Genomic DNA, 100000 nt, shown 5'->3' on the forward strand with positions numbered 1-100000 from the left:
AGCCCATCGCTTTGAGTTGCTGCAAGGCCTCAATGCTGCCCTCGATAAATTGGAAATCATCAATTTGATGTACATAGCCGTGATCGATGTTGATCGTGCCATCTCGATCTAGAAAAATTGCTTTATTCACGTTTTGATCCTTGTTTATCTTTATCTTGCTATTTCGCTCAATTATGACTTAATTTTGTTCTAACTAATAGCTGAACATTCTAAAAATGTTGTGAATAAATATTGACATAGCAATCTAGACGTCTAAAATACGGAAAAACTTAAATTTAAGCATATTAGAAAGGGCTTATATGATTAAGCTAGAAAACCTTAGCAAAATTTTTGACATTGCGGATAAAAAAATCACCGCACTTGATAATGTCAATCTTCACGTTCCTAAAGGGCAAATTTGTGGTGTGATTGGCGCATCTGGTGCAGGGAAAAGTACGCTTATCCGTTGTGTGAACTTGTTGGAACGCCCAACTTCGGGTTCGGTAGTGGTAAATGGTAAAGAATTAACCCATTTGTCAGACAACCAACTCATTCAAGAACGCCGTAATATTGGAATGATTTTCCAGCATTTCAATTTGCTCAGTTCGCGCACCGTTTATGGCAACATCGCGTTGCCGTTGGAATTAGCCGGTGAAAGCAAAGCTCACATCAAACAAAAAGTGGAACAGCTGCTTTCCTTAGTGGGATTAAGTGAAAAGCGCGATGTTTACCCTGCCAACCTTTCAGGTGGGCAAAAGCAACGTGTTGCGATTGCGCGTGCGTTGGCAAGCGATCCCAAAGTGCTACTGTGCGATGAAGCAACCAGCGCGTTAGATCCCGCCACAACGCAAGCGATTTTAAAATTATTAAAAGAAATCAACCGCACTTTAGGTATCACTATTTTGTTGATCACGCACGAAATGGACGTGGTAAAACGCATTTGCGATCAAGTGGCGGTGATTGATAAAGGGCGTTTGGTGGAACAAGGTTCGGTAAGTGAAATCTTCTCTAATCCTAAAACCGAGCTGGCACAGCAATTTATTAGCTCAACATTCCACATTAATTTACCTGACGAATATTTGGAAAAATTATCGCCAACGCCAAAACACCCTAATGCTTGGCCGATCATTAAATTTGAGTTTACTGGTCGTTCAGTGGACGCTCCTTTACTTTCACAAGCCTCTAAACGTTTTGGGGTGGATTTAAGTATTTTAACCTCGCAAATTGATTATGCGGGTGGCGTGAAATTTGGTTTTACCATCGCAGAAGTGGAAGGCAACGAAGATGCCATTACACAAGCTAAGATTTATTTAATGGAAAATAATGTTCGTGTGGAGGTATTAGGTTATGTGGACTGAATTTAGTGCGGAATTTTCCCGCCAGCTTACCCCACAAGTGTGGCAGCTTATCGCCAATAGCTCATTTGAGACCGTTTATATGAGCCTTGTGGCCACCTTTTTTGCCGTGCTATTTGGCTTGCCACTGGGCATTATCACCTTCTTAACCAAAGAAGGGCAGACCCTAAATAACAAAAAATTGAACCGCACTTTAGAAGTGATTATTAACGTTGGGCGTTCTATTCCCTTCATTATTTTACTCTTCGATTTAATGCCCGTCACGCGTTTCTTAGTCGGCACAACCTTAGGTACAACGGCGGCCATCATTCCATTAAGTGTTGCCGCATTGCCATTTTACGCACGTTTAACGGTAAACGCCTTGGGCGATATTCCAACGGGTTTAACGGAAACCGCCAAAGCAATGGGAACAAACGTTTGGCAGTTGGTAACACGCTTTTATTTGCCTGAAGCCTTACCAATTCTGATTAAAGCAATGACACTCACCTTAGTCACGCTCATTGGTTATTCTGCAATGGCAGGCGCGGTGGGCGGCGGCGGTTTAGGTAACACCGCAATTTCGTTTGGCTTACACCGTAATATGCCTTATGTGCTTTGGGTTTCCACAATTATCATCGTACTTATCGTGATGTTATGCGAAAAATACGGTAACAAATTAGCGGATCATTTCGATCATCGTTAATCTCAACATCAACTTAACTCACTAAAAAGGAAAGTAAAATGAACTTTAAAAAATTATTGACTGTTGCAACACTTTCATCAGTTTTAGCGCTAACTGCTTGTAAAGATGACAAAAAAACCGAAACTGCCGCAGCGCAACCTGCACCACAAAAAATTAAAGTGGGCGTAATGTCTGGCCCTGAGCATCAAGTGGCTGAAATTGCGGCGAAAGTAGCAAAAGAAAAATATGGCTTAGATGTAGAATTCGTTGAGTTTAACGAATATTCACTACCAAACCCAGCGGTAAGCAACGGTGATCTAGATCTTAACGCAATGCAACACAAACCTTATCTTGATAAAGATTCACAAGAGCACGGTTACAAAAATCTTGTAATTGTGGGTAACACCTTCGTGTATCCATTAGCGGGTTATTCGAAAAAAATTAAAAATGTAAACGAGTTAAAAGATGGCGCGATCATCGCTGTACCAAATGATCCAAGTAACCTTGCACGTGCATTAATTTTATTAGAAAAACAAGGCTTAATTAAATTAAAAGACAACAAAAACTTGTTCGCTACTTCTTTAGACATTATTGAAAATCCAAAACATTTACAAATCAAAGAAGTGGATACATCCGTTGCTGCTCGTGCTTTAGATGATGTAGATCTTGCGGTGGTCAATAATACCTATGCCAGCCAAGTTGGGCTAAATACCCAAGAACATGGCGTATTTGTTGAAGATAAAGATTCTCCTTATGTAAACATTATCGTTGCTCGTGAAGACAACAAAGACAGCGATGCCGTGAAAAACTTCGTGAAAGCTTACCAAACTGATGAAGTGTATCAAGAAGCGGTAAAACACTTCAAAGACGGCGTGGTTAAAGGCTGGTAATCCCTTTCTTCTTTAATCAATTTTATACCATCGCCCCTGAGGATTCAGGGGCGTCATTTTTTCTGCGGATTTGGTATTTTCTCAGTAAAAAACCACCGCACTTTTCTTGTTGATTTACTCAATCAATCCTATAATAGCATCCCTATTTTCACTATATTATTCTATCCATGGATCTCGCAATTTATATTCAATTTTTTGTCAGTCTTATTGCCTTGGTAAACCCAATTGGGGTTATTCCAATTTTTTATTCAATGACGACCGACCAAACACCCGCTCAACAAAATCGAACAGGACTAATTACTTGCTTTTCTGTCGCAGTGATTTTGTTGGTCAGTTTCTTCTTCGGTAATTTGATTTTAGAAGCCTTCCACATTTCCATTAATTCTTTCCGTATTGCCGGAGGGATCTTGGTGGCAATGATCGCGTTAACAATGATTAACGGTAAAATTGGCGATCATAAAATCAATAAAGAAGAAAAAGCGGAAAACTTTGACGATTACAACAACATCGCCGTTGTGCCATTGGCAATGCCAATTATGGCAGGTCCCGGCTCAATCAGCGCAACCATCGTGTTTGGCTCAAATCAAACGACCGTAATGGATTATGTTTACACATCTCTCACCATCGCACTATTTGGCTTATGTTGTTACATCTTATTACGCTATTCTGAGCCGTTAATTAAGAAATTAGGTAAAACTGGCTCAAACGTCATCACCCGTATTATGGGTTTAATTTTGATGTCGCTAGGTGTTGAAATTATCGTGGAAGGGATTAAGAATTTACATTTGTTCTAACTATCAATTTTTACGAAATAAAAAGGGTTGCTTATGCAACCCTTTGTTATTTCATCAAATCTTACTCATCTAAGAAGCTACGCAACGTTTCTGAACGACTTGGATGGCGTAATTTGCGTAAAGCTTTTGCTTCAATTTGACGGATACGTTCACGGGTTACATCAAATTGTTTACCAACCTCTTCCAAAGTATGATCCGTATTCATATCAATACCAAAACGCATTCTTAACACTTTGGCTTCTCTTGGCGTTAAGCCTTCTAACACTTCGTGTGTTGCGGCTTTCAAGCTTTGCGCTGTCGCAGAATCCAATGGTAATTCTAACGTGCTATCTTCAATGAAATCACCTAAGTGAGAATCATCGTCATCACCGATAGGGGTTTCCATTGAAATTGGCTCTTTGGCAATTTTTAGCACTTTGCGGATTTTATCTTCCGGCATTCCCATTCTTTCTGCTAATTCTTCCGGTGAAGCCTCACGCCCCATTTCTTGCAACATTTGACGCGAAATGCGGTTCAATTTGTTGATGGTTTCAATCATATGAACTGGGATACGAATGGTTCTCGCTTGATCCGCGATCGAACGTGTAATCGCCTGACGAATCCACCAAGTCGCATAAGTTGAGAATTTATAACCACGGCGATATTCAAATTTATCCACCGCTTTCATCAAGCCAATGTTACCTTCTTGAATAAGATCCAAGAATTGTAAACCACGGTTGGTATATTTTTTCGCAATAGAAATCACCAAACGCAAGTTCGCTTCAACCATTTCTTTTTTCGCACGGCGTGCTTTTAATTCACCTTGTGAAACCGCATCGCAAATATCACGAATTTGGCTAATGGTTAAACCTGTATCTTGTTCAATAATAATAAGATTATCAATGGCTTGGCGAATTGGCTCTTCATATTGCGCTAATCTTTCTGACCAAGATTTCCCCGCACTTAAGGCTTTTTCTAACCAAACAACTTTAGTTTCGTGTCCAATAAATTCTTTTTGGAATGTGCCTTTTGGCATTTTAGCGTTATCCACCGCCATTTTTTGAATGCTACGTTCTTGCTGACGTACACGCTTCATCATATTACGCATAGACAACACGATTTCATCAAATTGTTTTGGTACTAAACGGAATTGAGTGAAAACTTCTGCCAAAACTTGAATTTGATCACGCGCCGCTTTTTTATGGCGTCCGTGTTTTGCAATCGCATCTAAGGTTTTCTTATGTTGCGCTTTTAATTCAGCAAATCGCTCGCGTGCCACTTCAGGATCAATGCTGTTATCAGAATCGCTGTCATCGGAAGAATTGCTGTCATCACTTTCTTCATCTTCATCATCATCTGCACTTACGGTGGTTGTACTTTCCTCATCTTCATCATCAGTCAAATGCGCCTCTTGCTCTTCTTCTGGAGAGGTCTCAACCACCTCATTCGGATCAACAAAGCCTGTGATAAGATCCGCTAAACGCATTCCGCCTTCTTCTACTAACGCATATTGACGCAAGAGATCATTCAAGGCTTCTGGATAAGCAGCCACGGCAGTTTGTACTTCATTGATCCCTTCTTCGATACGTTTAGCAATGTCAATTTCCCCTTCTCGGGTTAAAAGCTCCACGCTCCCCATTTCACGCATATACATACGCACGGGATCGGTGGTTCGCCCTAATTCTGCCTCCACACTAGATAAAACTTGTGTGGCTTCTTCTACCGCATCTTCATCAGTGATATTTTCATTCAACATCAAATCATCGGCATCAGGTGCTGCATCTAGCACTTGGATTCCCATATCATTGATCATTTGAATAATATTATCGATTTGCTCCTCATCAACAGAGTCTGGCAAATGGTCATTCACTTCAGCATACGTGAGATAACCTTGCTCTTTACCTTGTGCAATTAGCAATTCTAATTGAGATTGTGGATTTTGCTCCATATCCATATTATATATCCGCCTCGATGTGTAATTGTGGGAGATAAAATGGCTTTAATTTTATCACCCTTATGTTGGATTAACTATTTATTTTGCTGTTTTTTCAATAATAATTGTGCGAGCGCCTGCCGTTCTTGCTCATTTAAGCCCTCTGTGCGCTCTTTTGCGATAAGCATTTCGATATTTTTATCCATCAACTGCAAATAAAAATAACGTAGGGTTTCACGAAATGTTTCTTCGATTTTATCCTCATCTACTAAATGATCCCACACGGCAAGAATTTCAAGGGGGCGAAAATATTCCGTATCACGGTAATGTTCTAAAATTTGTGCGGTGGTAATCCCCACACGCTCACGGCAAAGTGCGGTGATTTTTTTAAACAAATCTAGCCCAGCTTCATTGAGTACCGATAGAACGCTTAAATTTTCTGGCACAATTTGGATCAATTCAGGATTTTGCAACAGTAATGCAATCAACACTCGCATTGGCGTGCGTTTCACGGCATTTTGTTTCGGCGATGATGAATGATTTTCTTTTTGTGTTGGGATTAAATGCTCGATCTGCGCTTCATTAAAAATCCCCAATTTTTGCGCCAAAAGCTGACGCAATGATAAACGCAGTAATTCACCCGGGATTCGGTTAATCAATGGCACAGCAAGGGCAGCAAGTTTTCCCTTGCCCTCTTTACTGGAAAAATCCACCTGCGAACTTAAGGTAGAAAACAGAAAATCACTCAATGGCTGTGCCTGACGAATATAGTCCTCAAAGCCGTCTTTTCCATATTGACGAATAAAGGTATCGGGATCTTCCCCATCGGGCAGAAAAATAAACTTAATTTGCCGCCCGTCTTCTAAAAAAGGCAGCGCATTTTCCAACGCACGCCACGCGGCATCACGCCCTGCACGGTCTGCATCGTAACAACAAATAAGCTGTTCAGTGGAACGAAATGCAAGCTGAATTTGCTCCGGTGTAGTGGCTGTCCCTAATGACGCCACGGCATAATCCACGCCAAATTGCGCCAGCGCCACCACATCCATATAGCCTTCCACCACCAGCAACATTTCAGGGCTGTCATTCACTTGTAATGCCTCAAACAAGCCATAAAGCTCACTACCTTTGTGGTAAGTCATACTTTCTGGCGAGTTCAAATATTTTGGCTTTTCATCACCCAACACTCGTCCGCCAAAGGCAATGGTTCGCCCACGGCGATCACGAATAGGAAACATAAGACGATTACGAAAACGATCGTAAACATCTTGTTTTTCATTGCGCGATAACATTCCCACATCAAATAATTTTTGCCGATCTTCTTGATTACGCCCAAACTGATTTAACACGGCATTAAATTGATTTGGCGAAAAACCAATTTGAAAGCGTTCAATCACTTCGGCGGATAAACCTCGTTTTTGCACATAGGATTGCGCAGGAATATTTTGCGGAAGTTGCTGATGATAAAACACCGCGATCTCTTGCATTAGCTGGTAAAGATCTTTCTTGGTACGATAATTGGCTTGTGGTTTATTCTTGCCATCAAAGTGCGGTGATTTTTCGTAAGGAATTTCTAAGCCTAAATGATTCGCCAGCTCTTCCACCGCCTCGATAAACTCCAGTTTTTCATATTCCATTAAAAAACTAATGGCATTACCGTGCGCGTGGCAACCAAAGCAATGGTAAAACTGTTTTTTCGGACTCACGGTAAAGGAAGGCGTTTTCTCGTGATGAAAAGGACAACAAGCCTGATATTCACGCCCTGCTTTTTTCAGCTTAACCCGTGAATTAATCAATTCGACAATGTCAGTTCTGGCAAGAACATCATCAATAAATGAACGTGGAATATGGCCTGCCACAATAATTTCCTCTCGTTTTCAATCAACACAAAATTTAGCAAGATAGATCTAAGATAATAAGAAATGGTGCAGCTAAAAACAACAAAACCGTGATTCCAAAAGGTTTCACGGCCTGCTTAACTCGAGTTTAATTAAAAAAATTTTTAATTAGTATAAACGTACGTTACGTGCATTTTCACGAGCAACGCGTTTTGCGTGGCGTTTAGCACGAGTTGCGTTTTCACGTTTACGAATTGTTGTTGGTTTTTCGTAAAATTCACGGCTACGAACTTCCGCTAAGATTCCCGCTTTTTCACAAGCGCGTTTGAAACGACGTAATGCTACGTCAAATGATTCATTTTCACGAACTTTAATTACCGGCATAAGCCATCACCTCAATATGGATTAATATTTTGCAAAATTTAGACCGTTTCGTTTCGATAAACGGCTTATTTAAACTAATAGGTCGGCAATTCTAATTCAAATCAACGGCAAAAGCAAAGAAAAGATCCAATTTTTGTGAAAATTTCCCCGCACTTTTCATCACAAATTCACCGATGAATTGGGATAAACTAGAGAAAAAGCCTTAAACAAGGTAGAATTAGCCAGTTAAAAATGAGAATTAAGAGAGAAAAAATGCGAATTTTAGGCATTGAAACATCTTGTGATGAAACCGGTGTGGCGATTTATGATGAAAATGATGGGCTTATCGCCAACCAACTTTACACCCAAATTGCGTTGCACGCCGATTATGGTGGCGTTGTGCCAGAATTAGCTTCGCGCGATCACATTCGGAAAACTGCGCCCCTTATCCAAGCGGCATTGCAAGAAGCCAATTTATCAGCGCAAGACATTGACGGCATTGCCTACACTTGCGGGCCTGGGTTAGTGGGCGCGCTATTAGTGGGTTCAACCATTGCGCGTTCCCTTGCCTATGCGTGGAATGTGCCAGCCATTGGCGTTCATCATATGGAAGGGCATTTACTCGCGCCAATGTTAGAAGAAAATGCACCGCACTTTCCTTTTGTCGCCTTGCTTGTTTCAGGTGGGCATACTCAGCTTGTGCGCGTAGATAGCGTAGGGCAATATGAGGTGCTAGGCGAAAGCATTGATGATGCAGCAGGCGAAGCCTTTGATAAAACCGCAAAATTGCTCGGTTTAGACTACCCCGGCGGCGCAGCTTTAGCACGCTTAGCGGAAAAAGGCACGCCAAATCGCTTTACCTTTCCGCGTCCAATGACCGATCGCCCTGGGCTAGATTTCAGTTTTTCAGGCTTAAAAACCTTTGCTGCAAACACCATCAATCAAGCGATTAAAGAAGAAGGCACGCTCACTGAACAAACCAAAGCGGATATTGCTTATGCTTTCCAACAAGCGGTGGTGGAAACCTTAGTGATCAAATGTCGCCGCGCCTTGCAAGAAACAGGCTTTAAACGCTTAGTGATCGCAGGTGGCGTGAGTGCGAATCAACAGTTACGCCAAGCCTTGAGTGAATTAATGGCACAACTAGGCGGCGAAGTGTTTTATCCGCAGCCACAATTTTGTACCGACAACGGTGCAATGATTGCCTACACTGGCTTTTTACGTCTGAAACACGGCGAACATTCCCCTTTAGAAATTGAAGTAAAACCGCGCTGGGCAATGACTGAGCTTAGCGAAATTAGCGAAATAAAATAAGCTAAGTGAAATAGAACAAGGATCATTTATGCAAAATCAACAATCTAACGCAATGCGCGCAGCTGGGATCGGCTGCGTTCTTATGCTTCTTCTTATCGCCTTTGCTTTGATCAAACTCCCTACTGCACAGGTGATGGATTACCTTACCCTTGCTGGCCAATGGGTTGGACAAGGCACAACCATTGGCATTTTAATGCTCGCCACCCTGCCACCACTAACGGGGCTGGTGTTTTACTTGATTTGGAAATGGCTAACAAAATAACCGCACTTTATTATGGCTAATTACTATGGCTAAACTTTATTTTTACTATTCTACGATGAACGCGGGGAAATCCACCACCCTGCTGCAATCGGATTACAACTACCGCGAACGGCAAATGAATACGCTGGTTTACACCGCGGCGATTGATGATCGCTTTGGCGTGGGCAAAGTGACTTCACGCATTGGCATTAGCCAGCAGGCGAAATTATTCCATAAAGAAACAGATCTGTTTGCCGAAATCGCCCTGCATCTTGAACAAGAAAGCCTGCATTGTATTTTGGTGGATGAAGCACAATTTCTCACCAAAGAGCAAGTTTATCAGCTCAGTGATGTAGTTGATAAATTACACATTCCCGTGCTGTGCTATGGCCTGCGCACGGATTTCCAAGCAGAATTATTTGAAGGCAGCCGATACTTACTGGCTTGGGCCGATCAGCTGGAAGAATTAAAAACCATCTGCCATTGTGGGCGCAAAGCTAATTTCGTGCTACGTTTAAACGATCAGGGCGAAGTGGTCAAAGACGGCGCACAAATTCAAATCGGCGGCAATAATCACTACGTTTCCGTATGTCGCCGCCATTACAAAGAAAAAATTGAACAGGCATAAAATTCGCCATTTTTGCACCGCACTTTTCATTCAACGTTTCCAAATGTAAGGACGCACCAATGTGTGCGTCCGATTAGGCTATCGACGCGGGCGGACAGATCGCTTCATCTAGCCATAAAAGGCAATTTTATTTCATCATAAAAGCTGATATATTGAGTCAAGTATTGAAATAAGGAGTCAACATGAAAAAAGAAGAAATGGGACATAATTTTCTTGCTCGATTAGGCAAAACGCGCTTACGCCCCGGTGGTCGCAAAGCCACAGAATGGCTGATTGCAAACGGTGATTTCAACGCCAATAAAAAAGTGTTAGAAGTGGCGTGCAATATGGGAACCACCGCCATTGAGCTAGCCAGCAAATTCGGCTGTCATATCGAGGGCGTGGATCTTGATGAAAATGCCTTAGAGAAAGCCAGAAAAAATATCGCTGAAAAAGGGCTACAAGATAAAATTCACGTTCAGCGCGCCAATGCAATGAAATTGCCTTTTGCCGATAACAGCTTTGATATTGTGATTAATGAAGCAATGCTCACAATGTTGCCGGTGGAAGCGAAAATCAAAGCGGTACGCGAATATTATCGTGTTCTCAAACCGAACGGTTTCTTGCTCACTCACGATGTAATGCTCACCACGGACAATGCGGAAGAAGTAATCCAACAGCTGCGTGAAGCCATTAACGTTACCGTAACACCATTGACAAAACAAAACTGGAAATCGCTCTTTTTAGAAGCGGGATTCCGCAACGTGGAAACCTATTCAGGCGAGATGACGCTACTTTCCCCAGCGGGAATGATTTATGACGAAGGCGTATTAGGCACAGCTAAAATTATCCGCAATGCGTTAAAAGCAGAAAACCGCCCGACATTCAAAAAAATGTTCAAGGTTTTCAATGATCCAGATAAAAAACTCGGCTTCATTGCCTTATGTAGCCAAAAATAATTTAACAAAACCCCCGCACTTTTTACTCAACAAATTTCACATAACAAAGTGCGGGGATTTTTTTGCCAAAATTTAGCTTTTATATAAAAAAATAACCGCACTTTAAAAGTGCGGTTAAATATTTCAATATTTTTTCTTATAACACATCAACGCAATTTAAATCTTGGAAAGATTTTTCTAAGCGTTTAGACATTGATTCTTCAGATTTGCGTAACCAAACGCGTGGATCGTAGTATTTTTTGTTTGGTGCGTCTTCACCCTCTGGGTTACCAAGCTGACCTTGAAGATAAGCTTCGTTGGCTTTGTAGAAGTTTAAAATACCTTCCCAAGCTGCCCATTGTGTATCGGTATCGATGTTCATTTTCACTGCGCCGTAGCTGATTGCTTCACGGATTTCTTCAGTTGATGAACCAGAACCGCCGTGGAAAACGAAATCTAATGATTTTGGTGGAAGGCCACGTTCTTTCGATACGAATTCTTGTGATGCACCTAAGATTGACGGTTTTAATTTCACGTTACCTGGTTTGTAAACACCGTGTACGTTACCAAATGCCGCAGCAATGGTGAAACGTGGGCTTACTGGGTTTAATTGATCGTAAACGTAAAGCACGTCTTCAGGTTGAGTGTATAAACGAGATTCATCAACATCAGAGTTATCTACGCCGTCTTCTTCCCCACCTGTGATACCGATTTCAATTTCAAGGGTCATACCCATTTTGCTCATACGCGCAAGGTATTCACGGCAGATCGCCATATTTTCTTCCATTGGCTCTTCAGAAAGGTCGATCATATGTGATGAGAAAAGCGGTTTGCCAGTTTCTGCGAAATGTTTTTCACCCGCTTCTAATAAGCCGTCAATCCAAGGTAATAATTTTTTCGCTGCGTGGTCAGTGTGAAGGATTACTGGCACACCGTATTCCGCGGCTAATTCGTGAACGTGTTTTGCCCCTGCAATCGCACCTAATACATCAGGACGCGCGCCGCTTGCTGGTTTAATGCCTTTCCCTGCGTAGAATTGCGCACCGCCGTTAGAGAACTGGATAATTACAGGCGCTTTAACGCGTGCTGCGGTTTCTAATACGGCATTCACAGAGTCTGTACCCACGCAGTTTACTGCTGGGATTGCGAAATTGTGTTCTTTTGCATAGTTGAAAACTTTTTGTACATCATCGCCTGTTAATACACCCGGTTTTACGATGTCTAATAATTTTGCCATTTTTCTGTTTCCTATTGTTATGTTAAGAGATTTCCGTATGAAAAGGGCGTACTGCATAAGCTACGCCCAATATCATTTAATTAGTTTTTCGCACGTTTTTCTAAGATTTCAACGGCTGGTAATACTTTGCCTTCTACGAATTCTAAGAACGCACCGCCACCAGTTGAAATGTAAGAAATTTTATCTTTGATGCCGAATAAATCAATCGCCGCAAGGGTATCACCGCCACCTGCAATAGAGAACGCACCGTTTTGGGTTGCTTCTACAATGGCATCAGCCACGACTTTTGTACCATTACGGAAGTTAGGGAATTCAAACACGCCCACTGGCCCATTCCAAAGAATAGTTTTTGCACTTCTAATAATTTTCGCTAATTCTTCTGCGGATTTTTCGCCAATATCGAAGATAGATTCATCTGCTTTAATATCATCAACAGATTTTTCAATCGCTGGTGCAGTTTCAGAGAATTCTAAACCTACGCGAACATCAGTTGGCACTGGGATTTGCGTGGCTTTCGCTAAGCGTTGTGCTTCAGGGATTAAATCTGCTTCGTATAAAGATTTACCCACATCTTTGCCTTCTGCTGCGATGAAAGTATTTGCGATACCGCCGCCAACAATCAGTTGATCCGCCACTTTAGAGAGGGAATCTAACACGGTTAATTTGGTAGAAACTTTTGAACCACCCACAATGGCTAACATTGGGCGTTGTGGTTCTTTTAAGGCTTTGCCTAAGGCATCTAATTCCGCCGCTAATAATGGGCCTGCACAGGCGATTGGCGCAAATTCTGCCACACCATAGGTTGAGGCTTGCGCACGGTGTGCTGTACCAAAAGCGTCCATCACAAAGACATCACAAAGTGCGGCGTATTTTTTACCTAATTCTGGATCGTTTTTCTTTTCACCTTTGTTGATACGCACGTTTTCAAGTACAACGATTTCACCGTCATTCACTTCTACGCCGTCTAAATAATCACGGGCTAAACGCACGTTAAAACCTGCGTCTTTTAAATAATCAACCACAGGTTGGAGGGAATCTTCAGGTTTAAATTCGCCTTCGGTTGGGCGACCTAAGTGAGAGGTAACCATCACTTTCGCACCTTTTTCAAGGGCGAGTTTTAAGGTTGGAATGGTTGCTTGAATACGCGCATCAGACGTTACTTTGCCGTCTTTTACTGGCACATTCAGGTCTGCACGAATAAATACGCGTTTGCCTGCTAAATCTAGGTCGGTCATTTTAATTACTGACATAATTTACCCTCTTTATATAGTTTAAAAATAAATAGAACTGCTCGCATTATACCTAGTTCAAGCTAGATTGTAACTGCTTTAGATCAAATTATCCGCTGGATTTTTTTAATTCTCAGAAATAATAGATCTTTTAATACTTCAAATCGAGCCAAATTCCTCTAGCGCGGACAATCCATCACTTGCCACTGTAAATCATAGCAAATAAATAATTCATTATGGCTTGCGCCCAAATACGCCCCTTTCAGCTGCGGGTTATGTTTTTTTAACCAAGCAAATAATTCTTTGCGCGGCAAATTGCGATCAGGTAAATTCAAAGTGCGGTATAAATTTTGCTGTTTTTCAAAATAAGCATTGGCATTCTTGAAAGCGCAAGCGCCGTGCTTTTCCCATTCCCCTTGCAATAAATTCGCACTCGGGCTATCTGCAAGATAAGGCTTAATCACCGCAGGATCGACCATCGGCAAATCGCCCTGACAAAAACGCGGATGATCGCTGACCGAACGCGCATTGGCATTTTGCGGCCATAAGCCGTGGATCACCCAGCCATATTGCTGCGTGCCACATTGGCTCATTAAAGATTGCGGCAAGTTGCCGTTGTAACGTTCTTTTTGAGCTTGGCAAAATCCCGGCGACCAAGACAACGCCAGCATATAATAATCCACAGGGGCGCTTTTATTTTGCCCAATGGCGTCATCGCGCATAATGTAATCATAATTCTCGCCAAGCGGTGCTGGTGTATTTTGTTGCGTTGCTGTCTTTGCTTGATTTTGCTGAGATTGCGCCGTGGGTTCAGGTTGGTGTGTTTTTTCGCTAGGCTGAAAATAATTCCAAATCAATGCAATGCCTGCAATGATTAATGTGCCTAAAAAAGAAAGTCCTTTGTTGTTTTTCTTGCTCATTTTGTTTTGCCTATTTAATTTTCCTTGCCGATTCTTTATAATCTCGCCCTTTCAATGATTTTACGGGGAATTTATGGCACTTTTAATTACAGATAAATGCACAAATTGCGATATGTGCTTGCCAGAATGCCCGAATGATGCCATTTCCGTGGGCGATGACATTTATGTGATCGATCCCAATCTTTGCACGGAATGCGTGGGGCATTATGATACCCCAACTTGCCAAAAAGTTTGCCCGATCACCAACTGCATTAAGCCCGATCCCGAGCATCAAGAAAGCGAAGCCCAATTGTGGGAACGCTTTGTGTTAATTCATCATTCTGATCAGTTATAGCGATTTAAAGGGTTTTCTCCGCCCATTTTGCCAATAACACGCCCGCTGCCACCGCAACATTCAAGCCAGCTTTCAGCGGATTGGCAAGGGATAAATTCACTACTTCATCGTGATTTTTTGCCAAATTTTCACCCGCACTTTCGCTTAAAACAAAGACCACTTTATCGCTCAATTTTAGCTGAGCGAACGGCTTCGCTTGCTTGCTTTGGCTTAAATGCACGATTTGATAGCCTTTTTCACGCAATTTTTCTAACGCCTGTTCACTGCTATCGACAAGCAAAGTATGCACATATTCCGCACCACCTTCTGACACACGCATTGCTGCGGCAGAATTTAACAAATCGGCTTCGCTTAACACTAAACCTTTCACGCCATAGACCGCACAAGTTCGCACGATCCCACCAATATTATGTGCGTTATGCACATTATCGAGTAAGATCAACGCATCTTTTTCGCGTGGAATATCCAAATAACCGCTCAATGTAAAATGACGTGGCTTTTTCACCAACATACAAATGCCGTTGTGATGCTCCGTGCCACTCACTAGTGCAAGCTCTTTGCTATCCACAACGTGATAGACTTTTTTATTTGCCGCCAAATAGCTAAATAACTCGCCCACACGGTGCGCCATTTCCACGGTTGTCCACACGCGAACAATGCTTTCAGGGCGTTCAGCAAATAACGCAAGGCACGTATTTTCGCCATACACTTTCATTTCTTCTGCGCGATTTTTCTTAATCTTTTCTGGCGCGCGAGGGGAAAGCGGGCCGGTTTTTTTCTGTTTTTCTTTCACACCGGTGCTTTTTATCACCACTTTCACATTGGCTGTACCGCGCGCATTTCCCATCGTCAATTCTGTGCGTTGTTGCACTTTTTCCGCGGATTTTGTCGCTGTTCTTTCACGCGAGAAAGCGCGTTTGTCGTCCTTTTTGCCACGGGAAGAATGAGGGGAAAAGTGCGGTGCTTTTTTATCTTGTTTTTCGCCAGAATAGCGTTCATTGAAACGTTTGCTGGAATCTGCTTGCTGGAAAGTCGGTTTTTTTGCGTTCATTTTATGTTGCCAAATTGTGATGAATGTGAGAAAAGTGGGTAAAAAAGCACCGCACTTTATGGGAAAATGTGAGCATTATAACGAAAAAATATCTTTTTTCTACCAAGCCAAGAAGTAAATATTGTAAACTACAAGGCTGAAAAAAATGGATTATCAAAATTAGAGTAAAAAATTATGTTGATAAATAAAACGAAAAGGGCGGAGGAAAATTTGCAAGCCTTGCCAAGTTTGGCGTTACAACCCTCGCAAATTGATTTTCTTCATCACCCTGCGGAATTTAAGCAACAAATTATCCAGCTTATTCGTGAAGCAAAAACACGCATTTATATCACCGCACTTTATTGGCAAAATGACGAAGCGGGGCAAGAAATTTTAAATGAAGTGTTTGCCGCTAAAAGCCGTAATCCCGAGCTTGAGGTGAAAATTTTTGTCGATTGGCACCGCGCGCAGCGTAATTTGCTTGGCGCAGAAAAATCTGCCACCAACGCAGATTGGTACTGCGAACAACGTGCCATTCATCAATATGGTGAACACGCCCATTTGTTTTTCGGCGTGGCAGTGAACACGCGCGAAGTGTTTGGCGTGTTGCATATTAAAGGCTTTATTTTTGATGATACCTTGTTATATAGCGGGGCGAGCATTAATAATGTGTATTTGCAGCAAAATGAAAAATACCGCTACGACCGTTATCATAAAATCACCCATTCCGCCCTTGCGGATTCAATGGTGAATTTCCTGCAACAGTATCTCCTGAGTAATCAAGCGGTGCTACCATTGGATAATTCTGAACGTCCAAAAACCAAAGAAATTCGCCAGCATATTCGTGCTTTCCGCAAAGGCTTAGCCGCAGATGGACAATATAAGTTTGCCAACGAAGAAAATTCTGGCTTAAAAATCACCCCACTTTTTGGTTTAGGTGGTGGTGCAAACCTGCTTAACCGTACGATTGAAGATCTTTTCCAGATCGTGCAAGAAAAATTGGTGATCTGCACACCATATTTTAATTTTCCACGTCCATTACAACAAAAAATCCGCCGTTTACTACAAAAAGGCAAGCACATTGAAATTATCGTGGGTGACAAAACCGCTAACGATTTTTACATTCCCCCTTCACAGCCGTTCAAAATGGCAGGGGCATTGCCTTATTTATATGAAAGCAATCTACGCCGTTTCAGCCAAAAATTTGAACAGCAAATTAACCAAGGCCAGCTTGTTATTCGCACTTGGAAAGACGGCGAGAACAGCTATCACCTAAAAGGCGTGTGGGTGGACGATAGCTATATTTTATTAACTGGCAACAACCTAAATCCACGCGCTTGGCGTTTAGATGCAGAAAATGGTTTGCTCATTCAAGATCCAAGCCAACAACTCGCCTCACAGGTTGAACAAGAACTCGCCACCATTCGCCAGCACACCACCCAACTCAAGCATTATTCAGAGCTGGACGAACTCTCACAATACCCTGAACCCGTGCAAAAACTACTAAAAAAATTCGCCCGTATCAAAGCGGATAAATTGGTGAAGATGATTTTGTAGCTAATTCCTTAATTTAGGGATTTAGGGATCTTAAAACTAAGATCCCCCTAATATTTCCTTCTTAGCTCAATTACCAATCATTCTTTTATCCACCTATTCCAACAACCCCTGCTCTTCCAATTTCCCTAAGAAATAAGGCATTTGTACTCGCCACCAAGGCCAGTCGTGATCCACATCTGTTCCCCAGAAGTCAAACCAAGCAGGAATATCTTTAGCTTGGAAGGCTTGTTGTAAGCGTGCGGTGTCAGCAATGTGTTGTTCTTCCCAAGCGCCTTGCCCAACGGCGATTATGTAATGATTTTGGCGGTAGCGCTCTAAAAACCACGGGTCGTGTTGATTCCATAAATAATCAATGGGGGAATTAAAATAGACTTCTGCATTGCCGTGAAATTCTCCTGTGAAGAAACGCGCATCATATACGCCACTTAAGGCGATGGCGGTATCAAAAAGATCAGGGTGGCGTAAGGCGAAATTTATGGTGTGGAATGCGCCCATACTACAACCTGTGGCGATCATTGCACCTTGCCATTTGGATTCGTGGCGAATTAATGGCACTAATTCATTGATAATATAGCGATCATAAGCATTGTGAGCCTGTGCCATATCCTGCCCTGATTTGTAATCCGCGAGCCAAGATTCCTTATCAAAAGAATCAGGGGTGTAAAATTTGAGTAAACCGCGTTCGATGAAAGAACGGCAGGCGTCAATCATTCCAAAATTGCCATATTCGTTTTCATTTCCCCCCGATGAAGGAAAAACAATCACAGGCTTGCCGCTGTGGCCATAGACATTAAAAGGCATTTCGCGACCGAGTTCTCCGCTCCAATGATGACGGCGTTCAAAAAACATTTTTCCTCCTAGTGTTTTTGATGGGCAAATTGAATAATTTCACGCATTTGTTCAAGGCTTGGCGTACGCGCTAAAATCCCTTCTTCGCCCATAATTTTGGCAAATACGCCCGGCACTTGCTGTACGCTAATGATATTATGTGGGAATTTTTCGCACACTTCGGCAATGGAATGCGCATAATGCTGATTTGCCTTGCGAGAGATATACACCACATTCCAAGGGTGCGAAATTTGCGCGTGGAATTGGTTGTCTTTCACAATATGCGCATATTCATTGAATACATCAAAATCATTGGCATAATTCCACATATCAATGGTTAAACCACCCGGTGGGCGGCAATTCACTTCTAATGGTAATAATTCGTTGGTTTTCTTTACACGGAAAAACTCGAAATGAAAGAACCGCTCTTTCACATTAAAGGCTTTGACGCATTTTTGACCGATCTCTACCAATTTTGGCGAAATTTCACGGGGAACGTAATAGAACATATCGCCGTCTTTTTCTACGGTATCCAGCACCGCTTCGGAATATTCAAGGCTGGAATAAAACACAATATTGCCATCGCGATCCGTTAAGCCGTCAAAGGTAACAATATCGCCGTCAATAAATTCTTCCATAATGTATTCCACATTGGGATTTTTATGGCTGAAGAAGTTTTCCAATTCTTGCGCATTTTTAATCTTATAAGTATCGCTCGCGCCCACGCCAGAATTGGGTTTGATAATCACGGGATAATGTAATTCGTGCGCTAATTTTCTGGCATCTTCATCGCTTTCAAATACACGTCCTTTCGCCACTTTTAAGCCTGTTTGACGGAAAATTTCTTTCATTTTTGATTTGGTTTTAATGGATTTCATATCTTCATTTTTATAACCAAATACATTGAAATCCGTGCGAAGTTTCGCATCTAGCTCAAGCCAATATTCATTGTGCGATTCAATGCGATCAATGCGTCCATATTTATGGGCAAAATAACCCACCGCACGGTAAACCTGATCATAGTCTTCCATATTATCCACACGATAATATTCCGTAAGTGAGTTGCGTAAATTCTCACTTAACTGCTCGTAAGGCGTGTCCGCAATCCCCAAGGTATTAAAACCATTCTCCCGCAACCGCAAGGCAAAGGTTTCAAAATTGGTGGGGAAATGGGGTGAAATCATCACAAAGTTTAGTGGTCTTGACATAGACTATCCCTCAATCTAAAAAATAACGAAAACGATTGCATTATACCCAAAATAATCGGCATAAATCGATCTGTTTTCAAACAAAGTGCGGTTATTTTTCGTTAGATAATTTAAGCGGTTGGCTATTTTTTGCGCTGAGCGATTTATGCTCTTGGATTATATTCAGGAATGCCTGTCCGAAGCGCTCTAATTTGGTTGCGCCCACGCCGTTGATTTGTAGCATTTCGCGCTTGCTGGTGGGTTGATATTGTGCCATTTCTTGTAAAGTTGCATCGTTGAACACGATATAAGGGGGAATATTTTCTTTGTCGGCAATTTGTTTGCGTAAGAAACGTAGGCGAGCAAAGAGATCTTTGTCGTAATTTTGCACCGCACTTTTTTGTGCGCTTTGTGCAGTCATAATGGAAGAAACCCTTGGCATTGCCAGCTCTAAGGGCTGTTCACCACGCAAAATTGGGCGCGCATTTTCCGTCAGTTGTAACACCGAATGAAATTGATTCATCACTTGTTGCACAAGTCCAAGATGAATCAGTTGGCGGATCACTGATTGCCAATATTCTTTGCTTTTGTCTTTGCCAATGCCATACACACTCAGTTGATCGTGCTGGTTGTCTTTAATTTTTTGATTTTGCATTCCACGCAACACGCCAATCACATAATGTACGCCGAACATTTGCCCTACGCGATAAATGGTGGACATCACCTTTTGTGCGTCAATTAAGCCATCATATTTTTTAGGTGGATCAAGGCAAATATCGCAGTTTCCACAAGGTGCTTGGCGATGTTCACCAAAATAGTTCAGCAAGACTAAACGGCGGCAGGTTTGGCTTTCGGCGAACTCACCGATGGCTTCTAATTTATGCTGTTCAATTTGGCGTTGCGGGCTTTCTGGCTTTTCCAGCAGCATTTTTTGTAACCACGCATAATCGGCGGGTTCGTAAAACAATACGGCTTCAGCTGGCAAATCATCACGTCCTGCACGCCCTGTTTCTTGGTAATACGCTTCGATACTACGCGGCAAATCAAAATGCGCCACAAACCGCACGTTGGATTTATTAATGCCCATTCCAAAAGCAATGGTTGCCACCACCACTTGCACATTATCACGCTGAAAAGCACGTTGCACTTGTTCGCGCTGGTTGGCTTCCATTCCTGCGTGATAAGCTTGGGCTGAAACGCCTTTTTTGCGTAAACTTTCCGCCAAACGTTCCACTTTATTACGGCTGTTGCAATAAACGATACCGCTTTTGCCCTTTTGCCCTAGTACAAATTGGCATAGTTGTTCCATTGGCTTAAATTTTTCCACCAAGGTGTAGCGAATATTTGGGCGATCAAAACTGCCGATATAAATATGCGGGTTATCCAGTTGTAAGTGGTGCAAAATATCTTGCCTTGTGGCACTGTCGGCGGTGGCAGTGAGTGCCATTATCGGGGCATTGGGAAAGCAACGTTTTAAGCCGCCAAGTTGGGTGTATTCAGGGCGGAAATCGTGTCCCCATTGGGAAATACAATGGGCTTCATCAATAGCAATAAAGCTCACTTGGCAATGGGAAATAAATTGAAAAAAACTGGTTGTCATCGCCTTTTCGGGCGAAATATAAAGTAATTTGAGTTGCCCTGAAATCGCCTTATTTTGCACGATTTGCTGTTGCTCAAAGGTTTGTGTGGAATTGAGATAATCCACTTCGATACCGTTGGCAAGCAGTTGATCCACTTGATCTTTCATTAACGAAATCAGTGGCGAAATGACTAAGGTTAAACCTGAAAAGCAAAGTGCAGGAATTTGATAGCAAAGGGATTTTCCGTTTCCCGTTGCCATAATCACGAGGCTATCTTGGTGTGAAAGGGCGGCGTTGATGACTTCTTCTTGTCCGTTGCGGAAAGATTGGTAACCAAAGACCTCATTCAAAACTTCAAGTGCGGTGTTTTTTTTCATTATTTTTTGCGAAAAACTCGTTAAAAATGCACCGCACTTTGTTTATTGATGAAATAGGGCATTAGGCAAAATGCACTTGCTCGCCGTGTACGCGACAGGCTTCTTCCAAGCATTGCCAGAATAATTTGCCGTCATTGGCAATCCATTGCCCCTCTTTGAAAGCAAAGTGGAAACCGCCTGCTTTGCTGGCAAGCCAGAGTTCAAGTAACGGCTCTTGCTTATTTACTACCACTTGGCTGCGATCAGGAAAGGTGATGGTAAACACCGAACCTTGCGTGTCGCAATCCACATCACAATCTTGCTCTTCTAATTGCTCTTCAATTTTGAGCCAAACTTGCTCAATATTTTGATGAAATTCTGTAACGTTCATAATTTTTCCATAAGCGAAATAGATAAGGCAGAATTATAGAGAGTTTTTACCATTTATACAAAGTGCAAAATGATGTAAAAAAGAATAGATCTTTCTATAAATATCGTTATTATGCGTAAGATTTATAAGATAAACCAAGAGAATATAAGATGAAAAAGCTAATTTTTATCCTCACTTTAGGGGCAGTTACGCTTTCTGCCACCGCTTGTGGTGTGAAAGGCCCACTTTATTTCCCTGAACAACAACATTCACAAACACAACAATAAGCATTCAAGGACAAGCTAATGGATTTTTTTCAATATCAAGATGATCAACTGATGGCGGAGCAAGTGCCGGTAAGTAAAATAGCACAACAATTTGGTACGCCGGCTTATGTTTATTCACGGGCTACGCTTGAGCGGCATTGGCACGCCTTTGATAATGCCTTAGGCAATCACCCACATTTAATTTGCTTTGCGGTGAAATCTAACCCAAATTTAGCCATTTTAAATGTGATGGCAAAACTTGGCTCGGGCTTTGATATTGTATCGCAAGGGGAATTAGAACGTGTGCTTGCCGCTGGTGGTGAAGCAAACAAAATCGTTTTTTCTGGCGTAGCAAAATCTGAACAGGAAATTGAACGTGCGTTAAATGTAGGTATTCGTTGCTTTAATGTCGAAAGCCTTGCCGAGCTTTACCGTATTAATGATGTAGCAGGGCGGTTAAATAAAATCGCGCCTATTTCTTTACGCGTGAACCCTGATGTGGACGCACACACGCACCCTTATATTTCCACTGGACTGAAAGAAAATAAATTTGGTGTGAGCGTTGATGAAGCGCGTGAAGTGTATCGCATTGCAAGCCAATTACCGCATATCAAAATCACCGGAATGGATTGCCATATTGGCTCACAACTCACAGAAATTCAGCCATTCCTTGATGCCACCGATCGCTTGATCGTGCTAATGCAGCAGCTTGCTCAAGATGGCATCGAACTAAAACATTTAGATTTAGGCGGCGGTTTAGGCGTAACCTATAAAGATGAAAATGCGCCGCACCCAAGTGAATATGCAAAAGCATTATTAGCTAAGTTAAAAGATTATCCAAACTTGGAAATTATCCTTGAGCCGGGGCGTGCAATCACTGCGAATGCAGGGATTTTGCTCACCAAAGTAGAATACCTAAAAAGCAATGAAAGCCGTAATTTCGCCATTGTGGATACGGGAATGAACGATATGATTCGCCCTGCGTTGTATCAAGCCTATATGAATATTATTGAAGTGGATCGCAGCCTGCCGCGCGAAACAAAAGTTTATGATGTGGTCGGTCCAATTTGCGAAACCTCTGATTTCTTAGGCAAACAGCGTGAACTGGCGATTGCCCAAGGGGATCTCATCGCCCAGCGTTCTGCCGGTGCTTACGGCGCAAGTATGGCGTCCACTTACAACTCACGCCCAAGAGCGATTGAAGTGATGGTGGACGGTGATCAAGCACATCTCATTAAACGCCGTGAAACCTACCCTGAATTATGGCAGTTAGAAAGTGTATTGCCGTAAATAAATTTTATGCATAAAAAAATCCCTAGCAAAAACTAGGGATTTTTATTTATAGCACGCTAAACAAAATAGACTTAGTCTTGTGATGAATTCACATTAAAGGCTTCTAATGCTCGCAAAGAATAGGTATAAGCTGCGCCAGCATTTAATGCAATTGCCGTGGCTAATGCCGATGCCACTTCTTGCTCCGTTGCTCCTGCTTTTACTGCTTCATCTGCGTGTACGGCAATACAGCTCTCACAACGTGTGGTTACCGCTACTGCTAAAGCGATTAATTCACGGGTTTTCGCATCAAGAGCTGAATCAGCCATTGCTTGCGATAATGCACCGTAAGCTTGCAGCATTTTTGGGTATTTTTTACCAAGTTCACCAAAAGATTTTTTAACGTGGGTTTCTTCTGCTTTCCAGTCTTTAAACATCATATTGTCCTTATGTAATGTAATAAATGAACTTATACATTATGAGATTATTTATACTTATATTCTTAACACATAAACGCAAAAATCAGTTAAAAAGTCTAAAATAATGCTTTATGATAGGTGTCTTTAGGAGGGAGTAATATGGACGCACTAGATCACTTAATCGAATTAGCTCAAATTGAGGGAGAAATTCACACCCATTGTTTATTTCAAGGAAATTGGCGAGCCTATCAACCAAGTGCGGTGCAAAATATGGGGGTTTTTCACATTATTTCGCGCGGAGAATGCCAATTATTTATGCAAGATCAAACCCTTCATTTGCAAAAAGGGGATCTCATTTTTCTCCCCACTGGTGATGAGCATTATATTCAAAGTAAAGATTTTCAACAGGCGCACGCTAAGCAAATTGAGAAAACAGATGAAGAAAAACAAGCTTGGCAACTTGCGACTAATGTGGTTTCTCAAGCAGATTTTGAAATGTTTTGCGGCGCATTTTATTACGATAAACAGTCTATTCTATTCAAAATTCTACCGCCCTTTTTGCACCTTTCTACCCGCACACCAAGCTTAGAAAAATTGATCGACTTGTTTCGTTTGGAAATTGCACAAGATAAAAAGCAATTAGGCGGGAAATCCGTGATCAATGCACTATGTGCGGTGCTTTTTTGTGATATTTTACGCCAATATATGCAAGATAAAACTGCTCAAATGGGTTTGCTAGCAGGTTTGCAAGACAAAAAGCTCGCCCCTGTTATCGAGCATATTTTAGAAAAGCCAGCCTTTGACTGGAATATGGAAAATCTTGCGCAACTGGCCAATATGTCGCGCGCCAATTTTATCCGCGTATTCCAAAAAATAATGGCGATCACCCCAGGTAAATTTCTGACCGAAATACGAATGCAACAAGCCTCAATGCTACTAAAATCCACCCAGAAAAATATTCTTGCCATTGCCTTAGATGTCGGCTACCAATCCGAAGCCTACTTCAGCCGCGCATTTAAACAACATTATGGAATTTCACCGAATAGGTACAGGAAAGGGGAACAAGAAAATAAAAATAATAACGCTTGAAAATACTAATAAGATTTTACCTAGAAAATTACAATTTTCAGCTAAATATCAAATTTATTTAATAAAAAAAGAAATTCTTATATGAAAAAAGGAAATGATTAAAATGGCGCACCCGAGAGGATTCGAACCTCTGACCGCTCGGTTCGTAGCCGAGTACTCTATCCAGCTGAGCTACGGGTGCGTATTTGAATTTGCTAACCTGTCATTTAATCATTTTAATTTTGTTGTAGAGTTCAACAAAATGGCGCATCCGAGAGGATTCGAACCTCTGACCGCTCGGTTCGTAGCCGAGTACTCTATCCAGCTGAGCTACGGATGCCCTGAGTAAATGGCGGTGAGAGAGGGATTCGAACCCTCGATAGAGTTTCCCCTATACACCCTTAGCAGGGGTGCGCCTTCAGCCTCTCGGCCATCTCACCGCAATCGGTTTGTGCGGCGTATAATACGGATTGAACTTGCATAAGTCAAACGATTTTTATAAATAATGTTTCGTTTGTCTGATTTATCAACAGCTCAGGAAAAATTGATTATTAACCATCTAAAATTGCCAGTACATTATTAACGTGCTGTTCGGTTCGCGCATTTTTTTCTGCTTGGCTCAATGCAGGCTTATCTTTTTCCCATTGCACATCATCTGGCGGTAATTCCTCTAAAAAGCGGCTGGGCGTTGGTTTAAAAATTTCGCCAAATTGTCGCCGCTCTTTACACAAGGAAAAGGTCAGCGTTTGTTGCGCGCGTGTAATGCCAACATAGGCTAAACGGCGCTCTTCTTCCACATTGTCTTCATCAATGCTAGTTTGGTGTGGCAGGATATTTTCTTCCATTCCCACTAAGAAAACGTGGGGAAATTCCAGCCCTTTTGATGCGTGCAGCGTCATCAGTTGCACCTGATCGCTTTCATCATCTTCTTCACCACGTTCTAGCATATCACGCAAAGTTAAGCGCGCGACTACTTGGTTGAGCGTCATCGGCTCATTAAACTCATCGCCTTTGAGCATTTCTGCCACCCATTGGAATAAGGTCACCACATTTTTACTTTGCACTTCCGCCATTTTCGGTGAAGTCGCGGTTTCGTAAAGATATTCTTCGTAATGTAATTGGCTCAACATTCGGCGAATAGCATCTTCTGGCTCAGCACGCAAAATTTCATCATTGAGTTCCACAATCCAGCGCGCAAAATGCTGTAAGGCGTTATAGGCTTTTGGGGTAACGCGTTGAATTAATTCAAAATCAAAAATCGCTTCAAATAAACTAATCTGTTTTTCCGATGCCAACGAACCGAGCTTTTCAAGGGTTGCCGTGCCGATTTCTCGCTTTGGCGTATTGATAATGCGTAACAGCGCAGCATCATCATCTTGATTCACCAACACGCGCAGATACGCCATCATATCTTTAATTTCTGCCCTTGAGAAAAAAGACGTGCCGCCCGAAATTTTATAAGGAATACGGTTTTGCATTAGCACTTTTTCAAACAAGCGCGATTGGTGGTTGCCACGATACAAAATGGCGTAATCACGGTATTTGGTTTTGCGCATAAAGCGATGGGCGATAAGTTCACCCACCACGCGCTCGGCTTCGTGTTCCTCATTTTTTGCTTCAATCACCTGCAATTTTTCCCCTTCGCCTAAGGTGGAAAATAATTTTTTGTCAAAAACGTGATCGTTATTGGCAATCAAAATATTGGCGCAATGCAAAATGCGTCCTGTGGAACGGTAATTCTGCTCAAGTTTAATCACTTCTAGTTGCGGAAAATCATTTTTCAGGCGCGCCATATTTTGCGGTTTTGCCCCACGCCAAGAATAGATAGACTGATCATCATCACCCACCACGGTAAATCGCGCCGCTTCGCCCACCAACAATTTGATTAATTCATATTGACTGGTGTTGGTATCTTGATATTCGTCCACCAGCAAATAGCGAATTTTTGCCTGCCATTTTGACCGCACTTCTGCATTTGTGCGTAACAGCAAGGTTGGCTGCATAATTAAATCATCAAAATCTAGGGCATTATAAGCGCGCAACTGCGTGGCATAACGTTGATAGCATTGCGCAAAGGTTTGCTCTTGCGGATCTCGTGCCATAGCAAGAGCTTGCGCAGGCAAAATGAGATCATTTTTCCAACGCGAAATCCGTGTCATCAAGGCTTTCAACAGATCTTTATCTTCTTGTAGCAGATCTTTGGTTAATTCTTTCAATAACGCCATTTGCTCGGAATCATCAAACAACGTAATAGCCGATTTTAGCCCTAAATGCTTATGTTCGCGCTTTACAATATCGAAACCAAGGGTGTGGAAAGTGGAGATCGTCAAGCCACGGCTTTGATCTTTACCGATGGAATGCGCCACCCGCTCTTTCATTTCGCGTGCGGCTTTATTGGTAAAAGTAACCGCTGCAATGTGCTTGGCGGAATAGCCACAATTTGCGATCAAATGGGCAATTTTATTAATGATAACCCGTGTTTTGCCCGAGCCAGCGCCCGCCAAAACCAAGCAAGGCCCAGACACATAATGAACGGCTTGTTGTTGCTGTGCGTTTAATTTCATTTCGATTCTTCCGCCCACGCATAGGGCAATAATGCAGTGTCTAATAAAAAAGATAACGGCAAATCTAAAATTGGCAGCCCCCACTTTTGGGTCATTTCCCAATCGTATTTTGTGCCTGCATAACTTTCATAAGGTTCAGTAGGATCAACCAATTTCACTACCGTGCCACAACCGCTTAACAATAAAAGTGCGGTGGAAATTATCGCTATTTTTTTCATAATGCCCCAAATTGAATGTTTGGCGCATTATAGAGAAAGATCTGGGGGGAAGACAATGAAAAGTAAAATAGCGGTAACGCGTTTTGTCTATTTGGCCTTAAAGTGCGGTGCTTTTTTCCGCGAAATTTCCCCGTGCTTATCGCCTTTTGCATACGAATTTTGTACAATGCACCGTTTTGAGTGATTATTGAGATTATTGTATGAGTTCAGCGCCAAATATTGGTTTTATTAGCTTAGGTTGTCCTAAGAATTTAGTGGATTCAGAGCGTATTTTAACGGAGTTGCGTTCTGACGGATATAACATTATTCCGAGTTATGAAAATGCCGATTTAGTGATCGTCAATACCTGCGGATTTATTGACAGCGCGGTGCAAGAGTCGCTAGAAGCGATCGGCGAAGCATTGGAAGAAAACGGCAAGGTGATTGTAACGGGCTGTTTGGGAGCGAAAGAAGATCGCATTCGTGAAGTTCACCCAAAAGTGTTGGAAGTGACTGGCCCTCATAGCTATGAAGCCGTAATGGAGCAAGTGCATAAATATGTGCCAAAGCCTGCCCATAATCCTTATATCAGCCTTGTACCCGCGCAAGGGGTGAAACTCACGCCAAAACATTATGCTTATTTGAAAATTTCCGAAGGCTGCGATCATCGTTGTACGTTCTGCATTATCCCTTCAATGCGTGGGGATTTAGATAGTCGTCCAATTACACAAGTGTTAGATGAAGCCAAACGCCTTGCCGATGCGGGCGTGAAAGAGTTGCTTATCGTGTCGCAAGATACCTCTGCTTATTCTTTAGATCAAAGCAAAGAAAATCAAAACAAAACGGTTTTTTGGAACGGTAAGCCGATTAAAAACAATCTCATCAGCCTGTGCGAGCAGTTAGCCACCTTAGGCATTTGGGTGCGTTTGCATTATGTCTATCCTTATCCGCACGTGGATAATTTAATTCCACTCATGGCGGAGGGCAAAATCTTGCCTTATTTAGATATTCCATTACAGCACGCTAGCCCGAAAATTTTGAAAGCGATGAAACGCCCTGGTTCAATCGATCGCACCCTTGAACGAATTAAAAAATGGCGCGAAATTTGCCCTGAATTAACCTTGCGTTCTACCTTTATTGTGGGCTTCCCAGGGGAAACGGAAGAAGATTTCCAACAATTATTGGACTTCTTGCAAGAAGCACAATTAGATCGCGTTGGCTGTTTTAAATTTAGCCCGGTAGAAGGCGCGGTTGCCACAGATCTGCCAGATCAAGTGCCAGAAGAGGTAAAAGAAGAGCGTTTCCATCGCTTTATGCAAGTGCAACAAGCCATTTCAGCACAGCGTTTACAACAAAAAATCGGCAAAACGCTACCTGTGATTGTGGACGAAATTGATGACGAAGGCATTATCGGACGCTCAATGGCGGATGCGCCAGAAATTGATGGCGTGGTTTATGTGGATAACCTGTCAAACCAAGTGGTCAGCGTGGGGCAAGTGATTAACGTTACCATCACGCAAGCGGACGAATATGATTTATGGGGAACGTGCTAATGGCGCTGCCAGTGAAAGTGTTGTTTGTTTGCTTGGGGAACATTTGCCGTTCACCAATGGCGGAATATCTTTTCCGTGAAAAAGTAAAACAGGCAGGCTTATCGAATAAAATTATCAGCGACAGTGCTGGCACATCAGGCTGGCACGATGGCGAGGATATGCACTGCGGTACGGCAGAAACCCTTGAATTGCATCATATTGATAATAAAGGCTTTACTAGCCGAAAAGTGCGGTCAAAAGATTGGCAAGATTTTGATTATCTGATTGCAATGGACAACCAAAATTTAGCGGATTTAGAAAAATTATTTGGGCATCACCCTGAAAAATTATTTCAAATCACTCAACTTTGTCCAAACCTTGGTATCGATCATATCCCCGATCCTTGGTACACCAAAAACTTCACGCAAACCTATGAATTATTGGATCAATGTTGCGATGCGTTGTTGGCAAAAATTCGTTTAGAATATTCAATCTAATATGTCAATAATAGTCATAAAGACGATATGAAATAACAAAAAACCTGTTGCGGAGGAAATCCACAACAGGTTTTTTATTGGTCAAAGGATAGACGATGAATTACATCATACCGCCCATTCCACCCATGCCGCCCATACCAGCGCCTAGGTCTGCTTTATCTTCTTTTGGAATTTCGGTTACCATCGCTTCAGTGGTAATCATTAATCCCGCGATAGAAGCAGCGAATTGAAGGGCTGAACGGGTTACTTTGGTTGGATCTAAGATACCCATTTCAAGCATATCGCCATATTGCTCAGAACCGGCGTTGTAACCGAAGTTTCCTTCACCCGATTTCACCGCACTTGCTACCACAGAGGCTTCTTCCCCAGCGTTGGTAACGATTTGGCGTAATGGCGCTTCCATTGCACGCAAGGCAAGTTTGATACCTACGTTTTGCTCTTCGTTATCGCCTTTTAAGCTTGCTGCAACTTTGGTTGCTGCACGGATTAAGGCAACACCACCACCGGCTACGATACCTTCTTCCACAGCTGCACGAGTTGCGTGTAAGGCATCTTCAACGCGATCTTTTTTCTCTTTCATTTCAACTTCAGTTGCCGCACCCACTTTAATTACAGCCACGCCGCCAGCTAATTTAGCCACGCGCTCTTGTAATTTTTCTTTGTCGTAATCTGAAGTGCTTTCTTCAATTTGCTGACGAATTTGTGCAACACGACCTTTGATTTGTGCTTCTTCGCCCACACCGTCAATAATGGTTGTGTTGTCTTTGTTGATCACAACACGTTTTGCTTGACCTAAATCTTCTAAAGTCGCTTTTTCTAACTCCATACCGATTTCTTCAGAAATCACTGTACCAGCAGTTAAAATCGCAATATCTTGTAACATTGCTTTACGGCGATCACCAAAGCCCGGTGCTTTTACTGCCGCCACTTTCACGATACCACGCATTGTGTTCACTACAAGGGTCGCAAGGGCTTCGCCTTCCACATCTTCAGCGATAATTAACAATGGTTTACCTGCTTTCGCAACAGCTTCTAACACTGGCAATAATTCACGAATGTTAGAGATTTTTTTGTCCACTAAAAGAATGAATGGGTTGTCAAATTCTACGGTTGCAGATTCTGGTTTGTTGATGAAATAAGGTGAAAGGTAACCACGATCGAATTGCATACCTTCAACCACGGCCAATTCATCTTCTAAACCTGTGCCGTCTTCTACGGTGATCACGCCTTCTTTGCCCACTTTTTCCATTGCTTCGGCAATAAGTTTACCCACTACATTGTCTGAGTTTGCAGAGATTGTTCCCACTTGCTCAATTTCTTTTGAGCTTTCGCACGGTTTTGAGAGGTTTTTTAACTCCGCCACGACCGCACTTACAGCTTTATCGATACCACGTTTTAAATCCATCGGGTTCATTCCCGCAGCCACGGCTTTTAAGCCTTCGTTTACGATAGCTTGGGCTAATACGGTTGCCGTTGTTGTACCGTCCCCTGCTGCGTCATTGGCTTTAGAGGCCACTTCTTTCACCATTTGTGCGCCCATATTTTCGAATTTATCTTCTAATTCGATTTCACGCGCAACGGATACGCCGTCTTTGGTGATGGTTGGTGCACCAAAGGCTTTATCTAAAATTACATTACGACCTTTTGGGCCAAGGGTTACTTTCACTGCGTCTGCAAGAATGTTTACACCGTTAAGCATTTTTACGCGAGCATCATTGCCAAATTTAACGTCTTTTGCTGCCATTTTTTATTCCTTCTTAATAATTAATTTTGCTAAAAGTGCGGTGAAAAATAACCGCACTTTTTGATGATTGATTTGGGATTATTCTACGATAGCTAAAATATCGCTTTCAGAAATGATTAACACTTCTTCGCCATCAATTTTTTCCGCTTTCACGCCGTAACCATCATTGAAGATAATGGTGTCGCCAACTTTTACATCTAAAGGCAATACGGTGCCGTTCTCTAAAATGCGACCTTTGCCCACCGCAAGCACTTTTGCACGGGTTGATTTGGTTGCTGCTGAACCTGTTAAAACAATACCACCAGCGGAAAGAGTTTCCACTTCTTCACGTTTGATGATCACACGATCGTGTAATGGACGAATATTCATTGTAATTTCCTTCTTAAGTTGAGGTTTTAAAACAAAAAAGTATCTTCAATATGGGGCAGGATTTTTTCCTTTCAAGAGAATAACAAAAAATTTTTTGTAAAAATAGGTAAAAAAAGCCCGCACTTTTGAGATAAAGATGAGAATAATTTTTATTTACTTATCGTATTTTTTTCGGTAAAGTCAATGCTAGCTAAAACAAAGCTTGGCTAAAAAGTTTCAGCTAAATTTAACAGGCGTTTTTCACTGAATTCAAAAGGAGAAATTCTATTTTCTACGCAAAGTGCGGTGCAAAAACGCAGAGATTTTAACCAATCACTCAACTTTAACCACGGAGAACGTGCAATGAAAAAAACATTATCTGCTTTGGCCTTATTAACCACGTTTGCAGCGCCTGCTTTCGCCGCCAACGAAGTGAATGTCTATTCTTATCGCCAACCTTATTTGATCGAACCTATCTTGAAACAATTTGAGCAAGAAACGGGCGTGAAAGTGAATTTTATTTTTGCCGATAAAGGCTTAGTTGAGCGGGTAAAACGTGAAGGTGAGCTTAGCCCTGCAGATGTGCTATTAACTGTGGATATTAGCCGCGTGATGGAAATTGTGAATGCGGGCTTGGCACAGCCTATTCAATCCAAGGTGTTAGATAGCAACATTCCCGCACAATTCCGTGATAGCCAAGGCAAATGGTTTGCGCTAACCAGTCGCGCGCGCGTGGTGTATTCATCGAAAGATCGCGTGGGTAAATTGCCAGCAAGCTTCACTTACTATGATTTAGCCAAACCTGAGTTGAAAGGCAAAGTGTGTGTGCGTTCAGGCAAACATTCTTACAATGTTTCGTTAATTGCCTCAATGATTGCTCACGATGGCGTAGAAAAAGCCAAAGATTTCTTAACAGGATTAAAAGCGAACTTGGCACAAAAACCACAGGGCGGCGACCGTGATCAAGTGAAAGCCATTAAAGAAGGCGTGTGCGATTATTCATTAGGCAATAGCTATTATTACGGCAAAATGCTGGAAGATGAAAAACAAAAAAGCTGGGCGGAAGCGGCTTATATCAACTATCCAAACCAAGAAACCGTGGGAACACATATGAATATCAGCGGTGTGGTTGTCGCAAAATATGCCCCAAATAAAGCAAATGCGGTTAAATTAGTGGAATATTTAAGCGGTGATCAAGCACAACATCTCTACGCAGAATTAAATCACGAATATCCAGTAAAACCTTCTGTAGAAAAATCAAAATTGGTACAGTCTTGGGGCGAATTTAAGCAAGATGACTTACCATTAGAGAAAATTGCAGAAAACTATGAAAATGCATTGAAATTAATCGATGAAGTAAAATTTGACCTATAATAGGCCTAATCTAGGCTAGCCTATCCCATGCAGGGTAGGCTAGTTTTATTTTGATTATGGATAATTCCGCAAAACATAAAAATTTTTTCGCAAAAAGCACCGCACTTATCGCATTATTGGCGGTATTGGGGTTCTTCTTGCTGCCGATTATCGCCTTGTTGTTTTCGGCGTTTGAAGGCTCATTGCACAGTTTGCAACATTTATGGCAAACGGTGTTTACCGACTATTTATTCAATTCTCTAAGCTTGGTATTCGGCACAACTGCGCTCAGTTTATGCTTTGCCTTGCCCTGCGCATTTTTGGTGTCGCGTTATCATTTTGTTGGCAAAACGCTGTTGCAATGGTTACTTTGCCTGCCCCTTGCCATTCCTGCGTATTTATCTGCCTATCTTTATACGGATTTTTTAGACTATCCCGGCATCGTGCAACAAAGTTTACGCACTTGGTTTGATTGGCAAAGCAAGCAAGATTATTGGTTTCCTTCCATTCGTAGCCTAGGCGGCGCTTGCTTTATTTTGGCGTTGTCGTTGTATCCTTATATTTTCTTATTAGTCAGAATGGCGTTGATGGAGCAAGGCGACAATTTACAGCAAAGTGCAAAACTATTGGGCGCAAGCCGTTGGCGTGTGTTTTACAAAATCACCTTTGCCCTTATACGCCCAGCCATTGCGGTGGGTTGTGCCTTGGTGGCAATGGAAACCTTGGGCGATTTTGGTACGGTGGCATTTTTTGCCATTCCTTCGCTCACCACGGCGATTTACGACACTTGGCTTGGCTTTGGCGATTTGCAAGCCGCGGCGCAGATTTCTCTGTTTATGCTCGGATTGTTAGTGTTATTTATCAGCATTGAACGTTATGCACGCCGCCAGCAGCGCTATTATCAACGTTCAGGACAGCGCCCTGCACAAACCCAACGGCTCAATGGATTAGGCTGGGGATTACTGTTATTCAGCACGCTGTTAATTATTCTTGCATTTTTTATCCCGCTCTTTCAGCTAAGTTATTGGTCAATTATCTATTTTGAACAAGCGTGGACAGCGGATTTCTGGCAATATAGCCAAAACAGCTTGCTAGTTTCTGGGCTAGCAATGATCATCTGCGTATGCTTAGCATTATTAATGCACTTTTGGGCAAGGTTACGCCCAACGCCTTTGGCCAAAATAGCCGTGCGCTTTTCTGCGCTAGGTTACGCTATTCCCGGGACAGTTTTGGCAATCGGCTTGTTAATTCCTTTTACCTTTGCAGATCATCAACTTAACCGCTTGTTAAAATGGCTTGATTTGCCAATGCTTGGCTTGGTATTTTCAGGCTCCATTTTCGCCTTGGTATCCGCTTATGTAATCCGCTTTTCGGCAATGACTTTGGGCAGCTTAGAAACTAGCTTGAGCCAAATTCCGCCGTCTTTAGATATGGCAGGCAGAATGTTAGGCTATAAATCTTGGGGAATTTGGCGCAAAATTCACTTGCCCCTAATGCGTAAAGGCATTTTCACTGCATTATTGCTGGTTTTTATTGAAAGTATGAAAGAACTCAATGCGTCTTTATTGTTGCGTCCGTTTAATTTTGATACGCTCGCCACCCACGTTTTCACCTTTACTTCAGATGAACAGCTTGAACGCGCCGCCTTACCCGCCTTAGTGCTTATTTTAGTGGGGATTATTCCCGTGTTGATTTTAACTCGTTCTTTACTGCAATCAGGGAAAAAAGCTTAATAATGAATACTTTAGATATTACCCATTTAACCTGCTGCTATAACAATCAGCCCATTTTGCAAGATCTTAATTTATCCATAGAAAATGATGATATTGTGTGTTTGCTCGGCGCAAGTGGCTGCGGAAAAACCACCTTACTCAAAGCCGTTGCAGGATTAATTCCGCTGAGTGCAGGTAATATTCGTCTGCAAGATAAAGAAATTCAACATCTTGAGGCGAATGAGCGAGAAATAGGGCTAATCTTTCAAGATTATGCCCTTTTTCCCCATTTAACCGTGGCAGAAAATATTCTATTTGGTTTGCATCAAATAAATAAAAGCGAGCAAACAAAAACCCTACAAAAAATGACCGCACTTGTGCATTTGCAAGGGTTGGAAAAACGCTATCCCCACGAGCTTTCGGGTGGCCAGCAACAACGCGTTGCCATTGCCCGCGCACTAGCTTGTCAGCCCAAATTATTATTGCTTGATGAGCCTTTTTCTAACATTGACAGCCAAGTTCGCCATCAAATGATCGAAGAAATTCGCCATATTCTAAAACAACAGCATATTCCTGCCATTTTCGTTACCCATAGCAAAGAAGAAGCCTTTCTCTTTGCGGATAAATTAGCGCTAATGAACCAAGGAAAAATCTGTCAAATCGGCGCGCCAAACACGGTTTACCAACAGCCAAACAGTCCTTTTGTCGCCAACTTTTTGGGGGAAATGAATTATCTGCCTTGCCAGCCTATTGATGATCAGCATTGCCAATCGTTACTTGGCGTGCATTTGTGTTCCCCCCATCAATCGCAACAAGCACCGAACTATCTCGCAATCCGCCCCGAACAGCTACAATTACGCGTGGCAGATACCCCAACACAAGCCAACGGCATTATTCGCCAACAACGTTTTCTAGGTGCTTATTATAAATATCAAGTGGAAGTGGCAGGACAGTCTTTGAATGTGATTAGCCAACACGAATTTCCCTTACATAGTGCGGTGCAAATTGACTTAAAAAATGGCGTTACACCGTTGTTATTTAGCGAAATGGTTGGTGAATAAAAGGAACATTCATTCCTCATTGTAGTGCCTTGCATTTAGACTAAAAATACAAGGCACTGTTGTGTTATTTTCTGCTTAACCTTCAATTCCTTCAAACAATGCGGTGCTTAAATAACGCTCTGCGGCGGAAGGGAGAATGGCGACAATCAGTTTATCGGCAAATTCAGGTAATTTGGCAAGACGATCGGCTGCAGCTACTGCTGCACCTGATGAAATGCCAGCTAGAATTCCTTCTTCCGCCATTAGACGGCGCGCGGTGGCAATAGCAGTTTCGCTATCCACGCGTTCTACGCGATCGATTAAGGAAAGATCGAGATTTTTTGGGATAAATCCTGCGCCGATGCCTTGAATTTTATGTGGGCCGGGTTTCACTTCTTCGCCATTTAAGGTTTGTGTGATCACGGGGCTTTCTTCAGGCTCAACGGCAACGGAAAGAATTTGTTTGCCTTGATCAAGTTTGATGGCTCGTGAAATTCCTGTGATTGTGCCGCCTGTTCCCACGCCAGCAACCAACACATCAATTTTGCCGTCCGTATCATTCCAAATTTCCACGCCCGTGGTTTGGCGGTGAATCTCTGGGTTGGCAGGATTTTCAAATTGTTTCAGCATTACATAACGGTTTGGATCGCTTGCCACAATTTCTTCCGCTTTTGCAATAGCGCCTTTCATTCCTTTCGCCCCTTCGGTTAGCACAAGATTAACGCCCAAGCCTCTTAATAGGCGTTTGCGCTCAGAACTCATTGTCTCTGGCATTGTGAGCGTTAATTTATAACCGCGCGCGGCCGCCACATAGGCTAAGGCGATCCCTGTGTTACCGCTGGTGGCATCAACAATTTCTTTTTCTTTGGTGAGAATACCATCTTTTTCCGCTTGCCAGATCATATTCGCCCCAATGCGGCATTTCACGCTAAAACTTGGGTTACGCCCTTCGATTTTCACCACAAGATTGCCATTGTTGCCAAAATGTTTAAGGCGGACTAAGGGTGTGCGTCCGATGGAATAAGAATTATCGCTATAAATTGTCATTGTGTTCACCTGTTTAATTTGAATTAAAAGTGCGGTCATTTTTAGCATAGTTTTTCGGCAATAAAAAATAGCCGTTTGCTATATTTTATAACTAACGGCTATTTAGGCTTTAATTTCAACTAGTTAATAAAGCGATCTGAGTGATTTTTTAACGCATCTCGCTGATTATTGACAATTTTCGCGCGACTATTTTGTGTTGATTTGTGATGCGGTTTAAACTCAAATAAGGCGTTATCGCGATATTTTTCCACCCACATTGCCGTTGCTCCGCATACTGCCACAGGAATAATCACCAAATTGATGATTGGCACAAAGGTGCAAAAGGTAATTAAGCTGCCAAAGGTTAAACTTAGCGTGCGTGTTTCGCCCAATTCATTACGCATAATATGGAAAGGAATTTTGTGGTTATCAAAAGGATAATCGCAATATTGGATCGCCATCATCCACGCGGTAAATAAAAAGGTCAGCACAGGGACGATAGATTGCCCTAATACAGGAATAAAACTTAGTAAAAACAAGGCGATAAGTTTTGGTAGGCTATACCATAATTTTTGCCATTCACGCCCTAACATTCGTGGAATATCTTTGATGAAATCCATTGTACTCATTTCAATCAGATTTTCGCCGGTGAGCATTTGCTCCACTTTTTCTGCGAGCAAGCCGTTGAAAGGGGCGGCAATAAAGCCTGAAAGGGTGGTAAAGGCAAAATAAAATAGGGTTAAAAGCATAAAAATGGATAACGCAAGCAAAATGCCACTTAACCACGCTAACCAATCGGGAACATAGCTGATCAGGCTATCAATTAGCCCGCCAATATTGCTCATAAACAGCCAAAACAGCCCCGAAAGCAATAAAATATTGAGCAAAATTGGCATAATCACAAAACGTCTTAAGCCTTTTTGTGTAATCAAATGCCAGCCCATCACAAAATAGTGAAAACCTTGTTTAAGTTCCTTTGCTTGCAACATCACTTTTCCTAAAAAATCTGTCTAATCAAATAAAAATGCGACTTAGCATACAAAGTGCGGTGAAAAAAATCAATTTTTGCATATCACCGAATTTGCAAAATATGGTAAGCTAGCAACAATTTTTCCACTTGGTCAATATCCTTAATGGGAGAACATAACGCAATGGATTTGAATACAATTTTGATTATTCTTGGTGTGGTAGCATTAGTTGCTTTAGTGGCGCACGGCATTTGGTCTAACCGCCGCGAGAAATCACAGATCTTCGAGAAAAGTAATAGCTTTAGCAAAGAAAGCGCCCCACGCCAGCCAGAACACAACACGGCTAATTTTGCCACCAGAGAACCAATGGCCCAGCCAGCACAATCATTTACTCAACAACCTGAGCCAATCTCATCAACGCAACAAAATCTTGATTTTAACCAAAATCAGCCGGTCTATTTTGAGCAAACTCAAGTGCAAGAACCGCAAAATTTTGAACAAGCGATTAATCAGATTAAAATCAGTTTGCCAAATGAGCCGCAGCCAGTTCAAGCCAGCGTTGAGCCTGCGGTGTCTTACTCTTCTCCGCAACATTTAGCTAATGCAACCATTGCAGAAATTGAATCTACGGTGAATACAGAAGAGGGCATTCACGCAGAACATCAATTAACGGAAGTTTTAGCCACGCCAACGGAAAATGTTATTCAAATTGAACGTGAGCGTCCAATTGTGGAATTTGAAGAAGTGCAACAAAATGTTTCCGTTCAGCCAGCAGAAAAAGAAGAACCACAACAGCAAGATCAAGGCGCGAAAGATTTTATTATGCTGTATGTGGTTTCGCCTGAAGGCAAAGAGTTTCACGGCTTGTCATTAGAGAAAGCATTCGATAGTTTAGGGTTTATTTTTGGCAACCGTCAAATTTATCACCGCCACGTTGATCTCAATGTAGCAAGCCCTGTGTTATTCAGTGCAGCGAATATTCAACAGCCTGGTACGTTCGATCCAAACAATATGGCAGATTTCTACACCGTAGGCATCGCATTATTTATGCAGCTGCCGTCCCACGGTAACGATCTCGTCAATTTACGAATGATGATCCGTGCCGCCAAAACCCTTGCCGAAGAACTGGGCGGCTTTGTGCTAACGGATCAGCAAGAAATTTTTGATGAAAATGCGGAAAAAGCCTATTTGGCTAAAGTGAGTGCTTAAAAAGACAGAAAAAAGCACCGCACTTTCTTTTATCGCAACTGGCGGGCCACTGTGTCCGCCTTAATTATTTGTACAAGTGCCAATTTTTAACGAAAAAGTGCGGTGATTTTTTAGAAGGAATTTAATGATGACAGAACAACCCCTTGCCCAGCAAATTGAACAATTACGCCAAACCTTGCGCTACCACGAATATCAGTATCACGTTTTAGATGATCCTAAAATTCCTGACGCGGAATATGATCGCCTATTTCATCAATTAAAAGCCTTGGAGCAGGCTCACCCTGAATTTGCCGACAGCCACTCGCCCACCCAACGTGTGGGGGCAAAGCCCCTCGCAGGCTTTGCGCAGGTAACCCACGAAATTCCAATGCTTTCCTTGGATAATGCCTTTTCTGATGAAGAATTTAATGCTTTCGTGAAACGTATCCAAGATCGCTTAGGCGTGTTGCCTGAGCCATTAACTTTCTGTTGTGAGCCGAAATTAGACGGTTTAGCGGTGAGTATTTTGTATGAAAATGGCGTGCTAACCCAAGCGGCAACCCGTGGTGATGGCACAACAGGCGAGGACATCACTGCCAATATTCGCACCATTCGCAATATTCCATTACAGCTTTTAACCGACAATCCGCCAGCACGCTTAGAAGTGCGCGGTGAAGTATTTATGCCACAAGCTGGCTTTGAAAAGCTCAATGAAATGGCACTCGCCAAAGGGGAGAAAACCTTTGCTAATCCACGCAATGCAGCGGCAGGATCGTTGCGCCAGCTTGATCCGAAAATCACTCGCCAACGTCCATTAATGCTCAATGCTTATGGTATTGGTGTGGCAGAAGGCGTGCAGTTACCCGATACCCATTTTGCCCGTTTACAATGGCTGAAATCTATCGGTATTCCGGTTAATAAAGAAATTGAGCTATGTAATGGCGTGGAAAATGTGCTGAAATTCTACCGCACTATGGCAGAAAAACGTCCGCATTTAGGTTACGACATTGACGGCACGGTGCTGAAAATTAACGACATTGCCTTGCAGGAACAACTTGGTTTTATTTCCAAAGCACCACGTTGGGCGATTGCCTATAAATTCCCTGCGCAAGAAGAGCTCACCGTGCTAAATGATGTGGAATTTCAGGTGGGAAGAACAGGCGCAATTACGCCAGTGGCAAAACTTGAACCCGTGTTTGTGGCAGGCGTAACCGTAAGCAACGCCACCTTGCATAACGGCGATGAAATCGAACGTTTGAATATCGCCATTGGCGACACCGTGATTATCCGCCGCGCAGGGGACGTTATCCCACAAATTATTGGGGTCGTAGCCGATCGTCGTCCCGCTGATGCCAAGCCGATTATCTTCCCAACTCACTGCCCGGTGTGTGGCTCGGTGATTGTGCGTATTGAGGGCGAAGCCGTTGCGCGTTGTACCGGTGGCTTATTCTGCGAAGCACAGCGCAAAGAAGCGCTTAAACATTTTGTTTCGCGTAAAGCGATGGATATTGACGGCGTGGGCGCAAAACTCATTGAACAACTGGTGGATCGTGAACTCATTCACACCCTGGCGGATCTGTTTAAATTAGACGAAGTCACCCTAATGCGTTTAGAGCGAATGGGGCCGAAATCCGCCGAAAATGCGTTAAATAGCTTAGAAAAAGCGAAAAAAACCACTCTTGCGCGTTTTATCTTTGCGCTTGGTATTCGCGATGTGGGCGAAGCCACCGCGCTCAATTTAGCCAATCATTTTAAAAATTTAGATGCGGTGAAAAATGCGACTATTGAGCAACTACAAGAAGTGCCTGATGTGGGCGAAGTGGTGGCAAATCGTATTTTCGTATTTTGGCGTGAACCACATAATGTGGACGTGGTAAACGATCTGATCAGCCAAGGTGTACATTGGGACGATGTGCAAGTGCAAGAAGTGGGGGAAAACCCGCTGAAAGGCAAAACCGTCGTGCTAACTGGCACGCTCACCCAAATGGCACGCAACGATGCCAAAGCCTTATTGCAACAGCTTGGCTGTAAAGTTACAGGCAGTGTTTCCGCCAAAACTGATTATTTAATTGCTGGAGATAATGCAGGCTCAAAACTCAATAAAGCCCTTGAATTAGGCGTGAAAATTTTAACCGAAGAAGAATTTTTAGCCTTAGCAAATACAATAAACTAAAGGAAAAAGTGCGGTAAAAATTGATCTGCCCCCAAAAAGTTAGACTATATTCTAATTTAATTCAAGGACTGAGTTCTGTATTCCACAGGGCTTAGTCCTTTGAGCTTCACTTGAATACGCTCATTGTTGTAGTAATGAATGTACTCGTGAATCACTTTTTCAAGCTGTTCAAAGGTTTTAAACCGCTTGCCAAAGTAACATTCCGTCTTCAATCGCCCGAAAAAGCTTTCCATCGCACCATTATCAAGGCAATTGCCTTTTCTCGACATACTTTGCGTAATACCGTGTTTTTTCAATATCTCTCGATAACCCATCATTTGATACTGCCATCCTTGGTCGGAATGCAGTATCGGTTTTTCCCCCGCTAATCGGTTCACCGCCTGGGTCAACATTCTGGTTATCTGCTCAAAATTCGGACTTCTCGCCACATCATAAGCAATAATTTCGTTATTAAACAAGTCTTTAATCGGCGATAAATACACTTTGCCTTCCGCACATTTGAACTCGGTGATATCCGTTACCCACTTCTCATTCGGCATCGTTGCCGTAAAATCCCGTTGCAACAGATTATCGGCAATGTGTCCCACTTTGCCTTGGTAAGAACGATATTTTTTCTGCTTACTTTTTCCTTTTAACCCCAAACGTTGCATTATCGCTAGCACCCTTTTGTGGTTGATAATCAAGTATTTCCTTAATTCCAAGGTAATTCGACGATAACCATAATTTTCGTCATTTTTGCGATAAATTTCCTCTATTTTCTGTGAAATCACTACATTTTTATCTGCCTTTGGCTTGAGATGATAAAAGAACGAACTGCGTGCCAATCCGATTAGCCTGAGTAACAATTCCAACGGGAAACGCGAGCGTAAGGCATTTACGATGACGGCTTTTTCTGCATTTTTTGTTGGTTGAGTTCCTGCAACTTTTTTAGCATTGCATTCTCCGCTTCTAATTCCAAAATTCGGTAACGCAAGCGTTCTTCTTCTGTTTTGGGCGTTGGTGGCATTTTAGGCGAGTTGAGTTTCATACTTGGACGACCTTTAGGTTTGAGTAATAACCCATCTATACCTTGTTTTTCAAAGCGTTGCAACCATTGACTAATTATCCCTGAACTGGGGATATCAAAGCGAAAGCAGGCGGCTTCAGCGGAGCACTGGCCTTTTTTGATAGCTTGAATAACCTTTAATTTAAACTCAACAGAATAATATCGTTTTTTACCTAACACAGCTAATCCATTGATTCCATTATGATTAAATTTCGCAATCCAACGTGCTAACGTTCTTTGAGGAAGCTGAAAATACTGGCGAGTAAGCGAACGGTTTTTTCCATTTTGATGATAAAAGTCGAGCACTTGTTGTTTGAAACGTTGAGTATATTTAGTCATAAAAAATCTGCACCTTAATCAGTTGGTTGTTTAGTCCAACTTTTGGGGTGCAGATCATTTTTTACCGCACTTTTGCAATACATTTGTATTGAAATTGTATTATTCCGCCTTTAGGCGATGTAAAAAGGCTTTGGTGCGTTCGTGTTTAGGGTGAGCAAACAATTCTTGCGGTGAGCCTTGTTCCACAATCACCCCACCGTCCATTACCACTACCACATCTGCCACATCTAGTGCAAATTTGATTTCGTGGGTAACCACTACCATTGTCCAGCCTTCGTTAGCGAGTTCCTTCATCGTGTTTAACACGTCTTGCACTAATTCAGGATCAAGCGCAGAAGTTGGCTCATCAAATAGCATTAGTTCAGGTTGAATGGCAAGGGCGCGAGCAATGCCGACACGCTGTTGCTGGCCGCCTGAAAGTTGGTAAGGGTAAAGATCTTTCTTATCTAACAAGCCCACTTTCGCAAGCAGTGCTTCTGCTTCTTGACGCACAATTTTCGCATCGCGCTTTTGCACCTGCACAGGGCCTTCCATAATATTTTCCAACGCAGTTTTGTGCGGAAATAGGTTATATTGTTGGAACACCATTCCTGATTTACGGCGCAATGGCAGGATTTTTTTCTGAATATCAGGGCTGGCAAAATCCACATAGAGCGGATCTTTTTCAGCAAAATCAATCGTGCCTTTTTCGGGTAATTCTAAGGCGTTCAAACAGCGTAAAAACGTGGTTTTTCCCGAACCAGAAGGGCCAAGAATTACCACTACTTCGCCTTTGTGAATATCCAGATCAATCCCTTTTAAAACTGGATTATCAGCAAAGGTTTTATGAATATTTCGTACTTTGATCATTGCCTTCCCCTATCGTGCCACATAGCGATCTAAACGTTTTTCTACCCGTGCTTGAATGATAAACAGCACGAAACAGAAACACCAATACACCAAACCTGCTTCAATATACACAGGCAAGAAATCGTAAGATGAATTAGCGATTTGTTGCGCCACGCGGAACATTTCAGTTACGGTTACCACAGAAGCCAAAGAGGTATCTTTAAACAAGCCGATAAAGCTATTGCTCAATGGCGGAACGGCAACACGGAAAGCTTGCGGAGCAATAATGCGGCGGAAAGTTTGCATATAGGTCATACCAATGGTGTAACCTGCTTCCCATTGTCCTTTCGGCACTGATTGAATGGCCGCACGCACGGTTTCAGAACCGTAAGCCCCCACATTTAGGGAAAAACCAATAATCGCCGCAGGAATGGGATCGATAAACACACCCAGCGCAGGCAGGCCGTAAAACACCACGGAAATTTGCACCAACATTGGCGTACCGCGAATAATCGAAATATAGACTTTCGCAATCGCCAACAAAATACGGTGCAACCAGCTATTGACTGGGGTAACGCGTAATAACGCCACGCCCACCGCGATAATCATTCCAAAAAAGAAAGAAACAACAGCAAGCGGTATTGAAACCAATACCGCTGCTTTAACCATTGGGAGAAACCCGTTTATCACCAGCTCAGCGCGAGCATCGGTCATAAAGGGTAAGGAAGCTAAGAAATTATTTAACACTGATATCCTTTCCAAAGAATTGTTCACCCAGTTTTTTCAGGGTGCCGTCATTATGTAATTCCACGATTGCCGCGTTAATTTTAGCTAACGCCTCTTCGTTATTTTTATTCACAATTAAGCCTGCGCCCACTTTTTCTTCAGATTCCCAGAACGGTTTTAAACCTGAATTTGGATTTTTCTTTAAATAATCCAACAGCGCTAAAGAATCGTTAAAGGTTACGTCTGCACGTTTTTGTTGAATTAACAATAAACCTTGTGCCATTCCATCAATTGGCACAATTTGTGCGCCGTAATTTACCGCTAATTCACCGTAGTTAGAACTCAAGGTTTGTGCAGCTTTTAAGCCTTTCACATCTTCCACTTTGTGAATACGATCTTCATCTTGGCGCGCAAGCAACATTGCGCCCGACCAGCTATAAGGCTCAGATTTATCAAAGGTGGCTTGGCGTTCAGGGGTGGTTAATGCCACTTGGTTTGCCACTAAATCAAAACGACCGCCTTTTAAGCCAGCAAGCATTGCGTCCCATTGGGTTTCTTTAAATTCTACGGTTACGCCCAATTTTTCTGCCACAGCGCGGGTCACTTCCACATCATAGCCGGTTAATTTTCCGCTTGCATCGTGGTAAGTGAAGGGCGCATAAGTGCCTTCTGTCCCTACCGTGATCGTCCCTTTATTGTTAATACGTTCAATCAAACTTTCCGCTGCAACGGCTTGGCTTGCGGTGGCAAAAGCAAAAATAGATGCGGCTAAAAGCGTTAATTTTTTAGACATAAAGTTCTCCTTAGTGAAACTAAATGAAATTATTCAAAATTCAATGCAAGGCATTGTAAAAGAAATACCCTAATTTACAAATAACTTAAAAGCATAAGTTATGAAAAACCTTAATATATCAAGCCTCAATATACCTAAAAGCAAGTATTTTTATTGTCTATTCGGCTCAAATTAGGCAGGTTTTTTCTCTAATTATGCGATCAGGTTATAAGGTAATGGCATTAAATTTAATTTCGTGTTTTCACCAACAAGACGAAATGCCGTGTCTGCGTCAAACTGATTATTCATCACCACTTGCAGCCATAAAATGCCGTCAAAATGCACCGCACTTAGGATAAAGCCTGTTTTGCGCCAGCCATTTTCCAGCTGCATTTCAATTTCTGAACCCAACTGAACAGGCGTATCAGTTTGTGCGTTAAACAGGAACATCGCCCGTTTGTTAATGCCACGATATTTCGCTCGCGCCACGGTTTCTTGCCCGATATAACAGCCTTTTTGGAACGAAATGGCTTGTTCGATACATTGTAAATTCAAGGCTTGCGGGATAAATTCGTTTTGGCTTTCTGGCGATAAAATCGGGTAGCCCGCTTGCATGATGGCTTGCTCCCATTGTGCAATTTCACCTGTGAAATCAATCTGTTGTGCGGTCTTATTTAATAACATCGCGCACGCAGATTGTCCTATTTCAAGGCAAAAATCTGCCGAAATTGCACCGCACTTTTGTTTATCCAATAGTCCGATCACTTGCCAATCTTGCTCTGCAAAGGCAACTTTGGAAAAGACCGCATATTTTTTCAGATTATCCAACGCAGAAGGCAATAAGGCGTGGCGGATAATCACGTAAAACTGCTCGGTATTTTCACGCAACAGACGAAATACGCTGCTCATTTTGCCTTTTGGATCGCAATGGGCGGTGAGGGTGGATTGCCCATCTGCCAGCCCATTCACATCACAAGTGAGCTGACCTTGCAAAAATTTTTCTGCGTCCACGCCTTGCACAGAAATAACACGATATTGTGAGAGATTGATGATTGCCATAAAGATTCCAAAAATTATTCCAAATTCTGAATTTGTTCACGCATTTGTTCGATCAGCACCTTTAATTCCACCGCAGAATTAGTGATTTCTGCGCTAATGGATTTTGACGCCAATGTGTTACTTTCTCGGTTGAGTTCTTGCATCATAAAATCGAGTTTCCGCCCTACTGCGCCGCCTTTTTGCAAAATGCGTTGGGTTTCTTTAACGTGCAGCTGTAAACGATCTAATTCTTCCGCCACATCAATACGCTGCGCTAATAGCACCATTTCTTGCTCTAGGCGCTGTGGATCGGCTTGTAATTGCAATTCGTCAAAACGTTGCTGCAAACGATCCCGTTGCCATTGCAAAATCTCTGGCATTTTTGACCGCACTTTATCACTTTCACTGGCGATGGCCGTTAAACGCTGCTGGATCAAGTCGTTTAATTTTTCCCCTTCACGCCCACGCATTGCGATAAATTCATCAAGCGCCGCTTCAAAGCCAGCTAACAATTCTTGGCTAATGCGATCTAAATCCTGCTCTGGGGTTTCCACCACGCCGGGATAGCGCAGAACATCGGTAAGATTGATTTCCCCTTCGCCAGCTTGTTGTTTGATCCATTGTAAGGATTGGATCACCTGTTGCGCCAAGGCTTGGTTTAAATTAAGGCTGGCTGTGGCTTGCTGTTTGCCCTCAAAACGCAGATTACATTCCACCTTACCGCGAGTTAAACGCTGGCGTAATTTTTCTCGCAAGGTGTTTTCCAAACCGCGAAATGGCTCGGGCAAGCGGAAGACGGTTTCCAAATAACGTTGATTAACGGAACGAATCTCCCAAACTGCATTGCCCCAATCTTGCTTGATTTCATAACGGGCAAAGGCCGTCATACTATAAATCATAATAAATCCTTAATTTACGCTAAAAATTGCCGCCTATTCTACCGTTAAATTTCTCATCTGTCAGTTTGCGTGTTAGAATGAGCGCCATTTTATGAATGAGTAAGGAATTTCCAATGCGTCCGAATGATCGCCCATTAAATCAACCCCGCCCAATTAAAATCACCCGCCATTTCACCAAATATGCCGAAGGTTCGGTGTTAGTGGAATTTGGCGAAACCAAAGTGCTTTGCACCGCTAGCGTTGATGAAAGTGTGCCACGTTTCTTAAAAGGGCAAAACCAAGGTTGGGTTACGGCAGAATATGGTATGTTGCCACGCTCCACCCACAGCCGTATGCAACGTGAAGCGGCCAAAGGCAAACAAGGCGGACGCACGATGGAAATTCAGCGTTTAATCGCCCGCTCTTTGCGTGCAATGGTGGATCTGAATGCCCTTGGTGAGCGTTCAATCACACTGGATTGTGATGTGATCCAAGCCGATGGCGGTACGCGGACGGCTTCTATTACTGGGGCTTGCGTGGCGTTAGTGGACGCGATCAACGGCTTAATGGAAAAAGGTGTGCTAAAAACGAACCCAATTAAAGGGCTGGTGGCGGCTATTTCTGTTGGCATTGTAGAGGGCGAAGCAGTATGCGATTTGGAATATGTGGAAGATAGCAACGCCGAAACTGATATGAACGTGGTGATGACCGATGATGGCCGAATGATTGAAGTGCAAGGCACGGCAGAAGGTGAGCCATTCTCCCACGAAGAATTATTAACCCTGTTAGATCTCGCAAAACAAGGCTGTGAAGTGATCTTCAACGCGCAGCGTGAAGCCTTAAAACAGGCATAACAAGCATAATTGGGGGCGCAAATGCAAGGCTACAAAATTGACTTTATCAAATTCGCGCTCAGCCGCAATGTGCTGAAATTTGGTGAATTCACCTTGAAATCTGGGCGCATTAGCCCTTATTTCTTTAATGCAGGTTTGTTTAACACGGGCGCGGATTTAGCGCGTTTAGGCGAATTTTATGCCGCCGCCATTAAAGCAAGTGGCTTAGATTATGACGTGATTTTTGGCCCTGCTTACAAAGGCATTCCCATTGGCACCACGGTGTCGGTGGCATTGTTCAAGCAATATGGCATTGATAAACCAGTGTGTTTTAACCGTAAAGAAGCCAAAGATCACGGCGAAGGCGGCAATTTAATTGGCAGCCCATTGCAAGGTAAGGTGCTATTGGTGGACGATGTGATCACCGCTGGCACGGCAATTCGCGAAGCAATGGATTTAATCGCACAAAATCAAGCGAAATTAAGTGCGGTGGTGATTGCGTTAAATCGTAAAGAACGTGGCAAAGGCACGCTTTCTGCCATTCAAGAAGTGGAACGCGATTATCAATGCAACGTGCTTTCGATTATTGATTTTGACGATTTAATGCAATTTATTGAGCAAGAGGCGGATTATCAACAATATCTGCCTGCGATGCGTGCTTATCGTGAGCAATATGGCATATAAGAACGGCGTATAAAAATCGCGAAAAACGCACCGCACTTTATTTTATGTATAACTCAAGATTTTATGCATAACTCAAGTTGGAGAACAGAATGAGTTTTATTGGAAAGTTATTAGGTTTTTTCATTGGCTACCGTTTTGGCGGCTTTTTTGGTGGGCTAGTTGGCGCTTATTTAGGGCATTTAGCCGACAAAAAATTATATGAACTAGGCAGCGTCAATTCGAGTTTTTTCAAACGCAAAGAAACTCGCCAATCCTTGTTTATGCAGACCACCTTTGCGGTGTTGGGGCATTTGTCTAAATCGAAAGGGCGCGTAACGCAAGATGACATCGCGCTTGCCAACAATCTAATGAACCAAATGAATTTGGACGACAAAGGGCGTAAATTGGCGCAAGAAGCTTTTAATCGTGGTAAAGATCCAAGTTTCCCGCTCCGCCAAGTGATCCGCGAATTTTGCCAAGCCTGCGGTCAGCGTAGTGATCTATTAAGAATGTTCTTGCGTATTCAGCTACAAGCAGCTTTTGCTGATGATCACCTGCACGAAAATGAAAAAGAAGTGCTACAAGTAGTGGCGGAAGAATTGGGCTTATCCAGTTTCCAATTCCAACAAATTTTAATGGCAGAAATTGCCGCTCGCCAATTCAGCCGCGGTGGGTTTTATTATGAATATAACGGCTCACAACAGGGCGATTATCAACAAGGCGGCTACCAAGGTGGTGGTTATCAAACACACAGCGGCCCAACCTTGCAAGATGCTTACAACGTGCTTGGCGTGAGCGAAAATGACGACCGCACCACCGTTAAGCGAGCTTACCGCCGTTTAATGAACGAAAACCACCCCGATAAACTCGTCGCCAAAGGCTTACCAGAAGAAATGCTCGAAATGGCGAAAGAAAAAACCCAACAAATTCAAGCCGCTTATGATTTGATTTGTAAAGCGAAAGGGTGGAAGTAAACCTTTCTTCATTGCTGAATTTTTTACCGTTTCTCTCAAATAACAAAGTGCGGTGAAAAATTCAGCTTTTTTATTTTTATCAAAAGAGTGATAGTAAATAAAATGCGTGTTTTTCTAGCCCCAATGCAGGGCGTGCTTGATCCCCTTGTTCGCCAATTATTAACGGAAATCAATGATTATGATCTCTGTATCTCCGAATTTGTTCGCGTTGTGGATCAACGCCTGCCGGCCAAAACCTTTTATCGCCTTTGCCCTGAACTGCACCAAGGGGGATACACCCCCTCAGGCACGCCTGTGCGAGTGCAATTACTCGGGCAACACCCCGAATGGTTAGTAGAAAATGCCATTTTAGCCACCGAATTGGGATCGCACGGCATTGATTTTAACTGCGGTTGCCCATCAAAAACCGTCAATGGTAGCCACGGCGGTGCGGCGTTGCTCAAACAGCCCGAACTCATTTACCAAGCCACCAAAGCCCTACGTCAAGCCCTCCCGCAAGAACAAGTGGTGAGCGTAAAAGTGCGTTTGGGTTGGGATAGTGATAATCACGCCTTTGAAATTGCTGATGCGGTGCAACAAGGCGGCGGTACGGAAATCACCATTCACGGGCGCACTAAAACTGATGGCTATCGTGCAGAAAAGATCAATTGGCAGAAAATTGCTGAAATTCGTCAGCGTTTAACCATTCCTGTGATCGCAAATGGTGAAATTTGGCATTGGCAAGATGCGCAAGATTGCCTTGCTATAACAGGCTGCCAAGATGTAATGATTGGACGCGGTGCATTGACCATTCCAAACTTAAGCCTTGTGGTGAAGTTTAATCAGGAAAAATTAGATTGGACGCAAGGGGTAATGCCTTTGTTGCACCGTTATGCGCATATTGAAAACTTGCAAGATACGGGCTTTTACCACATCGCCCGCACCAAACAATGGCTACAATATTTGAAAAAATCTTACCCACAAGCCACCGCACTTTTTGAGCATATTAAAACCTGCCAAAGTGCGGTAGATTTGCGCGAAAGATTAGCCACTTTTGCCATATAGCCTCAGCTTGATTAATCCAAGGCTTTGCCTTTCAATTCTGGAATTAAGAAAATGGTGGCGATCATATCGATCACATAAATCAGCGCAAGGAAGGCAATCGCAGTGGAAAAAGAATAACTTGCCACCACGGCACCGACTACCACAGGGCCGAAACCACCGACCGCGCGCCCGATATTAAACAGCACATTTTGTGCCGTTGCACGGGCTTGAGTTGGGTAGGCTTCCGCCATTAATGCACCGTAGCCGCCCATCATTCCATTTACGAACATTCCGAGAAAGGCCCCTGCAATCAGCATTGCGTTTGGATCAGTTAGTTGTGAGTAGGTAATCATACTGATTACGGCGCCAAGTTGGAAAAGCAGAAAACTTGGTTTGCGTCCGATCTTGTCCGCAAGGCGCCCAAAAATCCAGATACCGCTCATCATTCCGCATACGGTTACCGCCGTCCAAACGCCAGATTTAGTTAAGCTAAAGCCCAATTGTTTAGACAGGAAATTAGGTAGCCAGATCATTATGCCGTAATAGCCAAAATTCTGTACGGAAGTGAGAACCACCACCCCTAGACTGACTTTGGCGGTTTGTTTATCTTTCACTAATAATTGGAAAGATTGGCGGAAGGCCTGCCATTTCGATTGTGTCGTAGCGGAAAGTGCGGTCTGTTTTTCGGTAAAAACGTCAGGTTCGTGTAATTTCGCTCGTAAATACCACGCCACGAAAGCTGGGAAAATGCCCACAATAAACATTCCGCGCCAGCCGATGATTGGCAATAATAATGGTGTAAGTAACACTGCACCTAGCACGCCCACTTGCCAGCCTAATGCTACATAAGAAGCGGCTTTTGCACGATGGCGAGCTGGCCAAGCTTCCGCCGCTAATGCCATTCCAATACCAAATTCACCACCTAAACCAATGCCTGCAATGGTGCGATAAATTAATAAATCCCAATAACCTTGCGCGAGCGCACATAAGCCGGTAAATACGGCAAATAGCACGATTGTCCAAGTTAATACTCGTACACGGCCATAACGATCGCTTAATGCGCCGAAAATAATGCCGCCCGCCACTGCGCCGATTAATGTCCAAGTAACCAAAGAGCCTGCTTGTGCGCTTGATAACGCTAAATCCGCAGAAATTGCGCTGAGCATAAAGCCGAGAATGAGTAAGTCGAAGCCGTCCATTGCATAGCCCACGGCAGAGCCGATCAAGGCTTTCCAGCCATAATCATTTACTTTGTTGTTCATAGATGTCCTTTTGCTACTCACGGGTAGCCTTTAAAGTGTTAAGAAAGGAAGTTTGCTAAAAGCGTGCCTTAAAAAGCGCGCCCCAAAAAGCGCACATAGTGTAGTTAATTTGGCAGTCGTAAGCAAATAAAAAAACAGCCTTGCAAATCATTACAAGGCTGTTTAAAAAATTATTCCACCGTTACCGCTTTCGCAAGGTTACGCGGTTGATCCACGTCTGTTCCTTTGATTAAGGCGATATGGTAAGAAAGCAGTTGTAACGGCACAGTGTAGAAAATTGGTGCGGTTACTTCGTCCACTTTCGGTAACACGATGGTTTTAAAGCCTTCGCCATCGCTAAAACCTGCATCGTGATCAGCAAAGATATAAAGCTGACCGCCACGGGCGCGCACTTCTTCAATATTTGATTTCACTTTTTCAAGTAAATCATTTTCTGGCGCAACCACAATCACTGGCATATCACTATCAATTAAAGCCAGTGGGCCGTGTTTTAATTCCCCCGCTGCATAGGCTTCTGCGTGAATGTAGGAAATTTCTTTCAATTTCAATGCAGATTCCATTGCGATTGGGTAAAACTCGCCACGTCCTAAGAATAAGGTGTGGTGTTTATCAGCGAAATCTTCAGATAATTTTTCAATTTGCTTATCGTAAACTAATGCGCTTTCAATTTGCGCTGGCAAACGTTGTAAAGCTTGTACAATATGATGTTCTTGCTCTTCGCTCACCGTACCTTTTAGGCGTCCAATTGCCGCATTTAATAACAATAAACAGGTTAATTGGGTGGTGAAGGCTTTGGTTGATGCCACGCCAATTTCCACGCCCGCACGGGTCATAAAGGCGAAATCTGATTCACGCACTAAAGAAGAACTTGCTACGTTACAGATTGTCATCGCCGTCATATAGCCTGATTCTTTGGCTAAGCGTAATGCCGCCAAGGTATCTGCGGTTTCACCCGATTGAGAAAGGGTGATAAGCAGGCTATTTGGGCGAGTAACGAATTTGCGATAGCGGAATTCTGACGCAATTTCCACATCACAGCTTACGCCAGCAATGGATTCAAACCAATAGCGCGCTACCATTCCTGCGTTGTATGAGGTTCCACAGGCTACAATTTGAACGTGTTCCACTTTTTTCAAGATTTCTGCTGCATTAGGGCCAATGGCATCAATGTTTACCTTACCATTAACGATACGGCCATCTAAGGTGTTCATAATCGCAACAGGCTGCTCAAAAATTTCTTTTTGCATATAGTGGCGATATTGCCCTTTGTCTGCTGCATCGGCTTCAAAATGCCCTTCGTGCATTTCACGCTCAACGGCATTGCCTTGTGCATCAAAAATTTGTACATCACGGCGAGAAATTTCCGCCACATCGCCTTCTTCTAAATAAATGAAACGGCGCGTTACGCTTAATAGCGCTAAAGGATCGGAAGCAAGGAAGTTTTCACCCACGCCTAAACCGATAACCAATGGGCTACCAGAACGCGCAACCACTAAATGGTCAGGTTCATCTTGGTGCATTACCACCGTACCGTAAGCGCCACGCAATTGTGCCACGGTTTTTTGCACCGCTTCTAATAGTGAGCTAGCGCTGCGGTATTCCCATTCCACTAAGTGAGCGATCACCTCGGTGTCGGTTTGCGAAAGAAATTCATAACCACGTTTTTGTAATTCTTCACGCAATTCTTCGTAGTTTTCGATAATTCCATTGTGTACCACCGCAATTTTGCCAGAACGATGTGGGTGAGCGTTGGCTTCTGAAGGTTCACCGTGCGTTGCCCAACGAGTGTGTGCGATCCCTGTGCCACCTAAAATTGGGTGCGCTTCAAGGGCTTCATCTAAGGCTTTTACTTTGCCTACACGGCGTACGATTTGCATATTATGATTTGCATCTAGCACCGCGATACCCGCTGAATCATAACCACGGTATTCCAAACGATGTAAGCCATCGACTAAAATTTCTGCTACATCACGTTGTGCTACTGCACCCACAATTCCACACATAAAATGTCCTCTTTGGTTAGAAAATAAAAAATTTTGAAAATTTACACCGCACTTGCGCAGATCACTTCCACGCCTTGCGCTTCAATTTGTTGTTTAATTTCAGCGGCGAGCAAATCGTCCGTGACTAACACATCAATTTGCTGCCAAGTTAATTCGATATTTGGCATTTTTCTGCCAATTTTTTGTGATTCCACCATCACGATAACTTCACGGGAAACTTCCGCCATCACACGGCTTAAATCCACTAATTCATTAAAGGTGGTCGTGCCACGCTCTAAATCTATACCGTCCGCGCCAATAAAGAGCTGATCAAAATTGTATGAACGCAACACTTGCGCCGCGACTTGTCCTTGGAAAGATTCAGAACGAGTGTCCCAAGTCCCCCCTGTCATCAACAGCGTTGGCTCATTTTCTAAAGCACGCAGTTGGGTAGCAACGGAAAGAGAGTTCGTCATTACCACCAAGCCTTGCTTTTTATTGAGCTGATTGATCAACGCCGCAGTGGTGCTACCGCTATCAATAATAATGCGATTATGATCCGCAATGCGTTCCGCCGCTTTTTTCGCAATAGCTAACTTTCGTTTTGAAAGATGTTCATCTTGGCTTTCATCAAGCAATTCTTGCGGCATTAAAATCGCCCCACCATAACGGCGTACCAACACACCATTGGCTTCAAGTGCGGTCAAATCTTTGCGAATTGTTACCTCTGAAGTTTCAAATAACTGTACAAGCTGTTCCACGCTCACTTCGCCTTGGCTTTGTAATAATTGCACAATGCGATGACGGCGTTGTTGCGTATTTCTGGGCTGAATGTTTCGTTTCATAAATCAATCTTAAGATTAAGTTTCGGTTCGGAATTCTATAGATCAAAAAGCGAAATGTAAAGCCTAATAATGACGGGCTAAAAATGCGGGTGAAAAATGTGACTGAAAAGTGCGGTTAAAAATAACGGCGTTTTAGCAACGTAAGGGTAATTTGTACCACCCAACCAATAGAAAAAGCAAACAGTAACGTGCCAATGCCCACTGTTCCCCCTAGTAAAAAGCCAAGCGCACAAACAGACACTTCCATAAGGGTTCGCACTGTTCCCACTTTCCAATGAAAGCGGTGGCATAACCCCACCATTAAGCCATCACGCGGCCCTGCACCTTGATGACAAGTGAGATAAAACGCAGACGCAATGCCAAATAGCAAAATGCCCACAATGGCATAAACAAAGCGAGTAAATAAGGTGGTTGGTGCAGGAATTGACGCCACGGTTAAGCCTAGGGCGAGGGCGATTAACAGCATATTTAGCACAGTGCCTAAGCCCATTTTAAGTTTAAGGGGAAACCACATCAACATCACAATGGCACTGATGATTAAAGATGCCCAACCCACGCTAAACCCTGCTTGCAGGGCAACGCCTTGCGAAAGCACCGTCCAAGGCGCGGATCCTAAATTGGACAGCAAAAGCAGTCCATCACCCAAGCCTAATAGCATCAGTGAGCAAATCAGGACAATGATGGAATGGCGTTCTATGCGCCATAATCCTGTGGCTGTCCAAGGGGTATGGGGTAATACGTTATATTTCTGGTTCATTAATTTATCGTTATTTTTCACCGCACTTTAGCCGTCATAATAAAGGAAATTCACGCAAAGCCCAATAACTTAATCGGTATAAGATATAGCGAAAAGACGTAAAAATTGTGCATTTTTACCGCAAAGCAATCGCTTGCCTTCACATTTTTGTACATTTTTGCAAGCATTTCATTACAAAAAACAGTAGAATTAGCTCGCTTTTTTATATCAATTTTACATTTAAGGAAATTCTAATATGAGTAGCTTAATAAGTATGCTAGGCATTGTTGTACTTCTTGCTATTGCCGTTCTATTATCCAGCAATCGCCGTGCGATTAGTTTGCGAACTGTAGGGGGCGCGTTATTAATTCAAATTCTGATCGGCGCATTTATTCTTTATGTGCCTGTTGGTCGTGATATTTTGCTTTCCTTATCCAATGGCGTAAGCAAAGTGATTAATTACGGTAACGAAGGGGTTCAATTTGTGTTTGGTGGGTTAGCCACTGACGCCTCTTTCAAAGCCTTTGGCAATGACGGCTTCATTTTCGCCATTCGCGTGTTACCGATCATCGTGTTCTTCTCTGCGTTAATTTCCTTACTTTATTACATTGGTGTAATGCAATGGATCATTAAAATCATTGGTGGTGGCTTACAAAAAGCATTAGGTACATCTAAAGCGGAATCAATGTCTGCGGCAGCGAATATTTTCGTCGGACAAACAGAAGCGCCATTGGTGGTGAAACCTTATATCAGCAAAATGACTGAATCCGAACTATTTGCGGTAATGTGTGGCGGTTTGGCTTCTATCGCAGGTTCTGTATTGGCAGGTTATGCAGGTTTAGGCGTACCATTGCCATACTTGATTGCCGCTTCTTTTATGGCTGCGCCAGCAGGTTTATTATTCGCCAAATTGATCGTGCCACAAACCGAAAAATTCAATGATGACATTGAAAAAGTGGATTTAGAAAAACCGGCTAACATTCTTGATGCGGCTGCAGCAGGTGCATCGTCTGGTATGCAGTTGGCAATGAATGTAGGGGCGATGTTGATTGCTTTCGTGGCGTTAATCGCACTGGTTAATGGTTTATTAGGTGGCATTGGCGATTGGTTTGGTATGCCTGAGCTTTCTCTTGGTATGATCTTAGGCTGGATTTTCCGTCCGTTAGCTTGGGTGATTGGTGTGCCTTGGGACGAAGCTGCGGTTGCAGGTCAAATGATCGGGATTAAATTAGCGGTGAACGAATTTGTTGGCTACTTAGAATTTGCCCCTTACCTTGCTGCGGACGCTGCGGTACAATTAAGCGATAAAACCAAAGCGATTATTACTTTCGCCCTTTGTGGTTTCGCTAACTTCAGCTCTATCGCCATCTTAATCGGTGGATTAGGTGGAATGGCACCAAGCCGCCGTGGTGATATTGCACGTCTTGGTATCAAAGCGGTGATCGCAGGATCATTAGCGAACCTGATGAGTGCAACCATTGCAGGTTTATTTATCGGTTTAAGTGGTGCTGCACTATAAAATGTAAGAAAAGTGCGGTAAAATTTCACCGAATTTTTTCGACAACACCACGACATTGTTCGTGGTGTTGTCATATTAAGGCAAAGAAAACGTTTGCTATTGTAATAACGGTAATCACGCACAAGGTGATTTCCTTGAGCGATCATTTTTCAACATAACGCAAACATTCTGTTGCCTGAAAAACAGAGTTCAATAATTAAGGAGCTTAAAATGAAACGCGTATTTATAATGATGTTAGACTCTTTCGGTATCGGTTCAAGTGAAGATGCAGAAAAATTTGGTGATAAAGGGGCGAACACCTTAGGTCATATTGCACAACGTTGTGCGGAAGGGCTAGAAGACAAAAATGGCCGCAAAGGCCCACTTCATCTGCCTAACTTTGAAAAACTCGGCTTAGGCTTAGCGGCGAAAGAATCTTGCGGTGAATTGCCAGCAGGGTTTAATCCAAACCCAGCGTTAATTGGGGGTTACGCTTATGCGAAAGAAATTTCCTCGGGCAAAGATACTCCATCTGGCCACTGGGAAATTGCTGGCGTGCCAGTATTATTCGATTGGGGCTATTTCCCTGATCACGAAAATAGCTTTCCGCAAGCACTTTTAGATCGCATTGTCGAACGCGCAGGTTTAGACGGTTACCTTGGCAACTGCCATTCATCAGGCACGGTGATCTTGGATCAACTGGGTGAAGAACATATGAAAACGGGCAAACCGATTTTCTACACCTCAGCCGATTCTGTATTCCAAATTGCCTGCCACGAAGAAACCTACGGCTTAGATAAACTTTATGAATTATGCGAAATCGTGCGTGAAGAACTGGCTGATTACAACATTGGCCGTGTGATTGCGCGTCCATTTGTGGGCAACAAAGCAGGCGAATTTTCTCGCACAGGTAACCGTAAAGACTATGCCATTGAGCCACCAGCCAAAACCGTCTTACAAAAATTAGTGGAAGAAAAACAAGGCGATGTGATTTCAATCGGGAAAATTGCAGATATTTACGCGCACACAGGCATTACCGAAAAAGTCAAAGCCACAGGCTTGGAAGAATTATTCGATAAAACGCTGGTAGAAGTGAAAAGAGCGGGTGAAAATTCCATTGTTTTCACCAACTTTGTAAACTTTGACTCTGATTTTGGCCACCGCCGTGATGTAGCTGGTTACGCTGCGGCATTGGAATATTTCGATAGCCGTATTCCAGAATTATTAGCCTTAATGAACGAAGATGATTTGCTCATTTTCACCGCTGACCACGGTTGCGACCCAACTTGGCACGGCACCGATCACACTCGTGAGCATATCCCTGTATTGCTTTACGGCTCACAAGTGCCAAAAACATTTTTAGGCAAACGTGAAACCTTTGCTGATGTAGGGCAAACTGTTGCCGCCTACTTTGGCTTACCGCCAATGGATTACGGTAAATCAATCCTTAATTTCGACAACCAAGATTAATTCAATATAAGAGGACTTTATTATGACTCCACATATCAACGCGCCCGCGGGTGCTTTTGCTGATGTAGTATTAATGCCGGGTGATCCATTGCGCGCAAAATACATTGCGGAAACGTTCTTAGATGATGCGAAAGAAGTGACCAACGTGCGTAATATGCTCGGCTACACTGGCACTTACAAAGGACGTAAAATTTCGGTAATGGGACACGGAATGGGGATCCCATCTTGTTCTATTTACGCCAAAGAATTAATCACGGATTATGGCGTGAAAAAAATTATCCGCGTCGGTTCGTGCGGTGCGGTGCGTCCAGACGTGAAATTGCGTGATGTGATCATCGGCCTTGGCGCTTGTACGGATTCCAAAGTGAACCGCATTCGCTTTAAAGATAACGATTTTGCTGCTATTGCCGATTTTGAAATGACGCAAGCAGCCGTACAAGCGGCGAAAAACAAAGGCATCAACGTACGCGTGGGTAACCTTTACTCTGCGGATCTTTTCTACACACCTGATGTCGAAATGTTTGATGTAATGGAAAAATACGGCATTTTAGGGGTGGAAATGGAAGCTGCGGGCATCTACGGCGTTGCCGCAGAATTTGGTGCGAAAGCCTTAACTATCTGTACCGTATCAGACCACATTCGCACGCACGAGCAAACCACCGCAGAAGAACGCCAACTTACGTTCAATGAGATGATTGAAATTGCGTTAGAAAGCGTATTGCTTGGTGATCAGGCTTAATTTTTAACAAAATCTCACCGCACTTTACTTTATTTGCGAAATAAGTGCGGTGATTTTTTTGCCTATTTTTCATCTTCTTGATTCTTGCCATATCTCACGCACGAAAATATTGCTATAATTTTCCGCAATTTATTTTCATCTCAATCATCTAAAATGTTAAAGCGATTCACCCAAAAAATTCGTCATTTTATTCACCGAAAATTACGCCAAAGCTATCGTATTTCGCGTAAAACCATTGAGTTTTCCTGCTTATTGATCGGCGCGGCGTTGGTGTCCTTATTCTCACTAGGCTTTGCGAAATTTGCCGATCTTGCCTTACATTGGAATGCCCAATGGAGTGCAAAATATCCTTATGCCGTATGGCTAGTGCTGCCCTTAGGCTTGGCATTTTTAGCTTGGTTTACCGCAAAATATACCCCTTATGTTTCGGGCAGTGGGATTCCGCAGGTGATTGCATCTATTGATATGCCGTACAGCGCCAATAAAAGTAAGCTCATTGCCTTTGGGCAAACTTTGTGGAAAATTCCGCTCACGTTTTTAGCGATGTTATTTGGTGCCTCTGTGGGGCGTGAAGGGCCTTCCGTGCAAGTGGGCGCAGCGGTAATGTATGCGTGGGGCAATGTGTGCCGCCGCCACGGCTTGGCATTCAAAGGTTTAAACTCCAATGAATTAATGGCAACAGGGGCGGCTGGCGGTTTAGCGGCGGCATTTAATGCGCCGTTGGCTGGGGTGATTTTTGCTATTGAAGAATTAGGCCGTGGCATTTTGCTACGTTGGGAACGCCGTGTGTTACTCGGTGTGCTGACCGCAGGGTTTATTTTGGTTGCCATTGAAGGCAATAACCCTTATTTCCCGAATTATCAAGGGGAAACCTCCGTGCCTTATATGTTCTTATGGGTAATGTTATGTGGCGTAGCAAGTGGCATATTTGGCGGCATTTTCGCGAAATTATTAGCCAAAGGCGTGGCAGGAAGCGCACCTGCGAAAATTCGTGGTTGGATTCGCCGGCACCCTATTTATACCGCCTTTATTTTAGGCTTAATCCTTGCTGGACTTGGTACATTCACTCACGGACAAACTTACGGCACAGGCTATGATGTGGTTACCCAAGCACTGAGCGGCGCAGAAATTGGCAGCGAAGTGGGGATAAGCAAACTGTTTGCTACCGTTGCCACTTATTGGACAGGCACAGCTGGGGGGATTTTCACCCCATCATTAACCACAGGCGCAGGCATTGGCGCGCAGATCTGGGCGCTTACTGGCGGCATTGTCGATCAGCGTTTACTGGTTTTATTGTGTATGGCGGCGTTTTTGGCTGGCGCAACCCAATCCCCGGTTACGGCAAGTGTAGTGGTAATGGAAATGACATCAAGCGAACCCGTGTTATTTTGGCTCTTGATTTGTAGCCTTATCGCTTCTATTATTTCACGCCAATTTAATGCCAAACCGTTCTATCATTTTGCTGCAGGGCGTTTCCGTCAGCGTATTCAAGAACAGGCAAAGCAAGATGAGCTGAAACAGCAAGAACAGCAAAAAGCCGTACAAGAAGAAAACAAATAATGAATCAACAAAAATCAACAAAAAAACCACCGCACTTTTATCGTGGGCGATTTTCTGTCGCCCCAATGCTGGATTGGACAACACGCCATTGTCGTTATTTCCATCGCCAATTTAGCCAACACGCCTTGCTTTATACGGAAATGGTTACCACAGGTGCGATTATTCACGCCAAATACGATCATTTAGAATTTGATCTGGTGGAAAATCCTGCGGCACTTCAGCTTGGCGGTAGTGATCCCGATCAGTTGCAACATTGTGCTAGGTTGGCAGAGCAACGGGGCTATCAAGAAATTAATCTCAATGTAGGTTGCCCCTCTGATCGCGTACAAAATGGAATGTTCGGGGCGTGCTTAATGGCGAAAGCGGATTTAGTTGCTCAGTGCGTGCAACAAATGCAAGCGGTGGTGGAGATTCCTGTTACGGTGAAAACCCGTATTGGTATTGATGATTTAGACAGCTATGAATTTCTTTGTGATTTCGTGCAGAAAGTAAGTCAAGCTGGTTGTCAAGAATTGATCGTTCACGCGCGCAAAGCGTGGCTTAGTGGCTTAAGCCCAAAAGAAAATCGCGAAATCCCGCCACTTGATTATGATCGGGTTTACCAACTGAAACGGGATTTTCCACAATTGTGGATTAGTATTAACGGTGGGATTAAAACCATTGAAGAAATTCAAGCTCATTTGAATTATGTAGATGGCGTTATGGTGGGGCGTGAAGCCTATCAGAACCCAAGTTTATTGGGTTACGTTGACCAAGCCTTGTTTGATCCGCAAAACCCTATCGTCAGCCCAAGAGAAGCGGTGGAGAAAATGTTCCCTTATATTGAGCAACAACTTTCCCAAGGTGTACACCTCAACCACATCACCCGCCATATGCTTGGTGCATTTCAACACTGTAAAGGCGCACGCCAATGGCGCAGACATCTCAGCGAAAACGCCCATAAAGCCGGGGCTGGCATAGAAGTTGTGGAGCAAGCCTTGGCGTTTATAGGGGAATAAGGAGAGAAAAAGTGCGGTGTTTTTTACCACACTTTTGCTAGGAAATCTGCTGTGTTTGTTTATGCGTTTAAGTGCCTTTATGTTGAAAATAAAGCACAGTAGCAGCAACGCGTGAGTGTACATTCAGTTTACGTAGCAAGTTGCGGATATGCACCTTTACCGTTTCTTCTGAAATGAAAAGCTGAGCGGCAATTTGCTTATTGGATAACCCAGTTGCAATAAGACGTAGCACCTCCAACTCACGATCGGTTAGCGCATCGATTGGATCTTGTTCTGGGCGTTGTTCTAGTAGCAGATCTTTGATGGAATCACTTAAAATCACCTCACCTTGTGCAATGCGTTTGATTTGTCTGAGCAGTAAATCCGGTTCGGTATCTTTGAGTAAATATCCATCAGCACCTGCATCCACAAGAGCGAACACATCATTTTTCGCATCAGAAACGGTAAGAATAATAATGCGCGCATCAATATTTTCTTCACGCAATGCTTTTAAGGTATCAATGCCTGATAAGCCTTTCATATTCAGATCAAGAATAATCAGATCAGGTGAAGTTTGTAATGCCAGATTAATTCCTTCAGCACCACTTCCAGCATCCCCCACCACTTCAAAGGTTTCGTCTAACTCTAATAATTGCTTTATGCCTCGACGCATCAAGGGATGATCGTCAATAAGTAATACTTTCATTTTATCAAGCATAGTTATTCCCCTATTTATGATTATGATGACACCAATCGACTGTGAAATGGCACAATTTTTATGCCGTCTTCACTTGGTAATAATTGATAAAACTGTGGGTAGTTAAAATTTCGTTGCACAATTTTATACGGATTATTATTTCCGTCCAAGCCCGCTGATTGATAAATATGATTTATCTCATTAATTTTCTGTTCTTTTTCACCTTCACAGTTGCGATAAATCTCAATACGATTGGCTTCATCTAAAATATACACATTGAAGGTATGATCCAAGTTATTTTCAAAGAAAAATTGTAAAAAGCCTTCACTGGCAAAAGCATCAATTTCGTAAGGATATTGCTTACGGATTTGTAACGCTTCTTTGCTATCAATCACGTCTTGCAATTCTACATTGAAATCATCGTTATCAAGAAGGGTTGAAGGAGAGATTTCTTGCAAACTGATTCCACGATCTTCAAAGAAAAATTGCCAGTTTTTGCCTGCAACACGCAATAAATTATTTTGTGGCGCATCACTTACCCCAACTTGAATATTTATACATTTATTCACGAGTGCGGTAACAATGTTACGTAGTGTTTTTTGGTAATATTGACTATAGCAAAACACATTTACACTTTTTGGTGGGGTGGAGCCACGATAAATTTTATTAGATAGCACTTTTAAGGCGAGTAAGATCGCATTAGGCCCTTCAAAATGCAAGGTACGAATCTCATTCCATAGATTACGATAAGTGAGATCAATACTGCCCACTAAACTTTTCTCATCCGAACCAAAGCTAAATAAATCACTGGCAACAATCGAGGTTTTTACCTCGGATAAATTTGCCGTGGGATCAGCGGTAAGATTGATCGCCACCACTAAATGTTTAATTTCACAATTATGATTTAATTCATTATTGCTCACTACGGGCACTGAAACAGGCAAGGAAAGGCGTAAATCAGTAACAAAATGACGTAATTTTTGTTGGCTTACATTTGTGCTGAAAATATGCAAATCGGTTTTGGGTGTAAGTAGCCGATTGAAATAAGCCCACGCCACCAATTTATTTAAGCTCTCACTATATTCCACATAGCGTTGTTGCTCAAAACCACGAATATCTGGCGTTTGATTGACTAAATACCAGCCATTTTTGAACGTGCGGTTGTTTTTTACCTCAATAAATGTCAGATTTTCTTCGGATAAATCAGAGGAAATCATTGCATTGAGTAAGGTGATTTTACCCGGTAATTCTTCAAAGGCGGTATAAAGTTTACGGGTTAGAATGCTAATATCTTGTGGCATTATGCTGGAATTTACTTTGTATTTACGAGCAAATTGCACTAAATGTCGGTAACTAAACATTAAAAATTTGATTAAGTTGTTATGGCTTTCTTTCACTCGTTTTATTTTCCAGCTTGCGCGCTGATTAAGCTCTTCAACTAAATCTTCTGACCAACCCCAAGTTTGAGCTAGATTTTGTAGTTGCAATAAACGCCAAGTATTTTTAGGCACTTTATGACTGTATTCATTGGCTTTAATATAGAAACAACATCGAACGAATTTTAATCGTTTGAGATCATTGAGTTCGATTAAATAGTTAGTTACCCGTTCTAACATAGTGAGATAAGGATCAAAGTGGTGCTTTTTATCGCCATTTAACAAGCGCGCTTTAAATTCTTGGGCGATGAGGTAAGTATCAGGATAATCTGCGGAATAGGTTTCCAGTAATAAAATTTTTAATATAGATTTGTAAGGTGAATCAATTCCTTTATAAAGCTGCCATAAGCTAGCACCAAAATATTCATTGGCAGAAAATGCACCTAAGCCACCAAAATCCACCCAATCATCAGGATTTATCACCTTTTCGCTAATTAAGCGTTCCACTTCTTTTTCATAGTCTTTTTCATTTTCCACTGCAAGGTGTAACCACAACAGCGGTTTTCCTGCCAAGCGAATGGCCGATCGATAAAACTCATCAAGCAATAGCATATATTGCGCCGAGCCACAATTTTCAGCCGTGAGAGGATCGGCATAACGAAAGCAACGGAAACGATTTTGATCCATTAAGTAAAGATTAATTTCCACCCCTAAGGCTAACGCCCATTGTTGTAATGCGGCCATTTTTTGATTTAATAAATAGCGATCTTCAGGGCTAATTTGCGGATGATGACAGATCCAAATATCCAAATCAGACGCAGAGGTTTGGCTAATTGAGGCGATGCTACCCATGACATAAATGCCAAGTATTGGAAAAAAAGAGCGGTGAGAAAATGACGAGTTTTCTATTTCTTGCACACTTAAATTAAACCCTGTAGAAAGGTATTGTTGTTGATAATCCGATAATACAAAATCAGCAATTCCAGCCGGTGCATTTTCAATATAGCCCGGTAAACGATGGTGATTGAGGTGCAATAACAAGCTAATAGTTTGAAATACTTGATTAAATTGCGTAGAGCTACCCGAGATGGCGCGTTCAAAACGCAGTTTATCTAGGTATTCCACTTGCTTTTTTGCACTATTAATATCGTAATTCAATTTATATCCTAGGAAAGAGGGATTGAAAAAATGAGCAGTTTCCTCGAATGTACGATCAGGAAATTGAAATATTACTCTATCACTTGCCCTGTTGGAAAGCAAAAAAATTAAATGGAAACTGACATTTTTCAGCAACAGTGATAGGATAAGGCAATTATTTCTAATCTTCTTTTTTGCACGATGACGACAAAAAAACTACTCAAAATCGCCACGCGCCGTAGTCCTTTAGCATTATGGCAAGCTAACTATATTAAAGATCGTTTAACTCAATTATATCCACAACTTACCGTGGAGCTTGTGCCAATGATTACCAAAGGCGATGTGATTTTAGACACTCCTTTAGCCAAAATTGGCGGCAAAGGCTTATTCGTCAAAGAGTTAGAGAACGCCTTATTAAATGGCGAAGCGGATATTGCGGTACATTCAATGAAAGATGTGCCAATGCAATTTCCTGCAGGATTAGGCTTGAGCGTGATTTGTAAACGTGAAGATCCGCGCGATGCATTTGTGTCAAATTCTTACCGCACTTTAGATGAGCTACCTGAAGGGGCGGTGGTGGGAACATCAAGTTTACGCCGTCAATGTCAGCTGAAAGCCTTACGCCCAGATTTGAATATTCAATCTTTGCGCGGCAATGTGGGAACACGCTTGAGCAAATTAGATAACGGCGATTACGATGCCATTATTTTGGCTTCCGCAGGCTTAATTCGTTTAGGAATGGCCGATCGCATCGCTTCTTTCATTGATACCGAAACCTCTTTGCCCGCAGCAGGACAAGGTGCAGTGGGCATTGAATGTCGCACCGATGATCTAGAAACCCAACAATTATTAGCGCCATTAGCAGATGCCGAAACCACCGCCTGTGTGCTGGCAGAACGTGCAATGAATAACCACTTACAAGGTGGTTGCCAAGTACCCATCGCAGGCTATGCGGTAATTCGCGACAACCAGCTTTATCTCAAAGCCTTGGTAGGCAAAACTGACGGCAGCTTAATCATTCGTGCAGAAAATCAAAGTGCGGTGGAAAATTCGCAAGAATTAGGCGTGCAAGTAGCAGAAAGCCTGTTAAAACAAGGGGCTGATGAAATTTTGCAAGCCCTTGGTATTTAATCGCCTAGGCTTATAACAGCAAGGAAACGAAAATGGCAGTGTTGGTTACGCGCCCTGATGAAAAGGGCAAACAACTGGTGGAAATGCTTGCAAGGGCAGGCATTGCAGCCATTCATTTTCCGCTCTTTTCCATTCAAGCTGGGCGTGAACTGAATGATTTACCCCGTCAGCTAAATCAACTCAACGCCGGCGATTACGTTTTTGTGGTATCGCAAAATGCGGTAACTTACAGTGCAGAAAGCCTGAAGCAAGCTGGCTTTCAATGGCGAGCAGATTTACATTATTTTACCGTAGGACAGCGAACCGCGCAGGTCTTTTCCAGTCAAACAAAACAGAATATTCATTATCCTTTTCAGCAAGAAACCAGTGAGGGCGTACTTTCTTTGTCGGCAATGAAAAATTTGCACGGTAAAACCATTTTGATTTTACGCGGTAATGGTGGCCGTGAGTTTTTCTCCGAGCAAGCCAAGTCGCGTGGGGCAACAATTCAAACTCTCGAATGTTATCGCCGCGAACCGCTGATTTATGATAAGGCAGAGCAAGTGAGTATGTTAAAACGTGCTGGAATCAGTGAAATTGTGGTAACGAGTAAAGAAATTTTGCGTTCATTGCTGGATTTTGTGCCAAAAAATGAACATAATTGGTTAATGTCTTGTGGATTAATTACAATTAGCGAAAGAATTGCTCATTTAGCCCAAGAAAAAGGGTGGCAAAACGTGCGTATTTCGCCAAAAGCAAATAATTCATCAATGTTAAATGCGGTATTGCAACGAAATGAAGTTTAATCAGCATAAGGAATAAATTATGGCTAAACATCACGGCAAAAAAATGGGGAAAAATCGTTTAACGGAAACCTCGCCCGTACAGCAAGAAGTCGAACAACACGAAGTAGGAAAAGAAGTAGGACAAGAACCTACTGTTCAAACCAGCCAACAGCAAGCAAGCCAAGAAAGCGAAGCGAATCCCCAAAACACAGAACAAAATGAGCTGGAAGCACAGCAGGACACCGATTCAAATCAAGCCCAAGTAACGGAAGAGCAAACAACAATGAAAGAAAAAGAGCAACCCCAAGAACGCGATGAATTATCGCAACAAGCGAAATCCTCTGAAACAGAAGCAAGCCAATCAGCTGCTGAGCCACAAACCGTCATCGTTAAAAAAGGCGGTACGGGTGTGGCGATTTTAGCCTTATTGGTGGCGTTAGGCCTAGGTGGCGCAGGGTATTATTTTGCGGAACAGCATTTAACCAAAGTGCAAGGCAGATTAACCGCCCTAGAACAACGCGCTGTGCCAGCCAACGTACAGGGCTTGATGGATAGCGATTTAGCCGCATTAAAACAAGATCAAGCAAAAATTGCACAGCTTGCCCAAACTAGCCAATCCACCAACGACAAATTAACGGCGTTAGAAAAAATGGTGGAAATCAAGGATCAACAAATCACCTCATTACAAAATCAAGTTAAGAATTTAAGTAATGCACAGAAAACGGCACAGCCGAATGATTGGTTGCTTTCTGAAGCAGATTTCTTATTAAACAATGCGTTACGCAAATTAGTGCTAGATAATGATGTGGATACCGCGGTTTCGCTATTAAAAGTGGCTGATGAAACCTTAAGTAAGGTGTCTGATCCGCGAGCAATGCAAGTGCGTAGCGCCATTAATGCAGATTTAAAACAGCTATTGTCGGTGAACAATATCGATCAAAACGCCATTATGCAACGCCTTTCTCAGCTGGCAAATAACGTGGACGAACTCACCGTGCTAAACGTGAATTTTGATGATCCAAATCCTGCTAACGAAAAATTAAGTGGTTCTTGGGAAGATTGGAAAGAAAATGCTGAGAAAAGTGCGACTTCTTTCTTAAATCATTTTATTCGCGTTACACCAAAAAATGCTGAAAGCAAAGCCTTGCTTGCGCCAAACCAAGATATTTATTTGCGTGAAAACATTCGTTTACGCTTACAGCTAGCCATTATGGCCGTGCCACGTCAGCAAAATGATTTGTATAAACAATCTTTAGAAACCGTGGCATCTTGGGTGAGAAGTTATTTCGATACCAACACGGAAGTGGCAAAAACTTTCTTAAATGAAGTGGACGAACTGGCGGAACAATCTATTTATGTCGATGTGCCAACCCAACTTAGCAGCTTAAATATGCTAGATAAACTGCTTAATAAACCGTCACAAGAAGTGCAGAAAATTGAGATTTCCGTAGATAAAGATGTAGCTAAAGAAACTGCACAAGAAGCGAAAGCCGCTCCAGTAGAACAACCAGAAGCAGACAAAGCTGAAAACAACGCAGCGCAAAATGATGAAAGCCAAAGTGAAAAGCCGAGCGAAAATCAAGCTGACGCAGAAAAACAACCTGATGCAGAAAATAAAAGTGCGGTAGAAAATTCTGACAAATCTGAGCAAACACAACAGTAGAGGAAATAGCAATGTTTAGAACCCTATTTTTAATGCTGGTGTTACTTGCCGGCTTAATCGCAGGTCCTTATTTATCGGGCAAACAAGGTTATGTGCTAATAGAAACCAGCACATACAGCATTGAAATGTCCATCACCACTCTTGTGATTTTCTTTGTAATCGCAATGGCGGTGGTATATGGCATTGAATGGATCATCACCAAATTCTGCCGTTTGAGCAACAGCACCTATGGCTGGTTCTCGCGCCGTAAACGTCTTAAAGCGCAAAAACAAACCCTTGAAGGGTTAATGCTAATGGACGAAGGACAATATTCTAAAGCAGAGAAATTAATTGGTAAAAATGCCAAACATTCTGATGAGCCAATCCTAAACTTTATTAAAGCGGCAGAAGCGGCACAACAGCGTGGCGATGAGTTTGGCGCAAATCGTTATTTAATTAAAGCGACTGAATTGGCTGGCACGGATAATCTACTTGTTGAAATTGCCCGCACGCGAATTTTGTTACAGCAAAATAAATTGCCGGCTGCGCGTAGCGCCATTGATAGTCTATTAGTAATGACCCACCGCAATAAAGAAGTGTTGAAACTCGCGGTTGAGATTTACTTAAAATCCCACGCCTTTGAAGCTTTGGACAAAATTCTTGATCAAGTGGAAAATTCAGGGCTTTATTCCGACAAAGAATTTACCACCTTACAACATCGCGTTGAAGATGGTTTGCTTGATGAGAAAATGAATGAAGAAGGCGTGGACGGCTTGCTTAAATGGTGGGACGATCAACCGCGTAAACGTCAAAATGATCTTTATGTGAAAGTGGGATTAATCCGCCGTTTAATTGACAGTGATGATCACGAAACCGCTTATAAATTGATCTTAGAAGCCTTGAAAAAAGTGGACGACAACAGCCCACTGGCACAACAACTTTGCACACAAATTACCCGTGTTCAACCTGTAGATAACAGCAAATTGCTGAAAATTATGGAAAAACGCGCGAAACAAAGTAAAGAGCAAAGCTGTTGTTGCACAAACCGTGCTTTAGGTTACTTGTATGTGCGTAATGGTGAATTTGCTAAAGCGAGTGACGCATTTAAGAAAGTGCTGGAAAATAAATCACAGCTTGAACCAAATGATATTACAATGGCGACCTATGTATTCGAGCAAAACGGTGAAAATGAATTGGCTAAACAACTTCAGCAAGAAAGTTTGAAATCTGCTATGTCGGTGCAAAACTTAGTTCCTGAAGAAAAGGAAAAAACGCCAGAAAATTCCACCGCACTTGCACAAACCACAGAAGCCAAAAATCCTTAAGGTAAACCCAATGCCCTGTCTTTCGGGGCATTTTTCTTTATGATAAAACTTCCAGATAATATCCAACAATTTTTACAACAGCAAACCGTGATGAGCATTGCCGTACATAGCGCACAAGGCTTTTGGGCGGCCAACTGCTTTTATGTGCTTGATGACAGCAATATCAGTCTGATCTTCTTTTCTTCCCTTTCCACCCAACACGCACAAATTATGCAACAAAGTGATCTTGTAGTTGGCACGATCGCCACCCAAACGGATCAAGTGAGCGAGATTGAAGGCGTGCAATTCAAAGGACGTGCCATTTTGCTTAATGAAAATGCGCGTCAATCAGCCTTTAAATCCGCCCTTAAACGCTATTATGAGCGTTATCCCTTTGCGCGCTTAATGAGCACGAATTTATGGCAAATTGAGCTTGATGAAATCAAACACACGTCAAATAAATTCGTTTTTGCCCAGAAAACTTACTGGCAAAGAGCAAGTGCGGTGTAATTTTTGATTATTTTGCTTAAATAAGTAAAAATCGCTTTTCTTTCTAGCAAAAAAGGGTACTATATCCCGTCCTTTGTAAGGCTTCGGCTTTACGAATCTCTGTTTTCCAATTTGGAAAAAATAAAAAAGCTGAAACGCTTTTTTTAATAAGTAGCGAGTCAAATGCCCCATGGCATCTTATTTGGAAGAATAAGAAAGCTTAGGCTTATAATGCATACTTATTTTGTTCTCAGGCAAGGCAGTTCGCCGCAGACAGTACATTAAGTACGGCAAGGCGAAATAACGCAGAATGAGGACAAAAGAATTGCATTATCCCGCAAGGCACCCGACTTATTTTTTTAACCTCTTATCGAAGGTATAGATTAAAAATGACAAACACTCCTGTAAATCCAATCAACAACGCAACCAACGAATATTACCTTACTCGTCAAAATGAAATGGAATCCAATGTGCGTAGTTATCCACGCAAATTGCCATTGGCGATCGCAAAAGCACAAGGCTGCTGGGTAACAGACGTAGAAGGTAATGAATATCTTGATTGCTTAGCTGGTGCAGGTACATTAGCCCTTGGACATAATCACCCAGCGGTGATCCAAGCTATTCAAGACGTATTAAGCAGTGGTTTACCGCTTCATACATTAGATTTAACCACGCCATTAAAAGACGCATTTACCGAAGAACTGCTTTCTTTCTTCCCGAAAGATCAGTATCGCTTGCAATTCTGTGGTCCTTCTGGTGCTGATGGCACAGAAGCAGCGGTAAAACTTGCTAAAACTTACACGGGGCGTGGTAATGTTATCGCATTCTCTGGTGGTTACCACGGAATGACCCACGGTTCATTGGCGATGACAGGCAACTTAAACGCGAAAAACGCGGTACAAAACTTAATGGCAGGCGTGCAATTTATGCCTTATCCGCACGAATATCGTTGTCCATTAGGCTTAGGTGGTGAAGCAGGTGTTGATGCTTTAACCTATTATTTTGAAAACTTTATTGAAGACGTTGAAAGCGGTGTGGTAAAACCTGCAGCCGTGATTCTTGAAGCCATTCAAGGGGAAGGCGGGGTGGTAACTGCACCGGCGAAATGGTTACAAAAAATCCGTGAAGTGACCAAAAAACACGGCATTGTGTTAATCCTTGATGAAGTACAAGCAGGCTTCTGCCGTTCAGGAAAAATGTTTGCCTTTGAATATGCAGGCATCGAACCAGACATCGTTGTAATGTCAAAAGCGGTGGGCGGAAGTTTACCATTAGCGGTGCTAGCTATTCGCAAAGAATTTGATGCGTGGCAGCCAGCAGGACACACAGGCACATTCCGCGGCAACCAAATGGCAATGGCGACAGGTTATGCCTCATTAAAAGTAATGCGTGAGCAAAACTTGGCGCAAAATGCCTTAGAACGCGGTGATTTCTTACAAACTGAATTGAAGAAATTAGCCCAGCAGTATCCTTGTATCGGTAACGTGCGTGGACGTGGTTTAATGATCGGGATTGAGATTGTTGATGAGCGTAAACCACAAGATCGCATCGGCGCTTATCCAGCAGATGGTGAACTTGCCGCTGCAATCCAAAAAGCCTGTTTTAACAATAAGTTATTGTTAGAACGTGGCGGTCGTGGCGGTAACGTGGTGCGTATTCTTTGCCCACTTATCATCACGCAAGCGGAAAGCGAAGAGTTAATTAAACGCTTTGCTCAATCCGTTGCAGACGCATTAAAAGCCGTGCGTGGCTAATTATTAATCTAGCTAAATGGGGTGTGTAACGCCCCTTTTAGCTATTTTTCTCTCAATCATCTTTCAGGAAATTCTCAATGGTCGATTTCGCAAAACATAAACAATCCCTTCTTTGCAATGATCCACAATCTATCGCTGATTATGAAAAAAATATGGCAACAGCAATAAGTGCGGTAGGAAATTGGCTCAAAAATAACAAAATGTACACCGGCGGCAGCATTAAACAGCTACGCGAAGAAATTGCTTTTCAACCCTCTCAAGCTGGTTTTGGCTTAGAAAAATCCTTAGATCGCTTAACGGAATTATTCTTAAATAAAAGCCTAAAAGTGCATCACCCTCATTCTTTAGCACACTTACATTGCCCAACCATGGTGGCAAGCCAAGTGGCAGAAGTGTTTATTAACGCCACCAACCAATCAATGGACTCTTGGGATCAAAGCCCAGCAGGTTCATTAATGGAAGTGCAACTGATTGAATGGTTGCGTGAAAAAGTGGGTTATGCGGCAGGCGATGCGGGCGTGTTTACCTCTGGTGGTACGCAATCTAACTTAATGGGCGTGCTATTGGCGCGTGATGCTTGCGTGGCAAAACACTGGAAAAATGCGGAAGGCAAAGAATGGTCTGTACAGCAAGATGGCTTGCCAGCAGAAGCTTTGCAACGTGTAAAAGTGTTATGTTCAGAAAATGCCCATTTCTCCGTGCAAAAAAATATGGCAATGATGGGAATGGGCTTCCAATCCGTGGTGAGCGTGCCTTGTAATGAAAATGCACAAATGGACGTCAATGCCTTGGCGGAAATTTTGGCAAATCTTAAAGCGGAAGGAAAATTGGTGGCGTGCATTGTGGCAACCGCAGGCACAACGGACGCGGGTGCGATTGATCCGCTAAAAGACATTCGTAAATTAGCCGATCAATATGATGCCTGGCTACACGTTGATGCCGCGTGGGGCGGGGCATTACTGCTTTCCAACGACTACCGCCACTGGCTAAACGGCTTAGAGCTGGCAGATTCCGTTACCCTTGATTTCCACAAGCATTTCTTCCAAAGTATTTCCTGCGGTGCGTTTTTACTGCGTGATCCAGAAAATTATCGCTTCATCGACTACAAAGCGGATTATCTCAACTCCGAATATGATGAAGAACACGGTGTGCCAAACTTGGTGGCAAAATCGCTACAAACCACACGCCGTTTTGACGCGTTAAAATTATGGTTCACCGTAGAAGCCCTTGGCGAAGAACTTTACGGCTCAATGATCGACCACGGGGTGAAGCTCACCCGTGAAGTGGCAGATTACATCAAAGCCACAGAAGGCCTTGAATTATTAGTTGAACCGCAGTTCGCTTCGGTGTTATTCCGTGTCAATCCTGCGAATTACCCTGCGGAATTTATTGATAATCTCAACCAAAATATCGCAGACGAATTGTTCGCCCGTGGTGAGGCCAATATTGGAGTAACGAAAGTCAATGGCGTGCAAGCCTTAAAAATGACCACCCTTAGCCCAATCGCCACCCTTGAAAACGTGCAAGCCTTACTCGCTCAAGTGCTGGAAACCGCTGATAACATCAAAGATGCGATCGTTGCCGGCAATTATGTGCCAGCGATTGATTAATCTTTTTAGACGATAAGAAAAAAGTGCGGTGAAAAATACCGCACTTTTTGTTTATCCGCATTTATTTATTGCGTTATCTTTCCGATTACACGTCAGCAACCCTAGCACAATCAATGCGCCACTGGCAAAATGATACCAATAGAGCGCTTCGCCCAAAACACTAATGCCAAGCAACGCGGCGAATAACGGCGTTACATTGGTAAACACCGCACCTTTCGCGCCGCCCACAAGGCTTATGCCGTAATTCCAAAAGGCGTAAGACAAAATCGATGGCCCGATAACCAAATAGCCAATCATTGCCCAATGGCTCGTAGAGATTTGGCTGATAATCGGCTCACTGGCGGTTAAGGCTTTCCATAGAAAAACTGGAGTAAAGCACAACATCGCAATAGCAACAAGCAAGGTGAGCATCACAACGTTGGGTAAATCTGCTGGACGTAGGCGGATAATGCAGCAGTACAGCGCCCAGCTCAATGCCGAGCCAATCGCCCATAAATCCCCTTTATTCACATTAAACTGCAGTAAGGTTTGTGGATCGCCTTGGCTTAATAAACATAATACACCGAAGAAACTCACCACTGCCCCTGCGAGCATTAAAGGGCGGATTTTATCCCCGAAAACAAGGCGATTTAGCAATAATACCGCAATCGGTACAACCGCAAGATAAATGCTGGCGTTAAGTGCGGTGGTGGTTTGTAAGCCCTGATAAAGAAATAACGGGAAAATGACAATACCGAGTAAAGAAAGTGCGGTCAGAATTTTCCAGGTTTTTTTGATGATGGGGAGGAAAGGGAGCGTGCGTTTGGCAAATAAAACCAGCAAAATAAGTGCGGCGGGAAACCAGCGTAAATAGGTCAGCACAATGGGATCAACCTCACGGCTGAGCATTTTGCCGAAAATATAATTGCCACCCCAAAATAAGGTGGCTAAAATCAGGCAAAAATAGCCATAATGCTGTTTGTTCATCTTGTGCCACGTTCCACAATAATCCCCACATTGCGAGCTTGTGCCACCGCTTTTGGCTTACTCAATTTGATTTTGAGCCAGCTTAGCCCATATTTTTGTTCAAGCTGTTCGGCAACTTCATACGCTACGCGTTCAATGAGGAAAAAGGGTTTAGATTGCACATAATGGATAATAAATTCGCTCACTTCCGCATAATTGAGGCAGTAGGCGACATCATCGGTTTGGGCGGCTTGACGACAATCCCACGCCATTTCTATATCAAAAATAAGCTTTTGTTTGATTTGTTGTTCCCAGTCATACACGCCAATTTGAGCGAAAACGACCAATTCTTCAATAAAAATGCGATCTATCATAAAATCCTTCAATATCCTGAAATACTATTAGGCGTATGCTACCAAGTTTATGTACAATAGACGAACAAATTTTTCACTTGACGAATCAGGTAGGTAAAAATGAGCCTTTTCGCCCTTTTTTATATGTTTTGTGCGTATTTGCTCGGTTCAATTTCGAGCGCCATTTTATTTTGTCGCCTAGCAGGCTTACCTGATCCTCGCACCACTGGCTCACACAACCCCGGGGCAACTAACGTACTACGCATTGGCGGGCGTTGGGCTGCCTTAGCAGTGCTGATTTTTGACATTCTAAAAGGAATGCTTCCCGTATGGGCGGGCTATTATCTTGGCTTAACCCAATTTCAGTTAGGCATGGTCGCACTGGCCGCCTGCTTAGGGCATATTTTCCCCATCTTCTTTAAATTTAAAGGCGGAAAAGGCGTTGCCACCGCATTTGGCGCAATCGCCCCTATCGGCTGGGGCGTGGATCTGTGGATGCTCGGCACTTGGCTTGCGGTATTCTTGCTCACGGGCTATTCATCTTTAAGCGCAGTTATCGCCGCAATCACCATTCCTTTTTATGTATGGTGGTACAAACCTGAATTCACCTTTCCCGTCGCGCTCGTCTGCTGCCTGCTCGTTTACCGCCATCACGACAATATCCAACGCCTATGGCGCGGGCAAGAAGACAAGGTTTGGAATAAATTTAAGAAAAAGTTGTAAAAAACCACCGCACTTATTTGTATAAAATCCGACCTAATCTAATAAATCTCAATAAAAAGCGAGAGCGTAACTAGTACAAGCCACTTTGCTCTCACTATCATAGATATCTTTACGATGAAAATGCGCTCAATAAATGAGCGCATTTTGTTTTTTAGAATTGATAATTAAAAGTGGCTATCATTTTACGTTCTTGATGATTGTTGGTCTGAACACTAAAATCAAAAGTGTAATTACCGATATTTTTGGCAATTCCCACTTTACCTATCCATTCTTGTCTTGAACGATCGAGCTTATATTCTTGTCCATTTAATTGAAGGCGATATGGATCGTCTAAGTTCACTTTCCAAGTCGGTTCAAGATAAAGGGTTATGCCACCGATATGATAGCTAAATTTACTTGATAGCTGTGTTTGGATGGCAAAATGATGAGCGAGTTTACCATTATCAGGCAGCTTGCTATCTAGCAGATAAGAACCTAGCACACCAATACGTGGCTGAATGACAAATTGGTTAAAGGTGAAGGTTTTATCATAACCAAGGTAAAGGTCGAGATAATCTGCGTGTACTGCGCTATCAAAAACATGGCGATAACGAACAAAGCTAGAAAAATCATACCATTTTGCATTAGCACCAATGCCCAACTGGTGAATATCATTATAACGATATTCAGCAAATGCCCCGACTTTCGTATGATCATTTAAGGATTGGTTAAACCCTGTTTGGAACCTTCCACCTAACCCCTGTTTATTGCTTTCACTTAATGTCGCTGTGAAATAATGATCATAGTTGAAGTTATCAATGATAGAAATATCTACATCGGTTAGATTTCTTAGCGTTTTCGCATATTTATCAAGATAATCTTGGCTAAACGCAACCTGTTCAGAGGAGGTTTGATCAGTAAGATTTTCTTCTTCATCATTAGATTCCACCGTTTCTTCTATGACTACAGTACGATTACTATCCTCAACTTGGGTTGCTTGAGTTGTTGGAGTTGAACTGCTTTCGTCATTGCTATTTCCATTAGATTCAACCACATTGTCGGATGTATCTACGAGCGTATCCACGCCTTTATCTGGTGTGACAGTTGGGCTGTCTTCAGCATTTTCAGATGAGGTTTCTGTTGCTGGATTTTCTTCAGAATTATCTGTGTTAGGCTTATCTAAGCCATTAGGTGTATCTGTGTTATTACTATCAGCGTTGGTTGGCTGCGGCTGCGTGCTAGTTGAGTTATCTTCCTTATACTGGCTTTCCTCAATCGCAGAGAAATATTTCTGATGATCATCAAGTTTAAAGGTAAACTCTGTTTTTTCTCCTGAGATAGTTGCTGTTACATCATTAGCCACTTTTAAAATATATTTACCAAGCACAGACAAATTAATTTCATCGTCAAGCATCAGCGTTGGATCGGCAACATAAACGTCTAGGTGTCCATTTTCTTCTGTCTTAATTACAGAAAGAGGATGATTCACCGCTAAACCATCTACTTCTCCCGCTTCAAAGAAATTAACAAAAAGACTATCGCCTACTTTTACTGCGTGTTGTTGAGCATTTTGTCGCAGAATTTGAATCGTATTTGTATCGAAATGTTTTACTTCATCTGCACTATAACCCGGCATAATGAGATAAGCATAACTTGCCTCTTTAGGTTTTTTCCCATGATTTAACCAAATTTTAGCAAATTCTGTTGAACCATCTTTACCCTTTTCTATAACAGCATATGGTTGCTGACCATCAAGGATTTTATAGCTAATAGTTTTTTCAGTAATAGGATCAATAAAATAAATAGTATTATCAGCATAAAATAAGGTTTGCTTTCCATTGATAATTCTATTATCAATTGTCGTCAATACTTGACCTTTATCCGTACTAGCAATATTCGAGCCTAGCGCGAGTACCACATCACCTAGCATTACCCAAGATTTCTTCGCTGTAGTTTTATCATTATAAGATGTGAAATCCATTGCAATAATGGCTTTAGTGGCATTGCCTTGTGAACCATCTGCCTTAATCCCATTATCTACACCACCCACAAATGTTTTACTGCTGCGATCTTTTAAGTATCGGCGTTGCTTTGAACCATCTTTCCGAATAGCGGTGCTTTCGGTTGTTCCCGGTAGCATATAGGAATCAACATTATGCCAATAATTCGTAAATGAATCGGTACTTTGGTTATCATAAATATAAGTCATTCCATCGCCAGTATACCAACCTTGAGGATTCTCGCTATTCATACTTTCATAGGCAGCAGTGCGATTTGAATGCATTGCAATAACAACTGTTCCCTTAGCACTTTTTTGTACAGCACGATCCATAAAAGAAAAACGTTTTACACCAACGGTTTCTGTTGGCTTAATATTTGGGTTATCAAGAATATTTTTTAAGATATTCCGCACCGTATCATTTGGCGCATCATCAAGAGAATAATGTTGTTCAACTAATGTACGTTTTAACAACCCTTGTAATGCCGGCTTGTATGTTGCTGGTGCGCTATCAATCAATAAGGAAATATCACTAATAAATCGTTTTGCGCGTGTAACATCGCTGCTATTTGGTCGAGTAATCGCGCGCCCATTTACCGAATCATTCATTCCACCATTTACTAATAACCAGCTATATCCCTTAAGAATTGATTCATAAATATTGTCCATTTTAGGATCACTAAACACAAAGTTTGGTGAATCTTTCAGCATATATGCAAAAAGCCCCAACCCTTCAATGAGAACTGAAGCATAAGTACCATTATAAGCCACGGAAGAATGTTGAATAAATGAACCATCGGTATAGAACCCATCATTCAGCGTGGCATCATTTGTATCACGAATACCGCTTTTGAGTTCTCCTACATCATAAATAGCACGGATTGCGCGTTGAACCTCATCATCATTACGCGTTAATAGACCACGCGCAAGTGAAACGGTAGAGGTATCTGTACGGTTTCCGCCAGTGCTTGTTCTTTTATCTTTTGACGTAGAATATTGTGCTGCTTCGGAGTTTGCCCCACTTGTTGTTGGATCTGGCTGGAAGTACGTTGTAGCTGCAATGAGCTTTTCTTTTAATTCATTAGGTAATTCATCACCCATTAAAATGAGTACATCATTCAACGATTTTGGAACACCAATTTCCCAGTTCCACCAGTTACCATATTCTTTGCCACCCACTTGGTAGCCGCCGCTATGAATTTTTTCCAAAGAAGAAACGATTAGCTGCTTAGCGTCTTGGTTTTGATAAAATTGCGAACCCGATTTATTATATCCTACGGCTAAATCTCTGATTGTATTCACTGTCGAGCGAATTTTTGCCCCAGCTGTTTTTTGTTCACTAAAATCAAAAGTATCGTCACTTAACAACGCTTGTTTCGCATTGTTAGCCACATTATTTATGGTGTCTAACGATATACCTGTAAGGTGGTTTTTCCAATTTTGTAATATTTGACTATAGGCATTTTGAGTTTTGGCGTGTTCCACAGCTACAACAGAATTTGTTTCAGCATAAACAGGTAAAGTCGGAATGCTGGCTAACATCACTGGCGCTAGCATACACATCACTTTTGATAAACGAAATCGGGGCATTTTTCTCTCCTTAAATAATACAAATAATGATAATGTGCGTTATGCTATGATGGTAATAACTAGAAAACAATCGTCATATTTCAAAAATGTGAACGCGATCAAAATAAAAATGAAATAAGATTTTAATTTTAAAGGTGTGGTGCTTCACAAGGTTTTTAGGTATATATTACCCAATATTCCCCTTGCCCAGCGGTTAAGTTTTGATATGATAGCCCGAGTATATTTTTATTAAACATTCATAAACAAAGACAAGAGATAACAAAATGGCCGATGATAGCCAAAGTACTGGCTTAGAAACAGTAAATAAAAAGAGTTTTTTGCAATCCCTATTTGGGCGGTTTTTCCAAGGTGAGCTGAAAAATCGTGAGGAATTGGTGGAGGTGATCCGTGATTCCGAACAGAATGAATTAATCGATCAAGATACCCGTGAGATGATCGAAGGGGTAATGGAAATCGCTGAATTGCGCGTACGAGATATTATGATCCCGCGCTCGCAAATTGTGTTTATTGAAACAGATCAGGATCTGGATTCTTGCTTGGAAACCATTATTGAAAGCGCTCACTCACGTTTTCCTGTGATCACGGACGAAAAAGACAACATCGCAGGGATTTTACACGCCAAAGAATTGCTCAAATTTTTACGTTCTAATGCAGAAGAATTTGATTTACTTTCCTTGCTTCGCCCTGTGGTGATTGTGCCAGAAAGTAAGCGGGTGGACAGAATGTTAAAAGATTTCCGCTCTGAACGCTTTCATATGGCCATTGTGGTGGACGAATTTGGTGCAGTGTCGGGCTTGGTCACCATTGAAGATATTTTGGAGCAAATCGTTGGCGACATTGAAGATGAATTTGATGAAGAAGATGTGGCGGATATTCGTCAGCTTTCGCGTCATACTTATGCCGTGCGCGCATTAACCGATATCGAAGACTTCAACCAGCAATTCCACACCCATTTTGCCGATGAAGAAGTGGATACCGTGGGCGGCGTGGTAATGCAAGCCTTTGGTCATTTGCCGAAGCGAGGCGAAGAAATCACCCTTGAAAACCTGCACTTCAAAGTTACTTCCGCAGACAGCCGCCGCATTATTCAGTTGCGCGTTACCGTGCCTGATGAATGTTTGGAAGAAATAGAAACTCACGAAGAAAATAACGATAACACTCAATGAAATCAGCATTAATTTATCTCATTGCTTTATTGTCAGGGGGATTAGGCGTTTTTGCCTTTTCTCCTTTTGATTTTTGGGGCGCGGCCTATGTTTCCCTATTGGGATTATTATGGGTGGCAAAAACAGCGAAAAAAAGCACCGCACTTTGTGGCGCATTTTTATGGGGCTTGAGCTTTTTTACTTTTGGGGTGAATTGGCTACACGTTAGTATTCACCAATTTGGTGGTTCACCTTTGTGGCTCAGCTATATTTTGGTGGTGTTGCTAGCGGCTTATCTCGCCCTGTTTCCAACGCTATTTACTTATTTAATTCAACGCTTTAAGGTGAATAATCTGGCACTTTATCCCGTGCTTTGGACATTCACCGAATTTTTACGCGGTTGGTTATTTACTGGCTTTCCGTGGTTGCAATTTGGCTACACACAAATCGACAGCACATTTTCAGGGCTTGCGCCAATCTTTGGTGTGCAAGGGTTAACTTTCTTTGTAATGTGGGTAAGTGCGGTGCTTTTTTCGCTGATTTCTCACCTATTACAAAAAGACAAAAAATGGTTGGTGATCACCTCACAATCGGCGTTGTGTTTAATCGTAAGCGGTTTAGCGATCTGGTCATCATCCGCCAATTATACGCAAGAAAAGCCAGAAAAAGCCTTAACCATCACCCTTGTGCAAGGCAATATTGAACAAAATTTGAAGTGGGATCCTGAATACCTCAACGCCACGCTAGAGATTTACAGCCGTCTTATCGCACAACATTTAGGTAAAAGCGATCTGATCATTCTGCCTGAAGCTGCACTGCCAACGCTCGAAAATCGTATTCAGCCGTTTTTGGCTTCCTTGCAACAAGTGGCACAAAACACCGGCACGCAAGTGATGATAGGCACCATTTACCAAGACTGGAAAAAAGGGAAATTATTCAATTCCATCATCAACTTAGGCGATCCTGATTTAGCTTATAGCGAGCAAACTAGCAACCGCTATAACAAACATCATCTTGTGCCATTTGGTGAATATGTACCGTTGGAAAATTTGCTGCGTCCACTAGGCTCAGTGTTTAATTTACCGATGTCAGCGTTCCAATCAGGGGAAGAAATTCAGCAACCATTTTTAGCCAAACAGCGCAAATTCACCCCTGCTATTTGTTATGAAATTATTTTTGGTGCGCAAGTGCAGAAAAATCTTCATGCAGAAACAGATTTCTTACTGACCATTTCCAATGACGCGTGGTTCGGTAACAGCATCGGCCCTTGGCAGCATTTGCAAATGGCCAGAATGCGTGCGTTAGAATTAGGCAAGCCTGAAATTCGCGCCACTAACACAGGAATCACGGCCTTTATTGATGCCAAAGGTCAAGTGATCGCCCAAGCACCACAGTTCGTGGAAACCACCTTAACCCAGCGTATTGCACCAACCGTAGGCAAAACACCTTATGCACAATTAGGTGATATGCCATTGTATTTATTGTGCTTTTTGCTAGTAATATTGCGTGGTGTGAATCTCTTGTTGTGGCGAATGATGAAAAAAAGAGCTTAGCAAACGCTAAGCTCTCAATCATATTATTTTCATTAATTTTTATTTCTTCAACGCCCCTAAAATCCCGCGCATAATTTGCTTGGTGATTTGGTTGCGAATATTGCGTCCGACCGATTTCGCTACGCTGCTCACCACTTGTTCAGTAACGCTCAGTTGTTCGCCGCGTTTTTTCTTGCCAAACAACATTCGGCTAAGGCTGCCCATAAAGCCGTTTTCTTCTTCCTCTTGAGCTTGTTCCGCTTGTTTTTGGGCGACGGCTGCCAGATCCGCTTGCTCTTGTAACATCTCAAAGGCAGAAACGTTATCCACATAATTATTGTAATAAGGGTAAAGATCGTCATCTTTCACCCATTGGTTGCGCTGCTCAATAGAAATCGGTTTAAGCTGACTTTTTGGTGGATAAATATAAGCAATTTCCACTGGCATTGGCATTCCTTTTTCATCAAGGAAAGACACCAAAGCCTGTCCCACACCCAAGGTCGAAATGGTTTCCACCACATTTACTTTTGGATTGGTACGGAACGTTTCGGCAGCCGATTTCACGGCTTTTTGATCGCGTGGCGTAAAGGCGCGCAAAGCGTGTTGCACGCGGTTTCCTAGCTGCCCTAATACCGTATCAGGCAAATCTAGTGGATTTTGTGTAACGAAATAAATCCCTACCCCTTTAGAACGAATCAAGCGCACCACTTGCTCCACTTTATCCACCAACGCAGCTGGCGCACCGTCAAATAATAAATGCGCTTCATCAAAGAACATCACAAATTTTGGTTTATCGGGATCGCCCACTTCAGGCAATTGTTCAAATAATTCCGCCATTAACCAAAGCAAAAACGCACTATACATTTTTGGTGAATTAATTAATTTTTCTGAATTTAATACGTTGATCACGCCACGTCCATCACGGGTTTGTAGCCAATCATCAAGGTTTAAAGCAGGCTCGCCAAACAATTTGCTTGCGCCCTCATTTTCTAAGGCAAGCAAGGCTCGCTGAATTGCCCCCACACTCGCGGCGGACACATTGCCATATTCCAATTGGAAGGTTTTGGCATTTTCTGCCACATATTTCAGCATTGCACGCAGATCTTTCAGATCGATCAGCAATAAGCCTTTATCGTCCGCCACGCGGAATACCAAATTGAGCAAGCCCTCTTGCGTGGCGTTGAGATTCAATAAACGAGAAAGCAACAATGGCCCCATTTCAGAAATGGTGGTGCGCAATGGAATCCCTGTTTCGCCAAACACGTCCCAGAAAGAAACGGGATAACCTTGCAAATAGCTTTCGCCACCTAGATGAAATTGTTCGATGCGCTCTGCCACTTTACCTTGGAATTCCCCGGCTTTTACCAAGCCCGACAAATCCCCTTTCACGTCCACCAAAAACACTGGCACACCATCATCGCTGAACGCTTCCGCCATTTTGCGTAAAGTAACGGTTTTCCCTGTCCCTGTTGCCCCTGCGATTAAACCGTGGCGATTTGCCATTTTAGCGGTTAATCCTAAAACTTCGCCTTGTTCTGTTTGTGCTAATGAATATTGCATATAAGCCTCTGAAATCGATCAAAATGTGGGTGCATAATAAGAAAAAAATAAAGTGCGGTCAAAAATTATCACAAATTCTGCTCGCCCTATTTTCTTTTTGGCAAATGAAATCATCAACTTGATGTGATATGCTTAGGCTAATTTGCCAACTAGTTGAAGGATCATTGTTGAAAAATGGACGAAAAAACCACCGCACTTTGTCCTTGCCAATCGGGTAACGCATATCAAGATTGTTGCCAGCCATTACATCAAAAGCAAAAAATTGCCCAAAACGCCGAACAATTAATGCGTTCGCGCTACGCTGCGTTTGTATTGCAAGATATTGATTATATTGTAGAAACCACCGTGCCAAGCCAGCAAACACTGTTAGATTATGATGCCTTAAAACAATGGGCGGCGCAAACCCAGTGGCTGGGCTTAGAGGTGCTAAAACACGATCCTAAATTAGATAAAACCCATAGTGCGGTGGAATTTAAGGCGAAATTTTTAAGCGCTGAGGGCGAGCAAATTCATCACGAAAAATCCTTATTTGTAAACGTGGGAGAACGCTGGTATTTTGCCGATCCCACTGTTACCCTGCCTGCAATGAAGCAGCCTTGTATTTGCGGTTCAGGGAAGAAATTTAAACATTGTTGTGGAGTAATGCTATGTCAGTTTTATGGCGAAAACTAAGCCTCTTTCTCAAAGTGTTTTGGTTGCGTTTCAATCAAAATAAACTCACCCAAGCGGCAGGCTATCTCACTTACAGCACAATGCTGGCGCTTGTGCCACTGATTATGGTGATTTTTTCCATTTTCTCGGCTTTCCCTGTGTTTAATGAAGTAACTGGCGAGCTGAAAGAATTTATTTTTACCAATTTTGCCCCCTCCGCCAGCGATACCGTGGGCGAATATATTGATCAATTTGTCGCTAATTCAAAACAAATGAGTGCGGTGGGGATCATCAGTTTGATCGTGGTGGCGCTGTTGCTGATCAACTCAATTGACCGCACCTTAAACAGCATTTGGCACGATGGCAGTGTGCGTCCAACAGTGTTTTCTTTCGCCATTTACTGGCTGATTTTAACCCTTGGGCCTATTATTATCGCCACCAGCATTGGGGTTAGCACCTATGTTACGAGCCTTGCTGGTGATTTGTTGCAATCGGAGCTGAGCTTGCCTTTCGGCTTAAAATTACTCAGCTTTATCCCCTTTATGCTCACTTGGTTTATTTTCACTTTAATTTATAAAATTGTGCCGAATAAATCTGTCAGCATTAAACATTCTGCCGCTGGAGCGTTGGTCGCTGCGGTATTCTTCACCTTGGGCAAACAGGCCTTTGCGTGGTACATCGCCAATTTCCCTTCTTACCAACTGATTTATGGCGCAATGGCAACATTGCCAATTATGTTACTGTGGATTCAGCTCAGCTGGATTGCCATTTTACTCGGCGCACAGCTGGCTGCGGTGCTAGGCGATATGCGTTTATTAAAAAATGGTGAGATTAAATTACAACAAATTGAGGAACAATAATGATCGCATTAATTCAACGAGTTGCCCAAGCTAAAGTAGAAGTCGATGGCAACATCACAGGGCAAATTCAACAAGGTTTGCTAGTGTTGCTTGGCGTGCAAAAAGAAGATGATGAAAGCAAAGCGGATCGTTTATTGGAAAAAGTCCTGAACTATCGCGTTTTCAGCGATGAACAAGGCAAAATGAATTTAAACGTCCAACAAGTAAACGGCGAATTGCTCGTGGTTTCCCAATTCACCCTCGCTGCCGACACTCAAAAAGGCCTACGCCCTAGTTTTTCCAACGGCGCAGCGCCACAAAAAGCCGAACAGCTTTACGATTACTTCGTGCAAAAAAGCCAACAACGCATTACCACCGCCACCGGCAAATTCGCCGCTGATATGCAAGTGAGTTTAATCAATGACGGGCCAGTTACGTTTTGGTTAGAAGTATAAAGTGCGGGTAAAATTGACTGATTTTTTTGCAAAACCGTTATGCAAAGTGGGCATCATCGCCCACTTTTTTGTTTAATGTGATTTGTTCCGTGCAGATTATTTTTTCGCGCGTTGTTCAGCGTGTGCTTTTTTCTGCTCTTTCATTTTTGCGCTGATTTCGCGGCGTTGGGTAGCGAGTTCAGCGTTGCGGATACGGTATTCGTCCACGCGCGTATCATAATCATCACGCATATTTTCGATAATTACGCGAATGTCTTCCACGCTCATATCATCGCGAATATATTGGTTTAAATTGTCTAATAAAAGTACACGTTTTTGGTTGTCACGGATTTTGCGGTTATTGTCATCAATATCACGCAATAGTTTGTTTTTTAAACGATACATACGCACATACTCCAAGACATCTTGGAAAGATTGTTTATTCACAGTTTCCATAATTTAACTCTCTAGTGGGATTAATATAAATTCAGTGGGCGAAAACGCCATTGCGTGGGTTAATGTAGTCTTTTTTGCTTTTTTCGTCAAAGTATTCCGCCATTTTTTGTGGGGAAAATCAAAAATTTTTCTGAATTAAATAAAAGCGGTTGATCCGCCTCCCTTGAGGTGATAAAACTAACAAATTCTTTTTACACAACCATCATAATTAGGAACGAAAAATGACACAGGTATTTAATTTTAGCGCAGGCCCTGCGATGATGCCGCGCGAAGTGTTAGAACAAGCGCAAGCGGAATTATTAAACTGGCAAGGTCAGCACACTTCAGTTATGGAAGTGAGCCACCGCGGTAAGCTGTTTATGGAACTGATTACCCAAGCAGAAAAAGATTTCCGCACGCTTTATCATATTCCTGATAATTACAAAATTCTCTTTTTACAAGGTGGTGCGCGCGGACAATTTGCCGCTGTGCCGATGAATTTAATTGGTGAAAAAGGCAAGGCGTTATATTTAACCAGTGGTCATTGGTCGGCGACAGCAGCCAAAGAAGCCCGTTTATTCTGTGAAGTCGATGAGATCAATATTTTATCCGAAGGTGCCGAATTAAAAGTGGATCGCCTTGATTTCAGCGATATTGCCGATCAGTATGATTATGTGCATTATTGCCCGAATGAAACCATTAGTGGTGTGGAAATTTTTGATGTGCCAAAGGTGGGCAATGCAGTATTAGTGGCGGATATGTCTTCCAATATTCTTTCGCGCGAAGTGGATATTAACCAGTTTGGCATTATTTATGCGGGCGCACAGAAAAATCTTGGCCCAGCAGGCATCACCATTGTGATCGTGCGTGAAGATTTAATCGGCAAAGCACGCAAAGCCACGCCATCTATTTGGAATTATGAAGTGCAAGCCAATAGCGATTCGATGATCAACACGCCACCAACTTTTGCGTGGTATTTGTGTTCTTTGGTGTTCAAATATTTGCTCGAACGCGGTGGCGTAAAAGCGGCGGAAAAACGCAATCAAGAAAAAGCACAGCTGCTTTATGATTATTTAGATCAAAGCGATTTCTATCATAATTCTGTGGCAAAAAACAACCGCTCTTTAATGAACGTTACCTTTAGCACAGGCAATGATGAACTGAATATGAAGTTTGTTAGCGAAGCCGCAGAAGCGGGTTTGCAAGCCTTAAAAGGCCATAAAGTGATTGGCGGAATGCGCGCCTCCACTTATAACGCAATGCCGATCGAAGGGGTAAAAGCCTTAATTGCGTTTATGGAAAAATTTGCTGCCGAAAATCGTTAATTTTATTTTATTATCAAAGGTTTGTTGATTATCTAGGCAAGCCTTTATTATTCGCTGTATCAACAAGTAAAACAAGGAACAAAAATGCAATTTATTGATGTTGCAAATGAGGGGGTGAAATCTCTCTCCCCTTATCAAGCAGGCAAGCCCATTGAAGAATTAGAACGTGAACTTGGCGTGCAAAATATTGTGAAATTAGCCTCTAACGAAAACCCTTTTGGCTTTCCACAAAGTGCGATTGACGCCATTCAAGCCCAGCTGCCGCACCTTACACGTTATCCAGATGCAAATGGTTTTGAATTAAAAGCCATAATCGCCGAAAAATTTGGCGTGAAGCCTGAACAAATCACCCTTGGCAATGGCTCGAACGATTTGTTGGAATTATTCGCTCACACCTTTGCCAGCGAAAAAGATGAAATTATTTATTCGCAATATGCCTTTATTGTCTATCCCTTGGTCACGAAAGCCATTAATGCAGTAGCAAGAGAAATTCCAGCCAAAAACTGGGGACACGATTTAGACGGCTTTTTGCAAGCGATCAATGACAAAACCAAGCTCATTTTCATCGCGAACCCGAATAATCCAACGGGAAATTTCCTTTCCCAACAAGAAATTGAACAATTTTTAGCGCAAGTACCAGCCCATATCATTGTGGTGCTTGATGAAGCCTATACAGAATTTACTCGTCCCGAAGAACGCATTGATTCCTTTGCCCTTGCGAAAAAATATCCAAATCTAATTATTTCTCGTTCTCTTTCAAAAGCTTACGGATTGGCAGGATTACGCATTGGCTATGCGGTGTCTAACCCTGAAATTGCGGATTTATTAAACCGTGTACGTCAGCCGTTTAACTGTAACGTACTGGCACTTTCCGCGGCTGCGGCGGTGCTGAAAGATGATGATTTCGTCGAAAAAGTGGCAGAAAACAACCGCACTGAAATGCAACGCTATGAACAATTTTGCCAGCAACATCAGCTGGAATATATTCCTTCCAAAGGCAATTTCATCACCATTGATTTTAAACGCCCAGCGCAGCCTATTTATGAACAATTATTGTGCGAGGGCGTGATTGTGCGTCCCATCGCAGGTTATGGAATGCCAAATCATTTACGCGTGAGCATTGGTCTGCCAGAAGAAAATGACAAATTTTTCACCGCACTTTTGAATGTATTAAATAAGGGCTAAAGGGAATATGGAAAAATTAACGCTACAACCTATTTCGTTTGTGGAAGGGGAAATTAATCTCCCCGGTTCAAAAAGTTTATCCAACCGCGCCTTGTTATTGGCCGCGCTCGCCAAAGGCACAACGCAGGTGCGAAATTTGCTCGATAGCGATGATATTCGTCATATGCTCAACGCCCTGCAAGCCCTTGGTGTGAAATATCAACTTTCTGAAGATAAATCGGTCTGCGAAATCGAAGGCGTTGGCGGTGCATTCCAATGGCAAAGCGGCTTATCCCTTTATTTAGGCAATGCTGGCACGGCAATGCGTCCTTTGAGCGCCGCATTATGCTTAAAAGGCGAACAGCCTGCGGAAGTGGTGCTGACGGGTGAACCAAGAATGAAAGAGCGTCCAATTAAGCATTTGGTGGACGCATTACGTCAAGTTGGCGCGAATATTAGCTATTTAGAAAATGAGGGCTACCCGCCCATTGCCATTCAAAATAGCGGTTTAAAAGGCGGAAAAGTGCAAATTGATGGCTCAATTTCTTCGCAATTTTTGACCGCACTTTTAATGGCTGCACCGCTTGCAGAAGGGGATATGGAAATTGAAATCATCGGCGATCTGGTTTCCAAACCTTACATTGACATCACCCTTGCAATGATGAAAGATTTCGGCGTTACCGTGCGTAATGATGGCTACCGCACGTTCTTTGTACAAGGCAACCAAAGTTACATCTCTCCAAAACGCTATTTAGTGGAGGGCGATGCCTCTTCCGCCTCTTATTTCCTTGCTGCAGGCGCAATTAAAGGAAAAGTGAAAGTTACCGGTATCGGCAAAAATTCCATTCAAGGGGATCGTTTATTTGCCGATGTACTAGAAAAAATGGGCGCAAAAATCACTTGGGGAGAAGATTTCATTCAAGCGGAAAAAGGCAATCTCAAAGGCATTGATATGGATATGAACCATATTCCTGATGCCGCAATGACGATTGCCACTACTGCGCTTTTTGCCGATGGCGAAACCGTGATCCGCAATATTTATAACTGGCGTGTAAAAGAAACCGACCGCCTTAGCGCAATGGCAACGGAACTACGAAAAGTGGGGGCAGAAGTGGAAGAGGGCGAAGATTATATCCGCATTCAGCCTCTCGACTTATCCGCGTTCAAAACCGCAGAAATCGCCACCTACAACGATCACCGAATGGCCATGTGCTTCGCCCTTGTGGCACTTTCCAACACCCCTGTTACCATTCTCGATCCCAAATGCACCGCGAAAACTTTCCCAACATTCTTTGAGGAATTTGCTAAAATCGCCAAATAACATTGACTGACTATAAAAAATAGCCCCAAGTTTTTACTTGGGGCTTTTAAATAAGCGATTATTATAACGCTAATTCTGGAAATAACATTTTAATCACGTCCAATGTGAGGCGGCGTGATTTTCCTGAGTAAGGGAAAATGTGCATCATCATCATTGGATTAAAATTGGCTTCAATTACGCCCCAAGATTGCAAGCTTGGCTCAGCGGGCTTGTGGAGATCAGGAATAATCAGATCCACGCCACAAACTGCCGCGCCCATTGCCTTGGTGATGCCAACGGCGAGCGCTTTATAGCTTGGGTGCATTTCATCGGTCATATCAATGCTATCACCGCCTGTGCTGATATTTGAATTTGCGCGTAACTGCACAATGCGCCCCACTTCAGGAATACTATCCACCGTTAAGCCTTGCTCTTTGAGTTGCAGTTTTTCAATATCGCCAAGGGCAATTTTTTTCAACGGTGTACGACTGCCATCGCCACGCAATGGGTGATCGTTTTTCGCCGCCACTAATTCTGCAACGCTGTGTTTGCCATCACCCACCACATTCGCTGGCACGCGTAATAGCACGGCAAGGGTTTCATCACCTAGCACGAAGAAACGATATTCTGTGCCAGTTAAATAATCCTCCACCATTACTTCTTTATCCTCACGGAAAGCGATTTCAATGGCTTTCGCAAAATCTTCACGGTTGCTAACACCTTGTTGGAAAATGGTGATGCCTAAACCATAATTGGTGGATTTTGGCTTAATTACCACGGCGCGCCCTTCAAATAAGCCATAATTCGCAATGGCTTGTTCGGCGGAGGTAAATTCCAAACTCTGTGGCACGTTAAAGCCTGCTTTATGCAACACTTTTTTGGTGACCACTTTGTTTTCCATAATTAATGGTGAAATGTAGCTGTCTTTTGAGGTCATATTGCCGTTTTTCACATATTCAATATGATCGCCTACTTGCAAGCAAAGGAACTGATCCTGCTCGTCCAAAATTTCTGTTTTAATGCCTTTTTGGATCAAATCAAACAATAACGCTTGGGTGGATAATTCCATATTATCAAATGCGGTTAAGGCATAAAAACGCTCAAAGGCATTGGCTTTATATTGTTGCGCAAGGGCTGCCCCAAGTTTTTGGTAATCACCAGCTTTTTCAATGGCTTGCACTAAACGTCCGCCAAGGGTTAAAGCCGGATCGGCAAACTGTTGTAATTTTTGTTGCACGATTTCACTGATTTCTTGCGGTGCGTGAATTTCTTGCAACATTGCTAATAATTGATTTAATAATTGTTCACCTTCAGCGGCATATTGGGTTGGTGAAAGGGGATTTTCTAGCGCTACTTCAGCCAATCTTGCCTTGCCTAATTCCACGCCATTTTGATCCACGGTTTCATCAAGCCAAATCATTAATAAGACGAAATAATGGATAAATTTCGCATCAGCAAGGGAAATACCGTATTGTTCAAATGGGTTGAGATCGAACAATCTAAATTCTAAATATTGAATGCCGTTGTTAAGCAATTCGCGGGCTTTTTTCGCACCGCGCAAACGCACATTAGAATAAAATTCTTTTTCGGCAATGAGCTTGCCTGTTTTCACCCAATGCTCAAGGCTTTCCACATAGCTTTCAATGCTATCAAAAGACACTTTAATTTCAGGATCATTCACATAGCCATATTGGCTTGAGCGCAGACTGCGTACATATTGCCCTGCTTTTAATGGGCTACCTTGTTTGAAATAATTGTCTTGCACCGTTGGCGTGGCAGCCAGTAGATAGAGCAGAACCCACTGATAGCGAAGAAAATTTTTCGCCATTTTGAGATATAAATCGTTCTGAAATTGCACCGCACTTTGATATTTTGACTGCGCTTTGAAAAGGGTTTGTACTAGTTCAGGATCAAGCTGGAAGTTGTAATGAATCCCACTCACCATTTGCTTATTTTTGCCATAAGATTTCACTAAATGCTCGCGGTAAGCCACATCTTCGGCATTGTCTAATTGTGCCACTTGAATTTGATCTTCTGGCGGCAAGCCTGCTGGCATACTGAGTGGGAACAAATATTCATCTTCTGGAATAGAACGCAGCACCACTTGATGAATGGCAGAAAGCCAACGCAGGCTATCTTCCAATTTATGCTGTGGTGGGGTGATCATTTCCACTTGGCTTTCAGCAAAATCCGTTTGAATATAAGGGTGATACGATCGATTGCCAAAAACCTTAGGGTGTTCTGTGGTTACGATAGAACCGTCTGCGTGTACACGCTGGCTCTCTTTTTCAATCCCAAATGAGCCTTGTTGGAATAACAGCCCAAGATGGTTTTGTTTAATGGTTTGTTGGATTTTCATATTTTTCCTTCTATTCAAGGTCAGGACAATGCTGACTATTATCTAAGCTCATTACTAAAAAGGCAAAAACTAAATCTTTATGAGTTATAGCGATTTGATCTTAAACAAGCATCGCATATTTCGCCATAAAATAGATAGGCGGATTTTACTCCGCCCCAGTTAGAAAACCTTAATCAGTTTTTGCTTTTGTTCTCGCTTAATGCTCTTCTCTTGCGTGGTTTAAGCTGTATTTTGGAATTTCCACCACAAGATCTTCATTACCAATTTGGCATTGGCAGCTTAAACGGCTATCTACTTCTAAGCCCCAAGCCTTATCTAGCATATCGTCTTCCGCTTCGCTGCTTTCATTTAAACTATCAAAGCCTTCGCGAATAATCACGTGGCAAGTGGTGCAAGCGCAAGATTTATCGCAAGCGTGTTCAATTTCAATGCCTGCATCTAATGCCACATCTAATAAATTATCCCCTTCGGCAGCGTCCACCACCATTCCTTCCGGACAAAGGGTTTCGTGAGGTAAAAAAATCACTTTAGCCATAATCACTATTCCTTAAAATTCTCAATTTCATCAATAGAATGCCCTGAAAGTGCCGTTCTAATTGATTTATCCATACGGCGTGCGGCAAATTCTTGCGTGGCACGATCCAAGGCTTTAATGCCTTGCTTAATGGCAAGGCTATCTTCTTGTTGTACTAATTCTTGCAGCGAAATTAACGCATTTTTCACCGCACTTAATTCTTCATCATTCAGCAGACTTTCGTCCTGTTGCAAGGCAGAATGCACGCTTTCAATCACACGGGTTGCTTCCACGCGCTGTTCCGCTAATAAACGTGCTTGAATGTCTTCTTTGGCGTTTTCCATTGAGGCTTTCAACATTGCGGCAATTTCTTCATCAGTTAGCCCGTAAGAGGGTTTCACCTGAATGGAAGATTGCACGCCAGTGGATTTTTCCATTGCGGTTACGCTCAGAAGACCGTCTGCGTCCACTTGATAGGTAACACGAATATGCGCAGCCCCTGCTGCCATTGGCGGAATACCACGCAAGGTAAAACGCGCTAGGGATCGGCAATCTGCAACCATTTCACGCTCACCTTGCACAATATGCACGCTCATTGCGGTTTGGCCGTCTTTAAAGGTGGTGAACTCTTGCGCTCTTGCCACAGGAATGGTGGTGTTGCGTGGAATGATTTTTTCCACTAAACCGCCCATTGTTTCAATCCCTAAGGAAAGCGGAATCACGTCCAATAGCAACATTTCGCTATCTGGTTTGTTACCCACCAAAATATCCGCTTGAATAGCCGCACCAAGCGCTACAACTTTATCAGGATCGATAGAAGTTAATGGCTCACGTTGGAAAAACTCGCCCACTTTTTCACGCACAAATGGCACACGGGTTGAACCGCCCACCATCACCACTTCACGCACATCTTGCGGGCTGATGCCTGCATCTTTTAATGCACGGCGACAAGCCATTAATGAACGTTTCAGCAACGGCTCAATAAGCTGATTAAAAGTTTCGCGACTAAGCTCACCTTGCCAATTTTGATATTCAACGCGGCTACTTTGTGCGTCAGACAACGCGGTTTTCAGCTGTTTCGCTAAGTTCCAAAGCTCACGGGTTTGTTGATCATTTTGCGGTGCAATGCCAGATTGTTCCACGATCCAATCGGCGATGAGATGATCGAAATCATCACCGCCCAATGCGGTATCACCACCCGTAGCCAGCACTTCAAACACGCCTTTGGATAAACGCAAAATGGAAATATCAAAGGTGCCGCCGCCTAGATCGTAAACCGCAATAACGCCTTCTTGGCCGCTGTCTAAGCCGTAGGCAATAGCGGCAGCAGTGGGTTCGTTAAGTAAACGTAATACGTTTAACCCTGCCAATTTCGCGGCATCTTTGGTACTTTGGCGTTGTGCGTCATCAAAATAGGCTGGCACGGTGATCACCGCCCCTTGCAATTCGCCACCTAGGCGTTTTTCTGCAAGTGCGGTCAATTTTTTCAGAATTTCGCTTGAAACTTCAATCGGGCTACGCACACCTTGCGCGGTTTCAAATAAAGGCAATCCATTTTCACTTTGCTGAAAACGGTAAGGCAAATTCGGGTAGCGATGTTGCACGTCCGCCAATGAACGGCCGATTAAACGCTTAACAGAAATAATGGTATTTTGCGGATCAAGACTGGCTAATTCCCCGGCTTCATACCCCACAAGCACGGGCTGGTTGGCAGAAAAATTAACAATTGAAGGCGTTAATGCACGCTCTTTTTCGTCCAATAAAATTTCTGCCATTCCACTGCGCACGATGGCAACAAGGGAATTGGTTGTGCCAAGATCAATGCCCACCGCTAATTTGTGTTGGTGCGGCGCGCTGGTTTGTCCTGGTTCCGCAATTTGTAATAAAGCCATTGTTATTCTCTTTAAAAATCCATTAAGTTGTCTTCAATGCGTTCAACTTCAAGTAACAGTTTTTTGATGAAACGTAAACGATCCGTCAGCATTTGTGCCGTTGCCCAATCTTGCGCAGAAAGTGCGGTGTTTAATTGGCTTAAAATTTCCTGCCGTTGTGCGCTGATTTGATCAGAAAACTGCATTAGCGCATCGCTGTCTTTCTGCTGTTCAATTTCTTCGAGCGCTTCGCGCCATTGCATTTGTTGCATTAAAAATGCCATATCTTGGCTGGTTTTTTCTTCCACATTTTGGTTGCCTAAATGCAAGGCGATAATGCTATCCGCACGGGCAATGGGATCTTTTAATATTTGCAAGGCATCATTCACTTCTGCCGATTTTTGCATTGCTAAACGCTGTTCTTGCGTTGAACGATGTGCAAAATTATCGGGATGCAGGGATTTTTGCAATGCCAAATAACGGTTATTCAAGAGATCAAGATCAAGTGAAAATGCCACTGGCAAATCAAACAATGCAAAAGGATTGCTCATTGGTGTTCCTATTAAACGTTAAAACTTTCGCCGCAGCCACATTCATCTTTCACGTTAGGATTGGTGAATTTGAACCCTTCGTTTAAGCCTTCTTTGACAAAATCAAGTTGGGTGCCGTTGAGATACACCAAGCTTTTGGTATCCACGATCACTTTCACACCGTGATCTTCAAAGACTTGATCGTCTTCGTTTAAGGTATCCACAAATTCAAGCACATAAGCCAAGCCTGAACAGCCTGAGGTTTTAATGCCTAAGCGTAACCCAATGCCTTTGCCACGGTTAGCAAGGAAGGTTTTGACGCGATTTGCTGCACTTTCGGTTAATGTTACGCTCATAAGGTTCTCCACAAAATGATGAAAAGTGCGGTTAAATTTCACCGCACTTTTATTTGCTTAAATTATTCGCCGCGTTTTGCTTTGTAATCAGCGATAGCTGCTTTAATGGCATCTTCTGCCAAAATAGAGCAATGCACTTTTACTGGTGGAAGTTCTAATTCTTCCGCAATTTGGCTATTTTTGATGGCTTGGGCTTCATCAAGGGATTTGCCTTTCACCCATTCAGTGATCAATGAGCTTGAAGCAATGGCTGAACCGCAGCCGTATGTTTTGAATTTTGCATCTTCAATAATGCCATCATCATTTACTTTGATTTGTAACTGCATTACATCGCCACAAGCAGGCGCACCCACCATTCCGCTTCCCACGGTTGGATCTTTTTTGTCGAATGAACCTACGTTACGCGGGTTCTCATAATGATCGATTACTTTGTCGCTATATGCCATTTTTCTGTTCCTTTTGCTAAATTAATGGTGAGTCCACTCAATTGAGTTAAGATCAATGCCTTCTTTGAACATATCCCATAATGGGGATAATTCTCTTAATTTTTCCACCGCACCTTTCACCAGATTGATGGTGTAGTCAATTTCTTCTTCGGTGGTGTAACGTCCCACAGTAAAGCGGATTGAGCTGTGTGCAAGTTCATCGTTTAATCCTAAAGCACGCAATACATAAGACGGCTCAAGGCTGGCTGAAGTACAAGCTGAGCCTGATGAAACGGCAATATCACGCAATGCCATCATTAAACTTTCACCTTCCACATAGTTGAAGCTGATGTTTAGGTTGTTGTCCACACGATGTTCCATTGAACCATTCACATAGGTTTCTTCGATGTCTTTTAAGCCGTTGTACAAACGATCACGCAATGCTTTTAAGCGTGGCATTTCGGTTGCCATTTCTTCTTTACAAATGCGATAAGCTTCGCCCATACCCACGATTTGGTGAACAGGCAATGTACCTGAACGCATACCACGTTCGTGGCCGCCACCGTGAATGATCGCTTCTAAACGAACGCGCGGTTTACGGCGTACGTATAACGCACCAATCCCTTTTGGCCCGTAAAGTTTGTGGCTTGACATCGACATTAAGTCCACGTTCAATTCCGCCAAATTAATCGGCAATTTACCCACACTTTGTGTTGCATCAGTGTGGAAAATAATTTTGCGCTCACGGCAAAGATCGCCAATGGCTTTAATATCTTGGATCACACCAATTTCGTTATTAACGTGCATAATAGACACTAAAATGGTGTCATCACGCATTGCATTTTTTAATTCTTCTAAGTCGATTAAACCGTCTGATTTTGGTGTTAAGTAGGTAACTTCAAAGCCTTCACGTTCTAATTGACGGCAAGTATCTAGCACCGCTTTGTGTTCTGTTTTGCAGGTGATAATGTGTTTGCCTTTGCTTTGATAAAAATGCGCAGCACCTTTAATTGCAAGGTTGTCAGCTTCTGTTGCGCCTGACGTAAACACGATTTCACGGCTATCCGCACCGATTAAATCGGCAATGTGATTACGCGCCACATCAACGGCTTCTTCTGCTTGCCAGCCGAATTTATGAGAACGGGACGCAGGGTTCCCGAACGTGCCTTCGATGGTTAAAAACTCCATCATTTTTTTGGCAACACGTTCGTCCACAGGGCAAGTTGCCGCATAATCTAAATAAATAGGTAATTTCATTCTACACTCCTAAAAAAATCTATTATTTTGCACCGCACTTTATTTATTAAAGCTAAGGGCTTCACTTTATTAAAGCTAAGAGCTTTATTTTTAAGGCAAAAGATTTTGATGATAAAAAAACTAAGCGCTTTCGTTTAGCATCACCAAATTGTCAAAATCTTTATGATGACGGTGCTGAGGCTTTTCCTGATGATGTTTTTCCACCAGTTCCGCCAAAGTAATTTCATTTAAAAAATTTTCAATTCGCTGGCTGAGTTCGTCCCATAATGAATGGGTTAAACATTGCTGCCCGCCTTTGCAATCCCCTTGTCCTAAGCAACGGGTTACGGTGATATTTTCATTCACCGCAGCGATGATCATTCCAATGGAAATTTTATCGCTTGGCTGCCCAAGCTGATACCCCCCACCAGGGCCACGTACACTTTTCACCAAACCGTGGCGGCGTAATTTTGCGAATAATTGTTCTAAATAAGAAAGGGAAATATGCTGTCTTTCTGAAATATCAGCCAAGCTAACAGGGCCATTTTCAGTATTTAATGCAATATCTAAAATCGCAGTTACAGCATAACGACCTTTTGACGTTAATTTCATCTTCTACTTCCTTCTAGCAATTAGGCGGTTATCTTACATAACCTTCTAAATTAGTCAACTATTCCCTATTGAAATTTCCGCTTTTTTCCACCGCACTTAACATTCCGCGTAGGATATTTAATTCATTTTTTTCCACTTCAGCGCGCAGATATAAACGTCTTAATTTTTGCATAACACCTTGATTTTGAATGAAACCTAGCTGTTGATAAAGACGTTCCGTATGGGCAAAAAAGTATTCTAATTCCTGTGCCGTTGGATAGGTGCTTTCTATTGATGAAAGTGATAAATCCACATCTTTTTTATTTTCTTCCAACCACGCCATTCGCAATTCATAGCATATTAATTGCACTGCCATTGCTAAATTCAGCGAAGAATAATCAGGATTGGCAGGAATGGTTAAATGATAACGACATTTCAGCAATTCTTCATTGGTTAGTCCAATACGTTCGCGCCCGAACACGATAGCGACTTTATGCTGTTTTGCAAAGGCGACTGCTTTTTCCGCACAAGCTCGGGGTTCAAGTAAGGTGCTTTGCAAATGACGCAGGCGAGCGCTTGTGCCAATAACAAACTCACAATCCGCCACGGCTTGATCAAAGGTTGGCACGATAACCGCGTTTCTCACCACATCATCAGCCCCCGCCGCTAATGCAATGGCTTGCTCATCAACACCTTGTTTTGGCGCAACGAGATAAAGCTGGCTTAATCCCATTGTTTTCATTGCGCGTGCCGCTGATCCAATATTGCCGCTATGAGAGGTTTCTACAAGCACAATGCGAATATTTTCTAACATTTTGATTCTGCATTATCTGACTACAAATTGTGGGTATTCTAGCACAATACCCACAAAGTGCGGTCAGAAATAGGAAAATTTTTCACGCCCAACAGGGTTTTTCTCGCTTTTTGCTTAAAAAATCACTATAATTCTTGCCCTTAAATGATGTTCTTTAAAATCTGGTGGAAATATGAATCCAATGTTAAATATCGCTATTCGTGCGGCACGAAAAGCGGGCAATATTATTGCTAAAGGTTATGAACGCCGTGATGATATTCAAGCGGTGGCAAAAAGCGCGAATGATTTTGTTACCAATATTGATAAAGCGTCTGAAGCAGCTATTATTGATGTGATCCAAAAAGCCTATCCTGACCATACCATTATTACCGAAGAAAGTGGCGCGTTAGAAGGCAAGGAAAGCGATGTGCAATGGGTTATTGATCCACTAGATGGTACGACAAATTTCATCAAGGGATTACCGCATTTTTCGGTTTCTATCGCGGTTCGCGTGAAAGGCAGAACCGAAGTTGGCGTGGTTTATGATCCTATCCGTAATGAACTCTTCACTGCTGTGCGTGGACAAGGCGCAAAAATCAACGAACTGCGTCTGCGTGCAGAAAACACCAAACGTGAATTGCAAGGCGCAATCTTAGCTACCGGTTTCCCATTCAAAAAAATGTCGGCAATGCCAACGCAATTTGCAATGATGAGCTATCTTGTTAATGAGGGCAAAGTGGCTGACTTCCGCCGTACTGGCTCAGCAGCGTTAGATATGTGCTATGTGGCAGCTAACCGTGTCGATGGCTATTTTGAAATGGGCGTGAAGGCTTGGGACATTGCAGCAGGTGATCTTATCGCCCGCGAAGCAGGTTGTTTAGTTACCGATTTTGAAGGCGGACATAGCTATTTAACTTCAGGCAACGTGGTCGCCGCCCCTGCGCGTTTAGTTAAAGAAATCTTAAACCAAATTCAGCCTTGCTTAAAGCCTGCTTAAATAAACTAGGTTAGTATTACTTCTTTAAACACCTCACTTTGTGGGGTGTTTTTATTTCACTTGAAAGTAGCCACTAGGCAGGGCTCGAAATCACCTACACACAATCCCCGGTACTCTTTCAACCGTTCGTCCGCGATCGTCGAGATTCATCGCTTTTCTAGTGGCTAGGTCAAATATAACACATTCAACTTTTATCACAAGTGTTGATTATTATGCTCTTAAAGAAAGTTATGAATAAAATCATTGCCTAGATAATAACGCCAGCCTTTTGTCACCAAATGCTAAAAATTCAAAAATTTTCACCGCACTTTAAAATTCTTCCTAACCGTATTTCTCGCTTCAATTTCTGGTATGGGAATAAAAAGTGCGGTGGTTTTTTATCTGATTTTTGACGGTTATATGCTATGGACAGATTTAGTCTATTCTGGACTGATAAAATTTTAGTGAGTGATTTTGATTGGTTACCAAAATAAGTGAATAGGAATAGGGAGCCATTTAATATATAGAATCAGTTCAATATCAATTTATAAATACTTTATTAATACGATAAATAATCAATAACAAAATAAAAAAACGCCACCGAGTTCCCTCAATGGCGTTCTTCTCTCATTCAAAACCTGGCGGTGTCCTACTCTCACATGGGAATTTCCCACACTACCATCGGCGTTACAGCGTTTCACTTCTAAGTTCGGCATGGATTTAGGTGGGTCCACTGCACTAGCGCCGCCAAGATAATTCTTTAGATTCTTTATATCTTTTCTCTTAGTCGATAACTTCTCTTATTTCTATGCCATTATCCGACTAAGTGTCTTTATTCTTACTCTTTCTTTCCAATCAAAAACAAGCCAAAACCCTTGAGCGTTGTATAGTTAAGCCTCTCGGGCAATTAGTACTGGTTAGCTCAACGACTCACATCGCTTACACACCCAGCCTATCTACGTCTTAGTCTCAAACAACCCTTACAGTCTTATAGACTGGGAGAACTCATCTCAAGGCAAGTTTCGTGCTTAGATGCTTTCAGCACTTATCTCTTCCGCATTTAGCTACCCAGCAGTGCCTCTGGCGAGACAACTGGTACACCAGTGATGCGTCCACTCCGGTCCTCTCGTACTAGGAGCAGCCCCTCTCAATTCTCCAACGCCCACGGCAGATAGGGACCGAACTGTCTCACGACGTTCTAAACCCAGCTCGCGTACCACTTTAAATGGCGAACAGCCATACCCTTGGGACCTACTTCAGCCCCAGGATGTGATGAGCCGACATCGAGGTGCCAAACACCGCCGTCGATATGAACTCTTGGGCGGTATCAGCCTGTTATCCCCGGAGTACCTTTTATCCGTTGAGCGATGGCCCTTCCATTCAGAACCACCGGATC

General features: G+C 42.7%; 91 protein-coding genes, 3 tRNA genes and 2 rRNA genes (2 of these 96 cut by a window edge). 46 read left to right on the plus strand and 50 right to left on the minus strand.

Translation table 11 applies throughout. The features are described 5' to 3' along the window. Positions 1 to 130, minus strand: partial view of a D-glycero-beta-D-manno-heptose 1,7-bisphosphate 7-phosphatase gene (gene gmhB / locus L5B76_RS04230; protein WP_265754363.1) — the 5' portion only. Its footprint begins 425 nt before the window's first position; only the first 130 of its 555 coding nucleotides appear in the window; its start codon is at positions 128 to 130; its stop codon lies off the left edge, out of view. A gap of 169 nt (positions 131 to 299) precedes the next feature. Between gmhB and metN the strand changes: the two genes are divergently transcribed. The 4 genes from metN to L5B76_RS04250 all read left to right on the plus strand — a co-directional run bounded on the left by metN (position 300) and on the right by L5B76_RS04250 (position 3679). After that, positions 300 to 1337 carry a methionine ABC transporter ATP-binding protein MetN gene (metN, locus tag L5B76_RS04235; protein ID WP_265754364.1) on the plus strand — a complete coding sequence of 346 codons (1038 nt, stop codon included), beginning with the start codon at positions 300 to 302 and terminating at the stop codon, positions 1335 to 1337. Next, complete coding sequence (locus tag L5B76_RS04240; RefSeq protein WP_103854440.1) at positions 1327 to 2016, plus strand: methionine ABC transporter permease; 690 nt, start codon at positions 1327 to 1329, stop codon at positions 2014 to 2016. Before metN ends, L5B76_RS04240 begins: the two co-directional genes overlap by 11 nt. A gap of 38 nt (positions 2017 to 2054) precedes the next feature. After that, a complete protein-coding gene (locus L5B76_RS04245) occupies positions 2055 to 2885 on the plus strand; it encodes a MetQ/NlpA family lipoprotein (RefSeq protein ID WP_265754366.1) in 831 nt (276 codons plus the stop codon). Between the two features lie 167 nt (positions 2886 to 3052). Beyond that, a complete protein-coding gene (locus L5B76_RS04250) occupies positions 3053 to 3679 on the plus strand; it encodes a YchE family NAAT transporter (protein ID WP_265754368.1) in 627 nt (208 codons plus the stop codon). A gap of 61 nt (positions 3680 to 3740) precedes the next feature. On the opposite strand, the gene rpoD is transcribed toward L5B76_RS04250, so the two are convergent. The 3 genes from rpoD to rpsU all read right to left on the minus strand — a co-directional run bounded on the left by rpoD (position 3741) and on the right by rpsU (position 7813). After that, positions 3741 to 5606 carry an RNA polymerase sigma factor RpoD gene (gene rpoD / locus L5B76_RS04255; protein ID WP_423093210.1) on the minus strand — a complete coding sequence of 622 codons (1866 nt, stop codon included), beginning with the start codon at positions 5604 to 5606 and terminating at the stop codon, positions 3741 to 3743. A gap of 80 nt (positions 5607 to 5686) precedes the next feature. After that, positions 5687 to 7450, minus strand: coding sequence for a DNA primase (gene dnaG / locus L5B76_RS04260; RefSeq protein ID WP_265754370.1), 1764 nt, complete (start codon positions 7448 to 7450; stop codon positions 5687 to 5689). Positions 7451 to 7597: 147 nt separating this feature from the next. Further along, positions 7598 to 7813, minus strand: a complete 216-nt coding sequence (gene rpsU / locus L5B76_RS04265; protein ID WP_103853581.1) for a 30S ribosomal protein S21 — start codon at positions 7811 to 7813, stop codon at positions 7598 to 7600. Between the two features lie 252 nt (positions 7814 to 8065). Here rpsU and tsaD point away from each other — a divergent pair, with 252 nt between their 5' ends. The 4 genes from tsaD (at position 8066) to L5B76_RS04285 (ending at position 10913) form a co-directional block, all read left to right on the plus strand. Continuing rightward, positions 8066 to 9106, plus strand: coding sequence for a tRNA (adenosine(37)-N6)-threonylcarbamoyltransferase complex transferase subunit TsaD (tsaD, locus tag L5B76_RS04270; protein ID WP_265754372.1), 1041 nt, complete (start codon positions 8066 to 8068; stop codon positions 9104 to 9106). A gap of 28 nt (positions 9107 to 9134) precedes the next feature. Continuing rightward, the gene (locus L5B76_RS04275; protein WP_103855308.1) at positions 9135 to 9368 is read left to right on the plus strand and encodes a hypothetical protein; all 234 of its coding nucleotides are present in this window, start codon (positions 9135 to 9137) and stop codon (positions 9366 to 9368) included. A 25-nt stretch (positions 9369 to 9393) separates the two neighbouring features. After that, the gene (locus L5B76_RS04280; RefSeq protein ID WP_103853578.1) at positions 9394 to 9975 is read left to right on the plus strand and encodes a thymidine kinase; all 582 of its coding nucleotides are present in this window, start codon (positions 9394 to 9396) and stop codon (positions 9973 to 9975) included. Positions 9976 to 10157: 182 nt separating this feature from the next. Continuing rightward, positions 10158 to 10913, plus strand: a complete 756-nt coding sequence (locus tag L5B76_RS04285) for a class I SAM-dependent methyltransferase (RefSeq protein WP_126370840.1) — start codon at positions 10158 to 10160, stop codon at positions 10911 to 10913. A 136-nt stretch (positions 10914 to 11049) separates the two neighbouring features. Here L5B76_RS04285 and fbaA read toward each other — a convergent pair whose 3' ends face one another. The 3 genes from fbaA to L5B76_RS04300 form a co-directional block, all read right to left on the minus strand. Continuing rightward, complete coding sequence (fbaA, locus tag L5B76_RS04290) at positions 11050 to 12129, minus strand: class II fructose-bisphosphate aldolase (protein ID WP_017806342.1); 1080 nt, start codon at positions 12127 to 12129, stop codon at positions 11050 to 11052. Positions 12130 to 12209: 80 nt separating this feature from the next. After that, positions 12210 to 13379, minus strand: coding sequence for a phosphoglycerate kinase (locus L5B76_RS04295; protein WP_115248540.1), 1170 nt, complete (start codon positions 13377 to 13379; stop codon positions 12210 to 12212). Positions 13380 to 13537: 158 nt separating this feature from the next. Further along, positions 13538 to 14278, minus strand: a complete 741-nt coding sequence (locus L5B76_RS04300; RefSeq protein ID WP_265754376.1) for a ribonuclease T2 family protein — start codon at positions 14276 to 14278, stop codon at positions 13538 to 13540. Positions 14279 to 14351: 73 nt separating this feature from the next. On the opposite strand from L5B76_RS04300, the gene L5B76_RS04305 reads away from it, so the two are divergent. After that, positions 14352 to 14612, plus strand: a complete 261-nt coding sequence (locus L5B76_RS04305; RefSeq protein WP_017806339.1) for a YfhL family 4Fe-4S dicluster ferredoxin — start codon at positions 14352 to 14354, stop codon at positions 14610 to 14612. Between the two features lie 4 nt (positions 14613 to 14616). Here L5B76_RS04305 and L5B76_RS04310 read toward each other — a convergent pair whose 3' ends face one another. Beyond that, entirely contained in the window at positions 14617 to 15663 is a 1047-nt protein-coding gene (locus tag L5B76_RS04310) for a TrmH family RNA methyltransferase (RefSeq protein ID WP_265754377.1), read from the minus strand. Between the two features lie 174 nt (positions 15664 to 15837). On the opposite strand from L5B76_RS04310, the gene pssA reads away from it, so the two are divergent. Beyond that, positions 15838 to 17199 (plus strand): CDP-diacylglycerol--serine O-phosphatidyltransferase, encoded by a 1362-nt coding sequence (gene pssA / locus L5B76_RS04315; RefSeq protein WP_265754378.1) that lies wholly within the window; start codon positions 15838 to 15840, stop codon positions 17197 to 17199. A gap of 93 nt (positions 17200 to 17292) precedes the next feature. Here the strand turns inward: pssA and L5B76_RS04320 are convergent, their stop codons facing one another. From L5B76_RS04320 to cyaY, 4 genes are all read right to left on the minus strand, one after another. Next, positions 17293 to 18048, minus strand: coding sequence for an esterase family protein (locus tag L5B76_RS04320; protein ID WP_265754379.1), 756 nt, complete (start codon positions 18046 to 18048; stop codon positions 17293 to 17295). An 8-nt stretch (positions 18049 to 18056) separates the two neighbouring features. After that, positions 18057 to 19235 carry an ATP-grasp domain-containing protein gene (locus tag L5B76_RS04325; RefSeq protein WP_265754380.1) on the minus strand — a complete coding sequence of 393 codons (1179 nt, stop codon included), beginning with the start codon at positions 19233 to 19235 and terminating at the stop codon, positions 18057 to 18059. A 91-nt stretch (positions 19236 to 19326) separates the two neighbouring features. Beyond that, positions 19327 to 21171 (minus strand): DNA helicase RecQ, encoded by a 1845-nt coding sequence (gene recQ, locus L5B76_RS04330; RefSeq protein WP_265754381.1) that lies wholly within the window; start codon positions 21169 to 21171, stop codon positions 19327 to 19329. A gap of 61 nt (positions 21172 to 21232) precedes the next feature. After that, on the minus strand, positions 21233 to 21541 hold the full coding sequence (gene cyaY / locus L5B76_RS04335) for an iron donor protein CyaY (RefSeq protein ID WP_265754382.1): 309 nt from the start codon (positions 21539 to 21541) through the stop codon (positions 21233 to 21235). 149 nt (positions 21542 to 21690) lie between these two features. Here cyaY and lptM point away from each other — a divergent pair, with 149 nt between their 5' ends. Both lptM and lysA read left to right on the plus strand, forming a co-directional pair. Further along, entirely contained in the window at positions 21691 to 21807 is a 117-nt protein-coding gene (lptM, locus tag L5B76_RS04340) for an LPS translocon maturation chaperone LptM (protein ID WP_250363794.1), read from the plus strand. A gap of 18 nt (positions 21808 to 21825) precedes the next feature. Next, the gene (gene lysA, locus L5B76_RS04345) at positions 21826 to 23076 is read left to right on the plus strand and encodes a diaminopimelate decarboxylase (RefSeq protein WP_265754384.1); all 1251 of its coding nucleotides are present in this window, start codon (positions 21826 to 21828) and stop codon (positions 23074 to 23076) included. A 74-nt stretch (positions 23077 to 23150) separates the two neighbouring features. Here lysA and L5B76_RS04350 read toward each other — a convergent pair whose 3' ends face one another. After that, the gene (locus L5B76_RS04350) at positions 23151 to 23495 is read right to left on the minus strand and encodes a carboxymuconolactone decarboxylase family protein (RefSeq protein WP_265755518.1); all 345 of its coding nucleotides are present in this window, start codon (positions 23493 to 23495) and stop codon (positions 23151 to 23153) included. A gap of 141 nt (positions 23496 to 23636) precedes the next feature. On the opposite strand from L5B76_RS04350, the gene L5B76_RS04355 reads away from it, so the two are divergent. Continuing rightward, positions 23637 to 24566 carry a cupin domain-containing protein gene (locus tag L5B76_RS04355; RefSeq protein ID WP_265754385.1) on the plus strand — a complete coding sequence of 310 codons (930 nt, stop codon included), beginning with the start codon at positions 23637 to 23639 and terminating at the stop codon, positions 24564 to 24566. Positions 24567 to 24670: 104 nt separating this feature from the next. Here L5B76_RS04355 and L5B76_RS04360 read toward each other — a convergent pair. The 5 genes from L5B76_RS04360 to L5B76_RS04380 all read right to left on the minus strand — a co-directional run bounded on the left by L5B76_RS04360 (position 24671) and on the right by L5B76_RS04380 (position 27327). Next, positions 24671 to 24747 (minus strand) — tRNA-Arg (locus tag L5B76_RS04360). 61 nt (positions 24748 to 24808) lie between these two features. Beyond that, positions 24809 to 24885: transfer RNA gene (locus tag L5B76_RS04365), tRNA-Arg, on the minus strand. A 10-nt stretch (positions 24886 to 24895) separates the two neighbouring features. Beyond that, positions 24896 to 24985 (minus strand) — tRNA-Ser (locus tag L5B76_RS04370). A gap of 111 nt (positions 24986 to 25096) precedes the next feature. Further along, on the minus strand, positions 25097 to 27109 hold the full coding sequence (gene rep / locus L5B76_RS04375) for a DNA helicase Rep (RefSeq protein ID WP_265754386.1): 2013 nt from the start codon (positions 27107 to 27109) through the stop codon (positions 25097 to 25099). Then, the gene (locus L5B76_RS04380; protein WP_103854250.1) at positions 27106 to 27327 is read right to left on the minus strand and encodes a YceK/YidQ family lipoprotein; all 222 of its coding nucleotides are present in this window, start codon (positions 27325 to 27327) and stop codon (positions 27106 to 27108) included. The genes rep and L5B76_RS04380 overlap by 4 nt, the downstream gene beginning before the upstream one ends. A gap of 200 nt (positions 27328 to 27527) precedes the next feature. Between L5B76_RS04380 and rimO the strand changes: the two genes are divergently transcribed. After that, positions 27528 to 28859, plus strand: a complete 1332-nt coding sequence (gene rimO, locus L5B76_RS04385) for a 30S ribosomal protein S12 methylthiotransferase RimO (RefSeq protein ID WP_265754387.1) — start codon at positions 27528 to 27530, stop codon at positions 28857 to 28859. Positions 28860 to 28864: 5 nt separating this feature from the next. Then, complete coding sequence (locus L5B76_RS04390) at positions 28865 to 29335, plus strand: low molecular weight protein-tyrosine-phosphatase (protein ID WP_442780789.1); 471 nt, start codon at positions 28865 to 28867, stop codon at positions 29333 to 29335. A 100-nt stretch (positions 29336 to 29435) separates the two neighbouring features. On the opposite strand, the gene groL is transcribed toward L5B76_RS04390, so the two are convergent. Then, positions 29436 to 31079, minus strand: coding sequence for a chaperonin GroEL (gene groL / locus L5B76_RS04395; protein ID WP_110479396.1), 1644 nt, complete (start codon positions 31077 to 31079; stop codon positions 29436 to 29438). Between the two features lie 78 nt (positions 31080 to 31157). Next, positions 31158 to 31448 (minus strand): co-chaperone GroES, encoded by a 291-nt coding sequence (locus L5B76_RS04400; protein WP_017806817.1) that lies wholly within the window; start codon positions 31446 to 31448, stop codon positions 31158 to 31160. Positions 31449 to 31790: 342 nt separating this feature from the next. Between L5B76_RS04400 and L5B76_RS04405 the strand changes: the two genes are divergently transcribed. Genes L5B76_RS04405 through L5B76_RS04415 form a run of 3 tightly spaced genes read left to right on the plus strand, consistent with a single transcriptional unit; the run spans position 31791 to position 35553 of the window. Further along, positions 31791 to 32801 (plus strand): Fe(3+) ABC transporter substrate-binding protein, encoded by a 1011-nt coding sequence (locus tag L5B76_RS04405; protein WP_265754389.1) that lies wholly within the window; start codon positions 31791 to 31793, stop codon positions 32799 to 32801. A gap of 56 nt (positions 32802 to 32857) precedes the next feature. Continuing rightward, entirely contained in the window at positions 32858 to 34513 is a 1656-nt protein-coding gene (locus L5B76_RS04410) for an ABC transporter permease (RefSeq protein WP_265754390.1), read from the plus strand. Positions 34514 to 34515: 2 nt separating this feature from the next. Next, positions 34516 to 35553 (plus strand): ABC transporter ATP-binding protein, encoded by a 1038-nt coding sequence (locus tag L5B76_RS04415; protein WP_265754391.1) that lies wholly within the window; start codon positions 34516 to 34518, stop codon positions 35551 to 35553. 75 nt (positions 35554 to 35628) lie between these two features. Here L5B76_RS04415 and cysK read toward each other — a convergent pair whose 3' ends face one another. Beyond that, entirely contained in the window at positions 35629 to 36579 is a 951-nt protein-coding gene (gene cysK / locus L5B76_RS04420) for a cysteine synthase A (RefSeq protein ID WP_126373691.1), read from the minus strand. Positions 36580 to 36698: 119 nt separating this feature from the next. Then, entirely contained in the window at positions 36699 to 37547 is an 849-nt protein-coding gene (cysZ, locus tag L5B76_RS04425; protein WP_265754392.1) for a sulfate transporter CysZ, read from the minus strand. A 162-nt stretch (positions 37548 to 37709) separates the two neighbouring features. Between cysZ and zipA the strand changes: the two genes are divergently transcribed. Beyond that, complete coding sequence (gene zipA, locus L5B76_RS04430) at positions 37710 to 38735, plus strand: cell division protein ZipA (RefSeq protein ID WP_265754393.1); 1026 nt, start codon at positions 37710 to 37712, stop codon at positions 38733 to 38735. Between the two features lie 127 nt (positions 38736 to 38862). Next, a complete protein-coding gene (gene ligA, locus L5B76_RS04435) occupies positions 38863 to 40887 on the plus strand; it encodes an NAD-dependent DNA ligase LigA (protein WP_265755519.1) in 2025 nt (674 codons plus the stop codon). 56 nt (positions 40888 to 40943) lie between these two features. Here ligA and L5B76_RS04440 read toward each other — a convergent pair. From L5B76_RS04440 to L5B76_RS04465, 6 genes are all read right to left on the minus strand, one after another. Continuing rightward, positions 40944 to 42271 (minus strand): IS3 family transposase gene (locus L5B76_RS04440; protein ID WP_265754395.1). Its coding sequence is split into 2 segments (ribosomal slippage): positions 40944 to 41821 and positions 41821 to 42271, totalling 1329 coding nucleotides; the frame shifts between segments, so codons are not numbered across the junction. A gap of 99 nt (positions 42272 to 42370) precedes the next feature. After that, positions 42371 to 43120 (minus strand): amino acid ABC transporter ATP-binding protein, encoded by a 750-nt coding sequence (locus L5B76_RS04445; RefSeq protein ID WP_265754396.1) that lies wholly within the window; start codon positions 43118 to 43120, stop codon positions 42371 to 42373. A gap of 9 nt (positions 43121 to 43129) precedes the next feature. Continuing rightward, positions 43130 to 43813 (minus strand): amino acid ABC transporter permease, encoded by a 684-nt coding sequence (locus tag L5B76_RS04450; RefSeq protein WP_268738899.1) that lies wholly within the window; start codon positions 43811 to 43813, stop codon positions 43130 to 43132. A gap of 22 nt (positions 43814 to 43835) precedes the next feature. Further along, positions 43836 to 44618 carry an amino acid ABC transporter substrate-binding protein gene (locus tag L5B76_RS04455; protein ID WP_265754400.1) on the minus strand — a complete coding sequence of 261 codons (783 nt, stop codon included), beginning with the start codon at positions 44616 to 44618 and terminating at the stop codon, positions 43836 to 43838. A gap of 192 nt (positions 44619 to 44810) precedes the next feature. Further along, entirely contained in the window at positions 44811 to 45656 is an 846-nt protein-coding gene (gene ygfZ, locus L5B76_RS04460; RefSeq protein ID WP_265754401.1) for a CAF17-like 4Fe-4S cluster assembly/insertion protein YgfZ, read from the minus strand. Between the two features lie 14 nt (positions 45657 to 45670). Beyond that, on the minus strand, positions 45671 to 46534 hold the full coding sequence (locus L5B76_RS04465) for a YicC/YloC family endoribonuclease (RefSeq protein WP_265754402.1): 864 nt from the start codon (positions 46532 to 46534) through the stop codon (positions 45671 to 45673). Between the two features lie 113 nt (positions 46535 to 46647). Here L5B76_RS04465 and rph point away from each other — a divergent pair, with 113 nt between their 5' ends. From rph to dusC, 4 genes are all read left to right on the plus strand, one after another. After that, complete coding sequence (gene rph, locus L5B76_RS04470; RefSeq protein ID WP_126373520.1) at positions 46648 to 47367, plus strand: ribonuclease PH; 720 nt, start codon at positions 46648 to 46650, stop codon at positions 47365 to 47367. Between the two features lie 21 nt (positions 47368 to 47388). Next, a complete protein-coding gene (gene pyrE / locus L5B76_RS04475) occupies positions 47389 to 48030 on the plus strand; it encodes an orotate phosphoribosyltransferase (protein ID WP_265754404.1) in 642 nt (213 codons plus the stop codon). A gap of 89 nt (positions 48031 to 48119) precedes the next feature. Continuing rightward, complete coding sequence (gene djlA / locus L5B76_RS04480) at positions 48120 to 48983, plus strand: co-chaperone DjlA (protein ID WP_265754406.1); 864 nt, start codon at positions 48120 to 48122, stop codon at positions 48981 to 48983. Between the two features lie 102 nt (positions 48984 to 49085). Beyond that, entirely contained in the window at positions 49086 to 50027 is a 942-nt protein-coding gene (gene dusC / locus L5B76_RS04485) for a tRNA dihydrouridine(16) synthase DusC (protein WP_265754407.1), read from the plus strand. A gap of 11 nt (positions 50028 to 50038) precedes the next feature. Here the strand turns inward: dusC and L5B76_RS04490 are convergent, their stop codons facing one another. The 4 genes from L5B76_RS04490 to yczE form a co-directional block, all read right to left on the minus strand. Further along, positions 50039 to 51268 carry an MFS transporter gene (locus L5B76_RS04490; RefSeq protein ID WP_265754408.1) on the minus strand — a complete coding sequence of 410 codons (1230 nt, stop codon included), beginning with the start codon at positions 51266 to 51268 and terminating at the stop codon, positions 50039 to 50041. Between the two features lie 170 nt (positions 51269 to 51438). After that, a complete protein-coding gene (glmS, locus tag L5B76_RS04495) occupies positions 51439 to 53271 on the minus strand; it encodes a glutamine--fructose-6-phosphate transaminase (isomerizing) (protein ID WP_265754409.1) in 1833 nt (610 codons plus the stop codon). A gap of 41 nt (positions 53272 to 53312) precedes the next feature. Then, positions 53313 to 54095, minus strand: coding sequence for a DeoR/GlpR family DNA-binding transcription regulator (locus L5B76_RS04500; RefSeq protein ID WP_103855029.1), 783 nt, complete (start codon positions 54093 to 54095; stop codon positions 53313 to 53315). Positions 54096 to 54210: 115 nt separating this feature from the next. Next, positions 54211 to 54852 carry a membrane protein YczE gene (yczE, locus tag L5B76_RS04505; protein WP_265754410.1) on the minus strand — a complete coding sequence of 214 codons (642 nt, stop codon included), beginning with the start codon at positions 54850 to 54852 and terminating at the stop codon, positions 54211 to 54213. Between the two features lie 235 nt (positions 54853 to 55087). On the opposite strand from yczE, the gene L5B76_RS04510 reads away from it, so the two are divergent. From L5B76_RS04510 to dusA, 5 genes are all read left to right on the plus strand, one after another. Continuing rightward, entirely contained in the window at positions 55088 to 56350 is a 1263-nt protein-coding gene (locus tag L5B76_RS04510) for a NupC/NupG family nucleoside CNT transporter (RefSeq protein ID WP_265754411.1), read from the plus strand. Between the two features lie 210 nt (positions 56351 to 56560). After that, on the plus strand, positions 56561 to 57799 hold the full coding sequence (locus L5B76_RS04515; RefSeq protein WP_265754412.1) for a phosphopentomutase: 1239 nt from the start codon (positions 56561 to 56563) through the stop codon (positions 57797 to 57799). Positions 57800 to 57821: 22 nt separating this feature from the next. Continuing rightward, the gene (gene deoD / locus L5B76_RS04520; protein WP_103853878.1) at positions 57822 to 58538 is read left to right on the plus strand and encodes a purine-nucleoside phosphorylase; all 717 of its coding nucleotides are present in this window, start codon (positions 57822 to 57824) and stop codon (positions 58536 to 58538) included. 153 nt (positions 58539 to 58691) lie between these two features. After that, positions 58692 to 60098: a chloride channel protein gene (locus tag L5B76_RS04525; RefSeq protein WP_265754413.1), complete on the plus strand. Its 1407-nt coding sequence runs from the start codon at positions 58692 to 58694 to the stop codon at positions 60096 to 60098. Continuing rightward, positions 60098 to 61096: a tRNA dihydrouridine(20/20a) synthase DusA gene (gene dusA / locus L5B76_RS04530; protein WP_265754415.1), complete on the plus strand. Its 999-nt coding sequence runs from the start codon at positions 60098 to 60100 to the stop codon at positions 61094 to 61096. The genes L5B76_RS04525 and dusA overlap by 1 nt, the downstream gene beginning before the upstream one ends. Positions 61097 to 61163: 67 nt before the next feature. Here the strand turns inward: dusA and L5B76_RS04535 are convergent, their stop codons facing one another. Both L5B76_RS04535 and L5B76_RS04540 read right to left on the minus strand, forming a co-directional pair. Next, positions 61164 to 61793: a response regulator gene (locus tag L5B76_RS04535; RefSeq protein WP_265754416.1), complete on the minus strand. Its 630-nt coding sequence runs from the start codon at positions 61791 to 61793 to the stop codon at positions 61164 to 61166. Between the two features lie 20 nt (positions 61794 to 61813). Further along, the gene (locus tag L5B76_RS04540) at positions 61814 to 64306 is read right to left on the minus strand and encodes a class I adenylate cyclase (protein ID WP_265754418.1); all 2493 of its coding nucleotides are present in this window, start codon (positions 64304 to 64306) and stop codon (positions 61814 to 61816) included. Between the two features lie 180 nt (positions 64307 to 64486). Here L5B76_RS04540 and hemC point away from each other — a divergent pair, with 180 nt between their 5' ends. The 7 genes from hemC to L5B76_RS04575 all read left to right on the plus strand — a co-directional run bounded on the left by hemC (position 64487) and on the right by L5B76_RS04575 (position 72979). Then, positions 64487 to 65416, plus strand: a complete 930-nt coding sequence (hemC, locus tag L5B76_RS04545) for a hydroxymethylbilane synthase (protein WP_265754421.1) — start codon at positions 64487 to 64489, stop codon at positions 65414 to 65416. 32 nt (positions 65417 to 65448) lie between these two features. Next, a complete protein-coding gene (locus L5B76_RS04550) occupies positions 65449 to 66201 on the plus strand; it encodes a uroporphyrinogen-III synthase (RefSeq protein WP_265754422.1) in 753 nt (250 codons plus the stop codon). 43 nt (positions 66202 to 66244) lie between these two features. Beyond that, entirely contained in the window at positions 66245 to 67843 is a 1599-nt protein-coding gene (locus tag L5B76_RS04555) for a uroporphyrinogen-III C-methyltransferase (protein WP_265755520.1), read from the plus strand. An 11-nt stretch (positions 67844 to 67854) separates the two neighbouring features. Further along, positions 67855 to 69147 (plus strand): heme biosynthesis protein HemY, encoded by a 1293-nt coding sequence (locus L5B76_RS04560; RefSeq protein ID WP_265754423.1) that lies wholly within the window; start codon positions 67855 to 67857, stop codon positions 69145 to 69147. A gap of 39 nt (positions 69148 to 69186) precedes the next feature. Then, a complete protein-coding gene (locus tag L5B76_RS04565; protein WP_265754424.1) occupies positions 69187 to 69636 on the plus strand; it encodes a hypothetical protein in 450 nt (149 codons plus the stop codon). Between the two features lie 368 nt (positions 69637 to 70004). Next, positions 70005 to 71369 carry a diaminobutyrate--2-oxoglutarate transaminase gene (locus tag L5B76_RS04570; RefSeq protein ID WP_265754425.1) on the plus strand — a complete coding sequence of 455 codons (1365 nt, stop codon included), beginning with the start codon at positions 70005 to 70007 and terminating at the stop codon, positions 71367 to 71369. A 77-nt stretch (positions 71370 to 71446) separates the two neighbouring features. Beyond that, on the plus strand, positions 71447 to 72979 hold the full coding sequence (locus L5B76_RS04575; RefSeq protein WP_265754427.1) for a pyridoxal phosphate-dependent decarboxylase family protein: 1533 nt from the start codon (positions 71447 to 71449) through the stop codon (positions 72977 to 72979). Between the two features lie 51 nt (positions 72980 to 73030). Here L5B76_RS04575 and L5B76_RS04580 read toward each other — a convergent pair whose 3' ends face one another. Together L5B76_RS04580 and folB are read right to left on the minus strand one after the other, a co-directional pair. Continuing rightward, positions 73031 to 73945, minus strand: a complete 915-nt coding sequence (locus tag L5B76_RS04580) for a DMT family transporter (RefSeq protein ID WP_265754428.1) — start codon at positions 73943 to 73945, stop codon at positions 73031 to 73033. Then, the gene (folB, locus tag L5B76_RS04585) at positions 73942 to 74298 is read right to left on the minus strand and encodes a dihydroneopterin aldolase (protein ID WP_265754430.1); all 357 of its coding nucleotides are present in this window, start codon (positions 74296 to 74298) and stop codon (positions 73942 to 73944) included. Before folB ends, L5B76_RS04580 begins: the two co-directional genes overlap by 4 nt. A gap of 99 nt (positions 74299 to 74397) precedes the next feature. On the opposite strand from folB, the gene plsY reads away from it, so the two are divergent. Continuing rightward, on the plus strand, positions 74398 to 75000 hold the full coding sequence (gene plsY / locus L5B76_RS04590; RefSeq protein ID WP_103853613.1) for a glycerol-3-phosphate 1-O-acyltransferase PlsY: 603 nt from the start codon (positions 74398 to 74400) through the stop codon (positions 74998 to 75000). Between the two features lie 151 nt (positions 75001 to 75151). Here plsY and L5B76_RS04595 read toward each other — a convergent pair whose 3' ends face one another. Continuing rightward, positions 75152 to 78568: a polysaccharide lyase 8 family protein gene (locus tag L5B76_RS04595; RefSeq protein WP_265754431.1), complete on the minus strand. Its 3417-nt coding sequence runs from the start codon at positions 78566 to 78568 to the stop codon at positions 75152 to 75154. A gap of 263 nt (positions 78569 to 78831) precedes the next feature. On the opposite strand from L5B76_RS04595, the gene corC reads away from it, so the two are divergent. Together corC and lnt are read left to right on the plus strand one after the other, a co-directional pair. Beyond that, positions 78832 to 79734, plus strand: coding sequence for a CNNM family magnesium/cobalt transport protein CorC (gene corC, locus L5B76_RS04600; protein WP_265754432.1), 903 nt, complete (start codon positions 78832 to 78834; stop codon positions 79732 to 79734). Then, positions 79731 to 81266 (plus strand): apolipoprotein N-acyltransferase, encoded by a 1536-nt coding sequence (gene lnt / locus L5B76_RS04605; RefSeq protein ID WP_265754434.1) that lies wholly within the window; start codon positions 79731 to 79733, stop codon positions 81264 to 81266. The genes corC and lnt overlap by 4 nt, the downstream gene beginning before the upstream one ends. Before the next feature lie 39 nt (positions 81267 to 81305). Here lnt and L5B76_RS04610 read toward each other — a convergent pair whose 3' ends face one another. Next, positions 81306 to 82805 carry a helicase HerA-like C-terminal domain-containing protein gene (locus L5B76_RS04610; protein WP_265754435.1) on the minus strand — a complete coding sequence of 500 codons (1500 nt, stop codon included), beginning with the start codon at positions 82803 to 82805 and terminating at the stop codon, positions 81306 to 81308. A 174-nt stretch (positions 82806 to 82979) separates the two neighbouring features. Here L5B76_RS04610 and L5B76_RS04615 point away from each other — a divergent pair, with 174 nt between their 5' ends. From L5B76_RS04615 to dtd, 3 genes are read left to right on the plus strand one after another with little or no spacing between them, the layout of a single operon-like run. After that, positions 82980 to 83477 carry a YchJ family protein gene (locus tag L5B76_RS04615; protein ID WP_265754436.1) on the plus strand — a complete coding sequence of 166 codons (498 nt, stop codon included), beginning with the start codon at positions 82980 to 82982 and terminating at the stop codon, positions 83475 to 83477. Next, on the plus strand, positions 83453 to 84316 hold the full coding sequence (locus L5B76_RS04620) for a virulence factor BrkB family protein (RefSeq protein ID WP_265754437.1): 864 nt from the start codon (positions 83453 to 83455) through the stop codon (positions 84314 to 84316). The genes L5B76_RS04615 and L5B76_RS04620 overlap by 25 nt, the downstream gene beginning before the upstream one ends. After that, positions 84316 to 84750: a D-aminoacyl-tRNA deacylase gene (gene dtd, locus L5B76_RS04625; protein ID WP_265754438.1), complete on the plus strand. Its 435-nt coding sequence runs from the start codon at positions 84316 to 84318 to the stop codon at positions 84748 to 84750. The genes L5B76_RS04620 and dtd overlap by 1 nt, the downstream gene beginning before the upstream one ends. Positions 84751 to 84846: 96 nt before the next feature. On the opposite strand, the gene L5B76_RS04630 is transcribed toward dtd, so the two are convergent. After that, a complete protein-coding gene (locus L5B76_RS04630; protein ID WP_103853283.1) occupies positions 84847 to 85185 on the minus strand; it encodes a DUF496 family protein in 339 nt (112 codons plus the stop codon). A 221-nt stretch (positions 85186 to 85406) separates the two neighbouring features. On the opposite strand from L5B76_RS04630, the gene serC reads away from it, so the two are divergent. The 3 genes from serC (at position 85407) to aroA (ending at position 88974) form a co-directional block, all read left to right on the plus strand. Further along, positions 85407 to 86489 carry a 3-phosphoserine/phosphohydroxythreonine transaminase gene (gene serC / locus L5B76_RS04635; protein WP_265754439.1) on the plus strand — a complete coding sequence of 361 codons (1083 nt, stop codon included), beginning with the start codon at positions 85407 to 85409 and terminating at the stop codon, positions 86487 to 86489. Positions 86490 to 86573: 84 nt separating this feature from the next. Further along, positions 86574 to 87674 (plus strand): histidinol-phosphate transaminase, encoded by a 1101-nt coding sequence (hisC, locus tag L5B76_RS04640; RefSeq protein WP_265754440.1) that lies wholly within the window; start codon positions 86574 to 86576, stop codon positions 87672 to 87674. Positions 87675 to 87681: 7 nt separating this feature from the next. Further along, entirely contained in the window at positions 87682 to 88974 is a 1293-nt protein-coding gene (gene aroA, locus L5B76_RS04645; RefSeq protein WP_265754441.1) for a 3-phosphoshikimate 1-carboxyvinyltransferase, read from the plus strand. 61 nt (positions 88975 to 89035) lie between these two features. Here aroA and gshAB read toward each other — a convergent pair whose 3' ends face one another. The 9 genes from gshAB to trmJ all read right to left on the minus strand — a co-directional run bounded on the left by gshAB (position 89036) and on the right by trmJ (position 97649). Next, positions 89036 to 91312, minus strand: coding sequence for a bifunctional glutamate--cysteine ligase GshA/glutathione synthetase GshB (gshAB, locus tag L5B76_RS04650; RefSeq protein WP_265754442.1), 2277 nt, complete (start codon positions 91310 to 91312; stop codon positions 89036 to 89038). A gap of 196 nt (positions 91313 to 91508) precedes the next feature. Next, the gene (gene fdx, locus L5B76_RS04655) at positions 91509 to 91847 is read right to left on the minus strand and encodes an ISC system 2Fe-2S type ferredoxin (RefSeq protein WP_017805156.1); all 339 of its coding nucleotides are present in this window, start codon (positions 91845 to 91847) and stop codon (positions 91509 to 91511) included. Between the two features lie 5 nt (positions 91848 to 91852). After that, positions 91853 to 93718: a Fe-S protein assembly chaperone HscA gene (gene hscA / locus L5B76_RS04660; RefSeq protein WP_265754443.1), complete on the minus strand. Its 1866-nt coding sequence runs from the start codon at positions 93716 to 93718 to the stop codon at positions 91853 to 91855. Positions 93719 to 93729: 11 nt separating this feature from the next. After that, positions 93730 to 94248: a Fe-S protein assembly co-chaperone HscB gene (gene hscB / locus L5B76_RS04665; RefSeq protein ID WP_265754444.1), complete on the minus strand. Its 519-nt coding sequence runs from the start codon at positions 94246 to 94248 to the stop codon at positions 93730 to 93732. A gap of 11 nt (positions 94249 to 94259) precedes the next feature. Next, positions 94260 to 94583, minus strand: a complete 324-nt coding sequence (gene iscA, locus L5B76_RS04670; RefSeq protein ID WP_035686194.1) for an iron-sulfur cluster assembly protein IscA — start codon at positions 94581 to 94583, stop codon at positions 94260 to 94262. A gap of 62 nt (positions 94584 to 94645) precedes the next feature. Further along, entirely contained in the window at positions 94646 to 95029 is a 384-nt protein-coding gene (iscU, locus tag L5B76_RS04675) for a Fe-S cluster assembly scaffold IscU (protein WP_035686196.1), read from the minus strand. Positions 95030 to 95050: 21 nt separating this feature from the next. After that, on the minus strand, positions 95051 to 96265 hold the full coding sequence (locus L5B76_RS04680; RefSeq protein WP_035686199.1) for an IscS subfamily cysteine desulfurase: 1215 nt from the start codon (positions 96263 to 96265) through the stop codon (positions 95051 to 95053). Between the two features lie 120 nt (positions 96266 to 96385). Next, a complete protein-coding gene (gene iscR / locus L5B76_RS04685; RefSeq protein ID WP_103853939.1) occupies positions 96386 to 96856 on the minus strand; it encodes a Fe-S cluster assembly transcriptional regulator IscR in 471 nt (156 codons plus the stop codon). A gap of 58 nt (positions 96857 to 96914) precedes the next feature. Then, on the minus strand, positions 96915 to 97649 hold the full coding sequence (trmJ, locus tag L5B76_RS04690; RefSeq protein WP_265754447.1) for a tRNA (cytosine(32)/uridine(32)-2'-O)-methyltransferase TrmJ: 735 nt from the start codon (positions 97647 to 97649) through the stop codon (positions 96915 to 96917). Between the two features lie 172 nt (positions 97650 to 97821). Here trmJ and suhB point away from each other — a divergent pair, with 172 nt between their 5' ends. Continuing rightward, the gene (suhB, locus tag L5B76_RS04695) at positions 97822 to 98625 is read left to right on the plus strand and encodes an inositol-1-monophosphatase (RefSeq protein ID WP_265754448.1); all 804 of its coding nucleotides are present in this window, start codon (positions 97822 to 97824) and stop codon (positions 98623 to 98625) included. 615 nt (positions 98626 to 99240) lie between these two features. Here the strand turns inward: suhB and rrf are convergent. Together rrf and L5B76_RS04705 are read right to left on the minus strand one after the other, a co-directional pair. Continuing rightward, positions 99241 to 99356 (minus strand): 5S ribosomal RNA (rrf, locus tag L5B76_RS04700). Between the two features lie 134 nt (positions 99357 to 99490). Beyond that, positions 99491 to 100000 (minus strand): 23S ribosomal RNA (locus tag L5B76_RS04705) (it continues 2483 nt past the right edge of the window).

Source organism: Avibacterium sp. 21-594 (assembly GCF_026226815.1).
GTDB lineage: Bacteria > Pseudomonadota > Gammaproteobacteria > Enterobacterales > Pasteurellaceae > Avibacterium > Avibacterium avium.

What these genes read in the sequence shown, in the direction of transcription:
- L5B76_RS04610 (WP_265754435.1), bottom strand. Translation starts at nt 82,805, where the DNA reads ATGCAATATTCATTAGCACAAACAGAACAAGGCGAAGTTTTAGGATTA.
- rph (WP_126373520.1), top strand. Translation starts at nt 46,648, where the DNA reads ATGCGTCCGAATGATCGCCCATTAAATCAACCCCGCCCAATTAAAATC.
- aroA (WP_265754441.1), top strand. Translation starts at nt 87,682, where the DNA reads ATGGAAAAATTAACGCTACAACCTATTTCGTTTGTGGAAGGGGAAATT.
- L5B76_RS04325 (WP_265754380.1), bottom strand. Translation starts at nt 19,235, where the DNA reads ATGTCAAGACCACTAAACTTTGTGATGATTTCACCCCATTTCCCCACC.
- lptM (WP_250363794.1), top strand. Translation starts at nt 21,691, where the DNA reads ATGAAAAAGCTAATTTTTATCCTCACTTTAGGGGCAGTTACGCTTTCT.
- L5B76_RS04300 (WP_265754376.1), bottom strand. Translation starts at nt 14,278, where the DNA reads ATGAGCAAGAAAAACAACAAAGGACTTTCTTTTTTAGGCACATTAATC.
- L5B76_RS04500 (WP_103855029.1), bottom strand. Translation starts at nt 54,095, where the DNA reads ATGAAACGAAACATTCAGCCCAGAAATACGCAACAACGCCGTCATCGC.
- L5B76_RS04490 (WP_265754408.1), bottom strand. Translation starts at nt 51,268, where the DNA reads ATGAACAACAAAGTAAATGATTATGGCTGGAAAGCCTTGATCGGCTCT.
- L5B76_RS04570 (WP_265754425.1), top strand. Translation starts at nt 70,005, where the DNA reads ATGACAAACACTCCTGTAAATCCAATCAACAACGCAACCAACGAATAT.
- pyrE (WP_265754404.1), top strand. Translation starts at nt 47,389, where the DNA reads ATGCAAGGCTACAAAATTGACTTTATCAAATTCGCGCTCAGCCGCAAT.
- L5B76_RS04555 (WP_265755520.1), top strand. Translation starts at nt 66,245, where the DNA reads ATGGGGAAAAATCGTTTAACGGAAACCTCGCCCGTACAGCAAGAAGTC.
- hemC (WP_265754421.1), top strand. Translation starts at nt 64,487, where the DNA reads ATGACGACAAAAAAACTACTCAAAATCGCCACGCGCCGTAGTCCTTTA.
- hscA (WP_265754443.1), bottom strand. Translation starts at nt 93,718, where the DNA reads ATGGCTTTATTACAAATTGCGGAACCAGGACAAACCAGCGCGCCGCAC.
- rpsU (WP_103853581.1), bottom strand. Translation starts at nt 7,813, where the DNA reads ATGCCGGTAATTAAAGTTCGTGAAAATGAATCATTTGACGTAGCATTA.
- dusA (WP_265754415.1), top strand. Translation starts at nt 60,098, where the DNA reads ATGAATCAACAAAAATCAACAAAAAAACCACCGCACTTTTATCGTGGG.
- L5B76_RS04405 (WP_265754389.1), top strand. Translation starts at nt 31,791, where the DNA reads ATGAAAAAAACATTATCTGCTTTGGCCTTATTAACCACGTTTGCAGCG.
- rimO (WP_265754387.1), top strand. Translation starts at nt 27,528, where the DNA reads ATGAGTTCAGCGCCAAATATTGGTTTTATTAGCTTAGGTTGTCCTAAG.
- yczE (WP_265754410.1), bottom strand. Translation starts at nt 54,852, where the DNA reads ATGAACCAGAAATATAACGTATTACCCCATACCCCTTGGACAGCCACA.
- plsY (WP_103853613.1), top strand. Translation starts at nt 74,398, where the DNA reads ATGAGCCTTTTCGCCCTTTTTTATATGTTTTGTGCGTATTTGCTCGGT.
- ygfZ (WP_265754401.1), bottom strand. Translation starts at nt 45,656, where the DNA reads ATGGCAATCATCAATCTCTCACAATATCGTGTTATTTCTGTGCAAGGC.
- iscU (WP_035686196.1), bottom strand. Translation starts at nt 95,029, where the DNA reads ATGGCATATAGCGACAAAGTAATCGATCATTATGAGAACCCGCGTAAC.
- L5B76_RS04615 (WP_265754436.1), top strand. Translation starts at nt 82,980, where the DNA reads ATGGACGAAAAAACCACCGCACTTTGTCCTTGCCAATCGGGTAACGCA.
- dtd (WP_265754438.1), top strand. Translation starts at nt 84,316, where the DNA reads ATGATCGCATTAATTCAACGAGTTGCCCAAGCTAAAGTAGAAGTCGAT.
- djlA (WP_265754406.1), top strand. Translation starts at nt 48,120, where the DNA reads ATGAGTTTTATTGGAAAGTTATTAGGTTTTTTCATTGGCTACCGTTTT.
- fbaA (WP_017806342.1), bottom strand. Translation starts at nt 12,129, where the DNA reads ATGGCAAAATTATTAGACATCGTAAAACCGGGTGTATTAACAGGCGAT.
- L5B76_RS04525 (WP_265754413.1), top strand. Translation starts at nt 58,692, where the DNA reads ATGTTAAAGCGATTCACCCAAAAAATTCGTCATTTTATTCACCGAAAA.
- L5B76_RS04275 (WP_103855308.1), top strand. Translation starts at nt 9,135, where the DNA reads ATGCAAAATCAACAATCTAACGCAATGCGCGCAGCTGGGATCGGCTGC.
- L5B76_RS04310 (WP_265754377.1), bottom strand. Translation starts at nt 15,663, where the DNA reads ATGAACGCAAAAAAACCGACTTTCCAGCAAGCAGATTCCAGCAAACGT.
- cysK (WP_126373691.1), bottom strand. Translation starts at nt 36,579, where the DNA reads ATGACAATTTATAGCGATAATTCTTATTCCATCGGACGCACACCCTTA.
- L5B76_RS04550 (WP_265754422.1), top strand. Translation starts at nt 65,449, where the DNA reads ATGGCAGTGTTGGTTACGCGCCCTGATGAAAAGGGCAAACAACTGGTG.
- L5B76_RS04580 (WP_265754428.1), bottom strand. Translation starts at nt 73,945, where the DNA reads ATGAACAAACAGCATTATGGCTATTTTTGCCTGATTTTAGCCACCTTA.
- L5B76_RS04560 (WP_265754423.1), top strand. Translation starts at nt 67,855, where the DNA reads ATGTTTAGAACCCTATTTTTAATGCTGGTGTTACTTGCCGGCTTAATC.
- iscR (WP_103853939.1), bottom strand. Translation starts at nt 96,856, where the DNA reads ATGAAATTAACGTCAAAAGGTCGTTATGCTGTAACTGCGATTTTAGAT.
- L5B76_RS04415 (WP_265754391.1), top strand. Translation starts at nt 34,516, where the DNA reads ATGAATACTTTAGATATTACCCATTTAACCTGCTGCTATAACAATCAG.
- L5B76_RS04565 (WP_265754424.1), top strand. Translation starts at nt 69,187, where the DNA reads ATGATAAAACTTCCAGATAATATCCAACAATTTTTACAACAGCAAACC.
- recQ (WP_265754381.1), bottom strand. Translation starts at nt 21,171, where the DNA reads ATGAAAAAAAACACCGCACTTGAAGTTTTGAATGAGGTCTTTGGTTAC.
- gshAB (WP_265754442.1), bottom strand. Translation starts at nt 91,312, where the DNA reads ATGAAAATCCAACAAACCATTAAACAAAACCATCTTGGGCTGTTATTC.
- L5B76_RS04410 (WP_265754390.1), top strand. Translation starts at nt 32,858, where the DNA reads ATGGATAATTCCGCAAAACATAAAAATTTTTTCGCAAAAAGCACCGCA.
- deoD (WP_103853878.1), top strand. Translation starts at nt 57,822, where the DNA reads ATGACTCCACATATCAACGCGCCCGCGGGTGCTTTTGCTGATGTAGTA.
- L5B76_RS04350 (WP_265755518.1), bottom strand. Translation starts at nt 23,495, where the DNA reads ATGTTTAAAGACTGGAAAGCAGAAGAAACCCACGTTAAAAAATCTTTT.
- ligA (WP_265755519.1), top strand. Translation starts at nt 38,863, where the DNA reads ATGACAGAACAACCCCTTGCCCAGCAAATTGAACAATTACGCCAAACC.
- glmS (WP_265754409.1), bottom strand. Translation starts at nt 53,271, where the DNA reads ATGTGTGGAATTGTGGGTGCAGTAGCACAACGTGATGTAGCAGAAATT.
- L5B76_RS04510 (WP_265754411.1), top strand. Translation starts at nt 55,088, where the DNA reads ATGAGTAGCTTAATAAGTATGCTAGGCATTGTTGTACTTCTTGCTATT.
- tsaD (WP_265754372.1), top strand. Translation starts at nt 8,066, where the DNA reads ATGCGAATTTTAGGCATTGAAACATCTTGTGATGAAACCGGTGTGGCG.
- folB (WP_265754430.1), bottom strand. Translation starts at nt 74,298, where the DNA reads ATGATAGATCGCATTTTTATTGAAGAATTGGTCGTTTTCGCTCAAATT.
- L5B76_RS04465 (WP_265754402.1), bottom strand. Translation starts at nt 46,534, where the DNA reads ATGATTTATAGTATGACGGCCTTTGCCCGTTATGAAATCAAGCAAGAT.
- lysA (WP_265754384.1), top strand. Translation starts at nt 21,826, where the DNA reads ATGGATTTTTTTCAATATCAAGATGATCAACTGATGGCGGAGCAAGTG.
- pssA (WP_265754378.1), top strand. Translation starts at nt 15,838, where the DNA reads ATGTTGATAAATAAAACGAAAAGGGCGGAGGAAAATTTGCAAGCCTTG.
- rpoD (WP_423093210.1), bottom strand. Translation starts at nt 5,606, where the DNA reads ATGGAGCAAAATCCACAATCTCAATTAGAATTGCTAATTGCACAAGGT.
- fdx (WP_017805156.1), bottom strand. Translation starts at nt 91,847, where the DNA reads ATGGCTAAAGTGATTTTTTTACCTCACGAAACCCTTTGTCCGGAAGGA.
- dusC (WP_265754407.1), top strand. Translation starts at nt 49,086, where the DNA reads ATGCGTGTTTTTCTAGCCCCAATGCAGGGCGTGCTTGATCCCCTTGTT.
- L5B76_RS04295 (WP_115248540.1), bottom strand. Translation starts at nt 13,379, where the DNA reads ATGTCAGTAATTAAAATGACCGACCTAGATTTAGCAGGCAAACGCGTA.
- cyaY (WP_265754382.1), bottom strand. Translation starts at nt 21,541, where the DNA reads ATGAACGTTACAGAATTTCATCAAAATATTGAGCAAGTTTGGCTCAAA.
- suhB (WP_265754448.1), top strand. Translation starts at nt 97,822, where the DNA reads ATGAATCCAATGTTAAATATCGCTATTCGTGCGGCACGAAAAGCGGGC.
- L5B76_RS04305 (WP_017806339.1), top strand. Translation starts at nt 14,352, where the DNA reads ATGGCACTTTTAATTACAGATAAATGCACAAATTGCGATATGTGCTTG.
- groL (WP_110479396.1), bottom strand. Translation starts at nt 31,079, where the DNA reads ATGGCAGCAAAAGACGTTAAATTTGGCAATGATGCTCGCGTAAAAATG.
- L5B76_RS04285 (WP_126370840.1), top strand. Translation starts at nt 10,158, where the DNA reads ATGAAAAAAGAAGAAATGGGACATAATTTTCTTGCTCGATTAGGCAAA.
- zipA (WP_265754393.1), top strand. Translation starts at nt 37,710, where the DNA reads ATGGATTTGAATACAATTTTGATTATTCTTGGTGTGGTAGCATTAGTT.
- L5B76_RS04680 (WP_035686199.1), bottom strand. Translation starts at nt 96,265, where the DNA reads ATGAAATTACCTATTTATTTAGATTATGCGGCAACTTGCCCTGTGGAC.
- hisC (WP_265754440.1), top strand. Translation starts at nt 86,574, where the DNA reads ATGCAATTTATTGATGTTGCAAATGAGGGGGTGAAATCTCTCTCCCCT.
- L5B76_RS04455 (WP_265754400.1), bottom strand. Translation starts at nt 44,618, where the DNA reads ATGTCTAAAAAATTAACGCTTTTAGCCGCATCTATTTTTGCTTTTGCC.
- corC (WP_265754432.1), top strand. Translation starts at nt 78,832, where the DNA reads ATGGCCGATGATAGCCAAAGTACTGGCTTAGAAACAGTAAATAAAAAG.
- L5B76_RS04280 (WP_103853578.1), top strand. Translation starts at nt 9,394, where the DNA reads ATGGCTAAACTTTATTTTTACTATTCTACGATGAACGCGGGGAAATCC.
- L5B76_RS04595 (WP_265754431.1), bottom strand. Translation starts at nt 78,568, where the DNA reads ATGCCCCGATTTCGTTTATCAAAAGTGATGTGTATGCTAGCGCCAGTG.
- L5B76_RS04240 (WP_103854440.1), top strand. Translation starts at nt 1,327, where the DNA reads ATGTGGACTGAATTTAGTGCGGAATTTTCCCGCCAGCTTACCCCACAA.
- L5B76_RS04450 (WP_268738899.1), bottom strand. Translation starts at nt 43,813, where the DNA reads ATGACCGATGCTCGCGCTGAGCTGGTGATAAACGGGTTTCTCCCAATG.
- L5B76_RS04320 (WP_265754379.1), bottom strand. Translation starts at nt 18,048, where the DNA reads ATGTTTTTTGAACGCCGTCATCATTGGAGCGGAGAACTCGGTCGCGAA.
- trmJ (WP_265754447.1), bottom strand. Translation starts at nt 97,649, where the DNA reads ATGTTAGAAAATATTCGCATTGTGCTTGTAGAAACCTCTCATAGCGGC.
- L5B76_RS04355 (WP_265754385.1), top strand. Translation starts at nt 23,637, where the DNA reads ATGGACGCACTAGATCACTTAATCGAATTAGCTCAAATTGAGGGAGAA.
- L5B76_RS04515 (WP_265754412.1), top strand. Translation starts at nt 56,561, where the DNA reads ATGAAACGCGTATTTATAATGATGTTAGACTCTTTCGGTATCGGTTCA.
- serC (WP_265754439.1), top strand. Translation starts at nt 85,407, where the DNA reads ATGACACAGGTATTTAATTTTAGCGCAGGCCCTGCGATGATGCCGCGC.
- L5B76_RS04380 (WP_103854250.1), bottom strand. Translation starts at nt 27,327, where the DNA reads ATGAAAAAAATAGCGATAATTTCCACCGCACTTTTATTGTTAAGCGGT.
- rep (WP_265754386.1), bottom strand. Translation starts at nt 27,109, where the DNA reads ATGAAATTAAACGCACAGCAACAACAAGCCGTTCATTATGTGTCTGGG.
- metN (WP_265754364.1), top strand. Translation starts at nt 300, where the DNA reads ATGATTAAGCTAGAAAACCTTAGCAAAATTTTTGACATTGCGGATAAA.
- lnt (WP_265754434.1), top strand. Translation starts at nt 79,731, where the DNA reads ATGAAATCAGCATTAATTTATCTCATTGCTTTATTGTCAGGGGGATTA.
- L5B76_RS04250 (WP_265754368.1), top strand. Translation starts at nt 3,053, where the DNA reads ATGGATCTCGCAATTTATATTCAATTTTTTGTCAGTCTTATTGCCTTG.
- cysZ (WP_265754392.1), bottom strand. Translation starts at nt 37,547, where the DNA reads ATGTTGCAAGCAAAGGAACTTAAACAAGGTTTTCACTATTTTGTGATG.
- iscA (WP_035686194.1), bottom strand. Translation starts at nt 94,583, where the DNA reads ATGAGCGTAACATTAACCGAAAGTGCAGCAAATCGCGTCAAAACCTTC.
- L5B76_RS04620 (WP_265754437.1), top strand. Translation starts at nt 83,453, where the DNA reads ATGTCAGTTTTATGGCGAAAACTAAGCCTCTTTCTCAAAGTGTTTTGG.
- L5B76_RS04400 (WP_017806817.1), bottom strand. Translation starts at nt 31,448, where the DNA reads ATGAATATTCGTCCATTACACGATCGTGTGATCATCAAACGTGAAGAA.
- hscB (WP_265754444.1), bottom strand. Translation starts at nt 94,248, where the DNA reads ATGAGCAATCCTTTTGCATTGTTTGATTTGCCAGTGGCATTTTCACTT.
- L5B76_RS04630 (WP_103853283.1), bottom strand. Translation starts at nt 85,185, where the DNA reads ATGGAAACTGTGAATAAACAATCTTTCCAAGATGTCTTGGAGTATGTG.
- L5B76_RS04575 (WP_265754427.1), top strand. Translation starts at nt 71,447, where the DNA reads ATGGTCGATTTCGCAAAACATAAACAATCCCTTCTTTGCAATGATCCA.
- L5B76_RS04245 (WP_265754366.1), top strand. Translation starts at nt 2,055, where the DNA reads ATGAACTTTAAAAAATTATTGACTGTTGCAACACTTTCATCAGTTTTA.
- L5B76_RS04535 (WP_265754416.1), bottom strand. Translation starts at nt 61,793, where the DNA reads ATGCTTGATAAAATGAAAGTATTACTTATTGACGATCATCCCTTGATG.
- L5B76_RS04445 (WP_265754396.1), bottom strand. Translation starts at nt 43,120, where the DNA reads ATGATCAAAGTACGAAATATTCATAAAACCTTTGCTGATAATCCAGTT.